Raw genomic sequence first — 115,332 nt, 5'->3', positions numbered from 1 at the left:
CCAAGCGCACAGGGCGTGCATCTGTGAAAGTGTTATGGCAAGGATGGCTTAAGTTACAAGCCATCCTGGAAGGCTACGATTTAGCAAAATCTCTTGAGTCAGACTTGTGATCAAGAGACAGCTTTTTAGTGCCTTTTTTTATTTATTTTTAATTTTTTAAAATTAATCTCTTGAAAACAATTTTACCGTCCATATATAGCTAAGTAGGACGCCTGATGGGTCCTAAATTAAACTTAAACAATTGAAATTTATACTATTAATTAAACTTTGCTTGAGCTTGTTCAATAGAAGAGCACATGCAAAATATCGCTTAAATATGAGGATATTATTATGCGTACAGTAGACTTATCACCACTTTATCGTTCATTTATCGGCTTCGAACATTTAGCATCACTTATGGATGCGGCAGCTAATACAGATAAGCAGCCAAGTTTTCCTCCTTACAACATAGAAGCACTCGATAAAGACAAATACAGAATCACTATGGCCGTTGCCGGTTTTAGCGATAACGAATTAACCATTGAGTCAGAAAATAACACATTAAAAGTTACAGGTACTAAAGCAAATAAAGATGAAAACGCAGAGCGTAAATTTATTCATCAAGGTATTGCTGAGCGTAACTTTGAACGTAAATTTCAGTTAGGAGATCACGTAAAAGTACTCGGCGCAGATTTAGCCAATGGCTTACTAAGTATTGACTTAGAACGTGAAATCCCTGAAGCGCTAAAACCACGTAAAATTGAAATTGGTAATAGCAATCTAATAGAAGGTAAATAATCTTCTAAAGTACATATTCCCCTGATTACTTAGCCGCCTCATTCGAGGCGGCTTTTTTGTTTACAGCGCTTCTAAATTATTAAGGTAGTAGGTTGCTTGTTGCAGCGTTTGTTCTTGGAGTGTTTTTTCTTGTTTATCCCAGTTTTTATATACCATACCAATACGTGGGTTCTTTTCTAGCCTGTCTCTGTGTTTATTCATGAAATGCCAGTACAGGCTATTTAGCGGGCAAGCTTTATCACCTACTTTTTGTTTAACATCGTACTGACAGCTTTTGCAGTAATCGCTCATCTTATTAATGTAGTTACCGCTTGCAGCATAAGGTTTAGTCGCAATTATTCCATCATCGGCAAACTGGCTCATTCCTCGGGTGTTGGGCATCTCTACCCACTCTATGGCATCGATATAAACACCTAGGTACCAGTTATCTACGTCATCAGGGTTTATTCCTGTAAGCATGCAAAAGTTTCCAATAACCATTAGGCGTTGAATATGGTGGGCATAAGCGGTTTCAAGGCTTTGTTTTAATGAGTGGCTTAGGCAATTCATTTTTGTAGAGCTGTTCCAAAAATAAGATGGTAGTGTGTTTTTGGCTTGCAGTTGATTTTTAACAGCGTAGTCGGGCATGTTAATCCAATAAATGGCACGTACATATTCTCTCCAACCTAATATTTGCCTAGTAAAGCCCTCTACTTGCGAGAGGGATATTTCACTTGGTCTTTGTTCGTATTCCCTTATTACACGTTTGATTACATATAACGGGTGGAGTATTTTTGCGTTTAGGGCAAACGATAATCGGCTATGGTACAAGCTGGTATTATTTTTACTTTGATCTGTCATCGCATCTTGAAAGTGACCAAAGCAACTAAGTAAATGCTCGCAAAAGTATTCTAGAGATTCAATGGCTTGTTTACGCGTTGTTGGCCACTCTAGTCTCTGATCGGCTAATTCGCCAAAGTAAACGATCTTGTGCTTATTTAAGCGAGAAATGATGTTCTTAACATCATTATTGAATAGCTTAGGTTTTGGTATACACGCTAAGTCAGCTTTGGAAAATTTATTACGATTATTACTGTCAAAATTCCATTTGCCACCGGTTGGCTTAGTATCATCAATTAATATATTAAACTGCTTACGCATAGCACGATAGAAGTGCTCCATTGTCACATGCTTGTTTTTTGTAAAGCGTGTTTTTATATCGGTGAACGGTAATAAAAAATGTTCAGTATCTGTGGCAATTACATCAAATGAGCCATCACTTTTAAACTTAGCTAATTGAGACTTAAGCCTAAACTCATCAGGATATTGATATTCAATAGTTTCGCATTGGTATTTATCGGCAATTCGCTTGAGTAATTCAATTAAATCTTTGTCGTCAGCGGTATCGTCAAGTGTTAAATGCAAAACATTAAAACCTGCCGTTTTTAATGCAGTCGCAAAGTTTTCCATAGCATTAAAAAAAGCACACAGTTTTTGAATGTGATGCTTAACGTAGTCGGTTTCTTGTTTTAATTCTGCGATGAGATAAAGCGTGTCGTCGTCTTTTTGTTTATACCATGAATGAGATGGGTTTAGCTGATCGCCTAGTATTAATCTAAGTGTTTTATGATGGGTCATAGTAAAGCCAAATTTTTTTATACGGGCATAGTTAATTAAACGATCGTTTTAATATTTTACAACAAGCAAATAGGAGTAAATAAGTGCGTAACGACAATAGTTTGCTGTTTTTAATGCTGGGGATTATTTGTTTCTTGAGTTTAATAATAGATTAGTAAAACGAATATAGGCGGTAAATAACACAATACAGTGTGCTGTTAGCAATAGGGCAAAAAAGTTTAACCGCATATCAAGGCGTTTTTGACCATGGTGTTAAAATGAGTCTAATTAAGGGGAGATTAAGTAAATTAAGTCACCCCCCCAAAATTGAATATCTAAATTTTATTACTTTGCTTTTGCTGCATTCTTTGTTGTAACGAAACCACATTGGTAACGTTGAAAAGAACATTGCTTGCAAAGCTTTCAAAGTATCTAAGCGCTTTTTTCCAAGCGAGCTGACTCTCAGTAGTAAAATGTTTACCAAGGTGCTCTTCAAGGGTTTCGTAAAAAGCGTTAGATAAAAGGGCAATGTCACTGTGTGAAGCGCCGCTTTTTTTTAGATACATTAAATGGTGAGCTAAAAAAGGAGCTACCGATGCTGGTTTATCTAAATGCTTAACAATTCGTTCTAATACGCAAAAGAGGGTAAAGCTCTTTTCGTTAAACTGTAAGGCCGTCGGGTAATTCATCTCAATACTAGATTGGGCTAATTTACTATGAAATTTAGCCGTAAACGCATGAAAGTTAGGCTTAATAATTGTTAAGTTATTTAATAATGCTGATTGTTGTTGATTCATTTTTATCTCGTTGCAGTGAGTAATAACTATTATTATCAAGTAGGAATAATGTTGATTATAGCGGGCAGTTCAAATTCTGCACGTTTTTTTAGTGTGAAAGTATGGCTTTTTGTTATATCTATTTACTTTCTGGTAATTAGTGAGCCTTTAAAATGTATTTTAAGAGTTATTAAACTTCAGTTTATCTGATTTTTATCCTGAAATAATAAGCTACTACATTTTATGGCTCAAGTATGGGAATTTTATAAAGTTGGCTGATTACTTATGTTACTTACATATACATTAAATTAGCATCTTGACGAATTGCAAATTTTATAAACTAATTGCGTATTATAGTTGCTAATTATCCTGTACATCCTTATAATAGCGGCCATTGTTTAGCGTGTTGTATAACAGCTAACAGCGATATTAAATTTAAGGTTTGATATCTATTGGCGCGGGATGGAGCAGTCTGGTAGCTCGTCGGGCTCATAACCCGAAGGTCGTCGGTTCAAATCCGGCTCCCGCAACCAATTCTACTAGTAGGTATTACCTTACTAATTTATATCGCGCATTCTAAGTAATGCGCGTTTTGCGTTTTAGGCTATGTAGTTTAATTAGGTCAGTTTACTGACTCGCAACCAAGCTTGGCCCTCGGCCACACAGTTTTATGCTTTATTGGTGTGACGCCCCGCTTGGTTCGGGGCGTTGTTGTATCTGCACCTTACGATTTGTGGCAATTGCTATCAAATTAAAATTTAAACTCAGTATTTTAGGGCTATAAGCCCTTTTTTTGTTTGTATGGAGGATTTTCGTGACAAAACTTGAACAAGATTTAGTAACCATGTTAACGCCTGCGGTAGAAATGTTAGGCTTTGAGTTGCATGGTCTTGAATTTGTACAAGCGGGTCGCCATTCTACCTTAAGAGTATATATTGCTCATGAGGATGGGATCTCAGTTGATAACTGTGCGGATGCCAGTCGCCAAATTAGTGCGATTTTAGACGTCGAAGACCCAATTACAAATGAATATGATTTGGAAGTATCGTCTCCTGGTGTTGATCGTCTATTATTCAAACAAGATCACTACGAGCAGGCGCAAGGAGAGGAAGTACGCGTGCGTACTAAACTTCCACAGGATGGTCGTCGTAATTTTAAAGGCGACTTAGTAGCAGTTAGCAGCGATATGATCACACTATCTAGCGATGGTGCAGAGCATCTGATCATGCTTAGTAACATCGAACGTGCGAATTTAATCGCGAAGTTTTAAATTCGAGTGCGAAGGAATAGGGCAAGCGAGGCATTACCCATGGCAAAAGAGATATTATTGGTTGCTGAAGCCGTTTCCAATGAGAAAGCGGTTCCAAAAGAAAAGATTTTTGAAGCTCTAGAGTTCGCTCTAGCGACAGCGACAAAGAAAAAACACGATGGCGAAATTGAAGTACGTGTAGCAATTGACCGTAAAACCGGTGATTACGATACGTTTCGTCGCTGGCAAATTGCCGCTGTATTAGAAGATGGTTCTTTAGAGAACCCATACAGCGAAATCACTCTAGAAGCAGCACAGGTTGAAGAACCTGATTTGCAAATGGGTGATTATGTTGAAGAGCAAATCGACTCAATCAAATTTGACCGTATTACAACACAAATGGCTAAGCAAGTTATCGTACAAAAAGTACGTGAAGCTGAGCGCGCTTTAGTTGTTGAAGCATACAAAGATCAAGAAGGCGAGCTGGTAACGGGTGTTGTTAAAAAAGCAACTCGCGATGCAATCGTACTTGATTTAGGTAACAACGCAGAAGCGGTAATTTACCGTGATGACATGTTGCCACGTGAAAACTTCCGCCCGGGTGATCGAATCCGTGGTCTTTTATATGAAGTTAAACCTGAAGCACGCGGTGCACAATTATTTGTAACGCGCTCTAAACCTGAAATGCTAATGGAATTATTCCGCATTGAGGTGCCAGAAATTGGCGAAGAGATGATTGAGTTACGTGCAGCTGCACGTGATCCAGGTTCACGCGCTAAAATTGCTGTTAAATCTAACGACAAACGCATTGATCCAATTGGTGCATGTGTTGGTATGCGTGGCGCACGAGTTCAAGCTGTATCGTCTGAGCTTGGTGGTGAACGTGTTGATATCGTACTTTACGATGACAACCCAGCACAATTTGTTATCAATGCAATGGCGCCAGCAGAAGTTGCTTCAATCGTAATGGATGAAGACACTCACTCAATGGATATCGCTGTAGAAGCCGATAACCTAGCACAAGCAATTGGTCGTAATGGTCAGAATGTTCGTTTAGCAAGCCAATTAACTGGCTGGGAACTAAACGTAATGACTGTTGAAGACATGCGTACCAAAAATGAAGCTGAATCTGATAAGTTACTTAACTTATTCACTGAAAATTTAGATATAGATGATGAGTTTGCATCATTACTTATTAACGAAGGTTTCTCGACACTTGAAGAAGTGGCGTATGTACCTGCGTCTGAATTTTTAGAAATTGATGGTCTTGATGAAGAGACTGTAGATTTATTGCGTTCACGCGCAAAAGATGCATTGACAACTAAAGCACTTAAAACGGAAGAAAGCTTAGATGGCGCAGAGCCAGCTGAAGACTTACTTGCGCTTGAAGGCTTAGAGCGTCACTTAGCATTTGTTATGGCAAGCAAAGGTGTTGTTACACTTGAAGACTTGGCAGAGCAAGGTATTGACGAATTAGTTGATATCACAGAACTTTCATCTGAAAAAGCGGGTGAACTGATTATGGCTGCACGAAACATTTGTTGGTTTGCAGACGAGTAATTTATTAACGGAGGTATTACACACTATGGCAGAAGTAAATGTTGAAAAACTAGCCGGCGATATAGGTACAACTGTTGATAAATTGCTACAGCAGTTTTCACAAGCAGGTATCACTAAGCAAGCAACTGATAACGTAACAGAAGCTGAAAAAGCAACGTTACTTGATCATTTAAGCAAGCATCATGGTGGTACAGGTTCAGATGGCCCAGCGCGTATGACTTTACAACGTAAGAGCAAAAGCACATTAAGCGTGACTGGTTCTACGGGTAAAGCTAAAGATGTTCAAGTTGAAGTTCGTAAAACACGTACCTACGTGAAGAAAAGCGCAATGGAGCAAGAACAAGAGCAAGCACGCTTAGCCGCTGAAGAAAAAGCCCGTCTTGAACAGCAACAAAAAGCTGAACAAGAAGCCGCAGAATTAAAAGCGAAACAAGAGGCAGAACGTAAAGCGAAAGAAGAAGCTGACCGTAAAGCTAAAGAAGAAGCTAAACGCAAAGCTGATGCAGAGCGTAAAGCGAAACAAAAGCAGATGACCCCAGAGCAAAGTGCTAAGTCTGAGAAAGATCGCATAGAAGCTGAGCGTCTGCAAAAAGAAGCAGAAGAGGCCGCATTGAAGAAAGCTGAAGAAGAAGCGAAACGTCAAGCAGAAGAGGCAAGAAAGCTAGCTGAAGAGAATTCAGCACGCTGGAAGAAAGAAGAAGAAGAACGTAAGAAACGCGAAGAAACAGCGGATCACCATCTTACGACTTCAACTTATGCACGTGAAGCAGAAGATGTTGCCGATGCTCGTGATGAGCAAGGCACTCGCCGTGCTAAGAAAAAGAAAAAAGCGCCAGCAAAAGATAAATTTGCAGCGTCAAGAGGCCGTAACAAGTCTAAATTAAAAGCACCAGCATCGCTGCAGCATGGTTTCCAAAAACCAACTGTTGATGTTAAAAATGAAGTGCGTATTAGCGAAACAATTACAGTAGCTGAGCTTGCATCACGCATGGCTGTTAAAGGCGCTGAAGTTGTTAAAACAATGATGAAAATGGGTGACATGGTTACTATTAACCAAGTGATTGACCAAGAAGCTGCACAACTAGTTGCAGAAGAAATGGGTCACAAGGTTATCATTGTTAAAGAAAACGAATTAGAGCAAACAGTACTTAACGACCGCCATGAAGATGGTAAGTCAGAGCCTCGTGCTCCAGTAGTAACTGTAATGGGTCACGTTGACCATGGTAAAACATCGACTCTAGATTACATTCGTTCTGCGAAGGTTGCTTCTGGCGAAGCCGGTGGTATTACACAGCATATTGGTGCATACCATGTTGATGTAAACGGCAATATGATTACCTTCTTAGATACTCCAGGACATGCTGCATTTACATCAATGCGTGCTCGTGGTGCTAAAGCGACAGATATCGTAATCTTAGTGGTTGCAGCAGATGATGGTGTTATGCCACAAACTAAAGAAGCGGTACAGCACGCACGTGCAGCTGGCGTTCCTTTAATCATTGCTGTAAACAAAATGGATAAAGAAGGCGCAGATCCAGATCGCGTTAAAAACGAACTAGCTCAGCTAGACGTTATCCCTGAAGAATGGGGCGGCGATACGCAGTACGTTCATATTTCAGCTAAAACTGGTCTAGGTATTGATGACCTTCTTGAAGCCGTACTTATGCAATCTGAGCTTTTAGAGCTTTCTGCCCCTACCGAAGGTATGGCTGCAGGTGTTGTTATTGAATCTCGTCTTGATAAAGGCCGCGGTCCAGTTGCATCAGTACTTGTTCAATCTGGTACGCTTAACCAAGGTGACATTGTATTATGTGGTCTTGAGTATGGCCGTGTTCGTGCAATGCGCGATGAAAACGGTAAAGACATCAAGTCGGCAGGTCCATCTATTCCAGTGGAAATTTTAGGTCTTTCTGGTATTCCTGCTGCGGGCGACGAAGCAACTGTAGTTAAAGATGAGCGTAAAGCGCGTGAAGTTGCTTTATATCGTCAAGGTAAGTTCCGCGATGTTAAACTAGCACGTCAACAAAAAGCTAAACTTGAAAACATGTTTACTAACATGACTGAAGGTGATGTTTCTGAAGTTAACGTGGTACTTAAAGCAGACGTTCAAGGTTCTATCGAAGCAATCTCTGATTCACTAACTAAACTTTCTACTGATGAAGTAAAAGTGAAGATTGTAGGCTCTGGTGTTGGTGGTATTACTGAGACTGATGCGACACTAGCTGCAGCGTCTAACGCAATTGTAGTTGGCTTTAACGTTCGTGCTGATGCTTCTGCTCGTAAAGTGATTGATACTGAAAACTTAGACCTTCGTTATTACAGCGTAATTTATGCCTTAATCGAAGAAGTTAAGCAAGCAATGTCAGGCATGCTAGCACCTGAGTTTAAACAAGAAATCATTGGTCTTGCGCAAGTTCGTGACGTATTCAAGTCTCCAAAAATTGGCGCAATTGCTGGTTGTATGGTTACTGAAGGTGTTATTAAACGTAGCGCTCCAATCCGTGTACTACGTGAAAACGTGGTTATCTATGAAGGTGAACTTGAGTCACTTCGTCGCTTTAAAGACGATGTTGCTGATGTTCGTAACGGCATGGAATGTGGTATCGGCGTTAAGAACTACAATGACGTACGTGTTGGTGACCAAATCGAAGTATTTGAAACAGTTGAAGTACAACGTACTCTTTAATTGTTAGCTCGCTAAACTAATAAATGGGGGCTTAGCCCCCATTTGTGTATCCATTATTTAATTAGCTTATTATTAAATTTCAATAAGTTATGATTTTAGGACAAATGCAATGAGAGAATTTTCTCGCACTGATCGTGTTGCACAGCAAATCCAAAAAGAAATTGCTGTAATTTTACAACGCGAAATTAAAGATCCACGCTTAGGTATGGTGACAGTGTCAGCGGTAGAAGTATCGCGTGATTTATCTTATGCCAAAATTTTCATCACTGTGTTTAACACACAAGATGAAGATGCAGCTAAGCAAAGCGCTAAAGTACTTAATGAAGCAACGGGTTATATTCGCTCGTTACTTGGTAAGCGTATTCGTGCTCGTATAATGCCTGAGTTAAAGTTTGTAGTTGATAATTCACTGATGGAAGGTATGCGTATTTCTAATTTAGTGGATTCTATTATCCGCGAAGATAACGCAAAGCATGTCGATGAAGATGTAGAAAGTGTTGATGCTGATATTTCAGATAGTGAACAAAGTACTAAGCACGTAGAAGATACAGATAGCGAAGAAGGCACTGATACAGATGGCAAAGCGCAGTAAAGGCCGTGCAGTTGACGGTATTTTGTTGTTAAACAAACCGCAAGGCATTTCATCAAATAAAGCTCTGCAGCAAGCGAAAGGTGTTTATTTTGCACAAAAAGCTGGCCACACTGGGGCTTTAGACCCGCTTGCTACAGGTATGCTGCCAATTTGTTTTGGTGAGGCGACTAAGTTTACGCAGTTTTTACTCGATACAGATAAAACCTATATCGTTCGTGCAAAACTGGGTGAGCGTACAACAACATCAGATTCTGATGGCGAAATCGTAAGCACGAAAGATGTGAATGTGACGCGTGAGCAGTTAACAAAAGAAATTGCAGCTTTTGTTGGAGAGTCAGATCAATATCCATCAATGTACTCAGCACTTAAGTATCAAGGTAGACCATTATATAAGTACGCACGAGAGGGTATTGAAGTCCCTCGTAAATGCAGAAAAATAAATGTGTTTAGCTTATCGTTTGACGAATTTGATGAACAAAACAACGTATTACAAATGACGGCTCATGTATCAAAAGGGACGTATATTCGTACAATCGTTGATGATTTGGGCGAAAACCTAGGGTGTGGCGCACACGTTATAATGCTTCACAGAACTGCTGTTGGTCAGTATCCGGCAGATAAAATGGTTTCGCTTGATGAAATTGAAGCGTTGCTTGCTAAAGCGAAAGCAGAAGAGCTTGCGCCTTCTACTTATTTAGACGCGTTGTTATTACCTATAGACACTGCTTTAACTGATTTACCTGTTATTGAAATTTCGAAAGAGCAGGGCAAAGTATTTAGTCATGGGCAAGCAGTCGAGTTACCTGAAGCTTTACCTGAGGGGGCAATTAAAGTTGTTGCGGATGGTGTGTTTATTGGTACTGGCGAGCGCAACTCAAGTGGCCATTTAAAGGTTAAACGTGGTCTTGCTAGCCAGCAAGATGATTACGTAAAGCCTGAATAAGCAATTAGTGTGCCCAGCAGTGGCTTATTAGTTGTAGCTGGGAATAATTAACTTGTAGTTATTCCCACAGTTGGTAGAATACGCCGGCTTAATCGTTTTGGCTGAATTAGTGATCGGCTAAGACACCTTTTAAATTTAATTTTTGGAGTTACTATGTCACTAAGCAATCAAGAAAAAATCGATATCATTGCTAAATTTGCACGTGCAGAAGGCGATACAGGTTCATCAGAAGTACAAGTAGCATTACTTACTTATGATATCAACAAGCTTCAAGGTCACTTTGCTGATCACAAGCATGACTTCCACTCACGCCGTGGTCTGCTTCGTAAAGTAAGCACTCGCCGTAAACTACTTGATTACCTTAAAGGTAAAGATATCACTAGTTATACTGCACTAATCAAAGAACTTGGCCTACGTCGTTAAGAACTAGATTATAGAAATGGGAGCTTTTTAGCTCCTTTTTTTGTGCCTAAAATTTGTGTTTGAAAATAAAACAAATTTATAAACTTATTGAATTATATTGTAAAACTCCTATTTCATAGCTTATCAAGCATCGTTGTATTTACCCACTCATTAGCCCAGCTTAAATCTAGTAGCTAGTGTGTGTTGACCTTTCGTGATTAATTTTGCAGCTGTATGTTTGGTCTTTAGGCAAGGCAGCGCCTATGTAGTGTGGTTATTCCCCATAAATAGGCGATAACGCAGCATAAATGCCAAACATGCGCTGCCCTGCGGGTTCATCCTAGGGGCGATTAACTCTTTGTTGCTCGATTTTTACTTAGCCCACTAGGTTACAAATCTCGCGCCGTGATTAAATCGCCCCTAGGATGAACAAATTTCAATCCACAAAGAACAACACACCCTAGACTCGCATTTTGAAGTAGCTTTGGTATATACTATGCGCGTAGGTAAAAAGGTTTATCTGCAATTATTCACATCATTGCCAATTGTAGTACTTAATTGATTTCCAACTGAATACAATTATGTACTGTAATTGGTACTTTGATGACAACTTATTAGAATACATTTAAGGAATATTTTAAGTGCAAGCAATTATTAAAGAATTCAAACTAGGTCAACATACAGTGACTCTAGAAACTGGTGCAATCGCTCGTCAAGCAGACGGCGCTGTACTTGCAAGCATTGGCGACACTTCAGTTTTAGTAACTGTTGTTGGTAAGCGTGAAGCACAACCTGGTCAAGACTTTTTCCCACTAACAGTTAACTACCAAGAGCGTATGTACGCTGCTGGTCGTATCCCTGGTGGTTTCTTAAAGCGTGAAGGCCGTCCTAACGATGGCGAAACTCTTATTGCACGTCTTATTGACCGTCCAATTCGTCCACTTTTCCCAAGCGGCTTTGTAAACGAAGTACAAGTTATTGCTACTGTTGTTTCTGTTAACCCTGAAATCCAACCTGATATGGTTGCGATGATTGGTACTTCAGCAGCACTTGCTATCTCTGGTATCCCATTCAGTGGTCCAATTGGTGCATCTCGCGTTGGTTACATCAACGGCGAATACGTACTTAACCCTACATTAAAAGAGCTTGAAGAAAGCCAACTTGATTTAGTGGTAGCCGGTACTGATAAAGCGGTACTTATGGTTGAATCAGAAGCTAACGTACTTGCAGAAGACGTAATGCTCGGCGCTGTTGTATATGGTCATGAGCAATCTCAAGCGATCATTACTGCAATCGAAGAATTTAAAGCAGAAGCAGGCAAGCCTACTTGGGATTGGACTGCACCTGAGAAAAATGTTGCACTAGAAGATAAAGTAGCAACTATTGCTGCTGAAAAAGTAGGCGCAGCTTACTTAATCACTGATAAAGTAGCGCGTAAAGAAGCTCTTGGTGAAGCTAAAGATGAAGTTGTTGCAGTATTAACAGCTGAACTTGCTGAAGGCGAGTCTTTAGACAAGCAAGAAATTGGCAAAATCTTCGGTTCACTTGAGAAGAAAATCGTTCGTGGCCGTATCGCTGCTGGCGAAAAACGTATCGATGGTCGTGAACCAGATATGATTCGTGCACTAGACGTAATGACTGGCGTATTACCGCGTACTCACGGTTCTGCTATCTTTACACGTGGTGAAACTCAAGCGTTAGTAACAGCGACACTTGGTACAGAACGTGATTCACAGTTAATCGACGATTTAACTGGTACTCATAAAAACCACTTTATGCTTAACTACAACTTCCCTCCATTCTGTGTAGGTGAAACTGGTTTTGTTGGTTCTCCTAAGCGTCGTGAAATCGGCCATGGTAACCTTGCTAAGCGTGGTATTTCAGCTGTAATGCCTACTCTGACTGAGTTCCCTTACTCAATCCGTGTAGTATCTGAAATTACTGAATCAAACGGTTCTTCTTCAATGGCGTCTGTTTGTGGTACTTCTCTAGCACTTATGAACGCGGGTGTACCAATTAAAGCATCTGTTGCCGGTATTGCGATGGGTCTAGTTAAAGAAGACGATAAATTCGTTGTTCTTTCTGACATCTTAGGTGATGAAGATCACTTAGGTGACATGGACTTTAAAGTTGCCGGTACTGCTGCGGGTATTACTGCACTTCAAATGGATATCAAAATCGAAGGTATCACTCAAGAAATCATGCAAATTGCGCTTAAACAAGCAAAAGCTGCACGTTTACATATCTTAGAAGTGATGGATGAAGCGATTTCTGCTCCTTCTGAAGAGCTATCAATGTTTGCTCCTCGCATATACACAATGAAAATCCCACAGAAGAAAATCGCTGAAGTTATTGGTAAAGGTGGCGCAACTATTCGTCAGCTTACTGAAGAAACTGGTACAACGATTGAAATCGGTGACGACGGTACAATTAAAATTGCCGCTACAGATGGCGAAAGTGCAGCTAATGCAATTAGCCGTATTGAGCAATTAACAGCTGAACTTGAAGTAGGTACTATCTACGAAGGTAAAGTTGTACGTATCGTAGACTTCGGTGCGTTTGTAAACATTCTTCCTGGTAAAGATGGTCTAGTACACATTTCTCAAATTAGTACTGAGCGCGTTAATAACGTGGCTGATCACCTTTCTGAAGGTCAAGAAGTTAAAGTTAAAGTACTAGAAGTAGATCGCCAAGGCCGTGTACGTCTAAGTATTAAAGAAGCAATGGAATCAGCAGCACCTGCAGCTGACGCGCCAACTGACGCGTAATTGCTAACTTATTAATCTAGTTATATTAGCTAGATAGTAAAAAAGGGGCTGTTTAGCCCCTTTTTTTATGCTTTAATGAAACCTTATTGGACAAGGTCTGTCTTATATTAATCGCGATATATCTTGGTATTAAGGATTTTAATGATACTCAAACATTTAGCTTTGGCATCTTTTGCTATTTTGTCTTTAAGCGCTTGCCAAACTACAACAGAATCAGAACCAACCCCGATTGTTAATGTGCCATTTACTGCACCTTTAGCTTCTGACTTTAGAAGTGAAATTGCTATTGCACGCTACTCAGAGCTATTAAATAGAGCCGACTTAAGCGAAGAACAACAAGCTAAGCTTTATTACGACCGTGGTGTACTTTTTGATAGTCTAGGTATGACAACTCTTTCGCGTATTGATTTTAATCGCGCAGTAAAGCTTAAGCCTGATTTAGCTGAAGTGTATAATTTTTTAGGTATTCAACATACGCTTATGCAGCAGTATGAAAAAGCCTATGAGTTTTTCGATTCTGCCCTAGAACTTGATGAAGAGCATGAATACGCCTATTTAAATCGTGGTATCGCACTGTATTACGGCGACAGAGCAGGCCTTGCTAAAAATGATTTTAATGAATTTTTAGCTCGCTCTCCAAAAGATCCGTACCGAGTTTTATGGGTTTATTTAGCACAAGCACAAGAGGATAAAGCCGTTGCGCTTGATGCACTTAAACAAAATGCCACTGCGCTTGATGAATCACAATGGGCGTACCAGTTAATTTCTCTTTATACGGGGGATATGAGTGAACATGCATTTTTATCTGGCATTAGTGATGGTGTTAGAACTGAGCAAGAATATGCGCAGCGTTTATGCGAAGCTTATTTTTATTTAGCTAAAATGCATCAAGCAGCAGGTGAGCTGTATTTAGCATCAGACTACTTTAGGCTTGCGCTAGCAACTAATGTACACGAGTTTATTGAGTACAAATATGCGCGTTTAGAGCTTGAGTTGATGCAAGGTGTTGACGCAAGTTAAGCGTTTTAAATTAATAGGTGTATTACTATGTTGTTTGTTAATTACAGGCTCTAGTAATCACCTAGGCGCTATTGGCTTTTGGCATGTTTTAAACGCAAAAGCTAATGTGCTACAAAGTTATTGGAAATCACCTGGTTATTTTTCTGATCACTTAGAGCAGTTACCAAATACCTCTTTAGCTATACTAGCCCGCAGTAAAATTTCTTCAGCCCAATATATGTATTCTCTTAAGCTTATTAAAAACAGTCAGAGCGATACTGCAAAACAATTTTGGCTCAGAGCATTAAATGACTTAACAATCCCAGAGCGTAAAATATTAGCAGCAAAGTTACTTGAGCACTCACGTTGGAGCGATTTAAAGTTACTAGCTAGTAAAAAAAAATTACCAGCTGGGGATGTGCTAAATCATCTAAAGCTTCAGTTAAAAACACCACAAAGTAAAGTATCTAGTGAGTTTATCCACGCTCTCGGTTTTTCATCTTTAATAAATATAAGTAAACCTAATAAGCAATGTATGTTTAACGTGCTGACTATGAGCGATCATCGCAGTGGCTTATATAAACTCACCGAGTTTATTAATGCTTATAATAAACAGCCAGAGCCCCGTGAAAATATTTTTTGCTTTTCAAAACCAGTTTACGTTGCAGGTATGCTTGAGTGTAAAAGTAGCACTAATCAAATAGCAAAGTGTGACTGGCAATCAGCTAAACTCAATAACCAGCTTCCTAACAATTTTAATTTTATAGTAATGATGCCAAAAGATGGAACGGCTAATGTTACTAAAGGAACAATGCTAATAAACTCAAAAGCAAAATACAGTGTGTTTTTGCATGAGTTGATGCATTTTAACGGTTTTGAAGATGAATATGCGCTACCTAAAGCTAAACAAGCATGGTTGTGTGCAAAAACGGGTTTTGTGGCACCTAATTTATTTATCTCTCATGATGAGTCGCCCCCAATAGGCTGGCATAAAGCAAAGAGTTGCCAGATAGGTGGTGTTGCATATAAACCTAGTGAAAATTGGTCTATTATGCAATATCAGCAGTTAGGGCTCTCGGCGCAGTATAGAGAGATTTGGTTGAAGCATTTAGATATGACCAATGGTAATTCTTATCGCCACTCCAGCGCGCTTACATTTGCAAATAAGGCCATATTAAATTAACAATTATCAGTATTAATTAATTGTTTTTGTAGGCTTAATAAATTGTTAGTTCATGTTTAAAAAACACCCATACAGAACCGCTTTTTATAGACAAAATCAGTGTTTTTCAGTATAACTATAGTCATTAATGTCGTTTAAAAACAGGCAGTAAAAGCATCCCTTCGTATTAAAAAGAGATGCCCTGATAAACTTATGATTATAAAAGGCCCTACATTATGACTTTGCTCTGGATACCCTTGTTATCCTTAATTGGCAGTGTTATTTCTGCATGCACAGGTAAGTTATCCCGCAATTTAAGCACTAGTTTAACGGCTCTTGCGCCTTTAACGGCTTTGGGAATAACTTTATACCATGCACCTGCAGTTTTAGCGGGCGAAACCATTCGTTACTCTTTCGCTTGGATCCCGTCAATAGGGCTCGACCTATCTCTGCGGTTAGACGGCCTCAGTTTATTGTTTATGTTTATGATTTTAGGCATAGGCTTGCTCGTTATCCTCTACACGCGTTACTACCTCAGTGCCAACGACTCAATGGCTAAGTTATATAGTTATTTAATGCTGTTTATGACTGCAATGCTTGGCATTGTTATGTCTAACAATGTTATTCAGCTGTGGTTGTTTTGGGAATTAACGAGCATCAGCTCATTTTTATTAATTAGTTTTTGGTGGCATAAGTCTGAAGCGCGAAAGGGTGCTCGTATGGCTCTTGCTGTAACAGGCGCGGGCGGCTTAGCGTTACTTGCAGGCTTAATGCTATTAGGTGATATTGTTGGTAGTTATGACCTAGATGTTATCCTAGCGAGTAAAGCGATAATTCAATCTCACGATTTATACGAAGTAGCATTAGTATTGGTGCTATTGGGTGCGTTTACTAAATCGGCACAATTTCCATTTCATTTTTGGCTTCCTCATGCAATGGCAGCGCCTACGCCAGTGAGCGCGTATTTACATTCTGCAACCATGGTAAAAGCCGGTATATTTTTATTAGCACGTTTTCATCCTGCTTTAGCTGGCACCGATACGTGGTTCTTACTTGTTGGGTTAACAGGTTTAGCTACGCTGTTGTTTGGTGCTTACATAGCATTATTCAAACACGATTTAAAAGGATTGTTAGCTTACTCAACAATAAGCCATTTGGGTTTAATAACGCTATTACTCGGGCTTGATACTGAGCTTGCGACTGTTGCTGCTATATTTCATATAATTAACCATGCAACGTTTAAAGCGTCGTTATTTATGGCCGTTGGTATTATCGATCATGAAACAGGCACGCGCGATATGCGTAAATTAAATGGTATGTGGCGATACTTACCATACACTGCAACGCTTGCAATGGTCGCGGCGGCTGCTATGGCAGGGGTTCCATTACTTAATGGGTTTTTATCTAAAGAAATGTTTTTTGCAGAAACGCTGCATCAGCAAGTGCTTGGTTCTATGTCGTGGTTAATTCCAGTACTGGCAACGGTTGCAGGTGCATTAGCTGTTGCGTACTCCGCTCGCTTTATTCATGACGTGTTCTTTAATGGTGAACCAATTGATTTACCTCGCACGCCGCACGAACCGCCACGTTATATGCGTGTACCAATAGAAATATTAGTTGTGATTTGTTTGCTAGTGGGTATGTTCCCACACTTTACGATTGATGGCATTTTGTCTGCGGCCTCTTTAGCTGTACTTGGAAAAGAAATGCCAGTTTACGAATTGGCTATTTGGCACGGGTTTAACTTGCCTCTACTAATGAGTGCAATGGCGATTGCTGGCGGTTTATTTATTTATATTAATCGTAAATATCTATTTCAGTTTCAAGCATCATTACCACCTTTAAATGCTAAAAAAACCTTTGAACGTGTAATTTTAAGTGTTGTTGCCTGGTGTCAGTCAAAGGTAAGCAGTATCGAAAATGGATCGCTGCAGCGCTACCTAGTAATTATGTTAGCGGTAGTCTTACTGTGTGCCGGTTGGCCATTATTTGAAATGCAACAACTTGCTGGCAGCATGCCACTTACCCCTGTTGATGTGCACAATGCAATTGGTGCGGGCTTATTGATTATTGGTGCTCTTGCTACCGTTATTTGGCATCGCTCTCGAATGGTATCGTTGTTAATGCTCTCAATCGTAGGGTTAATGGTATCGGTTGTGTTCACACGTTTTTCTGCTCCAGATTTAGCGCTTACACAGTTAACTGTTGAGGTTGTTACTATTATTTTACTTATGCTGGCATTGTTTTTCTTGCCCCAGCATACGCCAAAAGAATCAAGTTCATTACGTGTACTTCGAGATTTAGGAATTGCCTCTACTTTAGGTGTAGTTATAGCGAGTATCTGTTATGCATTACTTACACGTCCATTAGATTCAATCTCAGACTTCTTTATTGCTAACGCTAAAATTGGTGGCGGTGGTACTAATGTAGTTAACGTTATTTTAGTCGACTTTAGGGGCTTTGATACGCTTGGTGAAATTACCGTATTAGGCATTGCCGCATTAGGTATATTTAAAGTACTTTCTCGAATCCCATTATTTATGCCAGCAAGTGACAGCGAAGGGCGCCCATGGGCACGAGAGCGCCATCCAATCTTACTGGCGAGTATTTCACAAAGTTTATTACCGCTTGCGTTATTGGTTTCTGCATATATTTTCTTACGCGGACATAACTTACCTGGCGGTGGCTTTATTGCTGGACTGGTAACGTCAATCGCGTTTATTTTGCAATACATGGCGCATGGTACAGCATGGATAAACGGACGTTTTGATGTTAATTATCGTAAAATCATAGCTTCAGGCATTGGTATTTCACTGTTCACTGGTGTGGGTAGCTGGTTCTTTGATAAGCCATTTTTAACAACTTGGTTTGACTACTTTGATATTCCGTTTGTCGGTAAAACAGAGCTTGCCAGCGCGATTGCATTTGACCTAGGTGTTTACTTAACGGTTGTAGGCGCTACGCTAATGATTTTGGCAAGCTTAGGTAATATGACGGCAGATACCCAGAAAAAAGAGGTAAATATTTAATGGAATTATTGTACGCATCTTGCGTTGGAGTATTGGTCAGTTGCGGTGTGTTTTTACTGCTAAGAGCTCGTACGTTCCCTGTAGTACTTGGGCTTACTATGATTTCATATGCTGTTAACTTATTTTTGTTTTCAGCAGGTCGTCTTACTATTAATAAAGCGGTAGTGCTTGGTACTGGTACAGAATACGCCGATCCTCTACCTCAAGCTTTAGTGCTTACAGCTATTGTTATTGGTTTTGCGATGACCGCATTCGTGGTTATTTTGGCAATACGTGGACGCGCCGATTTAGGTAGCGACCATGTTGATGGTTATGTGCCCAACACCTCTGCAGATAATAAGGAGCAAAAATGATCCAACATTTAGCTTCGCTCCCTATTTTATTACCTATGCTGACGGCTGTTATTTTATTGCTGCCACCATGTGGTAAAAGCGTTAAAATTCGCCGCTTAGTTTCAATTGTAATGGCAATAGCTACTTTTGCCATTAGTGTGCTTTTACTTGTACATGTTAATAATACAGGTATTAACGTTTACGCTATTGGTAATTGGTCTGCACCATTTGGAATAGTCTTAGTAGCAGATATGTTGTCTACCTTATTGGTTACGTTAACTTCATTTTTAGGTTTGGGCGCTATTTTATATGGTAGTGCTGGCGATGATGAAAAAGGCAGCTTTTATCACCCACTTGTTCACTTTTTGATATTAGGTGTAAATGGCGCGTTTTTAACTGGCGATTTATTTAACCTATTTGTATTTTTTGAAGTGCTACTGATTGCATCTTATGCATTGTTAATGCACGCAGGTGATAAACAAAATACTCGCGCGGCATTGCAATATGTAATATTGAATTTAGTTGGCTCAAGCGTATTTTTAATTGGTTTGGGTATTTTGTACGGTGTGCTTGGTACGCTTAATATTGCAGATATGACGCAAAAGGTATCACTACTTACAGGTGATGATGTATATCTAGCAAAAGCAGGCGGCTTACTGCTATTAATAGTATTTGCTTTAAAAGGCGCACTATTACCTCTGCATTTATGGCTTCCAAATACTTACGCAAGTGCTAAACCTGTGGTTGCTGCATTGTTTGCGATTATGACTAAAGTAGGCGTTTACGCTATGCTTCGTGTTTATACGGTGATATTTGGTGAACAAGCCGGAGCGCTTGAACACATGGCGCAGCCTTGGCTTTGGGGCTTAGCAATTGCGACCATTATAGTAGGTGCAATTGGTGTGATGGCAGCACAAGACTTACGTAAACTCACCTCTAACTTAGTATTAGTATCGGTAGGTACGCTGGTTGCGCTAATAGCATTGCAAAATGTAAATGCCACTGCTGCACTTTTATATTATTTAGTGCATTCAACACTTGTTAGTGCCGCACTATTTTTACTAGCAGACTTAGTTTCAATCCAGCGCGGTAAAGTTGGCGATAGACTAGTAGCAGGTCGCTCTGTAAAACAGCCATTTTTATTAGGTGTGTGCTTTATTATTGCGTCTTTAACGGTAGTTGGTATGCCACCACTGTCAGGCTTTGTAGGTAAAATTTGGATACTTAAAGCGACATTAAACAGTGAGCAAGCTTTACTATTTTGGCCAGTATATTTAGTAACAAGTTTTGCGTTGTTAGTTGCGCTTTCGCGCGCTGGCACAACTTTGTTCTGGGAGCATAGAAGCAAAAGTAGCGAAAATGCCGATTGTGCAAGTGCACACCCGTTGCAGGTAACTGTAATTATAGCTTTACTTGCATGTTCGCCATTGCTCGTTATTTTGGGCGGACCAATAAGTGAATATATGCTAAATGCTGCTACTCAGTTACATGATCTAAGCGGCGGTATTAATGCTGTACTTAAAGGAGGCATGTGATGAGATTACAAGCCCGTTTTCGTTGGTTACCAACGCCATTTCGTAGCTTATTTTTGTTTATGGTTTGGTTATTGTTAAACAATAGCGTATCGGTAGGGCACTTAGTATTAGCGACTATTTTTGCGATACTTATCCCTATTTTAAGTTTTTCGTTTCGAGACCCTCAGCCACTGATTTTAAAGCCAGGCTTGGCGCTTAAACAGTTACTTATAGTGCTGTACGATATTGTTGTTGCAAATTTACAAGTGGCTTTACTTATACTTGGACCATCAAAAAAATTGCGTCCGGCCTTTATAAAAGTTCCTATAGATTTAACACACGACATGCCAATTACTATATTGGCTAGTTGTGTATCGCTTACACCTGGTACTGTGAGTGCAGAGGTTTATCCAATTGCTGAGTCGTTACCTGAAGGTGAAGAGCCAACGCAACGCTACTTATTAATACATGTGCTTGACCTTAAAGATGAAGAAGCACTTATCAAACAAATAAAACAACGCTACGAAGCTCCACTAAAGGAGATATTTCAATGTTAGATACTGTATTACTCATTGTTTTTTCGATGATTGGCTTATCATTATTGCTTAACTTATGGCGATTGATCATCGGTCCGTCAGTGCCTGACCGTGTTTTAGCGCTCGATACTATGTACATTAACGTCATCGCACTGATTATTTTATACAGCATTAGTATGGATACAGGGCTTTATTTTGAAGCTGCACTGCTTATTGCCATGCTAGGTTTTATAAGTACGGTTGCAGTGTGTAAGTATTTACTACGTGGCGATATAATTGAATAAGGTGAAAACATGATCAGCGAATGGGTTGTATCAATATTATTGTTATTTGGTGGTACGTTTATTTTAATTGGCTCAATAGGTTTAATTAAACTACCTGACTTTTTTATGCGTTTGCATGGACCAACTAAAGCAACCACGTTAGGCATGGCGAGTATGTTAATTGCGGCTATGGTTTATTTTGCAAGTTCAGAGCATGGCCTAAGTGTTAAAGAAATACTCATTACTATATTTTTACTAATTACAGCACCGATTAGTGGTTACATGCTAATAAAGTCAGCTATTCATCATAAGCTAAAAGCCAAAGAAGGCACTAAAGGCCTAGATAATGTAGAAGACGACTAACGCAAAAAGTAATTTATAAAAGGCCGAATAAATTCATTTTATTCGGCCTTTTTAATGATTGCTTGTACCCTTTACAATACAAACTATTCATGTGACTATAAATTCATTATTTATATGAAAGGATATTATTATGGGTAAGGTACTACTTTTATCATTGCTAATTTTTTCTAGTAGTTTATATGCTGAACAAAATACTAAGCAGCAAAAAATAGATGAACTCATTAGTGTAATGAATTTAGATTCAATGGTTGATTCTATGTACGGCCAGGTTGAAGGTATGATGAAAGGCATGTCAGACCAAATGGGTGTTAAGCCTTCTGAGCAAGCAATTTTTGATAAGTACTACGGCGACATGACGACGGTATTAAAAACCGAAATGAGCTGGGCTAAAATGCAGCCAATGATGGTCAATGTATACGACAAGCATTTTAGTGAGCAAGAGATTGCCGATATGTTAGCGTTTTATAAAACAGATACAGGGCAAAAAATACTCGAAAAAATGCCTGTTGTAATGCAAGAGTCTATGCAAATGTCACAAAGCTTAATGAAAGATGCTATGCCTAAAATACAAACTTTAGCGCAGCAACTAAGCGACGAATTAGAGCAAAGCCGTAGCGAATCAAACTAGGGCAGCGCATGTTTGGTATTTATGCTGCGTTATCGCCTGTTTATGGGGGGTAACCACACTATATAGGCTCTGCCTTGCCTAAAGACCAAACAGTCTGCATAAATTAAATCACCAATGATCAACACGCCCTTAGATTAATACGCGCCTTACTTAGGCGCTTCTCTGCTAAATTACATCCCCTTCAGATAATACACGGCCAATATCAGCTTAAGTTAATTATGTTTGTGTCACTATACCAATGAGCAACAATACTTAATCAATTTGAGGGATTAAGTACGGCGCTAACTGCATAAAACATTTTTTATATACGACGGCATGAATGCAGGGGCAATTAGTAATAACAACTAAATAACGAAACCTTTGCCTTGTTATCCACTCGATTTATTGTCTTAAATAGAGCACTTAATTAAGCCAATTAGTATTATTTTGTTAGTTTTAAAATAGCCATTGACCTATGTGTTGCACCTAGGTTTATTATGAAGCTATTGAAACACGACGGAGTTAAATTATGTATGTTAAACAACTCGCCAAGTTAATGGGCGTGACTGCAGATACTGTTCGTCATTACACACGCATTGGGTTACTTCATCCAATACGCAGTGAAGGAAATGGTTATCAAGAATATACAAAGCAAGACCAGCAGCGTTTAAAGTTTATTATTAGCTCTCGTCAACTTGGTTTTTCACTCAAAGATATTCAACAAATTATAGGCGAGTCTGAGCAGGGGAATTGTCCTTGTCCGTTAACGCGTAAACTCATTACTAAACGCCTAGAAGAAACCGAAGCACTATTTCAAGAAACATTAAAATTACGAAATAGAATGCATGCAGCTCTGGCGCAATGGGATACATCAGCCGATGGTGCAAATGCCAGTGACGTGTGTAGTTTAATAGAATCTTTTGTTGATCCAATAAACGATTCTGCAAATAAGGAGCAGCGTAATGACGACTAATACAAAAGACACCGCGCAAAACTTTATTATTGAAGGCGCTAATTGCGGCAGTTGTGTGGCTAAAATTGAAAAAGCCCTTAATAGCGTGCAAGGTGCGCAAAATGTAGAAATGAACTTTGCACAGCGTACAGTACGTGTAGAAGGTAAAGCCCGCGAAAGCACGCTTATTAAAGCAGTCGAAAACATTGGTTATTCAGCTAAGCCAATGAGTAACGAGTCTGATCAAGATGCACTTGATGAAAAAGCAAAATCGGATGAGGCACATTACAAAAAGCTAATGCGTAATATGATATTAGCGTTAGGGGTCGGTGCACCGTTAATGATATACGGGCTTATTTTTGATATGAGTGTGACCACCGACACACAACGAATAGCCTGGTTTTTAGTGGGTATAGTCACGCTTGTGGTTATGGCTATATCAGGTAAACAATTTTACAACGGTGCATGGCAGGCATTCAAAAACCATGCTGCCAATATGGATACATTAATAGCGCTTGGTACAGGTACTGCGTGGTTGTATTCAATGTTTGTGGTAATAGCACCAAACTTATTACCACAAGTCGCAAGACACGTATATTTTGAAGCATCATCGATGATCATCGGTTTAATTAGTTTAGGGCTCGCTTTTGAAGTAAAAGCACGTGGGCGCACCTCACAAGCAATTAAACGCTTAATTGGCCTGCAACCAAAAACTGCACGCGTTATTCGCGATGGTCAAGAGCAAGACATCGACATTAGTGATGTTGTAAAAAATGATGAAGTACGCGTACGCCCGGGTGAAAAAATCCCTGTGGATGGCGATGTTATTGAAGGCAGCAGTACGGTTGATGAGTCAATGCTTACTGGTGAGCCAATGGCTGTAAGCAAAAAAACGGGCGACAAAGTCGTTGCCGGAAGTATTAATAAAAGTGGCACTTTATTATTTAAAGCCACGCACATTGGTAGCGAAACCACACTTGCCAATATTATCAATATGGTAAAGCGTGCACAAAACTCAAAGCCATCAATAGGGCGCTTAGCTGATGTTATATCAGGAATATTTGTACCAACAGTCATGATTATTGCGGTGCTTGCAGGCCTTGTATGGTTAAACTTTGGACCTGAGCCATCAATTGCTTATGCCGTTGTTGCAGTTACCACTGTACTTATTATTGCTTGTCCTTGTGCGCTAGGACTCGCAACCCCTATGTCGGTTATGGTGGGTATTGGTAAAGCTGCAGAGTCAGGAATATTAATTCGAAATGGTGAGTCGCTGCAAACAACATCTAAAATCACCACCATGATTTTAGATAAAACAGGCACTATTACTCAAGGCACACCGCAAGTTACCGATGTAGTTACCTTTAATAACAGTGATGAAAATACAGTAATGCAACTTGTTGCAAGCCTTGAAAGTAGCTCAGAGCATCCACTAGCCCAAGCAATTACGGCACACGCTAAAAAGCAGGGCTTAGCTTTAAGTAAAGTAGCCGACTTTAATGCAATTACAGGTAAAGGTGTCACTGGCAGTGTTGACGGGCAAACATTGTTGTTTGGCAATAAAGCGCTAATGGATAAATACAACGTGGCCGTTGATGATGCAATCGAGCAAGCTCAAACACTTGCCAGTGATGCTAAAACGCCCATGTATTTTGCAAGTAATAATAAGCTCCACGCTACTATTGCAGTAGCCGATCCAATTAAAGAGGATTCAGTTGAAGCTATTAAACGCCTGCAAGATAAAGGTATCCACCTAGTTATGCTAACAGGTGACAACAAAGCCACTGCACAAGCCGTTGCTAAACAAGTTGGTATTGATGACTTTATTGCAGAAGTAATGCCCGATGACAAAGTAAACGAAGTAACAAAACGCCAAGCAAATGGTGAAATAGTGGGTATGACAGGTGACGGTATTAACGATGCTCCCGCACTTGCACAAGCCGACGTAGGATTTGCAATTGGTACAGGTACCGATGTTGCAATAGAAAGTGCAGACATTACCTTAATGCGTGGTTCGTTACATGGCCTTGCTGATGCAATTGCAGTGAGTAATGCAACTATTTCAAATATTAAACAAAACCTATTTGGTGCCTTTATTTATAACGTGGCGGGTATTCCGATTGCAGCCGGCGTGTTGTATCCATTTTTTGGCATCCTACTTAACCCTGTTGTTGCAGGTGCAGCTATGGCACTTTCATCGCTTACAGTGGTAAGTAACGCTAATCGCTTACGTTTTTTCAAACCAAATAAATCGTAATTTAAGCTAAGGAGTACATTATGTTGATGATTAATATAGGTGGTGCACTGTTAATAGCTGCAATTATTTATTGGTTTTGGCTATACAAACCAGAGCAAACACAAAGTGATGACAACAAAGAAACGATAGTCGTTGATAACGGTGTTTATAAGCCAGGACACATTAAAGTGGCAGCCAACAAAGAGGTTGTACTTACCTTTGATAGAAAAGACAGCGCGCCGTGCGCCGAAACAGTGGTATTTCCACAGCTTGATATAAGTAAAACGCTGGCAATGGGTGATGGCAATACGGTTAAACTACCTGCGCTTGAAGCCGGTGAGTATGACTTTCATTGCCAAATGCAAATGTACAAAGGCAAGCTAGTTGCAGAGTAGTCTGAACTAAGTTGGTGTTGGGGTCGTATAATTACCTTATATAAGCTGTATAAATAGATGAGTAGGAGTCGTTATACTAAATGAATAAACTAAACCCTAAAAAATTATTGAATAGTAAATGGACCGCAACACCTGCTATAAATAAAGAAAAACACTTCATTATTGTTGAGGTGGAATTTGATGAAGACGGTAATGTAATTGAATGTATTACTGAGGCTGTTATGTCAAAAAATCAATATCCAATTAGTTGGCGAGATTTAAAAGATAACCAAAAGTGGCTGCAAGGGTGGAAGTAGTTTAAATCTATATAATTTACCTCACTCCAATAGCTGGCACGCGATGTAGGTTTGCTTAATTTAAGCAAACCTACATTTTACAGCGCATTAAACTATGAGTTGAATGCTACAACTTAGCTTTAGCATTGAAACCTTCCTAGATAAATTCGCCATTTGGCAACAAAACAGTTAATTTCAAAATATCTTTCCAAAATTTTTATAATAAATTTCAAAAACAATATAACTTACTGATTGTAAATAAATTAATTATTTAATAGCCGCAAATAAATCCTATGTAATTTCCATGTTCATATTCAGTTTATTTTGAAGGCTAACCTAAACGCCCCCTTATTGGCTTTTTAGCAAAAGTGTGTCTTTTTAATTAAACTTAACCAATTGATTTATAGTGGTTTATTATTTTTAGTTAAATGGCTGTTGCTAAATAGCAACAATAACACCTCCCCAAATTAAGCTTTTCTCGCTTTATATCATTTAACTCATTGTTTTTAAATAATAAATAAAAAGTGGCACCGAAGTTGTAATACCTTGAGTGTATTAAGCAAAACGTGATGAAAGCCAAAGGCCTTAATCGCAACAACCCAATGAAGGAATACTATTATGAAAACATTTCAATCAACATTAGTACTAATGGCGCTAGCTTCTTCATCAGCGGCTTTTGCAGCAACAGATTTTGATACGCTAGACGTAGATGGTAATGGCGCAATCAGCCAAGCCGAAGCCTCAGTAGATGCTGAGCTTTTAAGCAAGTTTGAAGAACTCGATACTAACCAAGATGGTGAGCTATCTGAAGATGAGTTTTCTAAGGCCTAAAATTAAAGCCTTAAGCAGTTAATGCTCTGTGATGTTATCTAAATTCTGAGTTGCCAAAGACAACCTAAGTAGGCAAGGGAGCCTACTAAAAAGAATAACCAGGAAGTGACTAGAGAGCACTATAGAGCAAATTTATTTAGGACACCGCATACTTTTGAAGGATTAAATTATGAAAAAGCTACAATCAACATTTGTACTTATGGCTATTGTTTCTTCGTCAGTAGTATTTGCAAACACAGACTTTGAAACACGCGATGCAGACGACAACGCTTCAATTAGTCGCTCTGAAGAATCGGTGCAAGTGATAGAGCAATTTGACGAGCTGAATGTTCAAAGTAGCGGTGGTCCGACAGAAAATGATTTTTTTGAATATTAATTTATAGACACTTTACTCCTAAAGGATCTTTGAAAAGGACTTCTTACCCCTAATCAGGCTCAAAGCCTAAGGAAACGATTATGAAAACATTACACAAAACTTTAGCTCTTGTAGCCCTAGCTTCTTCTTCAGCGGCGTTTGCTGCGGTAGATTTTGATTCTTTTGATACAGATGGCGACGGCGTAATTAGCAAAACAGAAGCCCAAGTAAACTCGCAACTAGTACAGCTTTTTGATCAATTAGATACAGATGGAAATGGCGAGTTATCTAAAGAAGAGTTTTCGAAGGTTCAGTAATAAGCTCTATGTAGAACCTTACCAGTCATACTCACAAAGCAGCTAAGTAATTAATACTTAGCTGCTTTTTTGTGCATTTAATTTAATATATTACTATTTAGTCACCAAAGTAGTGCAAAGCTTGAGTTTGAATAGTGTCAAGTTACTGATTATTAAGTTATTTTATTGTTGGTTTTAAACTTGCAAATCTATTTATAACTTAGGTTAATGAGTATTTAAAATGGCGCGAATGAGTTATATCAGTAGTGTTGAGCGCTACCACGAATATGAGCATGTAATACACAGTTTACTTGAATCTATTTTAATGAGTATTGAGGACGGATTAACTAAAGAGCGTGATACCCGCTATCTGATTAAGCAGTACCCATTTTTAGAATTACAATATTGTTTAAATGCAGAAGGTTTGCAGCAGGGTAATAACGTCTGCTTTAAACGCGCATACAGCAAAAAATTAGGTGAAAGTGGTAATCAACAAGATTTAAGCGAGCGACCCTATTTTTTGAACGCTAAAGCAAGTGATAAAGTGTGCTTTACTGATCCCTATATTTCTATAGCGACTAACCATTTATGTATATCGGCGATTAAAGAGCTAAAAAAACCAATTAATAATCAACATCACTTGGTCGTTGATGTGAGCTTAACGCAGCTTATTGAGTTTGTAATGGGTGATACTGCGCGCGCTAATATGTCGCCTTACTTCAAGGCGGGTTACGGTATTATTGTGGCGTGCTTATTTTGCTTAGTATTATTTTTACTAAATATCGTTTTTAGTGATATATACGCTCTATTAACTCATGTAGATACCTCATCAGACCCACTTGAACCCTTTAGTATCATTATTTACATCACCTTGGCATTGGCAGTATTTGATTTAGGTAAAACAATACTCGAAGAAGAAATCCTGATGCATAAGGATATTTTTAGGCACTCGTCTACGCGGCGCACTATTACACGGTTTATCTCTACTGTATTGATTGCTATATCAATTGAGGCGCTGTTAACTATGTTTAAAGCGGCTTTGGGGCAATCGGAGTATTTAATGCCTGCCATAGCGATGATGCTGGCAGTGGTAGGGCTTTTAATTGCACTGGCTATTTATGTTTATTTAGGGGCAAAGGCCGAAACGCTATTAATGCGCGCTCGTTTAAAACAAAAATCCTCCAAGTAGGAGGATTTTTATATTATATAACTATTTAATAGCTATTTATTGCTTATCTTGCGCGCGTTTGGCTTTAAAGTCAGACTCGCTCGTCCACTTTGGCCAATCGCCATTATTTGCAAGCTGTGTGGCTATATCAACAATAAGATCTATATCTTGCTTAACACCACCTAACGACCAATCAGCTGAGTAGTCGTCTGCTTCTTTATGGTATTTATGCGCAATGTACTCAGGATCGGTATCACCCAGACTCATAAATAATAAACTAGGCACGCCTTGCTTAGAAAGCGAGAAATGATCTGATCTAAAAAACAAGCCATTTTGCGGGCGAGGATCCATTTTAACAACACGGCCTTGTGATTTTGCAGCCTTTGCTAAATAGCTTTCCATTGTCGATAAATCTTTACCGTATTGTAAAATGTAGTCAGTACCATCAAGCACGTTCATGCCATCAATATTTAATAGACCGACCATTTGTTTTGTAGGTACAACCGCACCCGATGCAAATTCTTCAGAACCAATTAACCCCGTTTCTTCTGCTGTAAAGTTAGCAAAAATAATTGAGCGTTTAAATGGTTTTTGCTTGTTCATTTCGCTCATTATACGTGCTATTTCAAGCGTGGCTGCAGTGCCTGAAGCGTTATCTACTGCGCCATTATAAATCTTAGGGCCAGTATCAGTTTGTTTAGTACCAAAGTGGTCCCAGTGAGCGCTAATAACAACGTATTCGTCAGGTGATTCGCTACCTGTAATTTGTGCAACTACGTTATGCGATTTGGCATGTGATACTTCGTTTTTAAAGGCAAGGTTTGCTTTTAAGTTAAGTGGCGTCGCTTTAAAGTCATTATTTAATGCTGCTTGTTTTAAATCTTGATAGTTAAGCTTTGCGGCGTTAAACATTTGCTCGGTCGCATCAAGTGTTAGCCAGCCCATAACCGGTAATTTAGACGCGTTTAAATTGTTATCCATTAACGTGTATTTAGTGCCGGTGTTTGAACTTTCAACTACGCCCCAAGGATATGCCGCAGGCGCGGTTTCATGAACAATAAATACAGCCTTTGCACCTTGGCGAGCGGCTTCTTCATATTTATAAGTCCAACGACCGTAGTAGGTCATTGCATTACCAGTAAAAAGGGCGTCGTTTTGAGTAGCAAAGCCTGGATCGTTAACTAGCACAACCACAGTTTTACCAGTTACATCGATATTTTTATAGTCATTCCAGTTATATTCTGGTGCATTAATACCATAGCCAACAAATACAACGTCAGAATTGCGTACATCAATTAATGGCTGAAGTTGCTCGGTACGTGCGGTAAAGTCTTTACCTGATTCAAAGCTTAAATCACCTACCTTTAACTGCATATCCTGATTAGCTGTCACCATTGCCATTTTTACAGGCTGTAAGTATTTACCTTTATAAGCACCGGTTAAACCCAACGCTTTATATTGCTCGCTTAAGTAGCCTACGGTTTTTACTTCACCATGAGTAAGCGGGCCTCGGCCTTCAAAGTCATCAGAGGCTAGCGTTTTAATATGCTGTTTAATATTGCTAAGGCTTACACCTGCTGTATTTTCTAATGGAGTTTGTTCGCTTGCAGGCTCTGAGCAGCCAAAGAGTGCAACTAGAAAGCTCAGGCTAGCGCTTTTTAAAAGAGTAGATGCCATAGTCTTCATATTGTTATTTAATTAGGCTTTCAATATAAAGGAAGCACCGCAGCGATGTCGAATTTTTATAGAGAACTTTTCATTCAATTGCAGATTGATTTTATAAAGTGTATAAATAACGAACAACCTAAAGGAGCACATAATGGGCCAATGTAAAAAAGTGGGTATTTATTTATAGCTAGTGGCATTGCATTTTTTGCTGCTGCAATATTAGCTGAGCAGGAGACATTTTTTGTGCTGTCTGCTTCTTTTATAATACTGGGCACTAAAAGCAAAAAACCAGCATTAGCTGGTTTTTTTGCATAGGTTGCAGTTAGCTTTATGCGTCTGCAAGTTTTACGCGGATCTTACTTTTATCAACAGTAGATTGGTTAAGTGCAGTAATTGCGCTTTTACTTTCTATGTCGTTTGGCATTTCTACAAAGGCAAAACCTTTAGATTGGCCAGTTTCTTTATCAAGTACCAAGTTACAAGTAGTCACTTTACCGTGCTCTGCAAATAAAGTACGAAGCTCATGCTCAGTGGTAGCACGAGACAAGTTACGAACTAATAGTTTCATAATGAACCTAAATAATTATGTCAGTATTAATTATCTCAAGTAACTCAGGTTTAACCTAATTTTATTTTAAAACAAATATAAATAAACACTCTGTAGAAATAATTTTTTGTATCACTATGAAAATAATAGATTTTATAATTAAATTTAAAATATCAGTAAATTGGTAATGTTAATTGGTAATTGAGTTGTGGTTATTTGTACAATAAATTGGTAAATTAATATTTAATTAACTTACTATTAACCACAGAACTACTCATGTCTAAATATACCCTTAAACCCTGTAATACAGTTACAGCTATACTTCTATCTTGTTTAGTTACTGGTTGTGGCAGCTCAGGCTCTGATCCTACGGTGCAAAATAATGAAGCGATTTCTTCACAAACTCCTGCAACAATTGGTGGTAACACTCTAGGTGAAGTTATTAGCGATAGTAATGATGCAATAACAGGCTCGTTAACTATTACGGATCAACAATCAGGTGAAGCTGCTTTTGTAGCACAAGAAAATAGCGCTACAAGCTATGGTTTTTTTAGCTTAAATGCTGGTGGAGATTGGTCATACACACTTGACGATTTAAACGCTTCAATAACATCTTTAAGTGAAGGTGAAACACTACAAGATACAATAACAGTAAACTCTGTAGATGGTACCAGCGCACAAATTATCATAACAATTGTAGGTGCACCAATAGCTCAAGCTGATGGCTTTGAGAAAATATCACACGTTTTATTGCGATCAGATGGCGTTAATTCGGGGCTTGACGCATACACGCTTATTGAAAATGCCTTCGGCGAAGGGTCAATTGAATCTCCAGACTTATATGCTGGCAATCATCAAAGTGTTGTCCATATTATTGAAGATACCGATACGATAATTGGTAACCATTTTGTCTTTTTAGCTCACCGAGATGATGACCAAGATAAAGACAAAGGCGTAAGTGATAGACAACGTAACGAAATAAAAACCTACGATAAATCACCACAAGAAACACTGGCGTTTGAGGGTGAGACATTTCAATATAGCTGGAAATTTAAAGTAAGCAGCGAGCTTGAGCTTACGAGTAAGTTTAGCCATTTTTTTCAAATAAAAGCTCGAAATGACAGCAACGATAATACTAATGGCAACGACGACCAGCCTGTTATTACGCTCTCTGGAGCACAAAAAAACAGTACAGGTAATCAGCTGCAAGTGCGATATAGTGCAGGCTTTGATGAAAACGGTAACAGCACAGGGCTTGATAAAAACCTCATTGAAACCGACTGGTCACTCATTACAGATGAATGGGTCAAGGTATTTGTACAAGCTACATTTAGTGAAAACGGTAAGTTTGATATGACGTTAACGCGCTTAAGCGATAATGCAGAGATATTTAATATAAGCGAGCAAAACATAGATATGTGGCGCGGCTTTAGTGATGCTGATTTTGCTCGCCCTAAGTGGGGAATTTACCGCTCAATTGTTGAAACCGACAGCCTTCGAGTTGATGAAGAACGTATTAGGTTTGCTGATTTTTCTATTACAAAAGGTAAGATAGCGCAGTAAGCTATTTTATCAATTAGCATGAAAAAGCCGTTAATAATTATGCATCATTAACGGCTTTTTTAATTTTTTGATAAAAGTGATTATTTCACTTCTTTACCCGCTGCTTGTTGATCAGCATGGTAGCTTGAACGTACAAACGGGCCAGAAGCCGCGTGAGTAAAGCCAATTTCATCTGCATACGCTTTTAAGCCATCAAATTCTACTGGTGGCACGTAGCGTTTAACCGGTAAGTGATGCTTAGAAGGCTGTAAGTATTGGCCTACAGTAAGCATGTCTACGTTGTGCGCACGCAAATCACGAAGTACTTCTTCTATTTCGCTAATTTCTTCACCTAAACCTACCATTAAGCCTGATTTAGTTTTTACTTCTGGGTGAGCTTCTTTAAAGCGACGAAGTAATTCTAATGACCATTTGTAGTCAGCACCTGGGCGCGCTAGTTTGTATAAACGTGGCGCAGTTTCTAAGTTGTGATTAAACACATCTGGTGGCGTCTCGATTAAAATCTCTAGTGCGCGGTCCATACGGCCACGAAAATCAGGTACTAATATTTCAATAGTGATAGTGGGATTATGTTTACGAATCTCGCGAATACAATCAGCAAAGTGCTGTGCACCACCATCACGTAAATCATCACGGTCAACTGAAGTGATTACAACGTAGCTTAGCTTCATATCTTTAATAGTAAGTGCTAGCTTTTCAGGTTCAGTGGCATCAGGTTTTAATGGGCGACCATGAGCAACATCACAAAATGGGCAACGACGAGTACAAATAGCACCTAAAATCATAAAGGTAGCTGTACCGTGGTTAAAACATTCAGATAGGTTAGGGCACGAAGCTTCTTCACATACCGAGTGTAAGCCATGCTTACGTAGCGCTTTTTTAATACCGTCAATACGATCGGTTGATTTAGGTAAGCGAATTTTTAACCATTCTGGCTTACGCAACATTTCAGTTTTTTCTGTAGGTAAAACTTTTACTGGGATCAACGCCATTTTTTCTGCGTCGCGTAGTTTTACACCTGGTTCCATTTTGACTGGTTTATTCATTCGTTTTCAAACCCTTCAGTATGCTTAACCTGTGTTGCATTAAGCTTCTTGATCATGTGTTTCACCAATCCTTCACCCGCACTTTCTAGGTTTTGAGGACCATCTAATTCTTTAGTTTGCACCATATTCATGCCCGCATAACCACATGGGTTAATGCGTAAAAATGGACTTAGGTCCATGTTAACATTTAATGCTAAGCCATGAAACGAGCAACCACGACGAACCCTTAAACCAAGGGATGCAATTTTACTGTCATTAACGTATACACCTGGTGCATCAGCTTTAGCATAAGCTTCAATACCATACTCGGCGAGTGATTCAATAATGCACTCTTCAAGCCAAGTAACCAGTTCACGTACACCAATCTTTAAACGACGTAGATTAAATAATACATACATCATTTGCTGGCCTGGGCCGTGGTAAGTTACTTGCCCGCCACGGTCAACTTTAATCACCTCAATGTCGCCAGGAGCTAGTAAGTGTTCGTCCTTACCAGCCTGACCTTGGGTGAATACACTCTCGTGCTCTACAAGCCAAATTTCATCTGGCGTATTTTCATCACGGGTGTCGGTAAAGTCCTGCATTTTTTGCCAAATTGGCATATAACGCTGACGACCCAGTTGGCGTACGATCAAAGTGTTTTCGTTCACAACAAATCTCAACTATGGATTAAAGCATGTGGCGTACGTCATCAATATTGCTGATCACGTTGTAAATTTCTTCAATGTGTTTGCCACTAGTAACTGTTGCTACAAGGCTTACTGACTCGTAATTACCTTTGCTGCTTGGTTTTACTTTAGGGGCGTAATCGCCAGGTGCTATTGGTTGTAACTTAGCTAAAATTTGATCAGTTAAGTTTACGTTAGCTAAACCCATTATTCTGAATGTAAATGGGCAAGGGTACTCTAGGTACTCATCAAATTTAGTATCTTTAACAGGTTGAACCACGACGGTGACTCCTCATACAAAAGTGTGGACTCTATGCAAGCTTGAAGCTTAATACAGATAGGCAATTAGCAGTCTTGCTTATATGGGGCGCATTCTAACATTTTTCAAGCAAAAAAAAACGCCTCACAGTGGAGACGTTTAAATTAGTTACCTAGTTAATAGGGGAGATATAAATTACTGCATGATCTGTAAGCGTAAGTAATCATAAATTTTGCTAAAGAAGCTGCCTTCTTCCACTTCTTCAAGTGTAACTAGTGGGTATTGAGCAATATCTTCGCCCTCTAGTTGTAAGAATAACGTACCTACTTTAGTACCTTTAGCAAGTGGTGCTTCAAGCGTATTATCTAGCTCAAAGTTAGCTTTAAGGTTTTTATGCTGACCACGTGGGATAGTAATTGGTGTATCTTCTAAAATACCTAAAGATACGTTCTCTTTGTTACCCATCCAAATACGTTGTTCTGCAAAGCTATCGCCTGCTTTGTACGGAGTAATTGTTTCATAAAAACGAAAACCATAGTTAAGTAGCTTTTTACTTTCTACTTTACGAGCTCGTTCGCTTGAGGTACCCATAACAACAGCAATTAAACGCATATCGTTTTTAGTTGCTGAGGTAACTAGGCTGTAACCAGCTTCTGATGTATGCCCTGTTTTAATGCCGTCAACATCTAAGCTTTCATCCCATAATAATGAGTTACGGTTATATTGCTTAATGCCGTTATAAGTAAATGACTTTTGCTTATAAAGTGCATATTCATCTGGCACATCACGAATAAGAGCAGCACCAAGTGTCGCCATATCGCGTGGAGTTGTGAAGTGCTCGTCAGTATCAAGGCCGTGGCTGTTGATAAAGTGACTGTTGCTCATACCTAATTTAGCAGCATGGGCATTCATTAAATCAGCAAATGCGCTTTCGCTTCCAGCAATATGCTCAGCCATTGCTACACATGCATCATTACCTGATTGAATAATAATACCGTGGTTAAGCTCATCAACACTAATTTGTTTACCTACTTCAATAAACATCTTTGAAGATTCTGGAAAGTTTTTAGCCCATGCTTTTTCGCTTACCGTTACCATATCGGTAGTGGCAATATTACCTGCTTTAATTTCAGTACCAATTACATAACTGGTCATCATTTTAGTTAAACTTGCAGGTGCTAGCTGTGTATCGGCTTCACCTTCAGCAATAACTTTACCAGTTGTAAAGTCGACTAAAAAATAACCTTTCGCATTAACTTGAGGTGGTGCCGGAATAATTTGGGCGCTGGCTGAGAATACGGCGGCTGTACAAACTAGGCCGCATACACCTTTGAGGATTTTATGTTTAATAGATTTCATCATACTCATTAATGGTTAAAGTTAAAGATTCGCGTTACGCCATTTTATACCCAAACTACCCCGAGATGCGAGCATCTTGGGCTGGTTTGGGTATTAGTCTTACTGAGTGTAAAGCAAGAACGCGTTTTGAAATTGATTTTGTTTTAATTTTTTTAATACTTCGTCTGCATGAGGGGTGTCTTTTATTGGCCCTAAATGCAATCTGTAAATATCGTCTTTTTGCACAATATTTGTTGGTAATTTGTATTGCTCTCGCAATGTGCTGGCAAGTGCTTCAATATTAGCAAGTGTACTACCTGCAGCTACCTGAATATAGGTTTGACGCGCAGTTGCGCCCGCAAGCGTAACGGCCTCTAGCTTAACCTTTGCTGTACCATGGGTGTAGTAGCCAAGCTTATAAGCGGCTGCGTACGAAAGATCAATTATTCTATCGTCATGAAATGGGCCACGGTCGTTCACGCGTACGATTACCGATTTACCATTTGCTGTATTGGTTACTTTAACAAAGCTAGGTAGTGGCAGCGTTTTATGCGCTGCGGTCATGGCAAACATATCATACGTTTCACCATTTGAGGTGTGATAACCATGAAATTTACGACCATACCAAGAGGCAATGCCTTCCTCACTATAACCCGTCTCATCAAGCATGGGCGAATAGCTTTTACCAAGCACTGTGTATGGGCGGCTAGCGCTAGCACTTTTAGTGGTTTCGGTAACTATAGCGTCTTGCATCTCAAGTGTAGTTGGAGCTCTTAATGGCGCTGCATCATGACGCATACTATAACGGCTACTTGGCCCACTACTACAAGCACTTAAAAGTAAAATTAATAATGTAGTAAATATAAACTGATTCGTGTGTCGCATTATTTTAAAAGCATCCTTTTATCTGTCGCGATTGACATAATAATGCCAAATCCTGCCATTAACGTCACCATCGATGTACCACCATAACTAATCAGTGGTAAAGGTACGCCTACAACAGGTAATAAACCCGATACCATGCCTATGTTTACGAATACATATACAAAAAAGGTGAGTGTGAGTGCGCCTGCGAGCAATTTACCAAATGCATCTTGTGCATTAACAGCAATGTATAAACCACGACCAATAATAAATAAGTACAGGCTAAGTAAAACACATACGCCGAATAAGCCAAATTCTTCGCTTAAAACCGAAAATATAAAGTCGGTGTGGCGCTCTGGCAAAAACTCTAATTGCGATTGTGTACCAAGCAACCAGCCTTTACCTTCTATGCCGCCTGATCCAATAGCAATTTTCGATTGAATAATATGATAACCCGAACCAAGCGGATCGCTCTCAGGATCTAAAAAGGTGAGTACACGTTGTTTTTGATAATCGTGCATACCGTAGTGCCAAAATGGCCATGCAGCAAGCGCTACAATCGAGCTTAAAAACCCTATTAAACGCCAACTCAACCCAGACAAAAATAATACAAATATACCTGAGCTTGCAATAAGTATAGCGGTACCTAAATCGGGTTGTTCTTTAATTAATAATGTAGGGAGCATTACAATCATAAAACCAATAATTAAATGTAGCGGGCGAGGTGGTAAGTGATTTCTACCTATATACCAAGCTACCATCATCGGGACTGCCAACTTCATTAATTCTGCAGGTTGAAACCGTGTCACCCCTAAATTGAGCCAACGCTGCGCGCCTTTTGAGCTTACTCCAAATAAAAGTACACCGACTAGCATTAATAACCCAACACAATAAAGTGGGATCACTAACCGCTTTAACGTGGCAGGCGAAAACTGGGCTAAAACAATCATAGCAACAATCGCACCGCCCATGCGGGTCATATGCCTAATCATCATAGAAGACTCTTGCCCGCTTGCGCTGTAAACAACCATTATGCTGCCAGCCATCATTATAAGTAGTGCAATAAGCAGCGGTAGGTCGAGGTGCATACGCATCCAAATAGAGCGTTTATCGTGCAAAGCGGTCATGGTGTCTCGTTCCTTGCAAGATTAACAGGGTTGGCTGCAAAGTAGTAATCCATAAGTTGGCGAGCTATTTGAATGCCGCCGTGGTTGTTTTCTAATACAACAGAAACCACAATTTTAGGATCGCTATAAGGTGCAAAGCCTACATAAATTGTATTATCGCGTTGGCGTTCTTTAAGAGATTCTGCATCGTAACGCTCACCTTGGGCAATACTAACTACTTGCGCGGTACCGGTTTTACCAGCCGAGTCGTAGTTAGTCCCTTTAAATGCTTTGTGGGCTGTGCCTGATATTTTTTGTACTGTATTATGCATTGCATCTAACGATACCTGCCAATGGCGCGGATCTTTTAAAATAACAGGGGGTTTTTCTTCGTTGTTAATTTGCGTTATGTCGTTATCTTTTTTTATTACTTGCACCAAATGAGGTGGATGATTAATACCACGATTAACTAATATGTTAGTTGCATTTGCAATTTGAATAGGTGTGGCAGTCCAGTAACCTTGGCCAATGCCTACCGAAATAGTATCACCGCGCCACCAAGACTCTTTAAAGCGTCCTTCTTTCCATTCTTTTGAAGGTAGAATAGCAGTAGTTTCTTCGTGAATATCAATACCTGACAAATCGCCGTAGCCAAAACGGGCCATAAAATCGCTTATTTTAGTAATGCCTAATCGATAAGCCGCATCGTAAAAATAGGTATCACACGACTCTTCAATCGCTTTATATACATCTACATGACCATGGCCCCAACGTTTCCAATCTCGCCATTTATGTTCAACATTTGGAATTTGAAAAAAGCCAGGATCCCACATTGATGTTGACTCATTTACTATATTTTCTTCAAGCGCTAATACTGCCATTAAAGGCTTTACAGTAGAGGCCGGCGCATAACGACCTTGCGTAGTACGGTTTATTAATGGTCGGTCTTGGTTAAGCAGCGCTTTATAATTTTTGCTGCTAATGCCGTGTACAAATAAGTTTGGATCGTAACTTGGGTTTGAATAAAGTGCCAGCACGCCGCCATCTTTGGCGTCCATAACTACAACAGCGCCACGCATATCTTTAAGCGCATGTTGTGCTATTTGTTGCAAGCCCACGTCTAAAGTAAGTACTAGGTCGCTACCAGGTTGCGGTTGGGTCATGCTCAGGGTGCGTATTACACGGCCACGGTTATTAACTTCTACCCGTTGTGAGCCTACTTTACCGTGCAGTGTTTCTTCGTAATATTTTTCTATGCCGAGTTTGCCAATATCATGTGTGGCGCGGTAATTGGTTGCACGGTCTTCTTGTTCTAATTGGTTTAGCTCTTTTCTATTAAGCTTGGCAACATAACCGAGCGCATGCGTTAGTGTGTCACCAAATGGGTAGTAGCGTGCAAGGCGTGCCTCAATGCTAAAACCAGGGAATTTATGTTGATTAACCGAAAACTTCGCCACTTCTGTTTCGTCTAAGCGGGCTTTTAATACTTGTGATTTAAAACGACGGGTGTGTCTTATATCTTTTAAAAAGTCTTGTTTGTCTTGCTCTGTAATCGCAATTATTTTACTTATTTGATCAAGCGATTCGTCAAGGTCGTCTACCTCTTCGGGGATGACCTCAAGGTTGTAAACAGGTTTGTTTTCAGCAAGTAGCACACCGTTACGGTCGTAAATTAAACCACGGTTGGGTGCAATAGGAATAACTTTAATACGATTATCGTTGGAGCGGGTTTGGTAGTCTTGGTGATCTTCGACCTGAATAGTATAAAGATTAGAAAGCAATACTGCGACTAATCCTAATACAAAAACAAAACCCACGAATGATCGCCTAGCAAATAAGTTTGCTTCTGCGGAGTGGTCACGAATAGTGGGTCTATGTTTTAGCATGGCAAGGGGTTACTCGCGATGATAAGGATGGTTGTTATTTAAGCTCCAGCCTCGGTAAAGGCTCTCTGCAACAATTATACGCACCAAAGGATGCGGCAATGTTAAATTAGATAACGACCATTTTTGCTCAGACGCTGCAATACACTCTGGAGCAAGTCCTTCAGGTCCGCCAATAAGTAAACTTACATCGCGGCCATCGAGTTGCCATTTTTCCATATTTTTAGCAAGTTGGTGAGTATCCAGTGCTTTCCCTGTTACCTCTAACGTTACAATACGATTGCCTTTTGGAATAGCCGCTAATGTTTTTTCACCTTCAATGTGTAAAATACGCTTTATATCTGCATTTTTACCACGTTTACCGGCTGGAATTTCGATTAACTCTAGCGCCATATCCTTAGGGAAACGGCGCTGATATTCTGCAAATCCCGTTTCTACCCATGCTGGCATTTTAGTACCAACAGCAATCATTTGTATTTTCACGTATTACTTCCAAGCATTGTCTAAAATGAGTGAGCGTTTAGCCCCACAGTTTTTCTAGATCGTAATAGCTACGTGCTTCGTTTTGCATCACGTGTACAACCACATCACCTAAATCAACCAGTGCCCATTCGCCGTCGCCTTCACCTTCATAACCTAGTGGCTCTGAATCTGCATGACGCGCTTCTTTTGCTAAGTGATCGGCAATTGACTGTACGTGGCGTTTAGAAGTACCAGAACAAATTACCATGTAATCTGTAATATCTGATGTTTCAGTTACGTCAATATGAACGATGTCACGCGCTTTCATATCGTCAATTTTGTCCATAGCAAAGGCGAGTAGTTGTTTTGAATCCAAGGTTTTGTCTCAATTTAAAAATTTAATGGCGCGCATTTTAACACGCTAGGAGTTTTTAAGCATCAATTTGATAGAGCTGATGCACTTCTATGTAATGACTCACTGCATCGGGCAATAGTTCATTCTTTTTATTACTTTTTTTTAGCTGCTTGCGAATTGTACTTGAGGCTGCATCGAGCATTTCGCCCGGTAAAAAATAAAGTTTACCTGCAAGTGAGTGTTTAAGTGCCGCTACTTCGCCAGCATTTGCGTGTTGCATATAGCTTTTGAGCTCACCTTTTACAGTGCAATGTTGAGCTGGGCGCTGGTACACCACAATATGGCAAAGCTGTGTTATTGCCTTCCACTCAAACCACTTATCGAGATTGTTAAACGAGTCCATACCAATTAAAAATAAAATAGGTGTAGTGGGGTGCTCTTTACGAAGTTCTTGCAAACTAAGTAGCGAATACGATGGACCAGCTCGGTTAAGCTCTCTTAAATCGAGTTCAAAATGAGGATAAGGTGCAATAGCTGCGTTTAGCATATTAATACGGTGCTGCGTACTAATTCCCGGAGCTGCTTTATGTGCAGGGAGTGCACAGGGCATAAAATAAAGCGTATCTAAATTAAACGCATTAACGCATTGCTGCGCCATATTTAGATGGCCTAAATGGACGGGGTCGAAAGTGCCACCAAAAATTGCGATCATTTAACACCCATTATTTATTAATTAACCGCGTGGCACGGCATAGGAATGTTGAGCGGCTGGCAAAATTTAATACAAATATGAGCAAGCGCTTGGTAAGGTGCAATTAAATTACCTTGCTTGTAACTGGCATCAAACAACGCAACATCACTGTTTATTTGTTCCAGTGTGTGCATATTTAAACGGTTAATTGCGTTTTGAACTGGACCTTGTTGGTTTTTCCAAATTGCTTTTTGTTTAAATAAATTTGCTATGGGTTCGCCATTTAATAAACCAAGTTGCACACTTATAAGTGTATTAAGCTCTTTGGTTATAGCCCACAAAATACTCACCACTTCGGTGTTATCGCTGGCAAGTTTGTTTAGTACTTTTATAGCTTGTTTAGCGTGGCCATTTAATAGTGCATCGCTTAAATCAAAAATATCAAACTTGGCTTGATTTAACAGCCCTTGCATAACTAGTTGCTGAGTAATTAATGCATTGCCGTGTAGTAGCGAGAGCTTTTCAAGCTCCTGAAAACAGGCTAATAAGTTGCCTTCAGTGGCATTTATTAAGCTTACTTTGGCGTCGCTTTGCATATTAAGTGATAAACGTTGGCATTGCTCATCAAGCCATCGTTTTACGTGAGAGCCCGTAAGTGGGTAGCAAGGTACGAACACGCCTAGTTTATCAAGGGCTTTAAACCACGCACCACGTTGTACTTCTTGACTGGCTTTAGCGCCTTTAACAATTAAAATAGTATCGGGATTAACCAGCTCAACTACTTTTTTAAAGGTATTGCTGCCAATAACGCCTGGCTTTTGTTGGTTTAAATCAAGCTCAATAATAGTGCGGGCGCTAAACAGCGACATGCTCTGATACTGGGCTATGATTTCTTGCCAATCGAATCCTTGCATTAAAGTAAACTTAATTACTTCATCAAAACCTTGTTGCTTAGCACAGTCGCGAATTTGTTGTACGCACTGCGCTTCTTGAAAAGGCTCTTCACCAAATACTAAATAAAAGGGCTTTAGCCCTTTATTTAATTCACTCGGTAGTTGATTAGCATAGCAGCGCATTATAGTTGCGACAGCTCTCTAACAATACGACGACTGGCTTGCTCACGAATCTCGCTAATGAGTAGCTCAAGCTCTTTTGCTTTTGCTAATGCATGATCCGGATCGTCTTGGTAATTACGGTAAAGCTCAAAACGTTTTTCTATCGCTTTTTCGCCAGGGAGTTTAACTACATACGACACGCCATAAGCAAGTTCGTATTCAGCAACCTGACCATTTTGAAACAGCGAAAGAGTTTGGCGTTCAATACTTTCTTTGCGTAAATACAATTGGGCTTTATCTTTAGCTGACGATACTAGCTCTACGTTACTCGCTTTAAGCTCTTTTTTAAGCTCAGTAAATAAAGTCGATTTTTCATCATCGCCTACAAGTGTTAGCTGTTTTAAGTTATCAGGCAAGCTAGAGGCTTTTTTTAAATGAAAGCCACAGCTTGATAACAAAAAACAGACTAGCACTAAGGCTAGTCCATTTTTAATGGCGTTAAATGCAGCCATATTAGTTAGCTACCACGTTAAGTAGTTTACCTGGAACGTAAATGATTTTACGAATAGTTGCGCCATCCGTAAATTTAGTTACGTTAGATTCTGCAAACGCAAGGGCTTCTACTTGCTCTTGAGTGGCATCAGCTGCCACTGTTAACTTAGCGCGAAGCTTGCCGTTTACTTGTACGATGATTAGTTTTTCATCTTCAACAAGAGCCGACTCGTCAACTTTTGGCCACTGCGCATCTAAAATCTCGCCTTCTTTACCAAGCTCTTTCCAAAGCTCATGTGATAAATGCGGAGTAATAGGTGCAAGCATAATAACTAATGCTTCAAGTGCTTCGTTAGCAATCGCTACATCTTGTTTGTCGCTCAGTGGTGCTTTTAATAACTTATTAGAAAGCTCCATAATGGCTGCAATAGCGGTGTTAAAGGTTTGACGACGTTCAACATCATCAGTCACTTTAGCAATTGCTTTGTGTAAGTCGCGACGTAGTACTTTTTGCGGGTTAGTGAGCGCTGATTTATCAAGTGCTTGGTAACCTACTGTTTTAACATCTACTGCGTATTTCCATACACGTTTTAAGAAGCGATGTGCGCCTTCAACACCTGAGTCTGACCATTCAAGCGTTTGCTCTGGTGGTGCTGTAAACATCATAAATAAACGCACTGTATCTGCACCGTATTGGGCAATTACTTGTTGTGGGTCTATACCGTTGTTTTTAGACTTCGACATTTTACTCATGCCTGATGAGAATACCGGCTCACCGTCTTCTTTATGCCATGCTTTAGTTACGCGGCCCTTGTCGTCGGTTTCGGTATTTACATCGCTTGGCGAAATCCATACATCGCCGCCTTTTTCATCTTTACGATAAAATGTTTCAGCAAGCACCATACCTTGACAAAGTAAGCGGTCGAACGGCTCGTCTGAATTTACTAAACCAAAGTCACGTAATAATTTATGGAAAAATCGCGAGTACAATAAGTGTAAAATAGCGTGCTCAATACCACCAATGTATTGGTTTACTGGTAACCAATAGTTAGCAGCCGCTGGATCTAGCATGCCTTCGTCGTAGCGTGGGCTACAGTAGCGTGCGTAGTACCAAGATGATTCCATAAAGGTGTCAAACGTGTCAGTTTCGTGAAACGCAGGTGCGCCATTTACTGTTGTTTTAGCCCATTCAGGGTCTGCTTTAAGAGGTGACGTTACACCATTCATTACCACATCTTCTGGTAAGCGAACTGGTAGCATATCTTCTGTTGCTGCAAGTTCTTTGCCTTCTTCGTCGCTAAGCATTGGGATTGGAGAGCCCCAATAACGCTGACGGCTCACACCCCAGTCACGTAGACGGAAGTTTACTTTGCGCTCCCCAACACCGAGTGCTTCAAGCTTGTCGGCAATGGCTTTAAACGCGGCGTCAAAATCAAGACCATCAAATTCACCTGAATTTACAAGTACGCCTTTATCGGTAAATGCTTCTTGCTCAAGGTTTACTTCAAGACCTGAGCCTTCAACCGGTGCAATTACTTGTTTAATATCTAGGCCGTAAGCCGTTGCAAATTCAAAATCGCGTTGGTCGTGTGCAGGTACCGCCATAACAGCGCCTGAGCCGTAATGCATTAATACAAAGTTAGCGACCCAAATTGGTACTTGCTCGCCCGTTAATGGGTGAGTTGCGTAAAAGCCTGTTGCTATGCCTTTTTTCTCCATTGTTGCCATGTCTGCTTCGGCAATTTTGGTGTTTTTGCATTCTTCAACAAACATTGCAACAGCATCGCTATTTTTAGCGGCTTCTTGTGCAATAGGGTGACCACCAGCAACAGCAACATACGTAACACCCATAAAGGTGTCTGGACGAGTTGTGTATACACTAAAAGTTTCGTCGTTATCGGTGCGTTTAAATTCAATATCACACCCTTCAGAGCGGCCAATCCAGTTACGCTGCATTGTTTTAACTTGCTCTGGCCAATCTTCCAACTTGTCTAAATCGTCAAGTAGTTCTTGTGCGTAGTCGGTAATTTTAATAAACCACTGTGGAATTTCTTTTTGCTCAACCACAGCGCCTGAACGCCAACCGCGACCGTCAATAACTTGCTCATTAGCTAATACTGTTTGATCCACTGGATCCCAGTTAACCGTCGACATTTTTTTATACACTAAGCCTTTTTCGTAAAGCTTAGTGAAAAACCACTGCTCCCACTTGTAGTATTCTGGATGACACGTCGCAATTTCGCGATCCCAGTCATAACCAAAACCTAATTGCTTAAGCTGTGTACGCATGTAGTCAATATTTTCGTATGTCCACTTAGCAGGTGCTGTTTTGTTTTTAATAGCAGCGTTTTCTGCAGGTAAACCAAACGCATCCCAACCCATAGGTTGCATTACGTTTTTGCCTTGCAGGCGCTGGAAACGAGAAACAACATCACCAATGGTGTAGTTACGTACATGACCCATATGCAGTCGACCACTCGGATAAGGAAACATAGAAAGGCAATAATACTTTTCTTTGCTCTCATCTTCAGTGACTTTAAATACCTGGTTTTCTTCCCAGTAGCTTTGTACTTTTGACTCTATATCTTGCGGGTTATATTGCTCTTGCATCTATGGTTCCAGACTTCTTGCAAACTAATAAAAAATTGCCATTAGGATACCCCAAATAAAGTGCTATTCACAGCGTCAAAAACGCGGTTTTGATAAATTCTAACCTTCAGTTCAGGTTAACCTATACTTATCTAAGTTATAGGGTGATTTAACAGCAATTTTGAAGGAGTAAAAAATGGCAGATTATAAAGCATGGCTTGGCGATTTAACCAAATGGCTAAAAGATGTAAAAGATCATGAAGTAAAAGACGCAGTTACTCGATTTGTTGAATCTGAGCAGGCACTTAAAGATTTAGGGCAAGAAAGATACGCTTTATATAAAAGTTATTTACAGCGCGATATAGAACATGTCCAAGAAAACGAATCGCACTATAATTCGCTTGCATGGCAAGAGCTTAAAGAATCATTATGGTTTGAGCTTTCGCACATAGAAGATAAAACTCAGCTTGAGTGGCAATCTCTCAGTCAAGATTTTAAGCACAATGGTGTGTATCACGCAGGCGAATGGATAGCCATGGGCACATTAGTATGTAAGAATTGCACCCATAGTTACGATGTTTATCACGCGACACAAATTACACCGTGTATTGAATGTGATGGAATCTATTTTAGTCGTAAGGCGCTGCACCCTTAAATATAATTATTAAGTGGCTGCGGGCCACTTAATACGCCCAAAGGCCAGCGAATATGTTGGTAAAAAAAGAAGTTAGAATGACGAAAAAATTGCTGCCACTATCTGTTTCAAAGCTCGCACCGAGTATTTCTACTAATCACGTACATACGTGTATGAGCAATCCATACCCCGAGCAACTAACATTTATAGGCCAACAACGCGCCCAAAGTGCCTTAGATTTCTCTTTAGGGATGGAACTACCTGGTTACAACGTTTATGTAATGGGCGAGGCTGCCCATGGGCGCTTTACGCTTGTTAAAGATAAACTTAAGCAACACGCAAAAGACCGCCCAACCCCAAACGAATGGCTATACGTAAATAATTACGATGACCACAGAGAGCCTATCGCGCTGTTTATGCATGCAGGGCAAAGTAAGCAACTTAGTGACGACATAGATTCATTTTTAGATGAAGTACTCGACACATTTCCTGCTGCATTTGATAACCCAGGATATCAACGCAAAAAAAAATCAATCGACCGTGAATTTAACGATGCCTACGACAGTGCTATTACCGCAGTAGAAATTGCGGCATTTGAGCAAAGTGTTGCATTAGTCGAAGAAAAAAATTCAGTTGGGTTTGCACCGCTTGTAGATGGTAAACAATTAAGCGATAGCGAATTTGGCGAACTTGAAGAAACGTTACGCGAAGAGTTTTTTGAAAAAATTGAAAAGCTAGAAGATGCATTAATAGAAGCGTTAATTGAGCTGCCACGCTGGAAGCGCGAATCAAAAGAAAAACAGCGTAATCTTAAAAAGTCGACTGCAGAGCAGGCCACAAAACCGCTTTTAAAAGACTTAGAACATAAATATGCAACTCATATTGGTGTACTGCGTTATTTAAAAGATATACGCGTTGAAATTATAGACGCGGTACTTGAGTGGCTCGATGACGAAGACGAAAGCGAAGAAAGCAAAGAAGACTTTGATCGTAAAGGCATGCTTACCGACTTTTTTGCACCTAATATTTTAGTTGAGTTTAAAGAAGACGATGCAGCACCCGTGGTGTACGAGCCCAATCCAACATTTGGTAATATATTTGGTAAAATTGAGTATTCCACATCGCAAGGGTCTTTAATTACCAGTTATCGCTCTATTCAGCCGGGAGCATTGCACCGTGCTAATGGCGGTTATTTAATTATGGATGCTGAAAAGGTAATGGCTAACCCTCAAGTGTGGGATGGTTTAAAACTTTCGCTTAAAACGCATCAAATTAAAAACGACTTACCGTATCAAGATAGCTCAGTAGGTAGTAGTTTTACACTGCGCCCGCAGCTTATACCGCTTGATGTGAAAATTATTTTATTAGGCTCGCGCGAACTGTATTACACCATAGGTGAATACGATGAAGAGTTTGCAGAGTTATTTAGAGTATTAGCTGACTTTGATTACTACTTACCAAGTAGCGATAAATTACAGTACCAATTTATAACTAAAGTTACCGAGTACTGCGAGCAAACATTAAAGTGCACTACCACGCAAGCTGCTATGGTGCGTTTACTTAAGTTTAGCTACCGCCAAGCAGAGCATCACAATAAGCTTTCTGCGCGCTTTGCTGATGTACTTGAATTAGTTGCAGAGGCAAGTTACTACGCAAAACAAGATAAATTAACTGTTATAGATGCGCATCATATTGATGAAGCCATTGAAGGTAAGCAATACCGTACCGGCCAAATTAGTGAAAACATGCTAAGCGATATAAAAGAAGGTCACACACTTATTGCAACCGACGGCCAAGCCATTGGTAAAGTAAATGGCTTAACCGTATTACACATTGGCGATACTTCTTTTGGTACCCCTGCGCGTATTACGGCAACGGTTTATGCTGGCGCCGATGGCGTAATAGATGTTGAACGTGAAGCCGAGCTTGGTAAAGCAATTCACTCAAAAGGTGTAATGCTACTTACCGGTTATTTAGGTAATAAATACGCGCAGCACTTTAGCTTAACGCTTAGCGCTAATATCGCTATTGAGCAAAGCTACGGTTATATAGATGGCGATAGTGCATCTTTGGCAGAGTTGTGTGCGCTTATTTCGTCTATTACAAGCCTACCTATTAGCCAATCAATTGCACTGACAGGCTCTATTAACCAACATGGTGATGTACAGGCTATTGGTGGCGTAAACGAAAAAATAGAAGGCTTTTTCAAACTGTGTAAAATGCGTGGCTTAACAGGTTCGCAAGGCGTTATCATTCCTAAATCAAACCAAGTTAACTTAGTGCTTGATGATGAAATACTTAATGCAGTTGAAGCGGGTAAATTTAATATTTACGCAGTTGAAACCGTAGACCAAGCGCTTAACCTGTTAATGGATATAGAAGCTGGCGATATTATTGATGACCAGTATCCAGAAAACTCAGTAAACGGAATTGCGCTTGCTCGCCTTAAAGAAATTGCCGACATAGTAAATGGCGATAACGATAACGATGACGAAAAAAACGAAGAACTAGATAACGAAAAAGGTTAATAATGATCAATATAATTTTGGCGGTGGTTATCGCCATTTTTTGTTTTTTAATATTTCAAAATAGTAAAAAAGCAAAACAACAAGCAGGCATAAATGCACAAATAGGGGCAGATTACTTAGCCGCTAACGCAAAAGTAGAAGGTGTAGTAGAAACAGCTTCTGGCTTGCAGTTCAAAATAGTACACAAAGGTGAGAGTGAAAACACACCAAGCCCAACAAGTATGGTTAACGTGCATTACCACGGCACACTAATCGACGGCACGGTGTTTGACAGCTCAGTAGAGCGTAAAACACCGATTAGCTTTGGCTTACACCAAGTGATTAAAGGTTGGACTGAGGGCTTACAACTGATGAGCCCAGGCGATAAATACATTTTTTATGTACCGCACCAATTAGCATACGGCGAAAAACGTGTAGGGAGTATTCCTCCTGCCTCAGTACTTATTTTTGAAGTAGAGCTACTGGCAATTGAGTCTTAGTGATTAAATAACAAGGAAGTAAATTATGAATAAAGATGAATTACTTAAAATAGCCAAAGGTGATATTAACTTTACCTTTCAATCTATTATTTATGCATTAGCGCTATGCTTACTAGTTGCAGCTGTTTTTTTACTAGAGATGAGCGTTAACCTACAAATGGGTTTAATAGTTTGTATTATCGGTGTGTTTGGAATGACTATTTATAATAATTTAAATACTCGTCTAAATGCGGCGCTTGCACTTATTGCGCTCTCACAAGATAACCAAAGCACTAAGTAAGCAATGAGTTAGTTTAATAAATTGGTATAAGCCCTACTTTAATAAAGTGGGGCTTTTTGCTAGTAGGGCTAAATAGTACACCGAAAGTAGCGCAACCATTCGCGCTCATGATTACACCGCTCAATGCCAAAGCTTGCTGCTTGATTAGCTTTTAAACTCAATTTTACCCACTTCAAGTTTAAACTTACCTTCTTGCTTACCTGCAATCATAAAGCCTAGCTGTTTTATATCGTCAAAATCAATAATCGGTTGTTGCTCAAGCACGCGGCCGCGATACGTTAAAGTAAAATCACTCGGAGCAAAGTTTATATCTACCCATTCATTTTTTACTGTTTTAAATGAGTGAGTGTACGCTGCGCCATCAAGGTAATTGGTAGTTCTGAGCCTAAGCTGATAGATTTGTCCATCACCTTTAACACGCAGCGCTATAGCTTTAGTATTTTGGCTTTGTGTACTTAGCTCTGTACGTATTGATGCAAAGCCGCCGTTATTATCAAGCGAAACATTGCCTGTAAAAAGCAAACTTTCTTGAGTTTGTGTTACTTGGCTATTAGATACACCGCCCATTACTGAGTCGTTAACAACGTACCAGCGCTGGTTTGCATTAGCTTGTGCACTTACAACTAATAAATTAAATACAAAAAGTGAGGATAGTTGTTTGGTGATCATGGCTTACTCCTAATTACTTTAAGCTTATCAATACGGATAAACATATTATTTGTTCACTTATTTAAAGTTAATTATTTTTACGGCTCCATTTTTTCATGATTTTTTCAAACATAATTTCTTTATCAGTTTTATCCTCAGGACAGGGTTTACCGCTACCTTGAGGCATGCCATTACTACCAAATACGGTTGAAGTATCAATTAAATAGCATTTACCGTTAAATTTTTCTAATCGTCGTGTGCCAGTTGTATTTTGGCTAATAACTTCTGAATTATCAGATTTTACTGGCGTTTTAATTGTGGGCTTATTGTTTATCTCTTCATTTTCAGAGCTTTTATCTTCACCAAAGGAGACCATTTTTTTATGAGTCATATTATTTACAGGAGAGCCAAATAGCGGCGCGTATGGATTTAGCTTTTTAAATGTTTGAGAAGCTTTTGTTGTAGGCTCTGAAGGCGTGGCTAACTGGGGTTCAACAGGTTTTACAGGGGCTTTTTTAAGCTCTGTTTGTGCCTTTGGTAACGTGATGGTTTTGGCTTGCGTTTTTTTAGTTACCCTTACTTTGGCTTTTGTAGAATCTTTTTTTATAGGTGTAGTGTTAGAGGTCGCTGAATTTGGTGCATCAGTTTTAGTGTTTACAGGTTTTATATCAGGCGCATTGGTTGTTGTAACAACTGAGCTTAGCTTAGGTAGGCTTGCTAAATTAACCGTAACATAGGCCTGTATTATTGCGTTTTTTTCCTCCTTTGGCGGCGCAACTTTAATAGATTGCGAAAACAAAAAGTACAACACAATAGCGTGTATACACAACGAGATAACCCACGGCCATGCATTCCCTTTATTCACATCAAACCCTCAACTTAATAGTGCTGTTAAGAGTCAATAAAATACATTTAGTTCACCTAAAGTTAATGTGTTTTACTTTGTGGCTTTATTGCAGATACAACAAAACTATTTTGCAGTTTTTGTTGTTTTTGCATGTGCTTGGTTACGTTATTATGAGCGCAATCAAGCTTAGGAGGCATTATGACATTACTTTTTGAACCAATAGAACTTGCAGGTAAAACATTAAAAAACCGTATTGTTATGCCCCCAATGACTCGCTCGCGTTCAACACAGCCTGGCGATATAGCTAACGACTTAATGGCAACATATTACGCACAGCGCGCAAGTGCCGGACTAATTGTAAGCGAAGGCACACAAATTAGTGAGCTTGGTAAAGGTTACGCTTGGACTCCGGGTATTTATTCAAATGAGCAAGTTGCAGGCTGGAGTAAAGTAACAAGCGCAGTACATAGCGCTGGTGGAGTGATGTTTGCTCAGCTTTGGCATGTTGGCCGTGTTACCCACAGTGACAACACTGGTGGCGTGCAGCCTATTTCAGCATCGGCCATTGCTGCAAAAGACGTAAAAGTATTTGTAGATACAAACGGCGCACCGGGGTTTGTAGACACCCAACTCCCACGCGAAATGAGCAAACAAGATATTACGCATGTCATAGGCGAATTTCGCCAAGCAGCTAAAAATGCAGTTAATGCAGGGTTTGATGGCATAGAGCTTCATGCTGCAAATGGTTACCTTATTAATCAATTTTTAGACTCAGAGTCAAATGCTCGCACCGATGAATATGGCGGCAGTGTGCAAAACCGCATACGCTTTTTAATTGAAGTGGTACATGCTGTTAGCGACGAAATTGGTAGCAGTAAAGTAGGCGTAAGACTTGCCCCGTTAACAACTCTTAATGGCACAGTAGACGAAAACCCTGAAGAAACTTACTTAGCGGTTTCTGAGGCATTAAATAAAGCCGGTGTAGGTTACATGCATATAGCCGAAGCCGATTGGGATGACGCACCTTTAATGAGTGTCGAATTTAAAAAATCGATTCGCAAAACCTACAGTGGAGTATTAATTTACGCAGGCAAGTACACCAAAGAGCGCGCAGACAAAGCACTTAGCGAAGGCTGGGCCGACATGATTGGCTTTGGTCGCCCGTTTGTATCAAACCCAGACTTACCAGCACGCTTAAAGCAAGGCAAGCCACTTAACAGCCACAACCCCGACACTTTGTTTGGTGGCGCAGAACAAGGCTACACCGATTATCCAACGGTATAATTGCTAGTAAGTAATTAACATTGAGTAAAAACATGAAGGGCTGCATTTTATGTAGCCCTTTTTTTGTGCATTGATTCTAATAGCTTTACCTTGAGCAAAAAATAAAAAACGCGTAAGTTAACCGGGTTACCTATTTTAATAACAAGAAAATAAATGAAAGCCACAGAAATAGAACAATTAGAATTATCAAATTCTGAAACCCGAGAAGTTATTACACCCTACGCTTTTAAAATTGACAGCGCTTTACTGGGCTTGCCTTTAGCTACACCTATTCAGCGTGCACTAGCGATTATTATTGATGTTGCACTGATATTTTTAGCGGCCAAGCTTAGCGCTGCTTTAATAGCGTTTGTTGCTGCAATGGCTTTTTATAAAGGTACGGCACAGCAATACCTTCCAAAAATGTCGAATGTGTGGCGAAGAATCTTAAAAATAACGGCGGCAAGTATTTTATTTGTAAGCGCACTTACTGTGCTTTCAATTGGCATTGATTACCTAGAAGACGATAACACTGATCAAGGTTTAGCTGTTCAGGGCGTAAAAATACAAGATGAAATACAGCTTACCGCCACAGAAAAACAACGGGTAAATACTTATTTAGCGCAAACAGCTGATGAAAGCTGTGAGCAACCTTGCCAACAAAACGCGTTTGATAATTTAATTGGGCAAGTTCCCAAATTAGCAGAAATGGACGACCTACAAAGCCCACAACTTGCTACCGTACTTTTACAACTATTAGTACTCAGTGAAAATAAAGAAATAAAGCCTGCACAGTTAATAGAAGAAAAACCTGCACAAACAACCACAAACAGTATTTTGCAGTGGAGCAAGGGTATTATTCAAGACTTAGGCTTAGGTTTTGGCTGGGCTGCTGTTTACTTTACGTTGTTCTCGCTACTTTGGCGCGGCCAAACACCGGGTAAAAAGGTATGTAATATTCGTGTGGTTGCCTTAAGCGGTGAGCCATTAGGTTTATTAGATTGTTTTGGTCGCTACGGCGGCTACGGCGCAGGCTTTGCCACAGGCTTGTTAGGGTTTTTACAGATATATTGGGATCCAAACAGACAAGCCATTCAAGATAAAATATCAGCGACTGTGGTTATTAAAGGTAACTTGAATCAGGTTGTAAATGTGGAAACGGTAGAAGAGACTGTAAAAAGTTAAGTTTGCTCTTATTAATTACAAGGATGGTTATGAAAGCTTTATTAATGGCGTTTAGTTATCTGTATTTTATTACAGCTTCGTATGCGTCAGAAAATATTGTGTTAGCAGAAACACATCAGCTTAAGTCTATTATTTTAGGTGAGCAGCGCAGTTATAGTGTTTATTTACCGCCAAGCTACAAGCAAAACCTCGAACTAGTATATCCTGTTATTTACCTGCTTGATGGCGACCCAACCCATTTAAAAGCCTTAGCGGGGCTTGTTGAAGCACTCAGTACTGAGCGGCTAGAAAAACAAATTCAACAAGCAATTATTGTCGCTGTTCCTAACAGTAAAAATGCGATAAGAGAGCGCGACTTTACCCCTACCAATGTCGATTGGACTTTTAACGGCAAGCTACTCGAAAAATTTGAAAACATTGGCAATGCCGCAAACTACACCGCTTTTTTTGAAAAAGAACTTATTCCCTTCATTAATAAAAATTACCGTACATCAAATAAGCGGGTCTTAATTGGGGAATCTTTCGGCGGCTTGTTCGCAAGTTATGTTTTACTTACAAATCACTCTTTATTTACTGATTACTTAATTATTGATGCAACCTACCTTTGGGATAATAATTATCTCAATCGTTATTTTGACGAGCAACAGCTTATAAATAAGCAGCTTAAAGGCAATGTATATTTTACTTTTGCTAATAATGCAGCTTTTGGTGAAATTGGAGAGGCTAATTATAAATGGGGCTTAGAGCTTGCTAAAAAACTAAAAGCGCACCCGAGTAACAGTTTATATATAAATCAACGTTACTTTGAAGAAGAAACTCATGGCACGGTGGCAGCGCTTAGTTGGTACTATGGTTTAAAAAGCTTATTACAAAAATAAGTCTTAATTTATATACTAGGTTAGTGAAAGGAGTAATTTTGGGTATATTGTTAACGAAGTTTACTAGTGAAAAATTAAAAGGGAATTAAATGAGTAATAATTTTAATGAGGCTATAAAGGGCTTTTTTTGGGGGATAGGGTTTGTAATAGCAACACTCGGTGGTATCAGTGTGTACGCGCTAACAATAGCCGCAGAAGTTGATAGTGGCTTTAAAGAGCAGGTATCAAATAAAGCATTGGAGGGCACTGACGACTTAAATAGTGATTATAAACTTACCCTTTCTGATATCTTTAAAGAAAATGGGCGAGTAAGAATAACTGCCGAGTTAAAAAATATCACCAATGAAAGCATATATGCAGGTGGTGTTATAGCATCTACATTCGATAAAAACGGAAAGTTTGTTGGTAATTGTTTAGGTAAAAGCGATGATATTTTTATAGAACCAAATAAAAGTAGCTATATTGATATTCATTGTAATCTACTGAGGCCACAGGTGAGCAGAGTACACTCAGCAAAGCTAAAGTTTAAGTGGTTTTGATAGTTGCTGTAAACTACCCCCATAGAAAGCAAAAAGCATAACGAGTAGTTATGACTAAAAAGTTATTTAGTTGGGAGCGAGGACGCCAATAGTCGGGTTACGATAAAATGTTACTATGCTGTATGCTAACCTCATTTAAATTTGATACTTAATTAAACTCCCGCAAGTAAGTGAAATAAAGTCGCATACCGATAAAGTTAAAGTCGGTCGGCATTTAGCCTCAATCTCAATATTGTATTGATGTACGCCGTTAAAGGTGGTGAGTTTATCTGTGAAAATCCAATTATAAATTACAGTCGAGTTTAACTTTTTAAACCTGATATTGAGCAACACCAAGCATTAAAAATAGAACAAAGCTCGTTATATTTTTAGCATAGGCTAGATTAAAAAGTAAATTTGCGTAGGTTGGGTAGAGCGAAGCGAAACCCAACAATAAACACTTTTTTAAATAGCTGTCCACCGACAGCTATTAATTTTAATTCACTTTCTCAACCTAACCCCAAACCCAACAACTCCCATCAACAACACAAATCCCCACACAAACACATTGCCGTATTGGCTGTACACGCTGTCGCCTTTTATAAGCTTAATTTTGGCTTTCAATATGGTAGCTTCAAACTGAGGCATGGTTTGTTGTGTGTGGCTTATAGGGTCGTATACGGCGCTTACACCATTGTTAGTAACACGCACTAGAGGGCGTTGTAGTTCGAGCGCGCGCATACGGGCTATTTGCATGTGTTGCAAAGGCCCAATAGAGTCACCAAACCAGGCATCGTTACTTACTGTAAAGAGTAGGTCGGAATCGCTTTTGTAATTACCGCGTACTAAATCTGCAAAAACAATTTCGTAGCAAATAGCAGGGAGTAGGTTATAGCCATTGGCGCGCAAGTTGTTTTGCACTTTGTCGCCACGGGTAAACGATGACATAGGCAAATCGAATAATGGGGCAATAGGGCGCAAAAAGTCTTGAAACGGTACAAATTCGCCAATAGGTAGTAGCTGGTGTTTTTGATAGCGGTTTTTATCAAGGTAATGGTAATGCCCATGCTCGTCGCCACGTTCTTTATTACCGACCACAATAAGTGTGTTGAATATATTTTTGGTGTCTCGCTGGTAGTCAACAATACCGGTTACAAGGGCGGTTTGATTAAACGAGGCGGCACTGTCTAAATTGGCTAGGTAGGAATCGGCAAGCATTTCTATTTCAGGCACTGCGGCTTCTGGCCATACTATTAAGTCGGCATCCCAATGTGGACGTGTCATGTCTTGGTATTTGCTCATTGTGGTCCAAAACTCACTTGGCTCAAAGCGCAGGTGTTGCTGTATGTTCCCTTGTACGAGCAATACTGACATGTTTTTATCTGTGTAATGAATGCTGCCTGTGGTATTTGCACCTGTAAAAATAAGCGCAACAGCTGTCGCAGTAACCGCCGGGGTTTTAAAATCTTTTTGGGTAAGTCTATATAGTGCAAAGCCAATAGCCACACATGTTAGTGTTAAGCCAAACTCGCCAATATAAGGGGCGAGCAGCCTTAAAGGTCCGTCGGTTTGTGTGTAGCCAAAGCTTAACCACGGGAAACCGGTAAGTACGGTGCCACGTAAATACTCACTAATTGCAAAGCAGGCAATTAGTAATGCGCCAAAGCTTTTAGGGCCACTAGCAAAGCGTGTAGTTGCCCAAAAGGCAAGTGCGGGAAATAATGCTAAGTATGAGCACAAAAAAGCCATTAACGAGAGCGACGCTATAAGCGGCATACCGCCAAAGGTGGCAATAGAAACATGTACCCAGCTTATACCTGCACCAAACCAGCCTAGGCCAAATATAAAGCCATATTTAGCGGCGGTTTTTGCGTGTGCTTTACCGGTATTATTGGGATTAATGCAAAAAATTATGGCGCCAAGACTAATAAATACGATGGGCCAAATTTCAAAAGGGGCATAGCCAAAAGTTAAAACAAGGCCCGCAACGAGTGCGAGCCATGCTTTTTTATCTTTTGCTAATAGGGTAAGTCTAGTTAGCAGTTTCTTCACTGTCGTTATCATCAGCCTTAGGAACGGTGACTTGCAGTTGCAAAATACGACGATTGTCGGCGTTGGTTACTTTAAATTGGTAACCTTCTATGTCAATCGTTTCACCACGGCTTGGCATATGGCCAAATGCGTGCAGTACAGTTCCGCCAATAGTATCGGCTTCGTCTGTGCTGTAGCCTGTTTTAAAATGCTCGTTAAAGTCATCTACAGGTGTGAGTGCTTGCACTACGTGGACATGTTTAGCAAGTTGACGAATATCTTGATGTTCTTCTTCTTCGTCGTGCTCATCTTCGATTTCGCCAACAATTATTTCAAGAATATCTTCAATCGTTACTAAGCCCGATACGCCGCCGTATTCGTCAATAACAACAGCCATATGGTAGCGTTGCTGACGGAATTCGTTTAGCAATGTATCAACACGTTTGCTTTCAGGTACTACCATTGCTGGGCGTAAATAATCGCGTATTGATGGTAAATGCTCGTCTTTATTTAAGATCAGTGGCAATAAATCTTTAGCGAGTAAAAAACCTTCTACATGATCTTTGTCTTCAATCACCACTGGAAAACGTGAGTGAGTTGAGTCAACCATCATTGGAATTAGTTCTTCAAGCGGGCTGTCGATCTCAAGAGTGATCATTTGTGAGCGCGGAACCATTATGTCTCGCACTTTAAGCTCAGACACGCCAAGCACACCTTCTATCATCTCTTTTGTTTCTGGATCGATTACGTCTCGTTCTTGCGCATCGGCAATAACTTCGACCAGCTCTTCTCTATTCTGGGGTTCCCCTTGCAACATTTGGGCTATTCTGCCCAACCACGTTTTGCCAGAAGAACCCTGGCTAGATTGCGAGTTACCGTCGCTCATTGCGTCTAATTGCTCCGTTAATTTAAATATCGTCCCGGTATGGGTCTGCTATGTTTAGCTCTGCAAGTAATTGCTTTTCGATGCTTTCCATCTCTAAAGCATCGTCACTCTTTATATGGTCAAATCCAAGCAAATGCAAGCATCCGTGAATAACCATGTGAGCAAAGTGGTCATGAAATGACTTCTCTTGCTCAATTGCTTCAGCTAATACAATGGCTGGGCAAATAATTAAATCACCAACCAAAGGAATATCTATTCCTGGTGGTGCTTCAAATTCGAACGACAGTACGTTGGTCGGTTTATTTTTACCGCGATAGTCGTTATTAAGTTGTTGCGATTGCGCTTCGTCGCTAATAACGATACTGAGTTCGGACTCATCACGGTATTGGCTAAGGGCTTTGTCAGCCCATAGCGCAAATTGTTCTTCGCTTGGGAGGTTGTCAAACTCACAGGCTATTTGTAAATCAAGTTCGGTTGTCAAAGTATTACTCTTTAGTAGTAGGCTGTTGAAGAGCAGCAAGTGCGTCTTTTGCATTTTGCTTTTCAATGCGCTTAAGTCGCTCGCTTTCGTCGTTACGCTCGTAGGCTTCAACTATGCGTGCTACAACAGGGTGGCGTACTACGTCGTGGGCTTTGAAGTAATTAAAGCTAATTTCGTTTACGCCATCAAGCACTTCAATTGCATGGCGAAGGCCTGAGCGTGTGCCACGAGGTAAATCGACCTGTGTAATATCGCCTGTAATCACCGCTTTTGAGTTAAACCCTATACGGGTTAAAAACATTTTCATTTGCTCGGTGGTGGTATTTTGGCTTTCATCTAAAATAATAAAGGCATCGTTTAAAGTACGTCCGCGCATGTAAGCAAGCGGTGCGACTTCGATGATATTTTTTTCGATGAGTTTTTCTACTTTTTCAAAACCTAACATTTCAAAAAGAGCATCGTAAAGAGGGCGCAGGTATGGGTCTATTTTTTGACTTAAATCACCTGGTAAAAAGCCAAGCTTTTCGCCAGCTTCTACAGCAGGGCGCGTTAGTAATATACGGCGTATTTCTTGGCGCTCAAGAGCGTCGACGGCGGCTGCAACTGCAAGGTAAGTTTTACCAGTACCTGCAGGGCCAATACCAAAGGTAATGTCGTGGTTTAAAATATTAGCCACATAAACACCTTGGTTGTCGTTACGTGGTTTAATTACACCACGGCGGGTTTTAATAACCATTTCTTTGCCATAAGCGCTGCTGGATGCATCTTGCTCTAAGGCTTTTGATTCGGTAATAGCTAAATGAACGGCGTCGGGTTCTATTTCGCCTAAAACACCACGAACTGGCTGAGTATCAACATAAAGGTTTTTTAAGATTTCTACAGCGCCGGCGCAGTTGTGTAGTTTACCGGTTACTTTAAAAAAGTTGTCACGGTGAATTATTTCAACAGCCAGGTGGCGTTCAATTTGTTTGATGTTTTCGTCAAACGGGCCACATAAAGAAGATAGGCGTTTGTTATCGGCAGGTTCTAAATAAATCTCTAATGTTTTTAACTGATTACTCAAAATTGCTTCCTATAGTACTGCGCCAGCGTTAACTGGCGCTAATTGTGTGACTAAGGAACGAAAGTAGCTACGCCAATTTCGTTAACAGTGTCTGGTTTTGGCTCTGCAGCTGCAGCTTTAGTTAAAATAGCTGAAGGAGCGACTTCACGTCGTAAGTTCATTTCTGATTCTGTACGAATTAAGTCACCACGTAAAGAGTTAGGTAGTGCTTCGGTAATACGTACATCAACAAACTGTCCGATCACTGTGTGCGGGCCAACAAAGTTTACTACACGGTTATTTTCGGTACGGCCACGTAATTCCATAGGGTTCTTCTTAGAAGGACCTTCAACAAGTATACGTTGCTCTGTATCGAACATTTGACGACTAATTTGCTGCGCCATTTGTGTAATACGGTTTTGTAGTAAGTATAAGCGCTCTTTTTTCTCTTGCTCTGTTACGTCATCTGGCAAATCTGCCGCTGGCGTACCTGGGCGTGCGCTGTAAATAAAGCTAAAGCTCATATCAAAACCTATGTCGCTAATAAGCTTCATGGTTGCTTCAAAGTCTTCTTTGCTTTCGCCTGGGAAACCAATAATGAAATCTGACGACATGCTTAAGTTAGGACGAATTTTACGTAACTTACGAATTGTCGATTTGTATTCAATTGCCGTATGACCACGTTTCATTAGGTTTAATATACGGTCTGAACCACTTTGTACTGGTAAATGTAAGTGATCTACAAGCTCTGGTACATCGGCGTAAACGTCGATTATATCTGGGGTAAATTCTACCGGGTGCGATGTGGTGTAACGAATACGGTCAATACCATCAATAGCTGCAATAAGGCGAATTAAATCAGAGAAGTAACAAATTTCGCCATCGTGCGTATCGCCGCGGTATGCGTTTACGTTTTGACCTAAAAGATTTACTTCACGTACGCCTTGCTCTGCAAGTTGTGCAACTTCAAGTAGTACGTCATCTACTGGGCGACTAACTTCTTCACCGCGGGTATAAGGTACAACACAAAAAGTACAGTACTTAGAACAGCCTTCCATAATTGATACGAAAGCAGATGGGCCATCTGCTTTTGGCTCTGGCAGGCGGTCAAATTTTTCAATCTCTGGGAATGAAATATCAACAACCGATGAGCCTTTGTCGCCTTGCACTTGTTTAATCATTTCTGGTAAACGGTGTAGCGTTTGCGGACCAAAAATAACATCTACAAATGGTGCACGTTGGCGAATAGAGTCACCTTCTTGTGAGGCAACACAACCACCTACACCAATGATTAAATCTGGCTTGTCGTCTTTTAATAACTTCCAGCGACCTAATTGGTGAAATACTTTTTCTTGTGCTTTTTCACGAATTGAACAGGTGTTAAGTAAGATTACGTCGGCATCTGTTGCATCTTCAGTTAGCTGGTAGCCGTTGGTGGCATCTAAAAGTTCAGCCATTTTCTGAGAGTCGTATTCGTTCATCTGACAACCCCAGGTTTTAATATGCAGCTTTTTGCTCATTGAAATATAGCCTCGTGTTCAATTCGATAGTGGCACAAAAATGTGCTTGAAACAGGATTAAGGAGCAAGCATGCTCACTTAAAGGAGGCGTATTTTAGCTGGATACCCGTCCAGATCCAAGTATAGTTTTCATGTTTGTGATCTCAAATCAATACGAGGCGAGTTTAATCAGCGGTTAGGGATATCCTCTGGTATAAAACAAATTAATTTTGATACAATCAAAACAGACTCAAGTAATAATAAAATGATGAAAAACATGACTAAAAATAATGTGATAGTAGTTGGTGGTGGCATGGTTGGCGCGGCTATGGCGATAAAGCTTGCTCAACAGGGCTTTGGCGTACGCATAATCGAAAAACACCTAATAGACCCATCACAGATTCTTAGTAGTGATAAGGTTGATATTAGAGTGTCGGCTATTAATCGTTTTTCAGAAAATTTACTTGATGAATTAGGAGCAATGCCGCTTTTAAGGCAAAACCGCATAGCGCCTTATCAACAATTAGAGGCATTTGAGCGCGGTGGTGATAATTTATTGTTTGACTGCGCCGATATAAACACCACGCATTTAGGCCACTTAATTGAAAATAGTTTAATTCAAGCAAGTTTATGGCAGCAATTTGATCATTATAAAATTGAGGTTATTGAGCAAGCCACACCTATTACTAAAATAGAGCAAACGGATGATTTAATTACGCTTGTGTATGGAGCTCAAACCTATACCGCTGATTTAGTGATTGCAGCCGATGGCGGACAATCGCAGCTGCGTGCTAAAGCTAATATAGGAATTACCGGCTGGCAGTATCAGCAGCATTGCATGGGGGTATTAATTAAACTCGATGCGCCGCAACAAATTAAAACATGGCAGCAGTTTACGCCAAGTGGGCCACTCGCATTTTTGCCAATGCAGGCACCATACGCTAATTTAATTTGGTACGACGATGCAAATACACTGCAAGCATTTAAAGGGCTAAACCCAGCTGAGCTAAAAATGCACATACTTAATAAATTTCCTGAACTTGCTGGAGACTTTGAAGTACAAACCCATGCAATATTTCCGCTTACTCGCCAACATGCTAACAACTATTCACAAGGGCGCTTAGTTTTAGTCGGTGACGCTGCACATACAATAAATCCCCTTGCAGGGCAGGGCGTTAATTTAGGTTTTCAGGATGTAGTGGCACTTGCTGAAGTTTTAGACAATGCAGGGGGTATAGGGTGCCCGATAACGCTTAAAGAATACGAGCGAGCTCGCCGTAAAGCTAATTTATTAATGATGAGCATGATGGACGCGTGTTACTTTGGCTTTTCTAACCAAGTTGCGCCACTTAAATGGGCACGTAGCCAGTTTTTAAAAATGGCTAATAATACAGGCCCTATAAAAAACTGGGTTTTAAAATACGCAATTAGCGGTGATTTAGGCTAAATTTAAAGTAGAGATTAAAAAGGCTCATTTATGAGCCTTTTTTTATGTCTGTTTTTAAGTGGACAAATAGTGACCCAGTTATATTAAATAAAATTTTAATTTGACTAGGGTTATATCACTAAACCGCAATTTAATAATTTTAAAGAGCCTATGTGTGGATAATTTTTTTTCAGTAATAATTATTTTAGGTGCGCTACTGCTAGTTGCTAGCTTAAAAACAACCTTTAAAGTTTGTAAAAAAACATCGCAAAGAGCGTGGAGTGTACTGTTATGCGCTATTGTCTGTTTTATTTTAGGGTATTGGTGGATACTTTATTACTTTTCAAATTACGATACGGCACCAATAATAAGAAATGCAGTTGCCACAATATTATTTGGTGGTGCAGGGTTTGTTTTCTTAGTTGTCAAACTGAGTTTGAAAAGCATCCTTAAAATAGAGCAAGCAACGCAGTATCAAAAATATCAAACTGAGCACGATAACTTAACAACCTTACCCAACCGCAATAACTTTTTTAAATCCTTGAGTAAACAAGTCGATTACCCTTCTTCATTTGCATTATTTTATATTGATTTAAATAATTTTAAACAAATTAATGATGCGTTTGGTCATCAATGTGGTGATCAACTACTGGCTGCTTTTGCTAATAAGTTAAGCAAAGAACTATGTGGCATTGCTAAGTTATATCGAATAGGGGGGGATGAGTTTGCGTTTTTACTGAATACCAATACTGATGAAAGCATGGCTCACTGTGTAAATATTATAAACTCAGCCGTTAAAGCTCCGTTTTGTACACATGAGCAAATGGTTAAAATACAATTAAGTATAGGCGTAAGCCGTTTCCCAGATGATAGCCGATTACCCGACCAGTTACTAAAAAAAGCCAACTTGGCACTGCATGAAGCAAAAAAGACATTTCAACCTTTAGTAAATTACTCATCTGAAATAGGTAAACGAGCTGAGGACTTTTTTGATTTATCAGTCAAAATTAAAGCCGCGTTACACAAAGGTGAGTTCGAGCTTTATTTACAACCAATAATGAACTCCAAAGATATTCAATTGCATGGCCTAGAAGCGCTGATCCGATGGCCGCAAGCTGATGGTAGCTTTATTAGTCCTGAAAAGTTTATAGGTGTAGCTGAGCGTACAGGGCTTATTTTTGTTTTATCGAAATGGGTTGTACAAGAAGCAGTTAACCATATTAGAAAACTTAAACTGTTTGGGTTTACCGGTACTATTCATGTCAACTTATCAACGAAAGATATTGAAAGCAGCGAGTTTTACGAATTTATAATTAGCTTACTTACTACTGACCCGACTTTAAGTGATTCACTAATATTTGAAATTACAGAAGGGGCAATGATGACAAACATACCCGCAGCAAGAAAAATGATGCAGCAGTTAAGTATGCGTGGATTTAAATTTAGTGTTGATGATTTTGGTACGGGGTTTTCGTCACTGTCGTTATTAAGGGAGTTGCCCATAAACCAGATAAAAATAGATCAATCGTTTATCAAAGACATGCTCATTAATCCGCCTGATTACGCTATTGTAGAATCTACGTTGTTTTTGGCGAGCCGATTAAATTGCGATGTAGTAGCTGAAGGAATAGAAACCAAAGAAGTAGAGCAAGCGCTATTGAGTATGAACTGTGATTATTTACAAGGGTATTTATATAGCAAACCAATAAATATAGACGAATTTATAAATGTATATTTAAGTACAGAAAAAGTAAGCTGAATTTAATGAATATTGAGAAGTTTTAGAGAAGGAAGTCAAATTGGCTGGGATACCAGGATTTGAACCTGGGAATGCCAGGATCAAAACCTGGTGCCTTACCGCTTGGCGATATCCCAACTATAAATTTGATATTAATTTTAGTTCTTAATAAGAACATGGTGCGGAAGGAGAGACTTGAACTCTCACATCCTAAGATACTGGAACCTAAATCCAGCGCGTCTACCAATTCCGCCACTCCCGCATCACTAATGTGCTCATTTAACCTCTAAGCTAGAGTAATTCTTTTATTCAACTTTCCTTGGTAGAAGAAGTTGGCTGGGATACCAGGATTTGAACCTGGGAATGCCAGGATCAAAACCTGGTGCCTTACCGCTTGGCGATATCCCAACAAAGAATTCTTTTATAATTTTAGTTCTTATCAGAACATGGTGCGGAAGGAGAGACTTGAACTCTCACATCCTAAGATACTGGAACCTAAATCCAGCGCGTCTACCAATTCCGCCACTCCCGCATCACTAATTTGCTCATTTAAACTCTAAGCAAGAGTCATTCTTTTATCCAACTTTCCTTGGTAGAAGAAGTTGGCTGGGATACCAGGATTTGAACCTGGGAATGCCAGGATCAAAACCTGGTGCCTTACCGCTTGGCGATATCCCAACAAAGAATTAATTGATATTTTTAGTTCGTATCAAGAACATGGTGCGGAAAGAGAGACTTGAACTCTCACAACCGAAGTTACTGGAACCTAAATCCAGCGCGTCTACCAATTCCGCCACTCCCGCATCGTTTGTGTTATAAAACACAGGTAGCTATTTTAGACTCTTCATTGAGTGCAATTTAACTCTTGCAGAGCCACTTCTAAAAAGAGAAATGGTGGCTAAGACGGGATTTGAACCTGTGACCCCATCATTATGAGTGATGTGCTCTAACCAGCTGAGCTACTTAGCCATTGTTGGCTGGGATACCAGGATTTGAACCTGGGAATGCCAGGATCAAAACCTGGTGCCTTACCGCTTGGCGATATCCCAACAATAACAATTGATAGTTTTAATTCTTATCAAGAATTATGGTGCGGAAGGAGAGACTTGAACTCTCACATCCTAAGATACTGGAACCTAAATCCAGCGCGTCTACCAATTCCGCCACTCCCGCACACAAGGTAGTTATTTTAAACTCTTCATTGAGCAACAAAAAATATGGTGGCTAAGACGGGATTTGAACCTGTGACCCCATCATTATGAGTGATGTGCTCTAACCAGCTGAGCTACTTAGCCATCTTTTTTTGTTAGCACTTCATCGCTGAGTGCGGGGCGTATTATGCTGATATGACCCAAATTCGTCAACACCTTTTTTGCAAAAAAACACTTAACTGTGTTTGTTTGCAGGAAAATTAAGCTAAGCGGCTAAATTTTAATAAAAATGATGATTTTTTGAGTGCAATTCACATACAAAATTTGTCGCTAAATAAAAAAAGCAAAAACCAATAGTTTGAAGCTGTTTGATTATTCTACAAATTATTACGCTCTGGTTAAATCTTAACATTAATTTGTTTAAGAGGTACTTATTATTGAGGTTTGATCTTCTGCGCAGTGTGTTTTTTAAATTAAACGTAGGCATTTAGGTTGGGGCTAAATCAATTTTATAAGTTTATAACGTTGGAGGTACAAAAAAGGCTCGTAAAAACGAGCCTTTAAAATTATTACCAATACTAACTTGGTTTCATTTGACTTATACGTTGAACAAGAAGTTCATTACATCGCCGTCTTTAACAATGTACTCTTTACCTTCTTGACGCATCTTACCTGCTTCTTTTGCGCCGCTTTCACCTTTAAAGGCAACAAAGTCGTCAAAAGCAATCGTTTGCGCACGAATAAAGCCACGCTCGAAGTCGGTATGGATTTTACCCGCTGCTTGTGGCGCTGTTGCACCTACAGGGATTGTCCATGCACGCACTTCTTTAACACCCGCAGTGAAATAAGTTTGTAATTGTAGTAATTCATAACCACCACGAATAACAAGATTAAGACCGGGCTCTTCTAAGCCAAGATCAGCCATAAACTCAAGCTTGTCTTCGTCATCTAATTCTGAAAGCTCAGATTCGATAGCAGCACATACAGGAACAACAATCGCATCTTCTGCTGCAGCAATAGCGCGTACACGGTCAAGGTATGGATTATTTTCAAAACCATCTTCAGCAACGTTTGCAATATACATAGTTGGTTTAATAGTTAAGAAGTTGATAGAGCTGATTGCTGCTTTTTCTTCTTTAGTTAATGCTAAAGCGCGTAAAGTTAAGCCTTCATCAAGATGCACTTTTACTTTTTCAAGTACGGCATTTTGCTCTTTGGCGTCTTTATCACCACCTTTTGCTTTTTTTGCGTTACGGAAAAGGGCTTTTTCAGCGCTATCCATATCAGCAAGTACTAACTCAGTGTTGATTACGTCAATATCGTCAGCAGGGTCAATAGTGCCTGCTACGTGTATGATGTTTTCATCTTCAAAACAGCGAACTACGTGGCCAATTGCATCGGTTTCACGAATGTTAGCTAAAAACTGGTTACCAAGGCCTTCACCTTTAGATGCGCCCTTTACCAAGCCAGCAATGTCTACAAATTCCATACTAGTGGTAAGAACTCGTTGAGGATTAACAATTTTAGCAAGTTCGTCTAGACGAGGATCTGGCACAGGTACCACACCTGTATTAGGCTCAATGGTACAAAAAGGAAAGTTAGCGGCTTCAATACCCGCTTTAGTTAGTGCATTGAAAAGCGTTGATTTACCTACGTTAGGCAAGCCAACGATGCCACATTTAAAACCCATAGTAAGATACCTTGTTTAGAATTCGTTTAAACGGTGTACTTGGACCCAAGTTACTAGGGTTTAAACGAATGTAGTCTGTTTTGTGCTTTTAACACACCATCTTTTGCAAGTATTTCCATGCAACGAACTGCTTCATCAACAGCAGCATCCATTTTTTCTTGGTCTTCTTTGGCCGCTTTTCCAAGCACCCAACCAGTTACCATTTCACGATGCCCCGGATGACCTACACCAATGCGCAAGCGCATAAAGTCTTTTTGATTTGCCATTTTTGCAATAATGTCTTTTAAACCATTATGACCGCCATGCCCGCCACCTTTTTTTAATTTGGCAACGCCTGGGTCTAAATCCAATTCGTCATGGGCAACTAAAATGTCCTCGACAGGGATTTTGAAAAAATTAGCTAAACTACTGACCGCTTTACCACTTAAATTCATGTAAGTAGTGGGGATCAATAATTTGAATTCTTGGCCTTGAATGATCACTTTGCCTGTAAGGCCGTGATATTTAGGATCGTGTTTTAGAGTGCAGTTATAGCGTGCAGCGATTTGCTCGATGAACCAAGCACCTGCATTGTGGCGTGTGTTTGCGTATTCGGGGCCTGGATTAGCCAGGCCCACAAGCATTTGAATAGAATTCAAGGTTGCGAGACCTTAAATATTATTCTGCTGCTGCAGCGTCGTCTTCAACTGGAGCTGCTTTGTTTGCTTTGATAGTCAGGATAGACTGATCATGGCCTTCGCCTTTAGCTAAATCTACAGAGCTAACGCCTTTAGGGAAAGTTAGGTCAGAGATATGAACTGAATCGCCAACAACAAACTTAGAAACATCTACTTCAATGAATTCTGGAAGTGCTTTTGGAAGACACGTAATTTCAACTTCAGTTAACTGGTGAACAACAGTTGCGCCAGCTTTAGTTACAATCTCTTCACCGATGAAGTGTAGAGGAACTTTAGTTTGAAATTTATGAGTAGCATCTACACGTTGGAAATCAAGGTGAGTAAGCTTAGGCTTGAATGGGTGACGTTGGATATCTTTTAAGATTACTTCAACAGCTTCGCCATCAACGTTAAGCGTAAGGATATGCGTGTAGAAACCTTCGTCTTCTTGAGCTTTGATCATATCTTTATGAGCAAAAGTAAGAGATAAAGCTTCTTTATCAGCTCCGTAAAGGATTGCAGGAACTTTGTCTTCGCGACGTAGGCGGCGGCTCGCACCAGTACCAGTTTCTACGCGAAGTTCAGCGTTATACGTATAAGTTTTGTTAGACATGATGTCTCCAGTTATTTAAATGTGTAGGGCCTTTGCGACCAAGGTCCCTAGCCAAAAGGCGCGCTATCATACCACCACGCCCAGATAAAATAAACATCGCTTACAAAAAAAGCGCCAAAAGGCGCTTTTATATTCAGGAATGTTTAATTTTAGTGTTCAAACATCGCTGAGATAGATTCTTCGTTACTAATACGACGAATAGTCTCTGCTAACATGTCAGCAAGCGTAAGTACCTTAACTTTATCAAGGGCTTTAAGCTCATCAGATAGCGGAATTGAGTCAGTTACAATTACTTCATCAATCATTGAGTCACGTAAGTTTTCGGCTGCTTTACCTGAAAGGATAGGGTGCGTTGCGTATGCAAATACACGCTTAGCGCCATGTTCTTTAAGTGCTTCTGCGGCTTTACACAATGTACCACCGGTATCAATCATATCATCTACGATAATACAATCACGACCTTCAACGTCACCAATAATGTGCATTACTTGAGAAACATTTGCTTGAGGGCGACGTTTATCAATGATTGCTAAATCGGTATCGTTTAGTAGTTTTGCAATTGCACGAGCACGTACAACACCACCAATATCTGGAGATACAACAACGACGTCTTCAAAGTCGCGTTCTTTCATATCTTCAAGTAATACAGGGCTGCCAAATACGTTATCTACAGGTACATCAAAGAAGCCTTGGATTTGTTCAGCGTGTAAATCAACCGTAAGAACACGGTCAACACCAACACTTGATAAGAAATCTGCAACAACTTTAGCGGTAATTGGAACACGAGCAGAACGTACACGACGGTCTTGGCGCGCATAACCAAAATAAGGAATGACGGCAGTAATACGACCTGCAGATGCACGACGTAGAGCATCAACCATAACGATAAGTTCCATCAGGTTATCGTTTGTAGGGGCACAGGTTGATTGCAAGATAAAAACGTCCGAGCCACGAACATTTTCATTTATTTGAACACTGATCTCACCGTCGCTAAAACGGCCAACAACAGCATCGCCTAATTCAATATATAAACGTTTTGCAACTTTTTGAGCTAACTCAGGTGTTGCGTTACCAGCGAAGAGCTTCATGTCAGGCACGGTAGGGTTCCTCAGGCACTGAATATTTGGACTAACGGGCAATGATAAATTTCACTGCGGGTTAACTTATGATTACTTGTACGTTACTTCATTGATCGAATATGGCGGTTAACTCCGTATGAGCAGGTGAGACATTTGCGCTTGAAGCCACAAAACCCTGCCAAGTATGGGGGAGATTTTCAAGTACATCTTGTGCTTGAACTTGGCTAGCAAATTCGACAAAACAACATGAACCTGTTCCGGTCATCTTCGACGGTGCGTATTTTAGCAACCACTGGAGGGTTTTTTCAACCTCGGGGCAAAGCTTTTTAACTAAAGGCTCACAATCGTTGGTCAAAGTATGGTGTTTCCAGTCGCCTATTATTTTTGGTGTGTCGCGTTTTAAATCTGGATGTGTAAATATTTTTGCGGTACTTACATGTTGGTTAGGGTGTACAACGCAGTACCATTTTTGTTCAAGTGTTACGTGGTGTAGTTTTTCACCAATACCGTGCGCTATGGCGCTTTGACCTTGTATGAACACTGGAACATCTGCCCCTAACTTGAGCCCTAGTTGAGCTAGTGTTTCTAAATTTAGTGCCAATTTCCATAACTTATTTAGGGCTAATAAAGTACTCGCTGCGTCAGATGAACCTCCTCCAACACCGCCCCCCATCGGCAAGCGCTTAATTAAATTTATTTTTACACCCAAAGAGGTTTTACAGTGTGTTTGTAATAATAAAGCCGCTTTATAGATGAGATTATCATTTAGAGGGATGTCTTTAGTATCACCACCGACAGAAATACTCCCATCTGTTGTTAACTCAAAATGCAGCTCATCGCCAAAATTTAAAAAAGTAAATAAGGTTTCAAGTTCATGATAGCCATCTTCTCGGCGAGCATTAATATGTAAAAATAAATTGAGTTTTGCCGGAGCTATAAGTGAAAAAGAGGTTTTGTTATTCATACTTATTTAAACTGCCAATCGTATAGTTGAATTTTAATTTTTATTTGTTGGTGCTTTAACGTCAGTTTAGTAGGTAACCAGTAACCTGCGTTTTGTACATAGGTGCCATAATCTATTTGCCATTTTTTGCCTGTATTATCAAACCATAATACTTGCTTTGCACGCCCAAGCTCATCAACAATTAAACTTTCATCGTCAATAGTGCCTTTAAGCCAGTTATCGGCATTATCAACCGGTAGTGTAAAACCCGTTAATCGTTTTAAAAGCTCTGCAGCATTAGTATCAAAGTATTGTTCACCGTCAAACTCTAATTCAGCACCGTTAGTTGTTTGTTTAAGTGATAAAATACGAGTACCAATAAAAGTAGTCAGTATTAAATTATTGGAATTTGTTGTTTGCTGCCAATTTAAGTTTGCAGATTGACGCTCTTCTGGGCTAATAAATGCAAGTTTACCTTCTACTTGCCAAGTTTTTTGAGCAGCTAAACGTGGTTTCCAATCATCATAAAGTGTTGTTTTTGTATCAATTTGATGAGCACAGCCACCTAAAAATAAAAAAAACATGAATAAAATCAAATATTGTCGAATCAAATGTTGTTCCTTACTTTCCATATTCCGCTGATTTTTGGTAAAATTACCGCCTTTGAAGTAGGGCTCAGCAATATTTGGCAAATATGACCATAATAGCACTAGGTATTAATCACAAAACCGCATCCGTAGAATTACGTGAAAAAGTGGCTTTTTCGCCTGAGCAAATTTCAGAGGCGTTGCAACAATTAAGTGGCCATGCCGACTTTAATGAAGCGGTTATTGTGTCTACCTGCAATCGAACCGAGATCTATTGTAGCCTCGCTCAGCAAAATTCCCAAACACTGTTAAGCTGGCTTGCCAGTTTCCATGGTTTGGATGAACATGAACTGAGCAAAAACACTTATTGCTACGAAGATAACGATGCTATTAATCACTTAATGCGCGTGGCGTGTGGGTTGGATTCTTTGGTGTTGGGCGAACCGCAAATTTTGGGGCAAATAAAACAATCGTTTTTTAGTGCTAAAAACCACGATGCAGTAGGTGTTACGTTTGATAGGTTGTTTCAAAAAACATTTTCAGTAGCGAAACAAGTTAGAACTGAAACCGATATTGGCGCAAGTGCAGTATCGGTAGCGTTTGCTGCAGTTAACTTGGCAAAGCATATTTATGGCAAGCTTGATAAGACCAATGTGTTATTAATTGGCGCAGGTGAAACCATTGAATTGGTTGCTAAACATTTATACCAAAATGAGCCTCAAAATATCACTGTTGCAAATAGAACTATTGAGCGAGCTCGTAACTTAGCTGATGAAGTGTCGGCAGATGTGATTGCTTTGGCGCAATTGCCTGAGCGTTTGCATAAAGCCGATATAGTGATTAGTTCTACAGCCAGCACTTTGCCTATTATTGGTAAAGGGGTGGTTGAGCAGGCGCTAAAGCAGCGACGTCACAAACCTATGCTATTTATAGATATAGCGGTTCCGCGTGATATAGAAAGCCAAGTTGGGGAGCTAGATGCTGCCTATTTATATTCCGTTGATGACTTACAAACCATTGTAAGCGAGAATATGGCAGCGCGCGAGCAAGCTGCACAGCAAGCGCAAATAATTATTACTGAACGCACCAAAGAATTTGCAATGTGGATGCGTTCACTCGATTCGGTAGATTTAATCCGCCATTATCGAAACGATGTACAAACAATTAAGTCTGAACTTGTAGAGCGTGCTGTTAGTCAGCTCAATACAGGTAAAGATGCAGAAAAAATTATATTAGAGCTCGCCAATAAATTAACCAATCGCTTAATGCACGCGCCTACCCGTGCAATACAAGATGCAGCGAAAAAAGGTGAAGTGGCGCAGCTAAACCAGTTGAAAAAAATGTTAGGTATTGATCAGGAATAACCGTTAAATGAAAGAGTCTGTTTATAATAAATTAGAAACCTTAGTAGAGCGTTATGAAGAAGTACAAGCGCTGCTAAGCGACCCGTCGGTCATTAGTGATCAAAACCGTTTTCGTGCGCTTTCAAAAGAGTATTCTGAGCTTGAAGAGATTGTAAAAACGTTTTTAAACTATAAAGAAACGCAAGACGATTTAGCCAGTGCAGAAGAAATGCTTAAAGATTCTGACCCTGAAATGCGTGAAATGGCGCAAGAAGAATATAAAGAAGCAAAAGCACAAATACTAGTGATTGAAGATCAAATTCAAGTATTAATGTTGCCAAAAGATCCGCGAGATAACAACAACGTGTTTGTTGAAGTACGTGCAGGGACGGGCGGCGATGAAGCGGCTATTTTTGCTGGTGACTTATTTCGTATGTACAGCCGCTACGCAGAAAATAAAAAATGGAAAGTAGAAGTTGTAAGCACCAATGAAGGTGAGCATGGCGGTTACAAAGAAGTTATTGCAAATATCAGTGGCGAAGGAGTTTACGGTCAATTAAAGTTTGAATCAGGCGTACATCGCGTACAACGTGTACCAGAGACTGAATCACAAGGTCGTGTTCATACCTCAGCGTGTACTGTTGCGGTTATGGCAGAAGTACCAGAAGCAGAAGCGATACAAATTAATACAGCAGATTTAAAAGTTGATACATTTCGTGCATCAGGCGCAGGTGGTCAGCACGTAAATAAAACTGATTCTGCTATTCGACTTACACATATACCTACCGGTGTTGTGGTTGAGTGTCAGGATCAGCGTTCGCAGCATAAAAACCGCGCTAAAGCGATGTCAGTACTTGCAGCTCGACTGCAACAAGCTGAAGATGAAAAACGCCATGCGGCAGAAGCCTCTGAACGTCGTGACTTGGTAGGTAGTGGCGATCGTTCTGAGCGTATTCGTACTTATAACTACCCGCAAGGTCGTATTACCGATCACCGTATTAACTTAACACTTTATCGTTTAAACGAAGTGGTAGCCGGTGATTTAAGTGCGATTATTGACCCATTAATGCAAGAGCATCAAGCTGACTTATTAGCGGCTATGGGCGACGAGTAGTCGTGAGCCAAACTCTTGAACAAGCTATTGCTGCAGGCGCTAATTTATTAGCACCTAGCAGCGAAAGTGCTAAATTAGATGCACAAGTTTTACTTTTACATATTCTTCAAAAACCTCACAGTTACCTTTTCACTTGGCCAGAACATGCGCTTAGTGATGAGCAACAACAGCAATTTAATACATTTTGCCAAAGGCGTTTAAACGGTGAACCTGTTGCACATATTACGGGGCAGCGTGAGTTTTGGAGTTTATCGCTTGAAGTTAACGCAACAACCTTAATACCTCGACCAGATACCGAAACGCTAGTAGAACAAGCACTTGAAGTGACTGTACCTGCTACAGCTAAAGTACTTGATTTAGGCACCGGTACTGGTGCAATTGCGTTGGCACTGGGTAGTGAAATGCCTAATTGGCAAATTACTGCAGTAGATAGAGTAAGCGATGCAGTTGCACTTGCTACACGTAACCAGCAGCGATTAGCGATTAATAATGTACATGTTAAACAAAGTAACTGGTTTAGTGAGTTGCATGGCGAAAAATTCAATTTAATTGTCACTAACCCTCCTTATATAGAAAGTAGTGATATACATTTAAATCAGGGTGATGTGCGCTTTGAGCCTCTATCGGCATTAGTGGCTGATGATTGCGGAATGTCTGATATTAAACAAATAATTACACAATCACGTGACTATTTGTCATCTAATGGCTATCTTTTAATAGAACACGGTTTTGAGCAAGGTGAAGCTGTTCGTCATTTTTTTGAAAAAATGGCATTTGTTAATATTAAAACAGTGAAAGACCTTGGTAACAATGACCGTGTAACACTTGCACTGTGGCCCTAGAGAATAATAATTGCCTACTAGTGCGTTAAATAATGCCATGAAGGAATTTCGACTATGATGGGTGATTTTTTATTTTCAGATGAACCAGAAGAAACAATCGATGAGATTGAACACGGTACCTGGAAAGTATTAATCGTTGATGATGAACCTGAAGTTCATGCTGTTACAAAACTAGCACTGAGTGATTTTGAATTTCAAAATAAACGCTTAGAGTTTATTAGTGCCTACTCAGGTGCTGAAGCGAAAGAGCTCATAAAAGAGCATCCAGATGCCGCTATTGTGCTACTTGACGTGGTAATGGAAACCGACGACGCTGGTTTGCAGGTTGCTAAGTTTATTCGTGAAGAAGCTAAAAATAATCATATACGGATTATTTTAAGAACAGGCCAACCTGGCCAGGCACCTGAACGTCAAGTCATTATTAATTATGATATTAACGATTACAAATCGAAAACGGAGCTAACGGCTCAAAAATTATTTACTGTTATTATGTCGAGCCTACGCTCGTATCGGGATATTATTTCGATTGAGCAATCACGCGAAGGGCTTGAGAAAATAATTATAGCGTCTCGTGATATTTTTTCTGCGCATTCAATAGAGCACTTTATTGAAGGCGTTATGCAGCAATTAACATCTTTATTGGGTATTGCTGATCAAGCTATGTATGCCACCACTTTAGTTGCACAAAACCCAGAACATGAAAAAAATAAAAAACTAATAGTTTGCTCTGGCACTGGCGATTTTGAAAAAAGTGAAGGTAAAGAGCTTGATGAGGTATTACAAGCTGAGCAGTTAAGTGCGTGTCATCAGGCGCTTAATGATAAAAGTATCATTTATAAAGATAATTACTTATTTGCGTACTGCAGTAGTGAGTACAATCATAATTCAATGCTGTTCATATCAGGTGTCCCAAAGGATTTAACGGATACTCAGCGTCATTTAATCAAAATATTTTCTCAAAATGTGCAACTTGCCTTTGAAAATGTGCAGCTTCAGTCTGAAATAGAAGCGACACAACAAGAGCTTGTTTATAGGTTAAGTGAAGCAGTAGAGCAGCGCTCAACCGAGACAGGTAATCATGTTAAACGTGTAGCACATATTTGTCATATTTTAGCTGAGGGCTATGGTTTATCTAAACATGATGCAGATTTAGTAAGGTTGGCGTCTCCTCTTCATGATGTAGGTAAAGTGGGTATTCCTGATGCGATTTTAAACAAACCAGCAAAGTTAGAACCTCAAGAATGGGAAGTGATGAAAACCCATACTGATAAAGGCTATACTATTTTAAAAGACTCTCCCCATGAAATTGTGAGTACAGGTGCAATTATTGCAAAAGAGCATCATGAAAAATGGGATGGGTCTGGTTACCCACAAGGTCTAAGCGGAAACGCAATTAATGTATTTGGTCGCATAGTCGCACTTGCTGATGTATACGATGCACTTCGCCATAAACGGTGTTATAAAGAGCCTTGGACATTACAAAATGTGGTTGATGAAATTAATGCTCAAAAAGGCACACATTTTGAACCAAAAATGGTTGAAGTATTTAACGAAAAGCTTGATGAGTTAGAGGCGGTTCTTAGCCGTTTTCCTGATTAAATTTTTATAAAACAGAAGTACAGGGGCATATGGATTATTTAGCAGTAAAGCACTTACACATGGCAATTGCGATGTTAAGTGTGATTTTATTTTATGTTCGCGCTTTTTCGCGAATGGGCAGTGGTAACTTAGCAAAAAATAAAGGGGTAATGATCGGCAGTCACAGTATAGATACTTTACTATTAGTGTCAGCACTTACGCTTATATTTATGGCTAAAATAAACCCGTTTGAACAATATTGGCTATTAGAAAAAATAGTTTTAGTGGTTATATACATCGGTATTGGGGCTAAAAGTGCCAGACAAACTAAAATGACCGCTAAAGTTGCTTACGTTTTAGTTAACACTGCTGTAATTTTGGCGATAGGTTATTTAGCGACGTCTAAATCAGCTTTTTTGCTTTAAGTAATACCTGACTATTTGAGCTTTATAGTTGTTTTGTAAAGCTCAAATACAACTCCCTCACAGAAAACATTCAAATACACCTCTATATTGGTATATAGCTTTAAAGTTAGGTAAACTACGCCTTCGTTTTCTAAAATGTTGCAGTATTAATGACTACCCTCGGGTTTGACGAACACGATGAATCTTATCTTGATGATGCTTACGATGAATTTACACCTCCAGCGATTTACCGCTGTATTAAAGCAGAGTCAAAGTGGGACCCTCAGATAGATTTAACACCATGTTATGAAACTTTAACTGACTTTGAACAGCAAATTTCAGCGCTGTGTTTAAAAGTGAGTGATGAGCACGATCGCCTCGAAAAATTATTAGATATGTTTTACAGTGATTGGCTATTTAGTGCATCAGGTTTAAAAGTGCCTGAATATAAATTAAATACATTAAGCTATACGCTTTCTATGCGCAGTGGTTCACCTACAACACTGGCAATTATACTTTGTCATTTTTTACAACAAGCTAACTGTGACGCGAACCTTAGTCTTACCCAAGGTGATGTTGGCGTACATGTGGCGATTAGTGACGAAGAAGGCTACATAATAGAGCCAAGCAGTGGACGACAAAGTTGGTATATTATCCCTGAAAACGCAGATGAAGATGATGGTCAAGAGCAAGAGCCACTAGAACTGATTTTTGATGACGAAGTATATAAGTTATTTTTAGCTCAGCAAAAATGGTCTTTCATTAGCGAAAATAAATTTGGTCATGCTTTAACCTGTGTAGAGATGCTAATGGAGTTAATAGGCGACGACCCGTATGAGAGACGCGACAGAGGTTACTTATTAAATCAGCTCGGTTGCCCTAAAATGGCACGTGATGATTTACAGTTTTTTGTAGATGAGTGTCCGGACGATCCTGCAATAGAGATTATTCAACACCAAATAGAAGAACTAGAAGATAATAATAAAACGCACCATTAAGAATAGGAATAATTATGGTTGAAACTCAAAGCGCATTAATTACAAATGATGCCGTTGTGCTTGGTTTGCTTGCTATTATTTTGGGGTTTATTTTTAAAACCTCAAACAGTGAGCGTCCAGCTTTAAAACGATTTTATAAATACGTACCTGCTTTATTGCTGTGTTACTTTTTACCTTCGTTATTAAATACCTTTGGTATTGTAGATGGTAATAAATCTAATGTTTATTATGTGGCTTCGCGCTACTTACTACCTGCCTGTTTAATACTACTTACCATTAGTATTGATTTAAAAGCGATTATTAACTTAGGCCCTAAAGCACTTATTATGTTTTTAGTGGGTACTTTAGGCATTGTTATTGGTGGGCCATTAGCTATTTTAGTGGTGAGCGCATTTGACCCAAGTATTGTTGGTGGGCATGGCCCAGATGCCGTATGGCGCGGTATGACAACTGTTGCAGGTAGCTGGATTGGCGGCGGTGCTAACCAAGCATCAATGAAGGAAATGTTTGAAGTTGGTGGTGATATATTTTCTGTAATGATTACAGTCGATGTAATTGTCGCTAATATTTGGATGGCTGTTTTATTGTTAATGGCAGCAAATCATAAAAAGATTGATGCAGCGACGGGTGCTGATACAAGCGCAATTGAAGACTTGAAAAAGCGTGTGGAAGAATATCACGCAGAACATGCACGCATCCCAACTCTTAATGATTACATGACGCTGATTGCAATTGCATTTGGTATAACTGGCTTAGCACACTTTTGCGCTGACTTTTTGGGGCCGTACTTTGGCACTACTTATGAATGGGCAAAAGAATACAGCTTAAACAGTAAATTCTTTTGGCTAATTGTTATATCAACAACGATTGGCATAGGCTTATCGTTTACTAAAGTGAGGCAAATAGAAGCGTTTGGCGCTTCAAAAGTAGCTTCTAGCTTTTTATATATTTTGGTTGCATCGATTGGTTTACACATGAATGTAACCGCTATTTTCAATAACCCTGGGCTATTTTTAGTGGGTGCAATTTGGATGTTAGTGCATGCAAGCATTATGTTAATTGTGGCTAAACTGATTAAAGCACCGTTATTTTATATGGCAGTGGGTTCTCAGGCTAATGTGGGCGGCGCAGCGTCAGCACCTGTTGTAGCATCAGCGTTTCATCCGTCATTAGCGCCTGTTGGTGTCTTGTTAGCTGTACTAGGCTACGGTGTGGGTACTTATATGGCTTATATTTGTGGATTAATGATGCAAGCAGTTGCACCTTAAGGAATTTAAATGAAAGACCAAATTATTAAAATTAATGAAATTGAACTTGCAAACAACAAACCGTTTGTATTGTTTGGTGGTATTAACGTATTAGAATCTCGCGATTTAGCAATGCGTGTTGCAGAGCATTACGTAGAAGTTACGACGAAACTAAATATTCCTTATGTATTTAAGGCCTCATTTGATAAAGCTAATCGCTCTTCAATCAATTCGTACCGTGGTCCAGGTATGGAAGAAGGTTTAAAAATATTCGAAGAAATTAAAAACACGTTTAAAATTCCACTAATTACTGACGTACATGAACCGCATCAGGCTGCACCTGTTGCAGAAGTTGTTGATGTAATTCAGTTACCTGCTTTTTTGGCGCGTCAAACAGATTTAGTTGTGGCGATGGCTAAAACAGGTGCAATTATTAATGTGAAAAAACCACAGTTTTTAGCGCCACATGAAATGCGTCATATCATTACTAAATTTAATGAAGCTGGTAATAACAACGTAGCTCTTTGTGAGCGTGGTTCTAGCTTTGGTTACAACAACCTTGTGGTTGATATGCTGGGTATGGATGACATGAAGGCAATGGCACCTGTTATTTTTGATGCAACACACGCGCTACAACGCCCTGGTGGACGAGCTGACTCTGCTGATGGTCGTCGTGCACAAGCTGCAGAGCTTGCGCGCAGTGGTATGGCGTTGGGTATTGCTGGTTTATTTATCGAAGCGCATCCAAATCCTAACGAAGCTAAATGTGATGGCCCATGTGCGCTAGCGCTTAGCAAGTTAGAAGGCTACTTAACGCAAATGAAAGCGGTTGATGATTTAATTAAAAGTTTTGCTCCACTTGATACAAGTGCAAGCGATTTATAATTAAGCATGATTTTTATTAAAAAGCGACTCAGGTCGCTTTTATTATGCCTTTAATATACACAAACTTATATGATGTATATAATCTCACGCATAAGAAAAACTAATTCTAAGCTTGGTTATTATGTCAAGACGGGTACCTCCATTAAACGCATTAAAAGCCTTTGAAGCGGCTGCACGCCATTTAAGCTTTACAAAAGCTGCAGAAGAGCTTTATGTAACGCAGGCGGCAGTAAGTCATCAAATAAAAACTCTTGAAGAGCATTTAGGGCTGAAGTTGTTTTTACGTAAAAACCGCTCTTTATTATTAACTGAAGAAGGCCAAGGCTATTTTTTAGATATTAAAGAGATTTTTACTCAGCTTATTGATGCAACTGAAAAGCTATTAGCTCGTGGCGCTAAGGGCTCACTAACGGTAAGCCTAACCCCTAGTTTTGCTATTCAGTGGTTAGTGCCTCGTTTGAGTTTGTTTAATGAGTTACATCCAGAGATAGATGTTCGAATAAAAGCACAAGACCAAGATGAAAACTCACTCACTGATGACGTAGATATTGCTATTTATTATGGAAGGGGTCATTGGAATGGCGTACAAGCGTACAAGCTTCATACCGAATATTTAGTACCACTTTGTAGTCCTATGTTATTAAGCGGATTAAAGCCGCTTGATCAACCTAGTGATTTAGCGCATCACACACTATTACACGACACTACACGTAAAAACTGGAAAACGTGGATGAAAACCGCAGGCGTGCGTAACATCCAGGTAAATCAAGGGCCTATATTTAGCCACTCCTCTATGGTGTTACAAGCAGCTGTACATGGACAAGGTGTGGCAATCGGCAATAGTGTATTAGCTAAACCCGACATAGACGCAGGGCGTTTGGTAATTCCGTTTAATCATAGCCTAGAGAGTAAAAATGCGTATTACTTAGTGCTTCGTGAGTCGCAAACAGAGCTTGGTAAAATAGTTTCGTTTAAAGAGTGGATGCTGAGCTTAGTAGAGCATGAGCAAGAACATGAGTATTAATAATGATTGAATGGTTTAAAAGCACGGAGCAACCTGCAATAGCACAGTTTATATTTGCACATGGCGCAGGTGCTGGTAGCGATTCTGACTTTATGCAGCACATGGCAAAATTAATAAGCGAGCAGGGTGTTGATGTTGGTTTATTTGATTTTGAATATATGCAAATCGCTAAAAAAACTAATAAACGCAGGCCTCCTGAGCGAGCACCAAAGCTACTTATTTATTATGAACAAGTGCTAACGAGTGCGCAGCCAGATTTACCGTTGTTTATAGGCGGTAAATCGATGGGCGGTCGCATGGCATCAATGCTTGCATGTAGTACAGAGCAAAGCCTTTCAGGTGTTATAGCATTTGGTTATCCATTTCATCCGCCGGGTAAGCCAGAAAAATTACGCACCGATCATTTTGCTGATATTGTTTGCCCTTTTTTAGTATTACAGGGCGAGCGAGATACATTTGGTACACGTGAAGAACTTCTTACTATGAAAATGCCAAAGCAGCCTTTGTTTACTTGGCTGAGTGATGGCGATCACTCATTAAAACCACGTAAAAAAAGTGGCGTAACTGAACTGCAAAATAGAGAAACAGCAGCGTTAAGTGCTGTTGAATTTATTAAGCAACAAATTGAGATACGTTAAGACTCGAGCAGGAGGTTAGATGATTAAATTATTTTTAATGACCGGTAGTATTTTTTGTATGCTTTCGGTGATGTTAGGTGCATTTGCTGCCCATGGTTTAAAAAGCCGCTTATCGGAGTATTCATTAGGCGTTTTTAAAACGGCTGCTGAGTATCAAATGGTACATGGACTTACACTTATTGCGGTGGCTATTTTAATTAAATGGGGCATAAACCTGAGTTGGGCTGGTGGCTTTTTTATAATGGGCACACTACTTTTTAGTGGTAGTTTATATTTACTCGCTCTAACAGGAATGAAGTGGCTTGGGCCTATAACACCGCTTGGTGGGTTGTGCTTTATTATTGGTTGGATTGTTATTTTAGTGCAAGTTGCACGATTTAAGTTTTAAAGAGTTTAAGGGTTAATATGTCTAGTGTTGTGATTTTTTGTCGTAGTGGTTTTGAAAACGATGCCGCTGCTGAAATAACGTTTCATGCTGCAGAGCAAGGTTTTGCAGGGTATGTAAAAGCAAAACCAAATACAGGTTATGTTGTTTACGAATGTTTTGAAGCGCATCACAGCGATGAAATAATCAAAAAAGTTGATTTTAAAAACATGGTGTTTGCACGTCAATGGTTTGCCGGCACATTACTTGAAAACATGCCAGTAGAGGACCGTGTGAGCGCAGTAGTTGAAGCTGCTAAAGATTTTACATTGTGCTCAGAACTGCGCGTTGAAACGCCAGACACAAACGAAGGCAAAGAGCTTTTAACGTTCTGTAAAAAAATCTCAACACCGCTTAAAAAAGCCCTCGAAAAACAAAATACTGTACTACGTGAGCCAAAAGCAAATCGCCCAGTAATGCATGTCATGTTTTTAACAAACAATACGGCTTATGTTGGTTACTCGTATAGCTTTAATAATTCTCCATTTTTCATGGGTATTTTGCGCCTTCGTATGCCAAGCGATGCACCGAGTCGCTCAACGTTAAAACTCGATGAAGCATTTAACGTATTTATACCTGAGCAACAACGCGAGTCACGCGTAGCTGCCGGTATGCGCAGTGTTGATTTAGGTGCATGCCCTGGTGGTTGGACTTATCAGCTTGTACGCCGTGGTATGTTTGTAAGTGCGATTGATAACGGCCCAATGAATGACGATTTAATGCAAACGGGTCAAGTTAAACATTTTAGAGCCGACGGTTTTAAATATCGCCCAGAAAAAAGAAATATTACTTGGTTAGTGTGCGATATGGTGGAAAAACCGACCAAAGTGACTACGCTAATGATTGACTGGGCAGTAAATGCATACGCAAAAGAGTTTATATTTAACTTAAAGCTGCCTATGAAAAAACGCTTTGATAGTGTTTATGAATGTCTTTCGATGATCAGAAAAGAGCTTGAGAAACAAGGTATCAATTACGAGTTGCAAGCTAAACATCTATATCATGATCGTGAGGAAATAACCGTTCATTTAAACGTTACTAAGGTGCCACAAAATTTGTATAGTTAATATGTAGAGGCTAAAAGTGGTAAAAAACAATATTAATAAATGGCTAAGTTTACTTTTTTTATCACTTTTAATCACAGGCTGTGGCGGGGGAGGCGAAAGTAGTGATACAACTACGGCCCCTGGTAACGCTGCGCCCAGTGTTACGCTTTCGGTTAGCAGTAACGTTATTACTTCTAATCAATCATTTACTATTACAGCGCTTGCAAGTGATAGCGACGGACAAATTGCCAGCTATCAATGGCAACAACTTAGCGGGCCTGAGTTTACGTTTACCTCTAACGGTAACACGCTTACAGCCACTGCACCTAGTGTAACAACCGATACGACCTTTAGCTTTTCGGTTACAGTTACTGACAACTCAGGTGCTACTGCACAACAAGTTTTTTCAGGCACTATCACCTCTCAAAATAATGCTCCTACAGTTAATATAACAGGCCCAAGTAGTGCACTTGCCAGCACACAAGTTAGTTTAGTTGCTAACGCTCAAGATACAGATGGCACTATAAGTAATATTAATTGGATTCAGTCTGCTGGGGACAATGTTGAGTTTTCACAAACTGATGGAGTCCTTAGTTTTACCGCCCCTAATGTATCTGAAAATACAACACTAGGTTTTAGCGTAACCGTAACTGACAATGCAGGTAAAAGCGCTCAAGCGAGTAAAACGGTTTTAATTAATCAAGTAAATAGCGCGCCAACAGTCATTGTTACAGGCCCTGAAGAAGCTGAAAAAGGTGACAGTGTAACCTTAGTTGCAGATGCACAAGACAGCGATGGTAGTATTAATAGCATAACTTGGCAGCAAATAAGTGGTCCTGTAGTTGAACTTACTCAAACACAAACAAGCATTAGTTTTAATGCGCCCACTGTTGCACAAAATACCAATGTTACATTTGTGGTTACTGTAACCGATGACGATAACGCTACAAATAGCGCTCAAAAAACAGTTGTAGTATTAGCACCAAACAATCCACCAACTGCAGATGATGTAAGTATTAGCGTGCAATATAATCAAGCCACAGAATTTAGTTTAGTAGTTAGCGATGCTGATAACGATACGGTTCAGATTGATTTTGGTGATGATTTAAATGGTGCACAAATTAGTGTTATTGATGCACAAGCCTTACTTTTTAGCTACACGCCTCCTGCAAACATTATTACTTCACAAAGCTATACGTTAACTGCGTCTGATTCAAAAGACACAACCGAATTTACCCTGAATATTACTGTGGTTGATTCAACGCCCGCTACAATTAGTAATGTAACACCCCAAAGTAATAATGACCCAGTTCTTGTAGATAGCCCTGTTAGTATTACATTTTCAGATATTATGCTAACGAGCACTTTAGCAGTTAATTCTAGTAGTGGTGTTTGTACAGGAAGCGTACAAGTGTCGGCAGATAATTTTACTACTTGCTTGGCCTTAAATATTGAAAGTTTGTCGGGTACTACTAGTGACACAAGTACTTATTTTCATACTGTAAATGTAAGCGCAAGCTTTAATGAAGATACCCAATATATTGTCCGTGTTACAGCTGATTTAACTAATTTTGATGATACGGCCATTGAAACGCAAACCGCTACTTCTTTTACTACCTCTAGCCAAGATATAAAAATAACTGAAGTTTCTTCTGTGCAATTTAGTAACGACTTACCTTGGATTGAAATTTATAACGGCACAGGGGCTGCTGTAAACTTACAGAGTTACTCGCTTAAAACCCGCAGTATTAATATGATTAATAGCTCGACTAGTGCAGAGACAACTTTTTCACTGCCCAATAAAGAGCTTGAAAATGGTGAGTACCTTATTTTACAAAGCAAGTTTGGAGATGATTTTTTAGTCAGTGCATCAGTTAACAACCCTAAAATAGCGCTTGTGGGTAATGCTAGTGATGAAATTAGACCTTATTGGTACATAAACGGTTTTGTAGAATTACTTAATAGTGCAGGTACACAAACAATCGACTTTGTAAAATTTGGTAACTCAGTACAAGAACCAGTAACGCCATCACAATGGCAAGGTGGTAACGCAGAGCAAATCATCTCCGAGCAAGGAGGCAGCTTAAAGCGCGAGCTTAATGCGACAGACACTAATCAAAGTACTGATTGGAGTTATTCTGTGTTTAACACACCCGCTGGGCCAAACAATATAAATTGCACAATAGATGATGATGAGGATGGTATTCCTGATTGCGCTGAGCAACAGGGTACAACATTCGCGGGTTTACCACTTTATGAGTGGGGGGCGCGTACCTCACAAAAAGATATATTTATTGAAGTTGATTATATGGACAGCAGTGATGTAGGTATTACTCCACATCGAACAGCACTTGAAAAAGTAGCCACTGTTTTTGCAGAAAAAGGCTATACAGTCCACTTTGACGTAGGTGATTTGTTTGATCAAAATACAAATACAGCACCGCAAAACTTTGATTTAGGTGGCGGAAATCTTGTCCCTTTTAATAGCTATACCCCGTTTGAATACGATTTAAGTAGCCCTAATTTATTTGCTTATAAAATGGAATATAGCGATATAACTCGCAGGCCCATTTTCCATTATTTATTAATGGCAAGTAGTGGTAACGAAGACGGTAGTATTAGTGGGTCGGGTATTGCTGAGATAAGCGGTAATGATTTAATGGTAACTATGGGAGGCTGGGGTTTAACGCTTGATACGCAAGTAGCAACCAATGTAACTTATAATTATCAAGCATCAACAATATTTCATGAGTTAGGTCATAACTTAGGTTTATACCATGGCGGTGATGAGGAGGTTAATTTTAAGCCTAATCATTTAAGCTCTATGAACTATTTATATCAATTAGCGGGTTTATCAACAATAGGTAATAACGAAGGCGATCGCTACTATGAGCGTTTTTACCCAGGCAATGCTGGTTGCGATATTGCACCAAATACTAATAGTCATTTAGGCTCTACGGATGATTTTATTATTGATTATTCAAATGGTAGTTCAGCAGATTTAAATGAAAGCACCATACTTGAAATACAGGGGTTAAATAGAAATAGCTCACTACCAGTTGATTTTAATTGTAATGCAATTAACACCGAAAGCTTAACCAGCTTTGATACTAACCAAGATAATACAATATCAATACTGAGTGATGTAGATGAGTGGAGCATGCTTAATTTACAGTTTTATATGCAAAGTGCAGGTAATCGATTTGGCGTGCCAAATACAAATAACAGTAAGGTGCATAATTTACAAAGCTCGCCTACTAATATTGAAACGCTGCCCAGTTATATAAAAGAAGCACAGCCAAGTAGTGCAATTATTGCTGAGTTAAAAGCAATTAAAGAGCAATAGTATGAAGCCGATGCTCAGCACTAAGTTTATTATCTTGAGTAGTTTTTTTAGCTTACTAATAGCGTGTAGCGATACTAACAATGCACGTGAGTGGTTACTAAAAAATGATAATTTGTATTATAAAAATACAGCTGTTGACTGGCGAATTGAATCAGTAAAGGACTGTAATACATGCGTTATAAGCCAAGATGTTGTTTATCAGCCTGAAGGTATTAGTCGTTATAATACGTTAATGCAGAGTCAGAATTGGGTCGCGGTACATGAACTAAGTAAAATCAATGTCATTCGTTTAAAGATGCCAGACCAAACACCTTATTTATACGTAGAGCGTGTAAAAGGTCAAATACTAAAGCTGTTTGATCAGCAGCAAAACTACAGTATAAAAATTGGTGAAGTTACAGCCGTTAATATTAATAATCAGCGCTTTAGTATTTTGATTAAAAAATTTGAAGAAGTAGATAAACAAAGCGATGCATTACCAAGGCGTGCATCGCTTGAGTTTATTGCTTTAAAAATAGATTAAAAAAAGCACCTTAGGTGCTTTTTAATCTAGAATGCGGTGTCCTTCGAATATTGAAAAGTCAGCAACCTTTTAATTAACTGCGATATTTTGGACGATAGTTATCTACCCATAAACGTGTTGCACCGCACACTGCGACTGGCATAACTATTAAGTTTATAAAAGGGATAGCAGTTAACAACATAACAGCAAAACCAAATCCGTATGACAAACCTTGCTTAGATTTTAAATCGTCTTTCATTTGCTTAAAGTCAATTTTATGATTATCAAACGCATAGTCTTCGTATTGAACTGCGTACATCCAACAAGTAAATAACACCCATAGTATTTGACCAATGACCGGTAAAACCCATAACAATATAAAAAAGCCAATTGCGCGAGGAAGGTAGTAGCATAGTTTTGTCCACTCACGGGCAAGCATGCGAGGTATATCTTTAACTAGTTCGGCAAAGCCGTCATCGTTAATTTTTTGACCTGTTAGGTAAAGCTCAACTTTTTCACTCAAGAGCGCATTGAAAGGGGCTGCAATAAAATTAGTGATAACTGTAAAAAGCATACTATAGCTAAACAAAACAACTAATACAGCAATAGGCCACATTAGCCACTCTAACCAGCTTAACCACTCGGGGAGCATGTTGTTTATGTAGCTAAAACTATCACTTAACCAGCCAACTAAAAAAAACAGCGAGCTACCAAACAGCAAAATATTAATTAATAGCGGAATAAGGACAAAACGCTTTAGCCCTTTTTGGCTAATTAATTTAAACCCCGAAAAAAAGTATTCCATACCTTGTGTGATCTGCACTGTAACCTCAAAAAATATTTACCATTACTTATAGTATAAATAGCTTAAAAATTTTGAACAGTACTTTTAAGTAACAAAGTGTTAGCTTTAATATTGTGGTTTTGTTTATATAGTAACAATAGGTGTTCAGTAATATGCAACTATGATTATTTTAGACAGGCCCGATTATTTTTTGCCAATAAAATAAAAAACTTACTAATCATGACTATACTGAACTTTACTGCGTAAGAAAAAAGCGCTTGATTAAAGCTTTTGTTGTTTCAATGTGTATAAATAATACGGGTAAAGGAAAATGGGTACGGATAGGTTAAAAAAGTTATTATCTCACCAGCAAGGCATTTTATCTAAAATTGCATTAGGGGTACCTTTAAGTGAGGTGCTTACTGAAATTTGTTCATCAATCGAGCAGATTATTGATGATGAATCCGCTAGGTGTTCAATCTTATCAGTTAAAGGCCAGCAGCTTTTTCATTGCGCAGCTCCTAATATTCATCCAGAGTACTGTAGTTTGCTTAATGGAGTCTATATAGGGCCAAAAGTGGGCTCATGTGGTACTACTGCATTTTCGAAATCGCGCACTATTGTTGAAAATATCGAAACTTCACCGCTGTGGGAGGACTTTAAAGACTTAGCACTAAAGTTTGGTCTTAAGTCATGTTGGTCAACGCCTATTTTTTCAACTCAAGCCGATTTATTAGGCACCTTTGCTATCTATCACAGCACTCCTAAATCACCATCAAAGCAAGATTTAGAGTTAATCGATTTTTTTGTACACTTTTCTAGTATCGCTCTTGAAAAAAGTAACGAATTTAACAAAGCAAAACAGCTGCTCGCGAATTTACAGCAAAGTAATGAAAAGTTTAAAGCCTTCACTAAGGTAATGCCCGATCTCATTCTTATTTTAAGTGAAGAGGGAATTTATACCGATGTGTATGGTACCTCTAATGAGTTACTGCTTGATTCAAGCAAGGACCTTATTGGTCAAAGTGTTAAGGACCTGCTTTCTCAAGACGATGCACAAATGATAATGGACGTTATTAAAAAAACACTCTCGACTAACGAGACGCAAATTTTTGAATATGAATTAGCTGTACCAAAGGGGAATATAGTTTTTGAAGGCAGGGCTGCTGCATTAGATCATTACCACCCCAATAGTCCTACAAAAAGGCACGTAGTATGGATGGCCAGAGATATTTCAATAAAGAAAAAGGCCGAACAAGAAGTACATAAGCTTGCTTTTTACGACCCATTAACGAATCTTCCAAATAGAAGAATGCTTAGCGACAAATTAAGCATGTGTGTGGAGAGTGTTAAGCGTGATAAAAATATAGGGGCGTTATTATTTTTAGACCTAGATAATTTTAAGCGTATTAATGATTCACTTGGGCACAGTGCGGGTGATGAAGTACTTGTGGAATTATCAAAAAGGTTAAGCGCAATAATAAAAGGCTCTGATACGTTGGCCAGAGCGGGTGGCGATGAGTTTATTATTTTACTAAAACACGTTGGAGAAAATACACAGCAGGCGAGCATCGAGTGCAAAATAGTAGCCAAAGAGATTCAAAGAGCTTTTCATGATAAATTTGAAGTGGGCAACCTTGCATTTCAAGTAAGCTGCAGCATAGGTATTTGTCTAATTGATAGCGTAAATGCGCAGGCAGGCAATATATTAAAATTTGCAGACACGGCTATGTATCGTTCTAAAAATAAAGGGGGGAATAGCAGTAGCTTTTACGATCCAGCCTTACAAACACTGCTTGAAAAACAAACTGAACTAGAAACCGATATAGTCAGGGCGATTGCATCTGATGAGTTTTGTGCTTATTTTCAGCCTCAGGTAAATACGTATGGTGATGTTATTGGTGCTGAAGCACTCATTAGGTGGAACCATCCTCAAAAAGGGTTAATAGCGGCAAACGAATTTATACCAATTGCAGAGCAATACGGGCTTATTCAAAAACTACAAAATATTGTTTTACATGATATATGTATTTTAATAAACGAACTTAAAGCAGATAACATAATAGACGACTCGTTTAGTGTTTCAATTAATATTAGTCAAAGCCAGTTTAATTCATCAAATTTAAAAGGAGAGCTGTTTAGCACTATCAATAAATTTGATATTCGGGCACAGCAAATTAAGTTAGAAATAACTGAGTCAATGCTCTCAAGCGATATAGATTATACAATTAGGCAAATGAAAGAACTCATTGCCGCTGGCTTTTTATTTTCGATTGATGATTTTGGAACCGGTTACTCCTGCTTAGCGTACTTAAGTGCGTTTCCTGTTAAAGAATTAAAAATAGATAAAAGCTTTATTGATAAAATTTTAGATAGCACGGTTGGCTTTAATATTGCGCAAACAATTATCAGCCTAGGAAAAAGCTTAAACTTAGAGGTAGTTGCTGAGGGCGTAGAAACAACAGAACAATATGACTTACTTAAAAAAATGAATATTGACGCCATGCAAGGCTACTTAATTGCAAGGCCGATGGATAAAGAAGGCTATGCAAAATGGCATAGCGCTAATACTAATGCGCAATAATACTTGAACACTACTATTTATTAATTAGTAATAATTTAGCAAAATTTATACACTTGCTAGGCCACTTTTGCTCTTTTAGCTGGTGAAATGTCATAACCCATATGCTAAATAAGGAGTAAAGATTTTTTAATTAAACAATGCTAAGCTATGACCGCTTAAATATATTATTTAAAGCTTAATAAACTTATAACAATGAATGGAAGCTTTATGCAGTTAGTCGATTTGAACCCGAATGATCCCGACGTGGTAAATGTATTTGATGATATAGACCGACTTATAAATTCTTTATATCCTGTGGCTACCGCACAGTCTCTGGAGTTAAACGAATTAACCTTACCTAATGTGTACGCTATTGGTTTAAAAACTGAAGAAGGTATTATTGCCTGCGGTGCGATTGTAGAGAAATTTGATACCCAGCCTTACGGCGAAATAAGACGTTTATATGTAAAACCAAGTCATCGTGGTAAAGGGCTATCAAGACGTATTATGCAGATTTTATTGCATCAAGCTGGCGAAAAACAAATCCCGTTAATACGCTTAGAAACAGGCCCAAAACAAATAAAATCAATCAATTTATATGAAAATTTAGGCTTTAAACGCTGTAGCAGTTTTGGCTCATATGTAGATAATCCACAAAGTGTTTTTATGGAATTAGGGCTTAGTAAATAAGTTCATTAACGCTGCGACATGTTAAAGCTTAATGTGTCGTAAATATCTGCCTTCATTATTATCTTGTAATAAAAGTCATACTCAAACTAGTAACTATAAAAGCAGCTTTTATAGTGATGCAAAAATACTTCACTGTTTTTAACACCTGTCTTCGTATAAAATCTGCCTCGATAATTAGTGACTAACTTACAAAGCGAGAATTTTTATCTTTTCTAAAAGTAGCAATAAACAAATGAGCGAAATAACAGTAGTAACCCACAATGGTAATTTTCATGCAGATGACGTTTTTAGTATTGCGGTACTTAAACATGTTTTGCCAACGTTTAAATTGGTACGCACACGCGATAAAGCGCTTATAGAAAGTGCCGACTACGTAATAGATGTAGGTGGGGAATACGATCCTGAAACTAATCGCTTTGATCATCATCAACGTGGTGGTGCAGGCGAGCGAGAAAATGGCATTCCTTTTTCATCATTTGGTTTAGTGTGGAAAAAATACGGCTTAGCACTGTGTGATGATAACCAGGCCGTTGCTGATAGAGTGGATTCAGGCTTAGTTTCAACTATTGACGCCATTGATTGTGGTCATGTTGAAGGTGTATCAAAAGGGATAAGCTTGAGCCAAACAATTTCAATGTTTAACCCTACATGGGAAGAAGAAAGTAACTTTGATACCTGTTTTGATGAAGCCGTTGAATTTGCAGCACGTATGCTCATTCGTTTTATCGCCTCAGCTCACGGTAGTGTTAATGCAAAAGAGATTGTCGCCAGAGCAATTGAAAATGCAGACGATGCCAGAGTAATCGTGCTTGAAAAGTACACACCGTGGAAAAAAACAGTGCATATTTTATCAAGTGAGGCGCTATACATGGTTTACCCATCGCATTCTGGGCAATGGATATTACAAACAGTACCCGTTGAGCCTGGCTCGTTTGAAGATAGAAAACCGCTTCCTAAAGCATGGTCTGGTTTATCTGATCAAGCGTTCGTAGATGAAACAGGTATTGATGACGCAGTGTTTTGCCATAATGGTTTATTTATAGCGGGTACCAAGTCGTTTGAAAGCACAATGAAACTTGCCACTATGGCGCTTAGCGAATAACAACGCACTAAGCATAACAATTTATATAGATTGTTATGCTTGTTATTTTTGCGCGGAGCATTATGTTTGAATTAAAAACAATCGCACTTTTTATTATTACAGCCTTAGCTGAAATAGTGGGGTGCTATTTGCCCTACCTTTGGCTAAAACAAGATAAAAGCATTTTACTTTTAATTCCTGCGGCTTTAAGTTTGGCACTATTTGCATGGTTGCTATCTTTACACCCTACTGCTGCCGGACGTGTATATGCAGCTTATGGCGGCGTATATATTTGCGTTGCGCTATTATGGTTATGGGTTGTAGATGGCGTAAAGCTTACTATGTGGGATATTATCGGTGGTTTAGTAGCACTGCTAGGTATGGCAATAATTATGTTCGCCCCAAAGTCTATTTAATTCAAATGCATGCCAAAGCTTACTCATAATGAAATTACCCTTGAACTACCCGAAAGCCGATTTTTTGAAGATATGTTTGGAGTAGACTATCCAGGTTATCTCCCTTATTGGCTTGCTTATATGAGCCCAAAAGAGAGGCAAGCGTACCTCCTAGCTACAAAATCTGAGTATATGGATATAGTTGATGAAATGTATAGCGAAAGTTTTAATTGGCAGGAATGGCTACCTTACCCTTATTAAAACATCGCAAATTGTAATACCAAACCAGCACTCATATTTTAATGGAATAAAAGATTGAATATATTATACCTTGTGATTATTTTTATATTTATAGCAGCTAGTTTCCTATTTTTTGCATTTTTAATTTATAGACTACCAAAACCCCTGCAGCAAAAATGTATTGAAGGTGAAATTGTATTTGTTTTTATTGATAAAAACACATGTTTTAGACACTTTCTTGAAACTGTTATTTTAAGAAATAAAGTAGTTACTTTAGCTGATAATAATACGGCCTTTTATGTAAATGCAAATGACTATAAAAAACTCTGGAAAGTTAGTCCACATAAATTATCTACAATAGGCAATACTTACAAGTTGAGGTTAATTACTACGACTTTACTGTTTGGTGGGTATGGTTTATCTACGGTTGAAAATATGACAGAGATAGATAAAAAGCCAATAATAGTTAAATAAAGAGTCAGTTATACAATACTCATAAGTAGTTGTGTGCGGTTATTGGTGCTGGTGGATGTATGCTAAGCGTTTTTGACGTGCAGTTTTTATTCACTTTGCAGAATACATAGGTAATACTTGGTCACAACACGTTGGCTAAATAGCAGTAATTTGAGGTGTTGAGAACACCTTACTCTAATCCATCAAAAGTAAATTTTATAAACAAAGTAACTCAAGATGAATTTTATTGAATGAGCTAACTCATTTTTGCTAATAAAATTTATAATGAGTCATTTAAAAACAGCCATTTTTTATAACTTTTCTTATCTTTAAAAATCATCAAAGTCCTGTTTTATATATGCTAGCGGGCAATAGTTGTTTGGTTATTTTTTTATCATCAAAAATCACTCGTTACGAGCAAAAATACTTGTTGGACTTGAATCTCTATTTTTCTTTTAATGCGCGGCACTAGCCGAGTCGGCATTAATTAAACAAAAGAGAAAGATAAATGAAAGAGACAACATCACTAGAACAAGCTCGTACGAGCTACAATGTTCGTCATTGGAGCCAAGGTTTTTTTGGTATTAATGATCAAGGTGATGTGTATGTTGCGCCCAAGGCTCATGCACCAGAGCAAACCATTGCATTAACAGATATCGCAAAGCAACTACAAGATAAAGGTTTAAGCTTACCTGCTTTAGTTCGTTTTCCGCAAATTTTACACCATCGTGTACACAGCTTATGCGGCGCATTTAATACTGCGATTGAAAACTATGGTTACCCTAAAGACTATCTATTAGTTTACCCGATAAAAGTAAACCAACAACGTGAAGTGGTTGAAGAAATAGTAGCAAGCCAAGCACAAGTAGAAAAAAAGCAACTTGGTTTAGAGGCAGGCAGCAAGCCAGAACTACTCACAGTATTAGCATTAGCTGAAAAAACCAGCGCTGTTATTGTATGTAATGGCTACAAAGATAAAGAATACGTACGTTTAGCACTTATTGGCGAAAAGCTAGGTCATAAAGTGTATATCGTACTTGAAAAGCTTTCTGAGCTAGACATGGTGCTTAGCCAAGCAAAAGAGCTTAACGTAAAACCACGCATTGGTATTCGTGTACGTTTAGCGTCGCAAGGTAAAGGTAAGTGGCAAGCGAGTGGTGGCGAAAAATCAAAATTTGGTTTATCTGCATCGCAAGTTTTACATGTAGTTAATCGTTTAAAAGGCGCAAACCAGCTTGATTTATTGCAGCTTGTGCATTTTCACTTAGGGTCACAAATGGCGAACATTCGTGACGTACGTTTAGGTGTAAGCGAAGCTGCGCGTTTTTACTGTGAGCTACGTAAACTAGGCGCAGAAATTGATTGTCTTGATGTAGGCGGTGGTTTAGCTGTTGATTACGACGGCACGCGTAGCCAATCGCATAACTCTATGAATTACAGCTTAGCTGAATATGCGAATAACATTGTGTACACCATTGGCGATACATGTAAGCAATATGAGCAACCAATGCCGACTATTATTTCTGAGTCGGGTCGTGCGCTTACGGCGCATCATGCTGTGCTTATTTCTAATGTTATTGGTACTGAAAGTTACACGCCAGAAGAGTTAGTAGCGCCAGCGGCAGATGCACCACTTTTATTAAAAAACATGTGGGCATCGTTTGTACAATTAACTGATTTAACGGATGACCGTGCATTAATTGAAATTTATCACGACAGCCAAGGTGACTTAGCTGAAGCGCATAACCAATTTGCACTCGGTTTATTAGACTTAGCGCAGCGTGCGTGGGCAGAACAAATTAATATTCGTATTTGTTATGAACTTAACAAGCACATGGATAACAAAAACCGTTTTCATCGTCCTATTATTGACGAGTTAAACGTACGTTTAGCCGATAAGTTTTTTGTAAACTTTTCGTTATTTCAATCGCTTCCAGATGCATGGGGCATTGATCAAGTGTTTCCGGTATTGCCATTAAGTGGCTTAACTGAAGCACCAAAAAAACGTGCTGTATTACTTGATATAACCTGTGATTCAGATGGCGCACTTGAGCATTACGTAGATGGACAAGGTATTGAAAGCACATTACCTGTACCAGAATTTAGTGCCGATAAACCTTATTTAATGGGCTTTTTCTTGGTGGGCGCTTATCAAGAAATTTTAGGTGATATGCATAACCTGTTTGGCGATACGCACAGCGCAATTGTTAATATGGATGAGCAAGGCGTTGCAAGTATTACCGAGATAAACCAAGGTGACACTGTTGCCGATATGATGCGCTATGTACATTTAGATGTTGAAAGTTTTCAGCAATCATACGAGCAGTTAGTAAGCACTAAAATTGAAAAATACGAACAGCAAAGCGTTTTAGACGAGTTGCAAAGCGGCCTTGATGGCTACACTTATTTAGAAGAGTTATAAGCAATGTCAACTTTGTTTGGTCACGCAGATCACTCATTGTACTCAAATGGGATGACGTTTTTACGTCGTCCTATGGTGCAAAACATTAATGCAATTGATGCAGACGTAGTGGTTTTAGGCTTACCATTTGATTTAGCGACCTCGGGCCGCCCTGGTGCGCGCTTAGGCCCTGATGCAATTCGTCGTGCATCGGTTCATTTAGCATGGGAAGACACTAAATACCCGTGGACGTTCCCGTTGTTTGAGCGCTTAAAAGTGGCAGACGCAGGGGACTTTACTTACCCTGTCGGGGATCCTGAGTATTTTACTGCGCAACTAGAAATGGCTGCTGATCAAATACTTCGCCAAGGTAAAACACTATTAGGTTTAGGGGGCGATCACTTTGTAACGCTTCCGCTATTACGTGCTCACGCAAAAATACATGGCAAAATGGCGTTAGTACATTTTGATGCGCACACCGACACCTATAGCAATGGCTCGCGTTTTGATCACGGCACTATGTTTTATCATGCACCAATGGAAGGGCTGATTGATGTTGAGCACAGTATACAAATAGGTATTCGTACCGACTTTGATCAAAGTAAACATGAGTTTGCTGTGATTGATGCAATGCAAGCCAACGATTTAGATGCTAATGATATTGCAGCGCAAATACTTGAGCGAGTAGGTGACCTACCTGTTTACTTAACGTTTGATATAGATTGTTTAGACCCTGCGTTTGCGCCTGGTACAGGCACTCCTGTGTGTGGTGGTTTAACGTCAGATAAAGTACTTAAAGTACTGCGTGCGCTAAAAGGCATAAACATGGTGGGTATGGATGTGGTAGAAGTATCACCTTCGTACGACCAAAGTGAGCTTACCGCAATTGCTGCAGCAACCATTGCGAGCGAATTACTGCATTTGTGGACGCATAAAAATAAGTACTAATTTTATAAATTTTGTACTACAAAAAAGGGTATGCATTTGCATACCCTTTTTTATTTAGAGGTATCGATTATTCAACTGCTCAATTTCTTTTAACCAAATAACGCTTAGCCCAATAAGCGGCAGGTTAGTAGTTACAGGGTTAAATGCTTCAATAAGCAATTGTGGCTGCATTACAACTACAGCAAGTAAAAGCCCCATAAGCGCCAATATATTTAAAGCTACCAAATGCTTATGTTTATAAAACACAAATAAACACAAGCCAAATATAATTTCGCCAACACCCGCCGAACGTGTAATTAAGTCAGACACCTGTTCAGAATAGCCGGCACTGCCAGTCATTAATTTTTCAAGCGGTGCAATATGATAAAGCTTTGGAAAAAAGCCGTGAATGATACTAACCCAAATAACTATTTGAACAATTTAACGATCTAAATCAATTACTAACGTCGTTAAAAAACTTTTATTTAGAACCACTAAACACAAAGTTTTTTGCCTAGTTACTAAATGATTTATTTAACGTTAAAATAGCCCCCATAGTTAATTGAATTAGTATATCCAACTTAAACTCACTATGTAGCGAGCAAGTTGAATATAACCGCGATTATTTCCTAGCATTGTCAATACGCTCTTGTGCACTTGGGTGGCTAGATAAGTACTCTAATAAGTCATTTACTTTTTCTAGGTGTTCGTTTTCGCTGGTATGGCTTTCTTGCAGCGCTTCTATTGCATCAGCAAAGTCATTACTCGAATACCCAAGCGATTCTAATTGGGTGAGTGCAAAGCTATCTGCCTCGCGTTCCATATCTCGTGAAAACCCTTGCTGAGCAAACGATGCACCTGTACCTAACGCTACTTCGGCAACCCCCTCTAAATCACCAAATACAACCGCTAACACAATAGTACTTGCGGCAGATTGTGCTGTAATGCGTACGCTATGCTGGTGGACTACATGGCCCATTTCGTGTAGCAATACCGCTTTTAGTGCATTGGGTTTATCGGCAAGTAAATTTGCTAAATCATCGGTGACCACGATACGGCCATGGGGTAGTGCAAACGCGTTAGCACCAAAGCTGTCTGATTTATAAAACGATAACCTATAAACCGATTGATCAAGCGATAACGCATTAAGCATACTTGTAAAATGTGCTTGTACTTTAGTTTGCTGCTCTGCGGGCAGCTCACTTGGGTCAAGCGCAATCTTTTTAATTAGTGTAAAACTTTGCTCCCCCATCTGTTCCACAACATTACGTGGCAGGGTATCAACACTATAAACAGCAATGGCCGGTACCGCTTTATAAAGTACTAACCACATAAAAAGTGGTGTAAATATGACTGCGGCTAAAATTACCCATTTACTTTTTTCAAGGCGCTCCATTATGTGATGGTTATTTTCTTTAAATGGCCATCTGTAACTTACATCTTGAGGGATAAAACGACTGCCATCTTCAAAGTTTAATTCGTCGGCAAGTCCTGCCATCCCTGAACTTAATGTTAGACTTGAGATTACGTGGCGAGCGATAACGTGTTCATCGTTGATAACCTCAATGTGTGTGTCGCTAATAGTGGCAACACACACTTGATAGTTACTCGATGCGATGGGGAAAAAATGTCCCTTTACATGCATGGTGAGCTCTTAAGTTAGAGAAAGGTCAATATCAAATACGTTTGCAGCTTCTTCAGCAAATGATGATTGCTGTTCTTGCGCGGTATCGATTAGGTTTAATGCACCAGGATAAATAGTGACGTTAGTTACATCAGCGAGCATTTTTGATGTACGTACTTTTGTCCATGGGTATGCAAGCCCTAAAGAAAATACAATAGCCAACATATTAGTTAATAGTAAAACAGCGAAAGGAATTGGTTTTAGCTCTGATTTAAATGTAGCAACGCCTTCAAAATGGCTGTTATCAAAAATGTGATTTCTAATAGCGGCGTGCCATACAGCAGAAACAATGGCAATCATTAGCACATAGGCAATCATCATAAAGATAGGAAGCATAACCATCGCTGCAGAGTTTTCTAAATTTTGTTGGTTTTCAATATCTACTAAGTTGAGGCCAAATAATCCTAAAATCCCCATAAATACCACCATGGTGATAGAGCTCACTACAAAGCAAATAAGCGCTGTTAGGTAATAGGTTTCGCCTTTAAGATTTACAGTAAGTGGTTTATCGCCATAACTAATATTGCTATGGATATAACTATCAATACGTTTTATAACGTAAGGCATTAATAAATAAAGCGTAAATATGCTTGCAATAGGTAAAAGTATAAAGTTAACAAAGGCTTCGCCATAACTGCCTTTAAAAGCAAAGCGAACATTACGATGGCGGGTCATACGCAGATTAAAACGTAAACCTTGGTTAATAATCCATGGCATTAAAAAGATAAAACCAAGAGCAATAAATAGGCCTAAAATAGGCATAAAGCTAATTGAGAATGTGTAAATAAAAAATACAACAACCGCTAAAATCCGACCTTTTAAAATTTGTATTGGTGTTGCTAGGTAGTCAAAACTATGGCCATCTATACGGGTGTGGCCGTAAAAATAGCGATGCGTACGTACTTTAGCCCACGCCGAATATATGCCAAGCGTAATAACGCTAAGTAATATATTTACAATCCAAATTCCAAAAAACTCACCACCTTTACCACTAAATTGCACTTTTCCGCTAAAAATTGGTTCAGCAGGTTCATTTATTGGTGGGGTTGTTTCAGATGGGGTAGGGTGTATTGATTCCATTAAATTATATCCATGTTGTTTTTTTGTTAATTTACCCATTTTTAGTGCAAAATTCAATGTTTATAATTATCCAACCCTTCTGCAAACAGCTATAAATAGGCGTTTTAAATATTGAGTTAAATACTCTAATACTTTTTTATAAATAAACCTCGCTGGTTTATTTATTTGGCTGGTAACTGGGGTCTTTAGCTTATTAATATGCGATTTAGCTACTATACATACTTAGTGCTGCTTAAATGTAATGGCATTAATTATGTATTAAGCACACCTACGTACAATTAAGCTAATTGATTTATATGCCAAAATAATAGATTGTAAGAGTAGTGCGGATGTAAATTTATTTAGGTTTTACAGCTTTTATCACCGCTTTAAATAACATTAGGATATTTATTATGTTCCAAGCAGTCGTGTTAGGGGGGTTAGAGTTTAGCCCGCTGATTGTTTACTTCCCAATAGCATTTATTTTAACGGCGTTGACTCGTTTTGCTTTGCATCGACTAGATTGGCATGACCGTATTTGGAAAGTGGCTTGGTTTGAGGTGTCACTATTTGTTTGTTACTTGGCACTCGCCGTCTATTTATACCAATCTGTTTAATTAATTGAGCTATTTTGAGGCAAGAAAACCGTGTCGATAACAAGGCAAAAATTTCGTTATTTAGTTGTTCTATATCAGAAATTTTTAACACAGTTAGCGTCAGGTTTAAGCCCTCAAATTACTCAAGTATTATTGCGGGTTGGTATTACTAAGTGGAAGATAAATTGAATGATTAAATATCTGCGTATTACTTTTACTATCTTGGTTGTTATAGCTGCGGTTTTTGCTGGGCGTTGGGTATGGACTGACTACATGCATACTCCTTGGACGCGTGATGGGCGTATTCGAGCCGATATTGTCACGGTTGCTCCAGACGTGTCGGGTTGGGTAACTGCTTTAAATATTAAAGATGGTCAAAACGTACAAAAAGGCGAAGTACTTTTTAATGTTGATAAAAAGCGTTATCAAGCAGCGCTTGATAAAAGTAAAGCAAACACAGAAAACGCATTGTATACATGGGAACTTGCTAAACATAAATACGAAAGACGTGTTGAGCTAAACACTCAACAGGCAATAAGTGAAGAAACTTTAGAATCAACACGTATCAATACTAAAATTGCTGAGGCAAATTATAACCTAGCCAAGACAGAGCAAACAATTGCGCAGTTAAATGTTGATAGAACTAAAATTGTTGCGCCTGCATCAGGGCAAATAATTAATTTAAATTTACGCCAAGGCAACTATGTAGCTCAAGGCACGCCTGTTTTTGCTATTGTTCAGTCAGATTCGTTTTATGTAACGGGTTACTTTGAAGAGAGTAAAATACCGCTTATTTATCCTGATCAAAAAGCTAAAATAGCGCTTCTAAGCGGTGGTAAGCAATTAACAGGGCATGTAGTGAGTGTAGGTAAAGCCATTGCAAATACGAATACACAAAGTAACGGACAACTTTTACCGCAAGTACAACAAACATTTAATTGGGTACGTTTATCACAGCGTATACCTGTTGATATTAAGTTAGATTCATTGCCCGAAAATACACAGCTTAGCGCAGGAATGACCGCCACTATACATCTCGCTACACGTTAAGGGGAATACAGTGGGCGTTGTATTACAAAATTTGTTTTTTCCAAAAAAACAGGCAATTATTTTTGCGACTAAGGGCGTTATAGCCATGGTGATGGCGCTCACTATTGCTATGTCGCTTAATCTTGAAAGGCCTTATTGGGCGTTAGTCTCGGCTATATTTTTGCAATTACGCCCGCAAAGCGGATTGGTTATTGAAAAAGCAATTTGCCAAATAATAGGCACCATAGTGGGCGGTTTATTTGGCATATTGCTTTTAACTCAGTTAATTCTCTATCCTTATTTAGCGCTCGGTGCACTGGCATTATGGTTGGGGGTGAACTCTGCGTTATCGGCAATGGTACGCCAAGCAAACTTTGTTTATGCGTTTGCTATGGCAGGTGTAACAGCCGCTATTATTGTACTTTTAGTCATGGTTACTCCGGCAATGGTGAGCAGCCAGAGTATATTTGATATTGCACAAGCGCGAGTAAGCGAAATAATAATAGGCTCTGTATGTGCTGGGCTTGTGAGTCATCTATTTTGGCCTGTAAAGGTTAAACATTTACTGCAAACACAAGCGCGGTCGGTTATAAATCAAACGTTACATTATTTAGTTATTGAGCTTGATTCTAAGGGCTCGCACGAAAACCGTCACCAGCAAATAGATGGCATTATGGCAACATTGGGATCGATAAACGAAGATTCCAGCGCAGTAAGGTACGAAGGACCAAAAGGTCCAGGGCGCTCGCGTGCTGCAAATCAGTTGTCGCAAAAAGTACTTTCTTTATTGGCCTTAATTCAAATAATTGGCCGCCTACAGCGAAACCACGAAGACCTTATTACACCTACTTTAGATAAATTAATAAGTAAACTTAAGCACGTATTTGCGCAAATTAAAGAGTCTGACGATTTTGATTACTGCGCTGAACAAGTTAAAACGCTGCGTAAAGAGCTAACCGACTATAGAGCAAATACGGTGTGTGATTCGCCATTTGAATCTCACATGCTCAATGTGAGCTTAGAAGTAGCAGCCGACTTAACAATTTTACTACGCGCATACAGAGCGTTAGAAGAGCGTGATAAAACATTATTAAATGCACCCAGTATGCTTACATATCGCGACCCATTAGCTGGCATAATTGTTGGATTTAGAACTGCTTTGGTGTTTTCTATCGGCGCATTTATTTGGATTAATACAGGCTCTTCTGCTGCATTATTAATTATGATTTTACCGGTCATATTTTCGATAATGTTGGCGAGAATACCGTTAGCTATTTTACAGGTGGTAATAAAGCGTTTATTGGTAGGCGTGGTGGTTGCTGCTATTGTAACTATTTTTTACGCACTCAATTTATTATCACAAAGTGGTGGGCAATTAGAAATATTGCTACTTGTATTAGCAGGGCCTTATTTTCTGGGTTTACTGCTGCTAGCTGATCAACAAACATTGCCATATGGCTTGGGGTTTTGTATCCCATTTACGATTTTGGTAAGACCCAGTACCGATATGAGCCTTGCGTTTTCAATCGATTACACACTTAGCTCTGCCATGGCAATTTTTGCGGGGGTGAGTATTTTATTTTGGATTTTTCAGTTATTCACAGGCCCGAGTGTGCAATTACTTGTTCATCGTGTTTTTAAGGCCACTTATAAAGATTTACTCGAAATAAATAACCATCCAACCCCAAGTATTTGGTATAACCGCCGCATGGCCGATAGGTTAATTCGCCTAACTAATTACGATCAAGGTTCACACTCACGCGTAATTACTGATCTTGCACTAACCGCTCTAAATTTAGGGCATGCGTCGGTTCGATTAAACTCAATTTGTGAAAATTTGGCTGGTAATACAAAGCTAAAGTATTTAAATGAGTGGCAGCGTACATTAGCCGATGCATTTATGTTGGCAACCAAGGGCAAATTTAATAATAAGTTTAAGCAAGCGTCAGATAATCTTTATGGAGAATTGGCTCAGACGGTTGACGATTCAAATCAATTAGAAGCAATAAAAGGCATGTTTATTCGCATTAATCTGACCTTTGAAAGAAGTGCGAGTAAGATAAATTAGCCCCATTCGCTGCTTTTCGAGTTCAGATGTTATAGCGAAATCTGTTATACTTGCTGGATAATTTTATGGGGCTGTTATGATTTCAAAAAACCAACTCAAACTTATTCGCCAACTTGGCCAAAAAAAGTACCGAAAGCAATATAATCAATACCTTGTACAGGGTGAGAAAAACGTACTTGAGTTATTAAACAGCCCATTAAATGTGGTTAATATTTTTGCTACAAACGAATTTATAAATGCGTACCAAGGTAAGTATCAGCACGCTAATTTTATTGAAGCTGATGAAGAAGTCCTCACCAAAGCCAGCACGCTAGTTAGCAATAATGCAGCCATTGCTATTGTTGATATGCCAAAGGCAGCTTTACCACAAGCAAGTGGCTTAATACTCGCACTTGATGGCGTATCAGACCCTGGTAATTTAGGCACAATAATAAGAGTGGCAGACTGGTACGGTATTAAACAAATAGTAACTAGCACCGACAGCGCAGACGCTTACAACCCAAAAACAATTAGCGCCACGATGGGCTCATTTGTAAGGGTATCGGTAAGCCAAATAGATTTACCTGATTACCTACAGTCTTTAAATTTACCTGTTTACGGTGCTTTTTTAGATGGGCAAAGCGTGCATAAAACCCAATTTACGGGCTCAGGCGTTTTACTAATGGGCAGTGAGTCGCATGGAATACGCGAGACATGTGCAAAATTAGTAACTAATAAAATCACCATCCCCGCTTTTGGTGGTGCAGAATCGCTTAATGTTGCAATGGCGACCGGTATTATTTTAGATAATTTTAAACGACAAGCTTAACAATTTAACTGTTAATGAGTTAAATTGTTTGTAATCAATAACAATAATAATCGGTAATAACAATAAGATGCGCTTAAGCACTATTAAATTAGCGGGCTTTAAATCCTTTGTAGAGCCCACTAAAATTCCATTTCCTGATCAAATGACGTGTGTTGTTGGCCCCAATGGCTGTGGCAAATCTAACGTTATTGATGCAGTACGATGGGTGCTAGGTGAAAGCTCTGCTAAAAACCTGCGTGGCGACGCCATGACCGACGTTATTTTTAATGGCTCAACTAATCGAAAAGCCATATCACAAGCCTCTGTAGAACTTGTTTTTGATAACGATAAAGGAAGTCCTTCAAACACATTTGCCGATCGAAACCAAATTGCTATTAAGCGTTTAGTAACGCGCGACGGACAGTCACTGTATTTTTTAAATGGCAGTAAATGCCGTAAGCGTGATATTACCGATATATTTTTAGGCACCGGTCTTGGTCCACGTAGTTACGCAATTATTGAGCAAGGGATGATCTCGCGCTTAATAGAAAGTAAACCACAAGAGCTGCGCGTATTTTTAGAAGAAGCCGCTGGCGTTTCTAAATACAAAGAGCGTCGCCGTGAAACACAAACTCGTATAAAGAGCACTCGCGAAAACCTTGAACGTTTGTTAGATGTGCGTAAAGAATTACAAAGCCAGCTCGATAAATTGGCTGTGCAGTCGGTTGATGCAAAAAAATACCGCGAATTAAAAGTACAAGAACGTACGCTAAAAGGCCAAATTGCCGTTTTAAAATGGCAAAAGTTACATCAGCAGCAACTTGAAAAAAGTGCCCAAATTAAAAAACTTAATGATCAAATTTTGTTTTTTAAAACCGCTAACTCAGGGCATGACGATGTACTTGCAAGCCTAGAGGGGCAAGTACAAGCCCAGCAAGATAAACTAAGCGATGCACAGCATCAGCAACATGTAATACACACCGAGCTTACTCGCGCTGAGCAACAACAAATCAATGTAAAGCAGCAAACCCAAACGCTTAAACAAAGTTTAATTAAATTACAGCAACGCCAAATTCAAAGTGCTGAGGTAAAATCGCAGCAGCAAATTGTGTGCGAGCAACTTAATGAAGCCCTGCAAGAGGCAAATGAAAACGCCTTAATATGTGAAGAGCAAGTTAGTGGGTTAACGCATGAACTTGAGGAATTATTAGCACTTAAGCAGTGCCACCATACTCATTGGCAAGCTTTGTGTGAGCAACAGCAACAGCTTAATAATAACGTGCAACTACATAGTAGTCACATTAAACAAACTCAGCAGCAAATAAGCCACGTTAACGAGCAAATTGATCAGTTAACTGTTCAGCTTAGTGAGCTACAAAGTAGTGATGTAGAGCAGCAGTTAATACAGCAAACACAGCAAACACAAACCTTAACTCAAGAACTTGCCGCTAAACAAACAGCACATACGAAGTGCACTGCTAAGCTTGAAGTGCAAAATGAGCTTGTTAATAACTCACAAAAACAATATTCGACGCTCACTCAAACAATAAACGAGTTAAAAGCCAGTATAACGGGGCTTAAAAGTACATTAGGGCTTGATGAGAAAAGTGAACGTACTAATGGTTTGTTTAATCAGCTAGGTGTTAAAGAAGGCTTTGAGCTTCTAATAGAGCAAGCACTTAAATCTTTAGAGCATTTAAATGTAAGTGAGCAGCAAGCTGATAACAGTGTGTGGCCAAATAGTGATAAAAGCATGCCAACAAATAGCTTAGCTACATATATAACAAGCGGTGTTTATCCAGAGCATTTAGCACGTATTGCTTATAGTGAAAGCGGTGATTTAGAAATACTAAAAGATAGTTTTTATACAGCCATTATGGATAAAAACGGTGCTTTATATGGTCGTAACTGGCATGTAAGTGCCGAATGTAATGCAGAAAACTCATTACTTTTAAAGCATAAGCAATTGCAAGATAAAGCTCAGCAGTTAAATAATGCCGAGGACGAGCTAAAACAAGTAACACACACTCGTGACGAACATACAGCTGAGCAAATAAAATTAATTAACGAACAAAGCGAGCTAAAAGAAACCATACATGAGCTTGCGCAAAATATAGCAGTAGCCAGTACGCGCAGCGATATGCTCAAACAGCAAGTAGCGCACTTTAAGTTACAACTAGAAAAGCTACAGCAACAAAAACAGCAATTAACCACTGCGCTTTTACAATTAAATACCGTGCTTGATGAGCAAGTAGCGCAATTTGAAGTGTTAAATGAGCAGCAACTCAACTTAGCGGATGAAGTAGACGCTGCAAATAGTTTGCGCTCACAAAGTGATAAAAGTTATAGCGAAGCATTAAGCATGCTTGAGCAATATAAAACACAAGCGCATAAGGCAACGCTCTCAGAGCAAAAGGCACGCAGTGAATGGCAGTTAAGCCAAACCAAATTGAGCCATGCAGAGCAAGAGCACGTTAGTGCATCTGAAGGTGCGCAAGAACTACTTAGTGAAATAGAAGAGCTGCTAATACCAGAGCAAGAACTTAGCGATAAAATTACGCAGCTCTTAGCACAGCATCAAAAAGGTGAGCAGGCATTAGTATTGCTACAAAAAGAATTAGCTCAGGCGAAAGAGAGCTTAAACACTAAGCAAATAAGCCTTAAAAATTCACAAGGTGAGCTGGTGGGCTTGCAAGAGCAGCACCAAAAGCTAACAATTGAAGAACAAAGTTTAGTAATAAAAGCGCAAGTTGCGCTTGAGCCATTAGAAGAATTAAAACAAAGCTTAAAAGCAATACTTGATGAATTACCAGATTCATTAAATTTAAGTGCAGCACAAAATCAGTTAACAGGATTTACTAATCAGTTAGATAAATTAGGTGCAGTAAACTTGGCGGCAATAGGAGAGTTTGATTTAGCCAAGGCACGTAGTGATTATCTTGATAATCAATTAGATGATTTAACAAAAGCGTTAAGTACCCTTGAAGGTGCAATTCGTAAAATTGATAGTGAGACCAAAACACGCTTTAAAGCGACGTTCGATCAAGTTAACGAAGACTTTGCTGAGCTATTTCCTAAAGTTTTTGGTGGTGGGAGCGCGTATTTAGAATTAACCAGTGACGATTTACTCGAAAGTGGTGTTAGTATAATGGCACGACCACCGGGTAAGAAAAATTCAACAATTCATTTGTTAAGTGGTGGAGAAAAAGCGCTGACCGCATTATCATTAGTGTTTTCTATATTCAGGCTCAATCCAGCTCCTTTCTGTATGCTGGACGAAGTAGATGCACCACTAGATGATGCCAACGTTGTGCGTTTTTGCCGTTTGGTTGAAGAAATGTCACAATCAGTGCAGTTTATTTATATTAGTCATAATAAAATTGCGATGGAAATGGCAGGTAGATTAACAGGTGTTACTATGGCAGAACCTGGCGTATCGCGTATGGTTGCTGTAGATATAGAGCAAGCTGTGCAACTTGCACACGCATAAATTTTTATAACAAGTGTATTAGTTTTTCATTAATATACAGGTTTTAGGCATATCAAATAATAAAAGGTGAGGGGATGGCCGAACAATTAAGATGGGTTTTAATCGTTATCAGTGTAATTGTCATTGGTGGTTTATTAATACATGGATTGTGGTCAGTTAGAAAAAAAGACCGCCCAGAAGTATCGGATAATGAACGGGTTGAGCCATTACAACAAAGCACACCAGCTTCATCTAAACCGTTTCGTACTGAAGCTGAGCCAAAAGAGCCAATGCAAGACGAACGTGATGAGCCACAATTTGGCGAGCTTAACTTTGATGCAAATGAGCCGCAAATTGATACAAGCGTGCCAGAAACACCGATTGAAGATGACTTAGAAATAGTTGATGATCTTGAAACAAAAGATCAAAGTGCTGAAGAAACGCCTGCTCAAATGTCTGACTTTGTTATTGTGCATATTCAAATGCCAGAAGAGCTTAGTATGCAGGGCAGTAAACTATTACCAGCAGTTAATACTTTAGGTTTTAAATATTCTGAGGAAGGCTTTTTTAATCGCCACTTAGATCCGGCTGGCCAAGGTCCTGTTTTGTTTAGATTAGTAAATATGTACAACCCAGGTACGTTTGATATTGATAATATGGAACAATTTAGTACCGCTGGGGTAAGCTTATTTATGACGTTACCGTGCGACGGCGATGGTCTAGCGGCATTTAATATGTTGCACAGCGCAGCTAAAAAGTTAGCGGATGAATTTGGTGCACAAATTTTAGATGCTGAGCGAAATGAAATGACAGTAGAGCGCATCAGGCAATATGTTGAACAGGTTCGTTCTTTTTCAGCGTAAATAACGCATACATTATATTTTTATAAGCCACTGGACGGTGAATCGTCAAAGTGGCTTTTTTTATGTTTATTGAGGTTTAAATGTCTAGCAGCATTAGTGAGCAAGTTAATCATCTTCGTACTACATTAGAGCAACACAACTATAATTATTATGTGCTCGACACCCCCAGTATTCCTGATTCTGAATACGATAGGTTATTACGCGAATTAAGCGCACTAGAGATGCAGCACCCTGAATTTTTAACCGCCGACTCTCCGACACAAAAAGTAGGCGGTGCCGCACTGAGTAAATTTGAGCAAGTAGCGCACCAAGTACCCATGTTATCGCTTGATAACGCGTTTAGTGAAGAAGAATTCACTGCGTTTAATCGTCGTATAAAAGAGCGCTTAATGAGTACTGATGAGCTTACTTTTTGTTGTGAGCCAAAACTTGATGGATTAGCCGTATCAATTATTTATCGTGATGGTGTGCTTGTACAAGCGGCTACGCGGGGTGATGGCTTTACCGGTGAAAACATTACTCAAAATGTTAAAACCATTCGTAATGTACCGCTTAAGTTACGTGGTGATTACCCAAAAGAGCTTGAAGTGCGCGGCGAAGTATTTATGGACAGCGCTGGCTTTGATAAATTAAATACTGAAGCGCAAAAACGCGGTGAAAAAGTATTTGTTAACCCGCGTAATGCAGCCGCGGGGAGTTTGCGTCAACTCGACTCTAAAATTACCGCTAAACGCCCACTCATGTTTTATGCGTACAGCACCGGGCTTGTTGCTGATGGCAGCATTCCTGAGGATCACTATCAGCAATTAGAAAAGCTGACTGATTGGGGGCTACCTTTGTGCCCAGAAACAAAATTAGTTGAAGGTCCAAAAGCCGCGCTCGATTACTACAGCGATATTTTAACGCGCCGTGGTGAGCTTAAATATGAAATTGATGGCGTAGTAATAAAAATAAACCAAAAGGCCTTACAAGAGCGTTTAGGCTTTGTGGCGCGTGCTCCTCGTTGGGCTATTGCGTATAAATTTCCCGCGCAAGAGGAAATAACCCAACTACTTGATGTTGATTTTCAAGTCGGTCGTACTGGCGCCATTACACCTGTTGCACGTTTGAAGCCTGTTTTTGTGGGTGGCGTTACCGTATCAAATGCAACGCTTCATAACAGTGATGAAGTTGCACGTTTAGGCGTAAAAGTAGGCGATACAGTTATTATTCGCCGCGCAGGAGATGTAATCCCACAAATAACGCAAGTTGTACTTGAGCGCCGCCCTGATGATGCCAGCGATATCGAATTTCCAGTAACTTGTCCTATTTGTGACTCTCATGTTGAAAAGGTTGAAGGCGAAGCTGTCGCTCGTTGTACGGGGGGGCTTGTATGTCCTGCACAACGCAAACAAGCAATTAAACACTTTGCGTCACGCAAAGCGCTGGATATAGACGGCCTTGGCGATAAAATTGTTGATCAGCTGGTAGACAGAGAGCTTATAAAAACACCCGCTGATTTGTTTATTTTAAAACAAGGACATTTTGAGTCACTTGAACGCATGGGACCTAAGTCAGCCAAAAATTTAGTAACAGCCCTTGAAGAGGCGAAAGGCACTACGCTTGCTAAGTTTTTATATTCATTAGGTATTCGCGAAGCAGGTGAGGCAACAGCACAAAATTTAGCTAATCACTTCCTTACCCTTGAAAATATAATAAATGCCAGCATTGATAGTTTAACGCAGGTAAGTGATGTAGGCGAAATAGTTGCAACGCATGTTCGTGGCTTTTTTGATGAAGAGCATAATTTAGCAGTTGTTAATGCGCTTATAGAGCAAGGCGTAAACTGGCCAGCGTTGAGTGCGCCTTCTGAGGAAGAGCAACCACTCGCAGGACTTACATATGTACTTACCGGCACGCTTAATACACTTAACCGCAATGATGCAAAAGCACGCTTACAGCAGCTAGGTGCTAAAGTATCTGGTAGCGTATCAGCGAAAACTGATGCGTTAGTCGCGGGTGAAAAAGCGGGTTCAAAACTGACTAAAGCCCAAGATTTAGGTATCGACATACTCACGGAAGATGAATTAATTGAGCTGCTTAAAAAGCATAATGGCTAGGAAAGCGACAATGAGCCGATATGGGCCAGAATACTGGGATAAGTACGGAAGTTACCGTACACCTATAGCATTTCATTTAAGTTTGCTGGTGCTTTTACGTGGCTATTTTATTTGGGTGATTGCGGCTTTAAGCCGCAGGCCTGAACTTGATTTAATGTCGTTATTTTTTAAAAATAAAAATGATTTTTTTATTGCAATAGCAATTGGAAGTATCGCAATAATACCGACTATTTTATTTTGTTTACGCAGACCACGAGATTCACACAGTGCGAGCGATAAGTTAGCAAAAATATGGCGGCATATGCGCTGGCCCCTTATTGTATGTGCTGTTGTTGATTTAACATGGTTAAGTATTCAAGCCGCGCATAGCCATTATCGATTTTCATCATTTTTAGCAGTACAAATGATGATTGTTTTATGGGTATTGTGGTATTTGGTGAAAAGCCGTTATTTAACCGTTTTTTTTAATGATTGGCCTGAGCCGACAGAAAAAGCATCAGAAGAAAAAAAGCGACTTAAAAGGGATTAGTTGTGGACGCTGTAAATAAAAAAATAGCGATAGCTATATCGTTAATAGGCTTAGTGCTTATTATTTTAATGATTAGCACTGAGCTTTTAGAGTCTATGTGGTTTAAAGCGCTATTTGGGTTGTGGGTATTTGTTTTTTGCTCAAGCGTTTATAGGCTAACGCCCTTATTTAAATCAAGAAATAGGCTAGAGGATTTTATTCAGCGAGATGCCCAACATTTACTACTTTTTAGTTTGATGGGATTTTTTGATAAAAAGCATGGTCCAAATTGGTTAGTTATTGAGAGTATTGAACGCATAACAACAAAGGATGATGAGCTAATTATTTACAGTAATAACGAGCGCCAAATGAGTGTTAGTTTACCTGTAAAAAAAGCAGAGCTAGATAGTTTTATTAAACGAATACTTACCGACTCAGAAAAACAAAATATTACCTTTAGCTGAGGAGATTACCTTTAAAATTGAACGAGTTTTAGTTTTAAACGCTCAACACTCTTTAGCTGATCTTTAGTGTATTAAATAACGTAATAATTAACCGTACTTCTTATAAATTTATTAAGTACGGTTAATCAACTATTCAATGAGGCTATTATGTTGAAGTGGAATGATGTTATTAACTTTGCCACCAACGGCAATCCTACCCCAAGTAAAAAAGTAGTCAAAACTGACGAGCAGTGGCGGATGCAACTATCAGAAGATGAATATTACGTAACACGTAAGAAAGGAACAGAGCGCCCAGATAGCTCGGGTAGTTGTACATTACTCGAACCTGGCAAGTATGTGTGTATTTGCTGTGATAACCTATTGTTTGATGCCGATGAAAAGTTTGATAGTGGCACTGGTTGGCCGTCATTTACGCAACCTGCGACAATTGAAGCGATTGGTTATGTAAACGATACAAGTCATGGTATGGAGCGCATAGAGGTGGTTTGTAATGTGTGCGATTCGCACTTAGGCCATATTTTTCCAGATGGCCCATTACCAACAGGTTTACGTTATTGCGTTAATGCCGCAGCAATGAAAAAGATCTAATATTTTATTTACTAGCGCTTTGAATATCTAAATTCATTTCTTTTGCTATATGTAAAATCTTATCTAAACGCTGCGTCTGATCTGCTTGTAATTTAGTTTTATCAAGAAGGGCGTAGCATCTTCTAGCAAGATCCATATTAAATGAGCTGCCAGATTGCTTGGTTGAATCAAATAGGCACTGTAATAAATTAAGTGCAATACTCTGATTGCGAGGCATTACTCTAAATGCTTGCGTAAAAGCTTCCAGCGCAGTATTTAACTGCCCTTTATTAAATTGATTAACGGCATGGTTATTAAGCTCTTTTGGACCCATTTTAATATCGCGTCGCTCACTTTGTTGCTGCTGAATATAACGCAAGTAAGTTGTGTCGCTAACTGCAGGGTGTCTTTCACAGTGGCTAATTATTTGTGTGAATAAGGTTTGCGCCTTCTGATGAAACCCCAGTTCATGAAATGCTTTTGCTTTATCAAGTGCTCCATCAACCGATCGGATATGAGTATCGTCGTCATCAAGCTGCTCAATTAGCTTTTTCGCTTTTTGATGCTCGTCTTTTAAGTAATGAAGTCGTGCATTAAGTACATCAATTTGAGCTTGATTTGCATTATTAGGAAACTGTTTTTTTAAATCATTAATGTACTGATTTGTTTGTCTAGAAATTCGTTGAATTTGATCAGTTTGATCAGTCGTTAACGCAAAGTCGATACCGGCACGTGCTGCATTTAAATATACATCGGGGTGGTCGTGTATTGAGTGCTTTGCAAAGGTGGCTATATCTTTTTGAGTTAAATAGCTTTTTTCGTAGTCGTGATTAATTAGCGACACATTACTTAACGATTTTTGGCGTGTGATGTTTCGCGGTGCAATGTCTGCTGCTTGACTTAAAAAGCTTTGTGCTAGTTCAAACTGATTTAGCTTTATTTCTAATCTGCCCAACAAATCAAGGGCTACTAAACGAGTTTCTTGGCGCTCTAACATTGTCTTGAGCATTCGCTGCGCCAAAATATGTTCGTTATTCGCTATAAGTGCCTCTACTAAACCTACTTTTGCCCAAGCAAATTTTTGAATATCGAGAACAGACTTAAAAAAGTCTTTTGCATCTTGAGCACGCTTTAAGCGAAGTAGGGCATCGCCTTTTAAGCGAAGTAGGATAGGACTGTAATTATTATTTTTTTTATCCAGAGCGGTATCAATAAATTTAATAGCTTTTGAATCGTTACCATCATCAATTAATGAATACACTGTTTGTAAGTCGTGTTTACGCTTTAAGATTCGTTCAATGCGTGTTTTAAGCTCTTGTACTGTAAAAGGCTTAACTAAAAAGTCATCTGGCTGCAGCTCAAGAACACTATGAACGAGTGAGCCACTTGTTTCTGCTGAGATAAAAATAAAGCCAGTCGAACTTTTTATGAGCTGCTTTACACGTAGCTCTTCATAAAGCTGGTAGCCATCTTGGTGTTTGTTTAAGTTGAATGAGCAAACTATTAGATCAAATTCTTCACTTAAACACTGCTCTTTTGCAGAGTTTGCATGATCAGCAAAGCGCAACTGCCGAAAGCCAAGCCTTTCTAACGATTGTTTCATATAGCTTTGAGCAAGTGGCTGCTCCTCTACTATAAGTATTTTGGCTTTTGAATAGATCTTAGTTGGCATTGGCTTAAGTGTAATTGTATTTAACACAGACTATAATCAACAGTTTAACTCCTTACAAGGGAATTTAAATGATAGCTGTATTTATTAGGTACTTAACTTTGTCTAATACGTTTATCTAACTTCGAAAGTACTGAGCCGAATAGCATAATTAAAAACTAAATAAGTAAAATGGAAACGCTATATTTGATGAGTGCTTTGATATGGTAATTTAGATTTTAATAAAAATATGAAATATATTTAAGGTAAAAATAGGAGTTAAACGTATTTAATATGGGAAAAAGTTATTACTAGAGAAATTGTTTAATGGTATTTATATGTGGTGGGTGATTACTTGGCTTGATACCAGTGACCCTCGCCATTATTTGTAAAGGGTGATGATGCTCTTTTTCTTACGACTAAGTTAATTACATACGATTTTTATATTGAGTTTTTATAAAGTTCTTAAATATATTTAATATGAAAAGAAAGAGTTATTACTAGAGAAGTTATCTGATGGTATTTATATGTGGTGGGTGATACTGGACTTGAACCAGTGACCCTCGCCTTGTAAGGGCGATGCTCTCCCAACTGAGCTAATCACCCACATATAATAGGTATGCCTGTTATTTAATTCTTTATTATCAATTAACCGCTTGATGTAATTTGGTGGGTGATACTGGACTTGAACCAGTGACCCTCGCCTTGTAAGGGCGATGCTCTCCCAACTGAGCTAATCACCCAAATTACATTTTAATATGCACCATTCTAGGAATGGTGGGTCGTACTGGACTTGAACCAGTGACCCTCGCCTTGTAAGGGCGATGCTCTCCCAACTGAGCTAACGACCCATATTAAATTTTAAAACGCGACTATTGATATAATAATAGGTTTATATGTGGTGGGTGATACTGGACTTGAACCAGTGACCCTCGCCTTGTAAGGGCGATGCTCTCCCAACTGAGCTAATCACCCACATATAAATTAAAACGCTACTATTAAAATAAATAGTACTGGACTTTAACCAGTGAACCTCGCCGTTACTTGTAAATAGCGGTGATGCTCTCTTTTTTCTAACTGAGCTAACGACCCATTTAGATTTTTTTGTAATATGCACCATTTAAAAAATGGTGGGTCGTACTGGACTTGAACCAGTGACCCTCGCCTTGTAAGGGCGATGCTCTCCCAACTGAGCTAACGACCCATATTACAATTTTAAAACACGACTATTAATATAGTAATAGGTTTTATATGTGGTGGGTGATACTGGACTTGAACCAGTGACCCTCGCCTTGTAAGGGCGATGCTCTCCCAACTGAGCTAATCACCCACATATAATTTAAAACGCTACTATTAAATAAATAGTACTGGACTTTAACCAGTGAACTTTGCCGTTACTTGTTAGTAGCGGTAATGCTCTCTATTTTCTAACTGAGCTTATGACCCATATAGAATTTAGATGTGAACACTTTAACTAAAAAGTGGTGGGTGATACTGGACTTGAACCAGTGACCCTCGCCTTGTAAGGGCGATGCTCTCCCAACTGAGCTAATCACCCACATCTAAACAACATTGCATTGCTGCGTTGTTGTGGGGCGCTATTATAGATAGAGTTGGAAATGTGTCAACACTTGAATGATAAAAATGTGCTGAATGAAGGTTTTATAAACAATAGGATATGGTTGAAGTCTATTTTATCATCAAATTTGATATTGCAGTTCAATTAAGCACCTAAAAGTGAGTAGGGAATTGTATTTTATTAACCTTAAATTTAGTTTTACGATACTCATTGTTTTTTTACTGGAGTCGTTTTTATGATTATGAGCAAGATCAATTAATATTAGGGCGAGTTATTTAGTGAATAGAGTGGTCCTTTAAAAATGAATTTAATCTAAACTTCCCAAAATAAATGCTATTTCAGCATTCTAAACTCTATTTATGTACTTACTTTATTTTTATAAGCCAACCTAGCCATCTCGTAAATACGTATTCCTCGCTACTAGCTTCGGGTTAAGACTAAATAGATCACATATAACTAGGGCGTGTTGACCTTTGTGGATTCAAATTTGTTCAATCTAGGGACGATTAAATCGCGGCGCGAGGTTTGTAACCTAGTGGGCCAAGTAAAAGCGGAGCAAAGCTTCCGCTTCACCCACCAAAGATCAACGCGCCTTGAAGTTTTATACATAGAATTACGAAGCAACAGTGCTCTTTTAAAAATGCTCTTCAAACAATAATCGAATTTTTTAGTACGAGTTACGCTGGTTATTAAGCAAGTAAAAGCTGCGGGTACTCTCAAACCCACATTTAAGTTTTGGTTATTATAAGCAATTGTAACTTTTAAAAGATTAAGGCGATTGGCGGGGCCTTAATTGGTAGTTTTTAGATAAGTTTAATTTGCATATAAATGTATACCTTTGCTTTGATGCAATTTTGTTTCATTAAATGGGGGAGTGGGGGCTATTGAGTATTCGCTGCAATATAGTGATGTTATTATAAGCAGTAGGGCTAGAATCTTATTCAAATTGTATTTTTTAGCACGCTTGATAGCCAGTTTGTTGAAAATTAAACCATTTAAATAAAGCTAGGTAAAAAACTGTTGACTTTATTTTGGGTGGTGCATAGAATGCGCCCCGCACTAAGCGATACACGATGTGTTTATCACGGTGGGTATTGATTAAGTTGGGGCCATAGCTCAGCTGGGAGAGCGCTTCGCTGGCAGTGAAGAGGTCTGCGGTTCGATCCCGCATGGCTCCACCAAAAATTAGTGTTTTGTCCTAGGGTAGCAGTTTTCTGTGTCCCCATCGTCTAGAGGCCTAGGACACCGCCCTTTCACGGCGGTAACAGGGGTTCGAATCCCCTTGGGGACGCCACTTAACTTTTGTTAGTTAAAGGCGGTTTTACCGAGAAAATAGCGTCACAATTAAAGCTCGAGTCTTTACTTGTATTAAACGCAATTACCTTAAAGCTCATGATGTGAGTTAAACTTATCAACTGTCCTAGTGACACATTTATGTGTCCCCATCGTCTAGAGGCCTAGGACACCGCCCTTTCACGGCGGTAACAGGGGTTCGAATCCCCTTGGGGACGCCACTTACTTATTTTAATAGGGAAGTGCAGTGTTATTAAGAAAGCTCGCCTGAAACGAGTCTAAAAATTCAGTTGTCCTAGTGACACATTTATGTGTCCCCATCGTCTAGAGGCCTAGGACACCGCCCTTTCACGGCGGTAACAGG

Annotated in this window: 102 protein-coding genes and 21 tRNA genes; 71 read left to right on the top strand and 52 right to left on the bottom strand. The window is 39.3% G+C overall.

The annotated features are described in order from the left end of the window. Positions 1-330 precede the first annotated feature (330 nt). Entirely contained in the window at positions 331-777 is a 447-nt protein-coding gene (locus H5090_RS06860) for an Hsp20 family protein (protein ID WP_024595972.1), read from the top strand. Between the two features lie 60 nt (positions 778-837). Here the strand turns inward: H5090_RS06860 and H5090_RS06855 are convergent, their stop codons facing one another. Together H5090_RS06855 and H5090_RS06850 are read right to left on the bottom strand one after the other, a co-directional pair. Beyond that, positions 838-2,394, bottom strand: coding sequence for a cryptochrome/photolyase family protein (locus H5090_RS06855; protein ID WP_182695333.1), 1,557 nt, complete (start codon positions 2,392-2,394; stop codon positions 838-840). 314 nt (positions 2,395-2,708) lie between these two features. Then, positions 2,709-3,170 (bottom strand): globin domain-containing protein, encoded by a 462-nt coding sequence (locus H5090_RS06850; RefSeq protein ID WP_002958480.1) that lies wholly within the window; start codon positions 3,168-3,170, stop codon positions 2,709-2,711. Positions 3,171-3,605: 435 nt separating this feature from the next. Between H5090_RS06850 and H5090_RS06845 the strand changes: the two genes are divergently transcribed. The 25 genes from H5090_RS06845 to H5090_RS06725 all read left to right on the top strand — a co-directional run bounded on the left by H5090_RS06845 (position 3,606) and on the right by H5090_RS06725 (position 28,683). Continuing rightward, a tRNA-Met gene (locus tag H5090_RS06845) sits at positions 3,606-3,682 on the top strand. A 281-nt stretch (positions 3,683-3,963) separates the two neighbouring features. Further along, entirely contained in the window at positions 3,964-4,419 is a 456-nt protein-coding gene (gene rimP / locus H5090_RS06840; protein WP_002958482.1) for a ribosome maturation factor RimP, read from the top strand. A 39-nt stretch (positions 4,420-4,458) separates the two neighbouring features. Beyond that, on the top strand, positions 4,459-5,958 hold the full coding sequence (nusA, locus tag H5090_RS06835; RefSeq protein WP_002958483.1) for a transcription termination factor NusA: 1,500 nt from the start codon (positions 4,459-4,461) through the stop codon (positions 5,956-5,958). Between the two features lie 25 nt (positions 5,959-5,983). Next, positions 5,984-8,644, top strand: a complete 2,661-nt coding sequence (gene infB / locus H5090_RS06830) for a translation initiation factor IF-2 (RefSeq protein ID WP_002958484.1) — start codon at positions 5,984-5,986, stop codon at positions 8,642-8,644. Positions 8,645-8,753: 109 nt separating this feature from the next. Beyond that, the gene (gene rbfA / locus H5090_RS06825) at positions 8,754-9,236 is read left to right on the top strand and encodes a 30S ribosome-binding factor RbfA (protein WP_002958487.1); all 483 of its coding nucleotides are present in this window, start codon (positions 8,754-8,756) and stop codon (positions 9,234-9,236) included. After that, the gene (gene truB / locus H5090_RS06820; RefSeq protein WP_024595969.1) at positions 9,220-10,179 is read left to right on the top strand and encodes a tRNA pseudouridine(55) synthase TruB; all 960 of its coding nucleotides are present in this window, start codon (positions 9,220-9,222) and stop codon (positions 10,177-10,179) included. The genes rbfA and truB overlap by 17 nt, the downstream gene beginning before the upstream one ends. Before the next feature lie 153 nt (positions 10,180-10,332). After that, entirely contained in the window at positions 10,333-10,602 is a 270-nt protein-coding gene (gene rpsO, locus H5090_RS06815; protein ID WP_002958490.1) for a 30S ribosomal protein S15, read from the top strand. A gap of 620 nt (positions 10,603-11,222) precedes the next feature. Then, positions 11,223-13,349, top strand: coding sequence for a polyribonucleotide nucleotidyltransferase (gene pnp, locus H5090_RS06810; RefSeq protein ID WP_182695332.1), 2,127 nt, complete (start codon positions 11,223-11,225; stop codon positions 13,347-13,349). A 141-nt stretch (positions 13,350-13,490) separates the two neighbouring features. After that, on the top strand, positions 13,491-14,369 hold the full coding sequence (nlpI, locus tag H5090_RS06805; protein WP_002958493.1) for a lipoprotein NlpI: 879 nt from the start codon (positions 13,491-13,493) through the stop codon (positions 14,367-14,369). Next, complete coding sequence (locus H5090_RS06800; RefSeq protein ID WP_182695335.1) at positions 14,356-15,531, top strand: hypothetical protein; 1,176 nt, start codon at positions 14,356-14,358, stop codon at positions 15,529-15,531. Before nlpI ends, H5090_RS06800 begins: the two co-directional genes overlap by 14 nt. Before the next feature lie 215 nt (positions 15,532-15,746). Continuing rightward, positions 15,747-18,539: a monovalent cation/H+ antiporter subunit A gene (locus H5090_RS06795; protein ID WP_024603510.1), complete on the top strand. Its 2,793-nt coding sequence runs from the start codon at positions 15,747-15,749 to the stop codon at positions 18,537-18,539. Beyond that, positions 18,539-18,892, top strand: coding sequence for a Na+/H+ antiporter subunit C (locus H5090_RS06790; protein ID WP_010554685.1), 354 nt, complete (start codon positions 18,539-18,541; stop codon positions 18,890-18,892). The genes H5090_RS06795 and H5090_RS06790 overlap by 1 nt, the downstream gene beginning before the upstream one ends. Beyond that, positions 18,889-20,406, top strand: a complete 1,518-nt coding sequence (locus tag H5090_RS06785) for a monovalent cation/H+ antiporter subunit D (RefSeq protein ID WP_024595965.1) — start codon at positions 18,889-18,891, stop codon at positions 20,404-20,406. The genes H5090_RS06790 and H5090_RS06785 overlap by 4 nt, the downstream gene beginning before the upstream one ends. After that, complete coding sequence (locus tag H5090_RS06780) at positions 20,406-20,942, top strand: Na+/H+ antiporter subunit E (RefSeq protein ID WP_002958499.1); 537 nt, start codon at positions 20,406-20,408, stop codon at positions 20,940-20,942. Before H5090_RS06785 ends, H5090_RS06780 begins: the two co-directional genes overlap by 1 nt. Next, a complete protein-coding gene (locus H5090_RS06775) occupies positions 20,936-21,205 on the top strand; it encodes a K+/H+ antiporter subunit F (RefSeq protein ID WP_007378493.1) in 270 nt (89 codons plus the stop codon). The genes H5090_RS06780 and H5090_RS06775 overlap by 7 nt, the downstream gene beginning before the upstream one ends. A gap of 9 nt (positions 21,206-21,214) precedes the next feature. Further along, positions 21,215-21,547, top strand: coding sequence for a Na+/H+ antiporter subunit G (locus H5090_RS06770; protein ID WP_002958501.1), 333 nt, complete (start codon positions 21,215-21,217; stop codon positions 21,545-21,547). 130 nt (positions 21,548-21,677) lie between these two features. After that, complete coding sequence (locus H5090_RS06765; RefSeq protein ID WP_024595964.1) at positions 21,678-22,175, top strand: DUF2059 domain-containing protein; 498 nt, start codon at positions 21,678-21,680, stop codon at positions 22,173-22,175. A gap of 508 nt (positions 22,176-22,683) precedes the next feature. After that, positions 22,684-23,127 (top strand): MerR family transcriptional regulator, encoded by a 444-nt coding sequence (locus tag H5090_RS06760; RefSeq protein WP_182695331.1) that lies wholly within the window; start codon positions 22,684-22,686, stop codon positions 23,125-23,127. Further along, the gene (locus tag H5090_RS06755) at positions 23,117-25,363 is read left to right on the top strand and encodes a heavy metal translocating P-type ATPase (RefSeq protein WP_182695330.1); all 2,247 of its coding nucleotides are present in this window, start codon (positions 23,117-23,119) and stop codon (positions 25,361-25,363) included. Before H5090_RS06760 ends, H5090_RS06755 begins: the two co-directional genes overlap by 11 nt. 20 nt (positions 25,364-25,383) lie before the next feature. After that, positions 25,384-25,737, top strand: coding sequence for a cupredoxin domain-containing protein (locus H5090_RS06750; protein WP_008134637.1), 354 nt, complete (start codon positions 25,384-25,386; stop codon positions 25,735-25,737). Between the two features lie 80 nt (positions 25,738-25,817). Further along, on the top strand, positions 25,818-26,033 hold the full coding sequence (locus H5090_RS06745) for a TIGR02450 family Trp-rich protein (RefSeq protein ID WP_002958506.1): 216 nt from the start codon (positions 25,818-25,820) through the stop codon (positions 26,031-26,033). A 597-nt stretch (positions 26,034-26,630) separates the two neighbouring features. Continuing rightward, on the top strand, positions 26,631-26,843 hold the full coding sequence (locus H5090_RS06740; protein ID WP_007585535.1) for a calmodulin: 213 nt from the start codon (positions 26,631-26,633) through the stop codon (positions 26,841-26,843). 169 nt (positions 26,844-27,012) lie between these two features. After that, positions 27,013-27,219 (top strand): hypothetical protein, encoded by a 207-nt coding sequence (locus tag H5090_RS06735; RefSeq protein WP_007585537.1) that lies wholly within the window; start codon positions 27,013-27,015, stop codon positions 27,217-27,219. A gap of 80 nt (positions 27,220-27,299) precedes the next feature. Continuing rightward, a complete protein-coding gene (locus tag H5090_RS06730) occupies positions 27,300-27,515 on the top strand; it encodes an EF-hand domain-containing protein (protein ID WP_024597051.1) in 216 nt (71 codons plus the stop codon). A gap of 220 nt (positions 27,516-27,735) precedes the next feature. Beyond that, positions 27,736-28,683 carry a PDC sensor domain-containing protein gene (locus H5090_RS06725; protein WP_182695329.1) on the top strand — a complete coding sequence of 316 codons (948 nt, stop codon included), beginning with the start codon at positions 27,736-27,738 and terminating at the stop codon, positions 28,681-28,683. 36 nt (positions 28,684-28,719) lie between these two features. Here the strand turns inward: H5090_RS06725 and H5090_RS06720 are convergent, their stop codons facing one another. Together H5090_RS06720 and H5090_RS06715 are read right to left on the bottom strand one after the other, a co-directional pair. After that, the gene (locus tag H5090_RS06720; protein WP_182695328.1) at positions 28,720-30,339 is read right to left on the bottom strand and encodes a M28 family metallopeptidase; all 1,620 of its coding nucleotides are present in this window, start codon (positions 30,337-30,339) and stop codon (positions 28,720-28,722) included. Between the two features lie 319 nt (positions 30,340-30,658). Continuing rightward, positions 30,659-30,898 carry an RNA-binding protein gene (locus tag H5090_RS06715; protein WP_002958513.1) on the bottom strand — a complete coding sequence of 80 codons (240 nt, stop codon included), beginning with the start codon at positions 30,896-30,898 and terminating at the stop codon, positions 30,659-30,661. Positions 30,899-31,153: 255 nt separating this feature from the next. Here H5090_RS06715 and H5090_RS06710 point away from each other — a divergent pair, with 255 nt between their 5' ends. Continuing rightward, positions 31,154-32,440: a VCBS domain-containing protein gene (locus H5090_RS06710; protein ID WP_182695327.1), complete on the top strand. Its 1,287-nt coding sequence runs from the start codon at positions 31,154-31,156 to the stop codon at positions 32,438-32,440. Between the two features lie 80 nt (positions 32,441-32,520). Here the strand turns inward: H5090_RS06710 and lipA are convergent, their stop codons facing one another. The 13 genes from lipA to leuS form a co-directional block, all read right to left on the bottom strand. Continuing rightward, positions 32,521-33,486, bottom strand: coding sequence for a lipoyl synthase (gene lipA / locus H5090_RS06705; protein ID WP_002958515.1), 966 nt, complete (start codon positions 33,484-33,486; stop codon positions 32,521-32,523). Further along, on the bottom strand, positions 33,483-34,136 hold the full coding sequence (lipB, locus tag H5090_RS06700; protein WP_010554695.1) for a lipoyl(octanoyl) transferase LipB: 654 nt from the start codon (positions 34,134-34,136) through the stop codon (positions 33,483-33,485). The genes lipA and lipB overlap by 4 nt, the downstream gene beginning before the upstream one ends. A gap of 19 nt (positions 34,137-34,155) precedes the next feature. Then, positions 34,156-34,434, bottom strand: a complete 279-nt coding sequence (gene ybeD, locus H5090_RS06695) for a DUF493 family protein YbeD (RefSeq protein WP_002958517.1) — start codon at positions 34,432-34,434, stop codon at positions 34,156-34,158. Between the two features lie 174 nt (positions 34,435-34,608). Further along, complete coding sequence (locus H5090_RS06690; protein ID WP_002958518.1) at positions 34,609-35,772, bottom strand: serine hydrolase; 1,164 nt, start codon at positions 35,770-35,772, stop codon at positions 34,609-34,611. Positions 35,773-35,871: 99 nt separating this feature from the next. Then, complete coding sequence (locus tag H5090_RS06685; protein ID WP_182695326.1) at positions 35,872-36,636, bottom strand: septal ring lytic transglycosylase RlpA family protein; 765 nt, start codon at positions 36,634-36,636, stop codon at positions 35,872-35,874. Beyond that, positions 36,636-37,742 (bottom strand): rod shape-determining protein RodA, encoded by a 1,107-nt coding sequence (gene rodA / locus H5090_RS06680; RefSeq protein WP_002958520.1) that lies wholly within the window; start codon positions 37,740-37,742, stop codon positions 36,636-36,638. The genes H5090_RS06685 and rodA overlap by 1 nt, the downstream gene beginning before the upstream one ends. After that, entirely contained in the window at positions 37,739-39,607 is a 1,869-nt protein-coding gene (gene mrdA / locus H5090_RS06675) for a penicillin-binding protein 2 (protein ID WP_182695325.1), read from the bottom strand. The genes rodA and mrdA overlap by 4 nt, the downstream gene beginning before the upstream one ends. Positions 39,608-39,616: 9 nt before the next feature. Then, positions 39,617-40,087, bottom strand: coding sequence for a 23S rRNA (pseudouridine(1915)-N(3))-methyltransferase RlmH (rlmH, locus tag H5090_RS06670; RefSeq protein ID WP_002958522.1), 471 nt, complete (start codon positions 40,085-40,087; stop codon positions 39,617-39,619). Between the two features lie 37 nt (positions 40,088-40,124). Then, positions 40,125-40,442, bottom strand: coding sequence for a ribosome silencing factor (gene rsfS / locus H5090_RS06665; RefSeq protein ID WP_002958523.1), 318 nt, complete (start codon positions 40,440-40,442; stop codon positions 40,125-40,127). Between the two features lie 55 nt (positions 40,443-40,497). Beyond that, complete coding sequence (nadD, locus tag H5090_RS06660) at positions 40,498-41,133, bottom strand: nicotinate-nucleotide adenylyltransferase (protein WP_024594705.1); 636 nt, start codon at positions 41,131-41,133, stop codon at positions 40,498-40,500. A 17-nt stretch (positions 41,134-41,150) separates the two neighbouring features. Continuing rightward, positions 41,151-42,188, bottom strand: a complete 1,038-nt coding sequence (gene holA, locus H5090_RS06655; RefSeq protein ID WP_002958525.1) for a DNA polymerase III subunit delta — start codon at positions 42,186-42,188, stop codon at positions 41,151-41,153. Beyond that, on the bottom strand, positions 42,188-42,679 hold the full coding sequence (lptE, locus tag H5090_RS06650; protein ID WP_024594704.1) for an LPS assembly lipoprotein LptE: 492 nt from the start codon (positions 42,677-42,679) through the stop codon (positions 42,188-42,190). The genes holA and lptE overlap by 1 nt, the downstream gene beginning before the upstream one ends. A gap of 1 nt (position 42,680) precedes the next feature. Further along, the gene (gene leuS, locus H5090_RS06645) at positions 42,681-45,269 is read right to left on the bottom strand and encodes a leucine--tRNA ligase (RefSeq protein WP_024594703.1); all 2,589 of its coding nucleotides are present in this window, start codon (positions 45,267-45,269) and stop codon (positions 42,681-42,683) included. Between the two features lie 175 nt (positions 45,270-45,444). Here leuS and H5090_RS06640 point away from each other — a divergent pair, with 175 nt between their 5' ends. From H5090_RS06640 to H5090_RS06625, 4 genes are all read left to right on the top strand, one after another. Beyond that, on the top strand, positions 45,445-45,903 hold the full coding sequence (locus H5090_RS06640) for a zinc ribbon-containing protein (RefSeq protein ID WP_002958528.1): 459 nt from the start codon (positions 45,445-45,447) through the stop codon (positions 45,901-45,903). Positions 45,904-45,980: 77 nt separating this feature from the next. Further along, on the top strand, positions 45,981-48,410 hold the full coding sequence (locus tag H5090_RS06635; RefSeq protein ID WP_259395061.1) for a Lon protease family protein: 2,430 nt from the start codon (positions 45,981-45,983) through the stop codon (positions 48,408-48,410). 2 nt (positions 48,411-48,412) lie between these two features. Further along, positions 48,413-48,889, top strand: a complete 477-nt coding sequence (locus H5090_RS06630) for an FKBP-type peptidyl-prolyl cis-trans isomerase (protein WP_182695323.1) — start codon at positions 48,413-48,415, stop codon at positions 48,887-48,889. A gap of 25 nt (positions 48,890-48,914) precedes the next feature. After that, positions 48,915-49,169, top strand: coding sequence for a hypothetical protein (locus H5090_RS06625; protein WP_002958531.1), 255 nt, complete (start codon positions 48,915-48,917; stop codon positions 49,167-49,169). 144 nt (positions 49,170-49,313) lie between these two features. Here H5090_RS06625 and H5090_RS06620 read toward each other — a convergent pair whose 3' ends face one another. Together H5090_RS06620 and H5090_RS06615 are read right to left on the bottom strand one after the other, a co-directional pair. Continuing rightward, positions 49,314-49,838 carry a CIA30 family protein gene (locus tag H5090_RS06620; protein ID WP_182694060.1) on the bottom strand — a complete coding sequence of 175 codons (525 nt, stop codon included), beginning with the start codon at positions 49,836-49,838 and terminating at the stop codon, positions 49,314-49,316. 67 nt (positions 49,839-49,905) lie between these two features. After that, positions 49,906-50,682: a hypothetical protein gene (locus tag H5090_RS06615; RefSeq protein WP_182695322.1), complete on the bottom strand. Its 777-nt coding sequence runs from the start codon at positions 50,680-50,682 to the stop codon at positions 49,906-49,908. 180 nt (positions 50,683-50,862) lie between these two features. Between H5090_RS06615 and H5090_RS06610 the strand changes: the two genes are divergently transcribed. The 4 genes from H5090_RS06610 to H5090_RS06595 all read left to right on the top strand — a co-directional run bounded on the left by H5090_RS06610 (position 50,863) and on the right by H5090_RS06595 (position 54,529). Beyond that, entirely contained in the window at positions 50,863-51,948 is a 1,086-nt protein-coding gene (locus tag H5090_RS06610; RefSeq protein WP_182695321.1) for an alkene reductase, read from the top strand. Between the two features lie 153 nt (positions 51,949-52,101). Further along, complete coding sequence (locus tag H5090_RS06605) at positions 52,102-53,112, top strand: RDD family protein (RefSeq protein WP_182695320.1); 1,011 nt, start codon at positions 52,102-52,104, stop codon at positions 53,110-53,112. A 29-nt stretch (positions 53,113-53,141) separates the two neighbouring features. Further along, positions 53,142-53,990 (top strand): alpha/beta hydrolase, encoded by an 849-nt coding sequence (locus H5090_RS06600; protein WP_182695319.1) that lies wholly within the window; start codon positions 53,142-53,144, stop codon positions 53,988-53,990. A gap of 89 nt (positions 53,991-54,079) precedes the next feature. Continuing rightward, positions 54,080-54,529: a hypothetical protein gene (locus H5090_RS06595; RefSeq protein ID WP_039489341.1), complete on the top strand. Its 450-nt coding sequence runs from the start codon at positions 54,080-54,082 to the stop codon at positions 54,527-54,529. 480 nt (positions 54,530-55,009) lie between these two features. Here H5090_RS06595 and lnt read toward each other — a convergent pair whose 3' ends face one another. The 5 genes from lnt to miaB are packed head-to-tail and all read right to left on the bottom strand — an operon-like array spanning position 55,010 to position 60,468. Then, positions 55,010-56,560 (bottom strand): apolipoprotein N-acyltransferase, encoded by a 1,551-nt coding sequence (gene lnt, locus H5090_RS06590; RefSeq protein WP_182695318.1) that lies wholly within the window; start codon positions 56,558-56,560, stop codon positions 55,010-55,012. Beyond that, complete coding sequence (gene corC / locus H5090_RS06585) at positions 56,541-57,425, bottom strand: CNNM family magnesium/cobalt transport protein CorC (protein ID WP_002958541.1); 885 nt, start codon at positions 57,423-57,425, stop codon at positions 56,541-56,543. The genes lnt and corC overlap by 20 nt, the downstream gene beginning before the upstream one ends. Positions 57,426-57,447: 22 nt before the next feature. Continuing rightward, positions 57,448-57,906, bottom strand: a complete 459-nt coding sequence (gene ybeY, locus H5090_RS06580; protein WP_002958542.1) for an rRNA maturation RNase YbeY — start codon at positions 57,904-57,906, stop codon at positions 57,448-57,450. A 4-nt stretch (positions 57,907-57,910) separates the two neighbouring features. Further along, positions 57,911-58,969 carry a PhoH family protein gene (locus tag H5090_RS06575; RefSeq protein ID WP_182695317.1) on the bottom strand — a complete coding sequence of 353 codons (1,059 nt, stop codon included), beginning with the start codon at positions 58,967-58,969 and terminating at the stop codon, positions 57,911-57,913. A 50-nt stretch (positions 58,970-59,019) separates the two neighbouring features. Then, on the bottom strand, positions 59,020-60,468 hold the full coding sequence (gene miaB, locus H5090_RS06570; protein WP_002958544.1) for a tRNA (N6-isopentenyl adenosine(37)-C2)-methylthiotransferase MiaB: 1,449 nt from the start codon (positions 60,466-60,468) through the stop codon (positions 59,020-59,022). A gap of 256 nt (positions 60,469-60,724) precedes the next feature. Between miaB and H5090_RS06565 the strand changes: the two genes are divergently transcribed. Together H5090_RS06565 and H5090_RS06560 are read left to right on the top strand one after the other, a co-directional pair. Beyond that, entirely contained in the window at positions 60,725-61,894 is a 1,170-nt protein-coding gene (locus H5090_RS06565) for an FAD-dependent monooxygenase (protein WP_259395060.1), read from the top strand. A 154-nt stretch (positions 61,895-62,048) separates the two neighbouring features. Further along, entirely contained in the window at positions 62,049-63,632 is a 1,584-nt protein-coding gene (locus H5090_RS06560; protein WP_182695315.1) for a bifunctional diguanylate cyclase/phosphodiesterase, read from the top strand. Between the two features lie 41 nt (positions 63,633-63,673). Here the strand turns inward: H5090_RS06560 and H5090_RS06555 are convergent. The 16 genes from H5090_RS06555 to lolB all read right to left on the bottom strand — a co-directional run bounded on the left by H5090_RS06555 (position 63,674) and on the right by lolB (position 70,354). Continuing rightward, positions 63,674-63,748: transfer RNA gene (locus H5090_RS06555), tRNA-Gln, on the bottom strand. Positions 63,749-63,788: 40 nt separating this feature from the next. Continuing rightward, a tRNA-Leu gene (locus H5090_RS06550) sits at positions 63,789-63,873 on the bottom strand. Positions 63,874-63,944: 71 nt separating this feature from the next. Next, positions 63,945-64,019 (bottom strand) — tRNA-Gln (locus tag H5090_RS06545). A 39-nt stretch (positions 64,020-64,058) separates the two neighbouring features. Next, positions 64,059-64,143: transfer RNA gene (locus tag H5090_RS06540), tRNA-Leu, on the bottom strand. Positions 64,144-64,214: 71 nt separating this feature from the next. Then, a tRNA-Gln gene (locus H5090_RS06535) sits at positions 64,215-64,289 on the bottom strand. A 40-nt stretch (positions 64,290-64,329) separates the two neighbouring features. Further along, a tRNA-Leu gene (locus H5090_RS06530) sits at positions 64,330-64,414 on the bottom strand. Between the two features lie 89 nt (positions 64,415-64,503). After that, a tRNA-Met gene (locus H5090_RS06525) sits at positions 64,504-64,580 on the bottom strand. A gap of 5 nt (positions 64,581-64,585) precedes the next feature. Beyond that, positions 64,586-64,660: transfer RNA gene (locus H5090_RS06520), tRNA-Gln, on the bottom strand. A gap of 39 nt (positions 64,661-64,699) precedes the next feature. After that, a tRNA-Leu gene (locus H5090_RS06515) sits at positions 64,700-64,784 on the bottom strand. Between the two features lie 45 nt (positions 64,785-64,829). Continuing rightward, positions 64,830-64,906, bottom strand: a tRNA-Met gene (locus H5090_RS06510). Between the two features lie 454 nt (positions 64,907-65,360). Further along, positions 65,361-66,452 carry a redox-regulated ATPase YchF gene (ychF, locus tag H5090_RS06505; RefSeq protein WP_002958547.1) on the bottom strand — a complete coding sequence of 364 codons (1,092 nt, stop codon included), beginning with the start codon at positions 66,450-66,452 and terminating at the stop codon, positions 65,361-65,363. A 53-nt stretch (positions 66,453-66,505) separates the two neighbouring features. Further along, positions 66,506-67,090, bottom strand: coding sequence for an aminoacyl-tRNA hydrolase (pth, locus tag H5090_RS06500; RefSeq protein WP_002958548.1), 585 nt, complete (start codon positions 67,088-67,090; stop codon positions 66,506-66,508). 19 nt (positions 67,091-67,109) lie between these two features. Next, positions 67,110-67,721, bottom strand: a complete 612-nt coding sequence (locus tag H5090_RS06495) for a 50S ribosomal protein L25/general stress protein Ctc (protein ID WP_002958549.1) — start codon at positions 67,719-67,721, stop codon at positions 67,110-67,112. A gap of 149 nt (positions 67,722-67,870) precedes the next feature. Then, positions 67,871-68,818, bottom strand: a complete 948-nt coding sequence (locus H5090_RS06490) for a ribose-phosphate pyrophosphokinase (RefSeq protein WP_002958550.1) — start codon at positions 68,816-68,818, stop codon at positions 67,871-67,873. An 88-nt stretch (positions 68,819-68,906) separates the two neighbouring features. After that, entirely contained in the window at positions 68,907-69,764 is an 858-nt protein-coding gene (gene ispE, locus H5090_RS06485) for a 4-(cytidine 5'-diphospho)-2-C-methyl-D-erythritol kinase (protein ID WP_154903382.1), read from the bottom strand. A 2-nt stretch (positions 69,765-69,766) separates the two neighbouring features. Next, positions 69,767-70,354: a lipoprotein insertase outer membrane protein LolB gene (lolB, locus tag H5090_RS06480; protein WP_182695314.1), complete on the bottom strand. Its 588-nt coding sequence runs from the start codon at positions 70,352-70,354 to the stop codon at positions 69,767-69,769. An 83-nt stretch (positions 70,355-70,437) separates the two neighbouring features. On the opposite strand from lolB, the gene hemA reads away from it, so the two are divergent. The 14 genes from hemA to H5090_RS06410 all read left to right on the top strand — a co-directional run bounded on the left by hemA (position 70,438) and on the right by H5090_RS06410 (position 85,742). Next, complete coding sequence (hemA, locus tag H5090_RS06475; protein WP_024594740.1) at positions 70,438-71,694, top strand: glutamyl-tRNA reductase; 1,257 nt, start codon at positions 70,438-70,440, stop codon at positions 71,692-71,694. Between the two features lie 7 nt (positions 71,695-71,701). After that, positions 71,702-72,787, top strand: coding sequence for a peptide chain release factor 1 (gene prfA / locus H5090_RS06470; protein WP_002958554.1), 1,086 nt, complete (start codon positions 71,702-71,704; stop codon positions 72,785-72,787). Between the two features lie 2 nt (positions 72,788-72,789). Further along, on the top strand, positions 72,790-73,629 hold the full coding sequence (gene prmC, locus H5090_RS06465) for a peptide chain release factor N(5)-glutamine methyltransferase (protein WP_182695313.1): 840 nt from the start codon (positions 72,790-72,792) through the stop codon (positions 73,627-73,629). A gap of 54 nt (positions 73,630-73,683) precedes the next feature. Further along, positions 73,684-75,228, top strand: coding sequence for a response regulator (locus tag H5090_RS06460; protein ID WP_002958556.1), 1,545 nt, complete (start codon positions 73,684-73,686; stop codon positions 75,226-75,228). A 29-nt stretch (positions 75,229-75,257) separates the two neighbouring features. Continuing rightward, a complete protein-coding gene (locus H5090_RS06455; RefSeq protein WP_166376713.1) occupies positions 75,258-75,632 on the top strand; it encodes a SirB2 family protein in 375 nt (124 codons plus the stop codon). Positions 75,633-75,781: 149 nt separating this feature from the next. Further along, a complete protein-coding gene (locus H5090_RS06450) occupies positions 75,782-76,609 on the top strand; it encodes a tetratricopeptide repeat protein (protein WP_182695312.1) in 828 nt (275 codons plus the stop codon). A 14-nt stretch (positions 76,610-76,623) separates the two neighbouring features. Further along, complete coding sequence (locus tag H5090_RS06445; protein ID WP_024595290.1) at positions 76,624-77,877, top strand: DUF819 domain-containing protein; 1,254 nt, start codon at positions 76,624-76,626, stop codon at positions 77,875-77,877. 9 nt (positions 77,878-77,886) lie between these two features. Then, positions 77,887-78,741, top strand: a complete 855-nt coding sequence (kdsA, locus tag H5090_RS06440; RefSeq protein WP_002958560.1) for a 3-deoxy-8-phosphooctulonate synthase — start codon at positions 77,887-77,889, stop codon at positions 78,739-78,741. Between the two features lie 121 nt (positions 78,742-78,862). After that, positions 78,863-79,765, top strand: coding sequence for a transcriptional regulator GcvA (locus H5090_RS06435; protein WP_002958561.1), 903 nt, complete (start codon positions 78,863-78,865; stop codon positions 79,763-79,765). A gap of 2 nt (positions 79,766-79,767) precedes the next feature. Next, on the top strand, positions 79,768-80,403 hold the full coding sequence (locus tag H5090_RS06430; protein ID WP_182695311.1) for an alpha/beta family hydrolase: 636 nt from the start codon (positions 79,768-79,770) through the stop codon (positions 80,401-80,403). Between the two features lie 19 nt (positions 80,404-80,422). Further along, positions 80,423-80,791, top strand: a complete 369-nt coding sequence (locus H5090_RS06425) for a DUF423 domain-containing protein (protein ID WP_039489365.1) — start codon at positions 80,423-80,425, stop codon at positions 80,789-80,791. Between the two features lie 17 nt (positions 80,792-80,808). Then, a complete protein-coding gene (gene rlmM, locus H5090_RS06420) occupies positions 80,809-81,894 on the top strand; it encodes a 23S rRNA (cytidine(2498)-2'-O)-methyltransferase RlmM (protein WP_024605425.1) in 1,086 nt (361 codons plus the stop codon). A gap of 16 nt (positions 81,895-81,910) precedes the next feature. After that, the gene (locus H5090_RS06415; RefSeq protein WP_182695310.1) at positions 81,911-85,219 is read left to right on the top strand and encodes a PKD domain-containing protein; all 3,309 of its coding nucleotides are present in this window, start codon (positions 81,911-81,913) and stop codon (positions 85,217-85,219) included. A 1-nt stretch (position 85,220) separates the two neighbouring features. Beyond that, a complete protein-coding gene (locus tag H5090_RS06410; protein WP_024605426.1) occupies positions 85,221-85,742 on the top strand; it encodes a hypothetical protein in 522 nt (173 codons plus the stop codon). Positions 85,743-85,815: 73 nt separating this feature from the next. Here H5090_RS06410 and cysZ read toward each other — a convergent pair whose 3' ends face one another. Beyond that, entirely contained in the window at positions 85,816-86,526 is a 711-nt protein-coding gene (cysZ, locus tag H5090_RS06405) for a sulfate transporter CysZ (RefSeq protein WP_182671383.1), read from the bottom strand. 310 nt (positions 86,527-86,836) lie between these two features. Between cysZ and H5090_RS06400 the strand changes: the two genes are divergently transcribed. The 7 genes from H5090_RS06400 to speB all read left to right on the top strand — a co-directional run bounded on the left by H5090_RS06400 (position 86,837) and on the right by speB (position 95,276). After that, positions 86,837-89,089 (top strand): EAL domain-containing protein, encoded by a 2,253-nt coding sequence (locus H5090_RS06400; protein WP_024597466.1) that lies wholly within the window; start codon positions 86,837-86,839, stop codon positions 89,087-89,089. Positions 89,090-89,296: 207 nt separating this feature from the next. After that, positions 89,297-89,758 carry a GNAT family N-acetyltransferase gene (locus H5090_RS06395; RefSeq protein WP_002958569.1) on the top strand — a complete coding sequence of 154 codons (462 nt, stop codon included), beginning with the start codon at positions 89,297-89,299 and terminating at the stop codon, positions 89,756-89,758. Positions 89,759-89,990: 232 nt separating this feature from the next. Then, the gene (locus H5090_RS06390; protein ID WP_154903389.1) at positions 89,991-90,860 is read left to right on the top strand and encodes an MYG1 family protein; all 870 of its coding nucleotides are present in this window, start codon (positions 89,991-89,993) and stop codon (positions 90,858-90,860) included. A gap of 62 nt (positions 90,861-90,922) precedes the next feature. Further along, entirely contained in the window at positions 90,923-91,255 is a 333-nt protein-coding gene (locus H5090_RS06385) for a YnfA family protein (RefSeq protein ID WP_096794091.1), read from the top strand. Positions 91,256-91,549: 294 nt separating this feature from the next. Beyond that, entirely contained in the window at positions 91,550-91,948 is a 399-nt protein-coding gene (locus H5090_RS06380) for a hypothetical protein (protein ID WP_024605431.1), read from the top strand. Between the two features lie 487 nt (positions 91,949-92,435). After that, complete coding sequence (gene speA / locus H5090_RS06375) at positions 92,436-94,349, top strand: biosynthetic arginine decarboxylase (RefSeq protein WP_182695309.1); 1,914 nt, start codon at positions 92,436-92,438, stop codon at positions 94,347-94,349. Positions 94,350-94,352: 3 nt separating this feature from the next. Continuing rightward, on the top strand, positions 94,353-95,276 hold the full coding sequence (speB, locus tag H5090_RS06370; protein WP_182695308.1) for an agmatinase: 924 nt from the start codon (positions 94,353-94,355) through the stop codon (positions 95,274-95,276). Positions 95,277-95,330: 54 nt separating this feature from the next. Here the strand turns inward: speB and H5090_RS06365 are convergent, their stop codons facing one another. The 3 genes from H5090_RS06365 to H5090_RS06355 all read right to left on the bottom strand — a co-directional run bounded on the left by H5090_RS06365 (position 95,331) and on the right by H5090_RS06355 (position 98,019). Continuing rightward, the gene (locus H5090_RS06365; protein ID WP_310736309.1) at positions 95,331-95,696 is read right to left on the bottom strand and encodes a DoxX-like family protein; all 366 of its coding nucleotides are present in this window, start codon (positions 95,694-95,696) and stop codon (positions 95,331-95,333) included. 181 nt (positions 95,697-95,877) lie between these two features. Next, a complete protein-coding gene (locus H5090_RS06360) occupies positions 95,878-96,900 on the bottom strand; it encodes a M48 family metallopeptidase (RefSeq protein WP_182695307.1) in 1,023 nt (340 codons plus the stop codon). A gap of 9 nt (positions 96,901-96,909) precedes the next feature. Next, a complete protein-coding gene (locus tag H5090_RS06355) occupies positions 96,910-98,019 on the bottom strand; it encodes a YjgN family protein (protein WP_002958576.1) in 1,110 nt (369 codons plus the stop codon). A gap of 392 nt (positions 98,020-98,411) precedes the next feature. Between H5090_RS06355 and H5090_RS06350 the strand changes: the two genes are divergently transcribed. From H5090_RS06350 to msrB, 10 genes are all read left to right on the top strand, one after another. After that, on the top strand, positions 98,412-98,615 hold the full coding sequence (locus H5090_RS06350) for a DUF1656 domain-containing protein (protein ID WP_024605434.1): 204 nt from the start codon (positions 98,412-98,414) through the stop codon (positions 98,613-98,615). 168 nt (positions 98,616-98,783) lie between these two features. Then, on the top strand, positions 98,784-99,644 hold the full coding sequence (locus tag H5090_RS06345) for an HlyD family secretion protein (protein WP_138489375.1): 861 nt from the start codon (positions 98,784-98,786) through the stop codon (positions 99,642-99,644). Positions 99,645-99,654: 10 nt separating this feature from the next. Continuing rightward, positions 99,655-101,691, top strand: a complete 2,037-nt coding sequence (locus H5090_RS06340) for an FUSC family protein (RefSeq protein WP_182695306.1) — start codon at positions 99,655-99,657, stop codon at positions 101,689-101,691. A 76-nt stretch (positions 101,692-101,767) separates the two neighbouring features. Beyond that, positions 101,768-102,499, top strand: a complete 732-nt coding sequence (locus H5090_RS06335; protein ID WP_024605436.1) for an RNA methyltransferase — start codon at positions 101,768-101,770, stop codon at positions 102,497-102,499. A 67-nt stretch (positions 102,500-102,566) separates the two neighbouring features. Continuing rightward, a complete protein-coding gene (locus H5090_RS06330; protein WP_182695305.1) occupies positions 102,567-105,968 on the top strand; it encodes a chromosome segregation SMC family protein in 3,402 nt (1,133 codons plus the stop codon). A gap of 74 nt (positions 105,969-106,042) precedes the next feature. Further along, positions 106,043-106,810 (top strand): cell division protein ZipA, encoded by a 768-nt coding sequence (gene zipA / locus H5090_RS06325; RefSeq protein WP_182695304.1) that lies wholly within the window; start codon positions 106,043-106,045, stop codon positions 106,808-106,810. Positions 106,811-106,890: 80 nt separating this feature from the next. After that, on the top strand, positions 106,891-108,909 hold the full coding sequence (gene ligA / locus H5090_RS06320) for an NAD-dependent DNA ligase LigA (protein ID WP_182695303.1): 2,019 nt from the start codon (positions 106,891-106,893) through the stop codon (positions 108,907-108,909). A 10-nt stretch (positions 108,910-108,919) separates the two neighbouring features. Next, on the top strand, positions 108,920-109,438 hold the full coding sequence (locus H5090_RS06315) for a DUF2919 domain-containing protein (RefSeq protein WP_024605439.1): 519 nt from the start codon (positions 108,920-108,922) through the stop codon (positions 109,436-109,438). A 2-nt stretch (positions 109,439-109,440) separates the two neighbouring features. Continuing rightward, positions 109,441-109,881, top strand: coding sequence for a hypothetical protein (locus H5090_RS06310; protein ID WP_138489371.1), 441 nt, complete (start codon positions 109,441-109,443; stop codon positions 109,879-109,881). Between the two features lie 147 nt (positions 109,882-110,028). Next, a complete protein-coding gene (msrB, locus tag H5090_RS06305; protein ID WP_024605441.1) occupies positions 110,029-110,469 on the top strand; it encodes a peptide-methionine (R)-S-oxide reductase MsrB in 441 nt (146 codons plus the stop codon). 4 nt (positions 110,470-110,473) lie between these two features. Here msrB and H5090_RS06300 read toward each other — a convergent pair whose 3' ends face one another. The 8 genes from H5090_RS06300 to H5090_RS06265 form a co-directional block, all read right to left on the bottom strand. Continuing rightward, complete coding sequence (locus H5090_RS06300) at positions 110,474-112,120, bottom strand: tetratricopeptide repeat-containing response regulator (protein WP_033020645.1); 1,647 nt, start codon at positions 112,118-112,120, stop codon at positions 110,474-110,476. 506 nt (positions 112,121-112,626) lie between these two features. Further along, positions 112,627-112,702: transfer RNA gene (locus H5090_RS06295), tRNA-Val, on the bottom strand. Positions 112,703-112,763: 61 nt separating this feature from the next. After that, positions 112,764-112,839, bottom strand: a tRNA-Val gene (locus H5090_RS06290). 32 nt (positions 112,840-112,871) lie between these two features. After that, positions 112,872-112,947 (bottom strand) — tRNA-Val (locus H5090_RS06285). A 48-nt stretch (positions 112,948-112,995) separates the two neighbouring features. Next, a tRNA-Val gene (locus tag H5090_RS06280) sits at positions 112,996-113,071 on the bottom strand. Positions 113,072-113,224: 153 nt separating this feature from the next. After that, a tRNA-Val gene (locus H5090_RS06275) sits at positions 113,225-113,300 on the bottom strand. A 50-nt stretch (positions 113,301-113,350) separates the two neighbouring features. Beyond that, positions 113,351-113,426: transfer RNA gene (locus H5090_RS06270), tRNA-Val, on the bottom strand. 152 nt (positions 113,427-113,578) lie between these two features. Next, positions 113,579-113,654, bottom strand: a tRNA-Val gene (locus H5090_RS06265). Positions 113,655-114,780: 1,126 nt separating this feature from the next. Between H5090_RS06265 and H5090_RS06260 the strand changes: the two genes are divergently transcribed. The 3 genes from H5090_RS06260 to H5090_RS06250 all read left to right on the top strand — a co-directional run bounded on the left by H5090_RS06260 (position 114,781) and on the right by H5090_RS06250 (position 115,189). After that, a tRNA-Ala gene (locus tag H5090_RS06260) sits at positions 114,781-114,856 on the top strand. Between the two features lie 37 nt (positions 114,857-114,893). After that, positions 114,894-114,969, top strand: a tRNA-Glu gene (locus H5090_RS06255). A gap of 144 nt (positions 114,970-115,113) precedes the next feature. Further along, positions 115,114-115,189, top strand: a tRNA-Glu gene (locus H5090_RS06250). Positions 115,190-115,332 lie beyond the last annotated feature (143 nt).

Origin of the sequence: Pseudoalteromonas sp. SR43-5 (assembly GCF_014163835.1) — a bacterium.
Lineage (GTDB): Bacteria > Pseudomonadota > Gammaproteobacteria > Enterobacterales > Alteromonadaceae > Pseudoalteromonas > Pseudoalteromonas distincta.
This window is presented reverse-complemented; position numbering and strand designations above follow the sequence as displayed.

What these genes read in the sequence shown, in the direction of transcription:
- H5090_RS06620 (WP_182694060.1), bottom strand. Translation starts at nt 49,838, where the DNA reads ATGATCACCAAACAACTATCCTCACTTTTTGTATTTAATTTATTAGTT.
- H5090_RS06720 (WP_182695328.1), bottom strand. Translation starts at nt 30,339, where the DNA reads ATGGCATCTACTCTTTTAAAAAGCGCTAGCCTGAGCTTTCTAGTTGCA.
- H5090_RS06855 (WP_182695333.1), bottom strand. Translation starts at nt 2,394, where the DNA reads ATGACCCATCATAAAACACTTAGATTAATACTAGGCGATCAGCTAAAC.
- nadD (WP_024594705.1), bottom strand. Translation starts at nt 41,133, where the DNA reads ATGATCGCAATTTTTGGTGGCACTTTCGACCCCGTCCATTTAGGCCAT.
- speB (WP_182695308.1), top strand. Translation starts at nt 94,353, where the DNA reads ATGTCAACTTTGTTTGGTCACGCAGATCACTCATTGTACTCAAATGGG.
- H5090_RS06640 (WP_002958528.1), top strand. Translation starts at nt 45,445, where the DNA reads ATGGCAGATTATAAAGCATGGCTTGGCGATTTAACCAAATGGCTAAAA.
- H5090_RS06460 (WP_002958556.1), top strand. Translation starts at nt 73,684, where the DNA reads ATGATGGGTGATTTTTTATTTTCAGATGAACCAGAAGAAACAATCGAT.
- H5090_RS06450 (WP_182695312.1), top strand. Translation starts at nt 75,782, where the DNA reads ATGACTACCCTCGGGTTTGACGAACACGATGAATCTTATCTTGATGAT.
- H5090_RS06635 (WP_259395061.1), top strand. Translation starts at nt 45,981, where the DNA reads ATGACGAAAAAATTGCTGCCACTATCTGTTTCAAAGCTCGCACCGAGT.
- H5090_RS06765 (WP_024595964.1), top strand. Translation starts at nt 21,678, where the DNA reads ATGGGTAAGGTACTACTTTTATCATTGCTAATTTTTTCTAGTAGTTTA.
- H5090_RS06755 (WP_182695330.1), top strand. Translation starts at nt 23,117, where the DNA reads ATGACGACTAATACAAAAGACACCGCGCAAAACTTTATTATTGAAGGC.
- holA (WP_002958525.1), bottom strand. Translation starts at nt 42,188, where the DNA reads ATGCGCTGCTATGCTAATCAACTACCGAGTGAATTAAATAAAGGGCTA.
- H5090_RS06300 (WP_033020645.1), bottom strand. Translation starts at nt 112,120, where the DNA reads ATGCCAACTAAGATCTATTCAAAAGCCAAAATACTTATAGTAGAGGAG.
- nlpI (WP_002958493.1), top strand. Translation starts at nt 13,491, where the DNA reads ATGATACTCAAACATTTAGCTTTGGCATCTTTTGCTATTTTGTCTTTA.
- rpsO (WP_002958490.1), top strand. Translation starts at nt 10,333, where the DNA reads ATGTCACTAAGCAATCAAGAAAAAATCGATATCATTGCTAAATTTGCA.
- nusA (WP_002958483.1), top strand. Translation starts at nt 4,459, where the DNA reads ATGGCAAAAGAGATATTATTGGTTGCTGAAGCCGTTTCCAATGAGAAA.
- H5090_RS06690 (WP_002958518.1), bottom strand. Translation starts at nt 35,772, where the DNA reads ATGAAATCTATTAAACATAAAATCCTCAAAGGTGTATGCGGCCTAGTT.
- speA (WP_182695309.1), top strand. Translation starts at nt 92,436, where the DNA reads ATGAAAGAGACAACATCACTAGAACAAGCTCGTACGAGCTACAATGTT.
- H5090_RS06400 (WP_024597466.1), top strand. Translation starts at nt 86,837, where the DNA reads ATGGGTACGGATAGGTTAAAAAAGTTATTATCTCACCAGCAAGGCATT.
- H5090_RS06355 (WP_002958576.1), bottom strand. Translation starts at nt 98,019, where the DNA reads ATGGAATCAATACACCCTACCCCATCTGAAACAACCCCACCAATAAAT.
- H5090_RS06780 (WP_002958499.1), top strand. Translation starts at nt 20,406, where the DNA reads ATGAGATTACAAGCCCGTTTTCGTTGGTTACCAACGCCATTTCGTAGC.
- H5090_RS06730 (WP_024597051.1), top strand. Translation starts at nt 27,300, where the DNA reads ATGAAAACATTACACAAAACTTTAGCTCTTGTAGCCCTAGCTTCTTCT.
- H5090_RS06775 (WP_007378493.1), top strand. Translation starts at nt 20,936, where the DNA reads ATGTTAGATACTGTATTACTCATTGTTTTTTCGATGATTGGCTTATCA.
- H5090_RS06425 (WP_039489365.1), top strand. Translation starts at nt 80,423, where the DNA reads ATGATTAAATTATTTTTAATGACCGGTAGTATTTTTTGTATGCTTTCG.
- ligA (WP_182695303.1), top strand. Translation starts at nt 106,891, where the DNA reads ATGTCTAGCAGCATTAGTGAGCAAGTTAATCATCTTCGTACTACATTA.
- H5090_RS06750 (WP_008134637.1), top strand. Translation starts at nt 25,384, where the DNA reads ATGTTGATGATTAATATAGGTGGTGCACTGTTAATAGCTGCAATTATT.
- rodA (WP_002958520.1), bottom strand. Translation starts at nt 37,742, where the DNA reads ATGACCGCTTTGCACGATAAACGCTCTATTTGGATGCGTATGCACCTC.
- H5090_RS06735 (WP_007585537.1), top strand. Translation starts at nt 27,013, where the DNA reads ATGAAAAAGCTACAATCAACATTTGTACTTATGGCTATTGTTTCTTCG.
- H5090_RS06345 (WP_138489375.1), top strand. Translation starts at nt 98,784, where the DNA reads ATGATTAAATATCTGCGTATTACTTTTACTATCTTGGTTGTTATAGCT.
- H5090_RS06770 (WP_002958501.1), top strand. Translation starts at nt 21,215, where the DNA reads ATGATCAGCGAATGGGTTGTATCAATATTATTGTTATTTGGTGGTACG.
- H5090_RS06600 (WP_182695319.1), top strand. Translation starts at nt 53,142, where the DNA reads ATGAAAGCTTTATTAATGGCGTTTAGTTATCTGTATTTTATTACAGCT.
- H5090_RS06430 (WP_182695311.1), top strand. Translation starts at nt 79,768, where the DNA reads ATGATTGAATGGTTTAAAAGCACGGAGCAACCTGCAATAGCACAGTTT.
- H5090_RS06445 (WP_024595290.1), top strand. Translation starts at nt 76,624, where the DNA reads ATGGTTGAAACTCAAAGCGCATTAATTACAAATGATGCCGTTGTGCTT.
- mrdA (WP_182695325.1), bottom strand. Translation starts at nt 39,607, where the DNA reads ATGCTAAAACATAGACCCACTATTCGTGACCACTCCGCAGAAGCAAAC.
- msrB (WP_024605441.1), top strand. Translation starts at nt 110,029, where the DNA reads ATGTTGAAGTGGAATGATGTTATTAACTTTGCCACCAACGGCAATCCT.
- H5090_RS06595 (WP_039489341.1), top strand. Translation starts at nt 54,080, where the DNA reads ATGAGTAATAATTTTAATGAGGCTATAAAGGGCTTTTTTTGGGGGATA.
- H5090_RS06790 (WP_010554685.1), top strand. Translation starts at nt 18,539, where the DNA reads ATGGAATTATTGTACGCATCTTGCGTTGGAGTATTGGTCAGTTGCGGT.
- H5090_RS06565 (WP_259395060.1), top strand. Translation starts at nt 60,725, where the DNA reads ATGACTAAAAATAATGTGATAGTAGTTGGTGGTGGCATGGTTGGCGCG.
- hemA (WP_024594740.1), top strand. Translation starts at nt 70,438, where the DNA reads ATGACCATAATAGCACTAGGTATTAATCACAAAACCGCATCCGTAGAA.
- H5090_RS06350 (WP_024605434.1), top strand. Translation starts at nt 98,412, where the DNA reads ATGTTCCAAGCAGTCGTGTTAGGGGGGTTAGAGTTTAGCCCGCTGATT.
- H5090_RS06330 (WP_182695305.1), top strand. Translation starts at nt 102,567, where the DNA reads ATGCGCTTAAGCACTATTAAATTAGCGGGCTTTAAATCCTTTGTAGAG.
- H5090_RS06710 (WP_182695327.1), top strand. Translation starts at nt 31,154, where the DNA reads ATGTCTAAATATACCCTTAAACCCTGTAATACAGTTACAGCTATACTT.
- leuS (WP_024594703.1), bottom strand. Translation starts at nt 45,269, where the DNA reads ATGCAAGAGCAATATAACCCGCAAGATATAGAGTCAAAAGTACAAAGC.
- H5090_RS06335 (WP_024605436.1), top strand. Translation starts at nt 101,768, where the DNA reads ATGATTTCAAAAAACCAACTCAAACTTATTCGCCAACTTGGCCAAAAA.
- rbfA (WP_002958487.1), top strand. Translation starts at nt 8,754, where the DNA reads ATGAGAGAATTTTCTCGCACTGATCGTGTTGCACAGCAAATCCAAAAA.
- H5090_RS06725 (WP_182695329.1), top strand. Translation starts at nt 27,736, where the DNA reads ATGGCGCGAATGAGTTATATCAGTAGTGTTGAGCGCTACCACGAATAT.
- H5090_RS06385 (WP_096794091.1), top strand. Translation starts at nt 90,923, where the DNA reads ATGTTTGAATTAAAAACAATCGCACTTTTTATTATTACAGCCTTAGCT.
- H5090_RS06795 (WP_024603510.1), top strand. Translation starts at nt 15,747, where the DNA reads ATGACTTTGCTCTGGATACCCTTGTTATCCTTAATTGGCAGTGTTATT.
- H5090_RS06495 (WP_002958549.1), bottom strand. Translation starts at nt 67,721, where the DNA reads ATGTCTAACAAAACTTATACGTATAACGCTGAACTTCGCGTAGAAACT.
- H5090_RS06360 (WP_182695307.1), bottom strand. Translation starts at nt 96,900, where the DNA reads ATGCATGTAAAGGGACATTTTTTCCCCATCGCATCGAGTAACTATCAA.
- lipA (WP_002958515.1), bottom strand. Translation starts at nt 33,486, where the DNA reads ATGAATAAACCAGTCAAAATGGAACCAGGTGTAAAACTACGCGACGCA.
- rlmM (WP_024605425.1), top strand. Translation starts at nt 80,809, where the DNA reads ATGTCTAGTGTTGTGATTTTTTGTCGTAGTGGTTTTGAAAACGATGCC.
- corC (WP_002958541.1), bottom strand. Translation starts at nt 57,425, where the DNA reads ATGAGCGACGGTAACTCGCAATCTAGCCAGGGTTCTTCTGGCAAAACG.
- infB (WP_002958484.1), top strand. Translation starts at nt 5,984, where the DNA reads ATGGCAGAAGTAAATGTTGAAAAACTAGCCGGCGATATAGGTACAACT.
- H5090_RS06630 (WP_182695323.1), top strand. Translation starts at nt 48,413, where the DNA reads ATGATCAATATAATTTTGGCGGTGGTTATCGCCATTTTTTGTTTTTTA.
- H5090_RS06760 (WP_182695331.1), top strand. Translation starts at nt 22,684, where the DNA reads ATGTATGTTAAACAACTCGCCAAGTTAATGGGCGTGACTGCAGATACT.
- H5090_RS06715 (WP_002958513.1), bottom strand. Translation starts at nt 30,898, where the DNA reads ATGAAACTATTAGTTCGTAACTTGTCTCGTGCTACCACTGAGCATGAG.
- H5090_RS06860 (WP_024595972.1), top strand. Translation starts at nt 331, where the DNA reads ATGCGTACAGTAGACTTATCACCACTTTATCGTTCATTTATCGGCTTC.
- H5090_RS06625 (WP_002958531.1), top strand. Translation starts at nt 48,915, where the DNA reads ATGAATAAAGATGAATTACTTAAAATAGCCAAAGGTGATATTAACTTT.
- H5090_RS06410 (WP_024605426.1), top strand. Translation starts at nt 85,221, where the DNA reads ATGAAGCCGATGCTCAGCACTAAGTTTATTATCTTGAGTAGTTTTTTT.
- miaB (WP_002958544.1), bottom strand. Translation starts at nt 60,468, where the DNA reads ATGAGCAAAAAGCTGCATATTAAAACCTGGGGTTGTCAGATGAACGAA.
- H5090_RS06610 (WP_182695321.1), top strand. Translation starts at nt 50,863, where the DNA reads ATGACATTACTTTTTGAACCAATAGAACTTGCAGGTAAAACATTAAAA.
- H5090_RS06390 (WP_154903389.1), top strand. Translation starts at nt 89,991, where the DNA reads ATGAGCGAAATAACAGTAGTAACCCACAATGGTAATTTTCATGCAGAT.
- cysZ (WP_182671383.1), bottom strand. Translation starts at nt 86,526, where the DNA reads ATGGAATACTTTTTTTCGGGGTTTAAATTAATTAGCCAAAAAGGGCTA.
- prfA (WP_002958554.1), top strand. Translation starts at nt 71,702, where the DNA reads ATGAAAGAGTCTGTTTATAATAAATTAGAAACCTTAGTAGAGCGTTAT.
- zipA (WP_182695304.1), top strand. Translation starts at nt 106,043, where the DNA reads ATGGCCGAACAATTAAGATGGGTTTTAATCGTTATCAGTGTAATTGTC.
- H5090_RS06605 (WP_182695320.1), top strand. Translation starts at nt 52,102, where the DNA reads ATGAAAGCCACAGAAATAGAACAATTAGAATTATCAAATTCTGAAACC.
- H5090_RS06395 (WP_002958569.1), top strand. Translation starts at nt 89,297, where the DNA reads ATGCAGTTAGTCGATTTGAACCCGAATGATCCCGACGTGGTAAATGTA.
- H5090_RS06850 (WP_002958480.1), bottom strand. Translation starts at nt 3,170, where the DNA reads ATGAATCAACAACAATCAGCATTATTAAATAACTTAACAATTATTAAG.
- ychF (WP_002958547.1), bottom strand. Translation starts at nt 66,452, where the DNA reads ATGGGTTTTAAATGTGGCATCGTTGGCTTGCCTAACGTAGGTAAATCA.
- H5090_RS06435 (WP_002958561.1), top strand. Translation starts at nt 78,863, where the DNA reads ATGTCAAGACGGGTACCTCCATTAAACGCATTAAAAGCCTTTGAAGCG.
- H5090_RS06745 (WP_002958506.1), top strand. Translation starts at nt 25,818, where the DNA reads ATGAATAAACTAAACCCTAAAAAATTATTGAATAGTAAATGGACCGCA.
- truB (WP_024595969.1), top strand. Translation starts at nt 9,220, where the DNA reads ATGGCAAAGCGCAGTAAAGGCCGTGCAGTTGACGGTATTTTGTTGTTA.
- ispE (WP_154903382.1), bottom strand. Translation starts at nt 69,764, where the DNA reads ATGAATAACAAAACCTCTTTTTCACTTATAGCTCCGGCAAAACTCAAT.
- H5090_RS06785 (WP_024595965.1), top strand. Translation starts at nt 18,889, where the DNA reads ATGATCCAACATTTAGCTTCGCTCCCTATTTTATTACCTATGCTGACG.
- H5090_RS06685 (WP_182695326.1), bottom strand. Translation starts at nt 36,636, where the DNA reads ATGCGACACACGAATCAGTTTATATTTACTACATTATTAATTTTACTT.
- kdsA (WP_002958560.1), top strand. Translation starts at nt 77,887, where the DNA reads ATGAAAGACCAAATTATTAAAATTAATGAAATTGAACTTGCAAACAAC.
- H5090_RS06315 (WP_024605439.1), top strand. Translation starts at nt 108,920, where the DNA reads ATGAGCCGATATGGGCCAGAATACTGGGATAAGTACGGAAGTTACCGT.
- H5090_RS06455 (WP_166376713.1), top strand. Translation starts at nt 75,258, where the DNA reads ATGGATTATTTAGCAGTAAAGCACTTACACATGGCAATTGCGATGTTA.
- lptE (WP_024594704.1), bottom strand. Translation starts at nt 42,679, where the DNA reads ATGGCTGCATTTAACGCCATTAAAAATGGACTAGCCTTAGTGCTAGTC.
- H5090_RS06740 (WP_007585535.1), top strand. Translation starts at nt 26,631, where the DNA reads ATGAAAACATTTCAATCAACATTAGTACTAATGGCGCTAGCTTCTTCA.